General features: G+C 60.4%; 106 protein-coding genes, 1 tRNA gene and 3 pseudogenes (1 of these 110 running past the window's edge). 66 read left to right on the top strand and 44 right to left on the bottom strand.

Annotation, left to right across the window (positions count from 1 at the left end; genetic code table 11):
• The 3 genes from C1949_RS07660 to C1949_RS07650 form a co-directional block, all read right to left on the bottom strand.
• Positions 1-579: the 5' portion of a putative bifunctional diguanylate cyclase/phosphodiesterase gene (locus C1949_RS07660; RefSeq protein ID WP_104737888.1), read on the bottom strand. It extends 1,488 nt beyond the left edge of the window; 579 of the gene's 2,067 nt are visible here — the first part of the coding sequence; the start codon lies at positions 577-579; its stop codon lies off the left edge, out of view.
• A gap of 219 nt (positions 580-798) precedes the next feature.
• Entirely contained in the window at positions 799-1,380 is a 582-nt protein-coding gene (sodB, locus tag C1949_RS07655) for a superoxide dismutase [Fe] (protein WP_104737887.1), read from the bottom strand.
• Between the two features lie 214 nt (positions 1,381-1,594).
• On the bottom strand, positions 1,595-2,215 hold the full coding sequence (locus tag C1949_RS07650) for a LysE/ArgO family amino acid transporter (protein ID WP_188656489.1): 621 nt from the start codon (positions 2,213-2,215) through the stop codon (positions 1,595-1,597).
• Between the two features lie 101 nt (positions 2,216-2,316).
• Here C1949_RS07650 and C1949_RS07645 point away from each other — a divergent pair, with 101 nt between their 5' ends.
• Positions 2,317-3,216: a LysR family transcriptional regulator ArgP gene (locus C1949_RS07645; RefSeq protein ID WP_104737996.1), complete on the top strand. Its 900-nt coding sequence runs from the start codon at positions 2,317-2,319 to the stop codon at positions 3,214-3,216.
• 5 nt (positions 3,217-3,221) lie between these two features.
• On the opposite strand, the gene C1949_RS07640 is transcribed toward C1949_RS07645, so the two are convergent.
• Both C1949_RS07640 and C1949_RS07635 read right to left on the bottom strand, forming a co-directional pair.
• Positions 3,222-4,274, bottom strand: a complete 1,053-nt coding sequence (locus C1949_RS07640; protein ID WP_229744281.1) for a saccharopine dehydrogenase family protein — start codon at positions 4,272-4,274, stop codon at positions 3,222-3,224.
• Between the two features lie 82 nt (positions 4,275-4,356).
• Positions 4,357-4,716 carry a hypothetical protein gene (locus C1949_RS07635; protein ID WP_104737885.1) on the bottom strand — a complete coding sequence of 120 codons (360 nt, stop codon included), beginning with the start codon at positions 4,714-4,716 and terminating at the stop codon, positions 4,357-4,359.
• Positions 4,717-4,938: 222 nt separating this feature from the next.
• Here C1949_RS07635 and C1949_RS07630 point away from each other — a divergent pair, with 222 nt between their 5' ends.
• Together C1949_RS07630 and C1949_RS07625 are read left to right on the top strand one after the other, a co-directional pair.
• Positions 4,939-5,829 carry a coiled-coil domain-containing protein gene (locus tag C1949_RS07630; RefSeq protein WP_104737884.1) on the top strand — a complete coding sequence of 297 codons (891 nt, stop codon included), beginning with the start codon at positions 4,939-4,941 and terminating at the stop codon, positions 5,827-5,829.
• A complete protein-coding gene (locus C1949_RS07625; RefSeq protein WP_104737883.1) occupies positions 5,829-6,464 on the top strand; it encodes an acyl carrier protein phosphodiesterase in 636 nt (211 codons plus the stop codon). Before C1949_RS07630 ends, C1949_RS07625 begins: the two co-directional genes overlap by 1 nt.
• On the opposite strand, the gene C1949_RS07620 is transcribed toward C1949_RS07625, so the two are convergent.
• Positions 6,398-7,204 carry a lysophospholipid acyltransferase family protein gene (locus C1949_RS07620; protein ID WP_104737882.1) on the bottom strand — a complete coding sequence of 269 codons (807 nt, stop codon included), beginning with the start codon at positions 7,202-7,204 and terminating at the stop codon, positions 6,398-6,400. The genes C1949_RS07625 and C1949_RS07620 overlap by 67 nt on opposite strands.
• 2 nt (positions 7,205-7,206) lie before the next feature.
• Complete coding sequence (locus C1949_RS07615; RefSeq protein ID WP_104737881.1) at positions 7,207-7,959, bottom strand: GNAT family N-acetyltransferase; 753 nt, start codon at positions 7,957-7,959, stop codon at positions 7,207-7,209.
• Between the two features lie 187 nt (positions 7,960-8,146).
• Here C1949_RS07615 and C1949_RS07610 point away from each other — a divergent pair, with 187 nt between their 5' ends.
• Both C1949_RS07610 and C1949_RS07605 read left to right on the top strand, forming a co-directional pair.
• Positions 8,147-8,932, top strand: coding sequence for an oxygen-binding di-iron domain-containing protein (locus C1949_RS07610; protein ID WP_104737880.1), 786 nt, complete (start codon positions 8,147-8,149; stop codon positions 8,930-8,932).
• A gap of 13 nt (positions 8,933-8,945) precedes the next feature.
• Positions 8,946-10,106 (top strand): phospholipase D-like domain-containing protein, encoded by a 1,161-nt coding sequence (locus C1949_RS07605; RefSeq protein WP_104737879.1) that lies wholly within the window; start codon positions 8,946-8,948, stop codon positions 10,104-10,106.
• 48 nt (positions 10,107-10,154) lie between these two features.
• Here the strand turns inward: C1949_RS07605 and C1949_RS07600 are convergent, their stop codons facing one another.
• From C1949_RS07600 to C1949_RS07590, 3 genes are all read right to left on the bottom strand, one after another.
• Positions 10,155-10,919, bottom strand: a complete 765-nt coding sequence (locus tag C1949_RS07600; RefSeq protein WP_104737878.1) for an enoyl-CoA hydratase — start codon at positions 10,917-10,919, stop codon at positions 10,155-10,157.
• A 123-nt stretch (positions 10,920-11,042) separates the two neighbouring features.
• Positions 11,043-11,978 carry a 2Fe-2S iron-sulfur cluster-binding protein gene (locus tag C1949_RS07595; RefSeq protein WP_104737877.1) on the bottom strand — a complete coding sequence of 312 codons (936 nt, stop codon included), beginning with the start codon at positions 11,976-11,978 and terminating at the stop codon, positions 11,043-11,045.
• Positions 11,971-13,089, bottom strand: a complete 1,119-nt coding sequence (locus C1949_RS07590; RefSeq protein WP_146040299.1) for a GGDEF domain-containing protein — start codon at positions 13,087-13,089, stop codon at positions 11,971-11,973. Before C1949_RS07590 ends, C1949_RS07595 begins: the two co-directional genes overlap by 8 nt.
• Positions 13,090-13,410: 321 nt before the next feature.
• On the opposite strand from C1949_RS07590, the gene C1949_RS07585 reads away from it, so the two are divergent.
• On the top strand, positions 13,411-14,934 hold the full coding sequence (locus C1949_RS07585) for a fumarate hydratase (protein WP_104737875.1): 1,524 nt from the start codon (positions 13,411-13,413) through the stop codon (positions 14,932-14,934).
• Positions 14,935-14,977: 43 nt separating this feature from the next.
• Here C1949_RS07585 and C1949_RS07580 read toward each other — a convergent pair whose 3' ends face one another.
• Positions 14,978-15,568, bottom strand: coding sequence for an HvfX family Cu-binding RiPP maturation protein (locus tag C1949_RS07580; RefSeq protein ID WP_104737874.1), 591 nt, complete (start codon positions 15,566-15,568; stop codon positions 14,978-14,980).
• Positions 15,569-15,639: 71 nt separating this feature from the next.
• Complete coding sequence (gene pyk / locus C1949_RS07575) at positions 15,640-17,091, bottom strand: pyruvate kinase (RefSeq protein WP_104737873.1); 1,452 nt, start codon at positions 17,089-17,091, stop codon at positions 15,640-15,642.
• A 100-nt stretch (positions 17,092-17,191) separates the two neighbouring features.
• On the opposite strand from pyk, the gene edd reads away from it, so the two are divergent.
• The 3 genes from edd to C1949_RS07560 are packed head-to-tail and all read left to right on the top strand — an operon-like array spanning position 17,192 to position 20,377.
• Positions 17,192-19,006: a phosphogluconate dehydratase gene (edd, locus tag C1949_RS07570; protein ID WP_104737872.1), complete on the top strand. Its 1,815-nt coding sequence runs from the start codon at positions 17,192-17,194 to the stop codon at positions 19,004-19,006.
• A complete protein-coding gene (gene pgl, locus C1949_RS07565; RefSeq protein WP_170063025.1) occupies positions 19,006-19,743 on the top strand; it encodes a 6-phosphogluconolactonase in 738 nt (245 codons plus the stop codon). Before edd ends, pgl begins: the two co-directional genes overlap by 1 nt.
• Positions 19,727-20,377: a bifunctional 4-hydroxy-2-oxoglutarate aldolase/2-dehydro-3-deoxy-phosphogluconate aldolase gene (locus C1949_RS07560; protein ID WP_104737870.1), complete on the top strand. Its 651-nt coding sequence runs from the start codon at positions 19,727-19,729 to the stop codon at positions 20,375-20,377. The genes pgl and C1949_RS07560 overlap by 17 nt, the downstream gene beginning before the upstream one ends.
• 19 nt (positions 20,378-20,396) lie before the next feature.
• Here C1949_RS07560 and C1949_RS07555 read toward each other — a convergent pair whose 3' ends face one another.
• A complete protein-coding gene (locus C1949_RS07555) occupies positions 20,397-21,329 on the bottom strand; it encodes a universal stress protein (RefSeq protein WP_104737869.1) in 933 nt (310 codons plus the stop codon).
• 144 nt (positions 21,330-21,473) lie between these two features.
• Between C1949_RS07555 and C1949_RS07550 the strand changes: the two genes are divergently transcribed.
• The 4 genes from C1949_RS07550 to sbcB all read left to right on the top strand — a co-directional run bounded on the left by C1949_RS07550 (position 21,474) and on the right by sbcB (position 24,233).
• Positions 21,474-21,845, top strand: coding sequence for a tetratricopeptide repeat protein (locus C1949_RS07550; RefSeq protein ID WP_104737868.1), 372 nt, complete (start codon positions 21,474-21,476; stop codon positions 21,843-21,845).
• A 78-nt stretch (positions 21,846-21,923) separates the two neighbouring features.
• Positions 21,924-22,352, top strand: coding sequence for a DUF4124 domain-containing protein (locus tag C1949_RS07545; RefSeq protein ID WP_104737867.1), 429 nt, complete (start codon positions 21,924-21,926; stop codon positions 22,350-22,352).
• A gap of 1 nt (position 22,353) precedes the next feature.
• On the top strand, positions 22,354-22,749 hold the full coding sequence (locus C1949_RS07540) for a PilZ domain-containing protein (RefSeq protein ID WP_170063024.1): 396 nt from the start codon (positions 22,354-22,356) through the stop codon (positions 22,747-22,749).
• Positions 22,750-22,796: 47 nt separating this feature from the next.
• Positions 22,797-24,233, top strand: a complete 1,437-nt coding sequence (gene sbcB / locus C1949_RS07535) for an exodeoxyribonuclease I (RefSeq protein WP_104737865.1) — start codon at positions 22,797-22,799, stop codon at positions 24,231-24,233.
• Between the two features lie 55 nt (positions 24,234-24,288).
• On the opposite strand, the gene mvaT is transcribed toward sbcB, so the two are convergent.
• A complete protein-coding gene (gene mvaT / locus C1949_RS07530) occupies positions 24,289-24,663 on the bottom strand; it encodes a histone-like nucleoid-structuring protein MvaT (RefSeq protein ID WP_104737864.1) in 375 nt (124 codons plus the stop codon).
• Positions 24,664-25,001: 338 nt separating this feature from the next.
• Here mvaT and purU point away from each other — a divergent pair, with 338 nt between their 5' ends.
• The 4 genes from purU (at position 25,002) to C1949_RS07515 (ending at position 27,855) form a co-directional block, all read left to right on the top strand.
• Positions 25,002-25,853: a formyltetrahydrofolate deformylase gene (gene purU, locus C1949_RS07525; protein ID WP_104737863.1), complete on the top strand. Its 852-nt coding sequence runs from the start codon at positions 25,002-25,004 to the stop codon at positions 25,851-25,853.
• Between the two features lie 33 nt (positions 25,854-25,886).
• Entirely contained in the window at positions 25,887-26,300 is a 414-nt protein-coding gene (locus C1949_RS07520) for a CBS domain-containing protein (RefSeq protein WP_104737862.1), read from the top strand.
• A complete protein-coding gene (locus tag C1949_RS19405; RefSeq protein WP_170063023.1) occupies positions 26,300-26,458 on the top strand; it encodes a hypothetical protein in 159 nt (52 codons plus the stop codon). The genes C1949_RS07520 and C1949_RS19405 overlap by 1 nt, the downstream gene beginning before the upstream one ends.
• Before the next feature lie 149 nt (positions 26,459-26,607).
• Positions 26,608-27,855: a cyclic di-GMP phosphodiesterase gene (locus C1949_RS07515; protein WP_104737861.1), complete on the top strand. Its 1,248-nt coding sequence runs from the start codon at positions 26,608-26,610 to the stop codon at positions 27,853-27,855.
• A gap of 57 nt (positions 27,856-27,912) precedes the next feature.
• Here the strand turns inward: C1949_RS07515 and ahpF are convergent, their stop codons facing one another.
• Positions 27,913-29,496, bottom strand: a complete 1,584-nt coding sequence (gene ahpF, locus C1949_RS07510; protein WP_104737860.1) for an alkyl hydroperoxide reductase subunit F — start codon at positions 29,494-29,496, stop codon at positions 27,913-27,915.
• 102 nt (positions 29,497-29,598) lie between these two features.
• Positions 29,599-30,162, bottom strand: a complete 564-nt coding sequence (gene ahpC, locus C1949_RS07505) for an alkyl hydroperoxide reductase subunit C (protein ID WP_104737859.1) — start codon at positions 30,160-30,162, stop codon at positions 29,599-29,601.
• 272 nt (positions 30,163-30,434) lie between these two features.
• Between ahpC and moaC the strand changes: the two genes are divergently transcribed.
• The 7 genes and pseudogenes from moaC to C1949_RS07470 form a co-directional block, all read left to right on the top strand.
• Entirely contained in the window at positions 30,435-30,914 is a 480-nt protein-coding gene (gene moaC / locus C1949_RS07500; protein ID WP_104737858.1) for a cyclic pyranopterin monophosphate synthase MoaC, read from the top strand.
• Complete coding sequence (locus C1949_RS07495) at positions 30,911-31,159, top strand: MoaD/ThiS family protein (protein ID WP_104737857.1); 249 nt, start codon at positions 30,911-30,913, stop codon at positions 31,157-31,159. Before moaC ends, C1949_RS07495 begins: the two co-directional genes overlap by 4 nt.
• Position 31,160: 1 nt before the next feature.
• Positions 31,161-31,616: a molybdopterin synthase catalytic subunit MoaE gene (gene moaE, locus C1949_RS07490; RefSeq protein WP_104737994.1), complete on the top strand. Its 456-nt coding sequence runs from the start codon at positions 31,161-31,163 to the stop codon at positions 31,614-31,616.
• 12 nt (positions 31,617-31,628) lie between these two features.
• Entirely contained in the window at positions 31,629-32,624 is a 996-nt protein-coding gene (moaA, locus tag C1949_RS07485) for a GTP 3',8-cyclase MoaA (RefSeq protein WP_104737856.1), read from the top strand.
• A gap of 94 nt (positions 32,625-32,718) precedes the next feature.
• Positions 32,719-34,101, top strand: a complete 1,383-nt coding sequence (hemN, locus tag C1949_RS07480) for an oxygen-independent coproporphyrinogen III oxidase (protein WP_104737855.1) — start codon at positions 32,719-32,721, stop codon at positions 34,099-34,101.
• Between the two features lie 66 nt (positions 34,102-34,167).
• A complete protein-coding gene (locus C1949_RS07475; protein WP_104737854.1) occupies positions 34,168-35,346 on the top strand; it encodes a hypothetical protein in 1,179 nt (392 codons plus the stop codon).
• Positions 35,347-35,711: 365 nt separating this feature from the next.
• Positions 35,712-35,930: pseudogene (locus tag C1949_RS07470) on the top strand (chemotaxis protein); the annotation flags it as partial.
• A gap of 7 nt (positions 35,931-35,937) precedes the next feature.
• Here C1949_RS07470 and C1949_RS07465 read toward each other — a convergent pair.
• The 6 genes from C1949_RS07465 to C1949_RS07440 all read right to left on the bottom strand — a co-directional run bounded on the left by C1949_RS07465 (position 35,938) and on the right by C1949_RS07440 (position 41,710).
• Positions 35,938-36,405, bottom strand: a complete 468-nt coding sequence (locus C1949_RS07465) for a (2Fe-2S)-binding protein (RefSeq protein ID WP_211287099.1) — start codon at positions 36,403-36,405, stop codon at positions 35,938-35,940.
• The gene (locus C1949_RS07460; protein WP_170063022.1) at positions 36,402-38,657 is read right to left on the bottom strand and encodes a xanthine dehydrogenase family protein molybdopterin-binding subunit; all 2,256 of its coding nucleotides are present in this window, start codon (positions 38,655-38,657) and stop codon (positions 36,402-36,404) included. Before C1949_RS07460 ends, C1949_RS07465 begins: the two co-directional genes overlap by 4 nt.
• The gene (locus C1949_RS07455) at positions 38,654-39,478 is read right to left on the bottom strand and encodes an FAD binding domain-containing protein (RefSeq protein WP_170063021.1); all 825 of its coding nucleotides are present in this window, start codon (positions 39,476-39,478) and stop codon (positions 38,654-38,656) included. Before C1949_RS07455 ends, C1949_RS07460 begins: the two co-directional genes overlap by 4 nt.
• A 433-nt stretch (positions 39,479-39,911) precedes the next feature.
• Positions 39,912-40,376 (bottom strand): bacterioferritin, encoded by a 465-nt coding sequence (bfr, locus tag C1949_RS07450; RefSeq protein WP_104737851.1) that lies wholly within the window; start codon positions 40,374-40,376, stop codon positions 39,912-39,914.
• Positions 40,377-40,595: 219 nt separating this feature from the next.
• Positions 40,596-40,669, bottom strand: a tRNA-Gly gene (locus C1949_RS07445).
• A 42-nt stretch (positions 40,670-40,711) separates the two neighbouring features.
• Positions 40,712-41,710: an LLM class flavin-dependent oxidoreductase gene (locus C1949_RS07440; protein WP_104737850.1), complete on the bottom strand. Its 999-nt coding sequence runs from the start codon at positions 41,708-41,710 to the stop codon at positions 40,712-40,714.
• A 154-nt stretch (positions 41,711-41,864) separates the two neighbouring features.
• Between C1949_RS07440 and C1949_RS07435 the strand changes: the two genes are divergently transcribed.
• From C1949_RS07435 to C1949_RS07420, 4 genes are read left to right on the top strand one after another with little or no spacing between them, the layout of a single operon-like run.
• The gene (locus tag C1949_RS07435) at positions 41,865-42,539 is read left to right on the top strand and encodes a methylamine utilization protein (RefSeq protein WP_104737849.1); all 675 of its coding nucleotides are present in this window, start codon (positions 41,865-41,867) and stop codon (positions 42,537-42,539) included.
• A 3-nt stretch (positions 42,540-42,542) separates the two neighbouring features.
• Entirely contained in the window at positions 42,543-44,831 is a 2,289-nt protein-coding gene (locus C1949_RS07430) for a putative bifunctional diguanylate cyclase/phosphodiesterase (RefSeq protein ID WP_104737848.1), read from the top strand.
• A gap of 10 nt (positions 44,832-44,841) precedes the next feature.
• Positions 44,842-45,702 carry a DUF3034 family protein gene (locus tag C1949_RS07425; RefSeq protein WP_104737847.1) on the top strand — a complete coding sequence of 287 codons (861 nt, stop codon included), beginning with the start codon at positions 44,842-44,844 and terminating at the stop codon, positions 45,700-45,702.
• A gap of 7 nt (positions 45,703-45,709) precedes the next feature.
• Positions 45,710-46,150, top strand: coding sequence for a group I truncated hemoglobin (locus C1949_RS07420; RefSeq protein WP_104737846.1), 441 nt, complete (start codon positions 45,710-45,712; stop codon positions 46,148-46,150).
• Here C1949_RS07420 and C1949_RS07415 read toward each other — a convergent pair.
• Together C1949_RS07415 and C1949_RS07410 are read right to left on the bottom strand one after the other, a co-directional pair.
• Positions 46,147-48,468, bottom strand: a complete 2,322-nt coding sequence (locus C1949_RS07415) for an EAL domain-containing protein (protein ID WP_104737845.1) — start codon at positions 48,466-48,468, stop codon at positions 46,147-46,149. The two genes, C1949_RS07420 and C1949_RS07415, sit on opposite strands and share 4 nt — an antisense overlap.
• A gap of 18 nt (positions 48,469-48,486) precedes the next feature.
• Positions 48,487-49,674 (bottom strand): tetratricopeptide repeat protein, encoded by a 1,188-nt coding sequence (locus C1949_RS07410; RefSeq protein ID WP_104737844.1) that lies wholly within the window; start codon positions 49,672-49,674, stop codon positions 48,487-48,489.
• 319 nt (positions 49,675-49,993) lie between these two features.
• Here C1949_RS07410 and flhA point away from each other — a divergent pair, with 319 nt between their 5' ends.
• The 14 genes from flhA to C1949_RS07340 all read left to right on the top strand — a co-directional run bounded on the left by flhA (position 49,994) and on the right by C1949_RS07340 (position 64,541).
• On the top strand, positions 49,994-52,099 hold the full coding sequence (gene flhA / locus C1949_RS07405) for a flagellar biosynthesis protein FlhA (RefSeq protein ID WP_373289764.1): 2,106 nt from the start codon (positions 49,994-49,996) through the stop codon (positions 52,097-52,099).
• 68 nt (positions 52,100-52,167) lie between these two features.
• Positions 52,168-53,529 carry a flagellar biosynthesis GTPase FlhF gene (gene flhF / locus C1949_RS07400; protein ID WP_104737842.1) on the top strand — a complete coding sequence of 454 codons (1,362 nt, stop codon included), beginning with the start codon at positions 52,168-52,170 and terminating at the stop codon, positions 53,527-53,529.
• A gap of 32 nt (positions 53,530-53,561) precedes the next feature.
• Positions 53,562-54,389 carry a flagellar synthesis regulator FleN gene (gene fleN, locus C1949_RS07395; protein ID WP_104737841.1) on the top strand — a complete coding sequence of 276 codons (828 nt, stop codon included), beginning with the start codon at positions 53,562-53,564 and terminating at the stop codon, positions 54,387-54,389.
• Complete coding sequence (locus C1949_RS07390; protein ID WP_104737840.1) at positions 54,386-55,123, top strand: RNA polymerase sigma factor FliA; 738 nt, start codon at positions 54,386-54,388, stop codon at positions 55,121-55,123. The genes fleN and C1949_RS07390 overlap by 4 nt, the downstream gene beginning before the upstream one ends.
• A gap of 223 nt (positions 55,124-55,346) precedes the next feature.
• Entirely contained in the window at positions 55,347-55,724 is a 378-nt protein-coding gene (locus tag C1949_RS07385) for a chemotaxis response regulator CheY (RefSeq protein ID WP_172409633.1), read from the top strand.
• Positions 55,725-55,745: 21 nt separating this feature from the next.
• On the top strand, positions 55,746-56,540 hold the full coding sequence (locus C1949_RS07380) for a protein phosphatase CheZ (RefSeq protein WP_104737839.1): 795 nt from the start codon (positions 55,746-55,748) through the stop codon (positions 56,538-56,540).
• Between the two features lie 155 nt (positions 56,541-56,695).
• On the top strand, positions 56,696-58,999 hold the full coding sequence (locus tag C1949_RS07375) for a chemotaxis protein CheA (protein ID WP_104737838.1): 2,304 nt from the start codon (positions 56,696-56,698) through the stop codon (positions 58,997-58,999).
• Between the two features lie 121 nt (positions 59,000-59,120).
• Positions 59,121-60,242 (top strand): protein-glutamate methylesterase/protein-glutamine glutaminase, encoded by a 1,122-nt coding sequence (locus tag C1949_RS07370; protein ID WP_104737837.1) that lies wholly within the window; start codon positions 59,121-59,123, stop codon positions 60,240-60,242.
• Positions 60,242-60,982 (top strand): flagellar motor protein, encoded by a 741-nt coding sequence (locus C1949_RS07365; RefSeq protein WP_104737836.1) that lies wholly within the window; start codon positions 60,242-60,244, stop codon positions 60,980-60,982. Before C1949_RS07370 ends, C1949_RS07365 begins: the two co-directional genes overlap by 1 nt.
• Before the next feature lie 10 nt (positions 60,983-60,992).
• Positions 60,993-61,826: a flagellar motor protein MotD gene (motD, locus tag C1949_RS07360; protein WP_104737835.1), complete on the top strand. Its 834-nt coding sequence runs from the start codon at positions 60,993-60,995 to the stop codon at positions 61,824-61,826.
• 87 nt (positions 61,827-61,913) lie between these two features.
• Positions 61,914-62,708 carry a ParA family protein gene (locus C1949_RS07355; protein ID WP_104737834.1) on the top strand — a complete coding sequence of 265 codons (795 nt, stop codon included), beginning with the start codon at positions 61,914-61,916 and terminating at the stop codon, positions 62,706-62,708.
• Between the two features lie 111 nt (positions 62,709-62,819).
• Positions 62,820-63,578: a chemotaxis protein CheW gene (locus C1949_RS07350; protein ID WP_104737833.1), complete on the top strand. Its 759-nt coding sequence runs from the start codon at positions 62,820-62,822 to the stop codon at positions 63,576-63,578.
• Between the two features lie 69 nt (positions 63,579-63,647).
• Positions 63,648-64,127, top strand: a complete 480-nt coding sequence (locus tag C1949_RS07345; protein ID WP_088273668.1) for a chemotaxis protein CheW — start codon at positions 63,648-63,650, stop codon at positions 64,125-64,127.
• Positions 64,128-64,130: 3 nt separating this feature from the next.
• Positions 64,131-64,541 carry a DUF2802 domain-containing protein gene (locus C1949_RS07340; protein WP_229744279.1) on the top strand — a complete coding sequence of 137 codons (411 nt, stop codon included), beginning with the start codon at positions 64,131-64,133 and terminating at the stop codon, positions 64,539-64,541.
• An 11-nt stretch (positions 64,542-64,552) separates the two neighbouring features.
• Here the strand turns inward: C1949_RS07340 and C1949_RS07335 are convergent, their stop codons facing one another.
• Together C1949_RS07335 and fliK are read right to left on the bottom strand one after the other, a co-directional pair.
• The gene (locus C1949_RS07335) at positions 64,553-64,876 is read right to left on the bottom strand and encodes an EscU/YscU/HrcU family type III secretion system export apparatus switch protein (RefSeq protein ID WP_104737832.1); all 324 of its coding nucleotides are present in this window, start codon (positions 64,874-64,876) and stop codon (positions 64,553-64,555) included.
• Positions 64,876-66,594 carry a flagellar hook-length control protein FliK gene (gene fliK, locus C1949_RS07330; protein ID WP_170063020.1) on the bottom strand — a complete coding sequence of 573 codons (1,719 nt, stop codon included), beginning with the start codon at positions 66,592-66,594 and terminating at the stop codon, positions 64,876-64,878. The genes C1949_RS07335 and fliK overlap by 1 nt, the downstream gene beginning before the upstream one ends.
• A gap of 147 nt (positions 66,595-66,741) precedes the next feature.
• On the opposite strand from fliK, the gene ccmA reads away from it, so the two are divergent.
• The 10 genes from ccmA to C1949_RS07280 all read left to right on the top strand — a co-directional run bounded on the left by ccmA (position 66,742) and on the right by C1949_RS07280 (position 74,134).
• Complete coding sequence (gene ccmA, locus C1949_RS07325) at positions 66,742-67,401, top strand: cytochrome c biogenesis heme-transporting ATPase CcmA (RefSeq protein ID WP_104737830.1); 660 nt, start codon at positions 66,742-66,744, stop codon at positions 67,399-67,401.
• On the top strand, positions 67,401-68,075 hold the full coding sequence (ccmB, locus tag C1949_RS07320; RefSeq protein ID WP_104737829.1) for a heme exporter protein CcmB: 675 nt from the start codon (positions 67,401-67,403) through the stop codon (positions 68,073-68,075). Before ccmA ends, ccmB begins: the two co-directional genes overlap by 1 nt.
• A 19-nt stretch (positions 68,076-68,094) precedes the next feature.
• Positions 68,095-68,838 carry a heme ABC transporter permease gene (locus C1949_RS07315; RefSeq protein WP_104737828.1) on the top strand — a complete coding sequence of 248 codons (744 nt, stop codon included), beginning with the start codon at positions 68,095-68,097 and terminating at the stop codon, positions 68,836-68,838.
• On the top strand, positions 68,835-69,002 hold the full coding sequence (gene ccmD, locus C1949_RS07310) for a heme exporter protein CcmD (RefSeq protein WP_104737827.1): 168 nt from the start codon (positions 68,835-68,837) through the stop codon (positions 69,000-69,002). The genes C1949_RS07315 and ccmD overlap by 4 nt, the downstream gene beginning before the upstream one ends.
• Positions 69,002-69,460, top strand: coding sequence for a cytochrome c maturation protein CcmE (ccmE, locus tag C1949_RS07305; RefSeq protein WP_104737826.1), 459 nt, complete (start codon positions 69,002-69,004; stop codon positions 69,458-69,460). The genes ccmD and ccmE overlap by 1 nt, the downstream gene beginning before the upstream one ends.
• Before the next feature lie 10 nt (positions 69,461-69,470).
• Positions 69,471-71,444: a heme lyase CcmF/NrfE family subunit gene (locus C1949_RS07300; protein ID WP_104737825.1), complete on the top strand. Its 1,974-nt coding sequence runs from the start codon at positions 69,471-69,473 to the stop codon at positions 71,442-71,444.
• On the top strand, positions 71,444-71,992 hold the full coding sequence (locus tag C1949_RS07295) for a DsbE family thiol:disulfide interchange protein (RefSeq protein ID WP_104737824.1): 549 nt from the start codon (positions 71,444-71,446) through the stop codon (positions 71,990-71,992). The genes C1949_RS07300 and C1949_RS07295 overlap by 1 nt, the downstream gene beginning before the upstream one ends.
• Complete coding sequence (locus C1949_RS07290) at positions 71,989-72,471, top strand: cytochrome c-type biogenesis protein (protein ID WP_104737823.1); 483 nt, start codon at positions 71,989-71,991, stop codon at positions 72,469-72,471. Before C1949_RS07295 ends, C1949_RS07290 begins: the two co-directional genes overlap by 4 nt.
• Complete coding sequence (ccmI, locus tag C1949_RS07285) at positions 72,464-73,666, top strand: c-type cytochrome biogenesis protein CcmI (RefSeq protein WP_104737822.1); 1,203 nt, start codon at positions 72,464-72,466, stop codon at positions 73,664-73,666. Before C1949_RS07290 ends, ccmI begins: the two co-directional genes overlap by 8 nt.
• 105 nt (positions 73,667-73,771) lie before the next feature.
• The gene (locus C1949_RS07280; RefSeq protein ID WP_104737821.1) at positions 73,772-74,134 is read left to right on the top strand and encodes a SpoIIAA family protein; all 363 of its coding nucleotides are present in this window, start codon (positions 73,772-73,774) and stop codon (positions 74,132-74,134) included.
• Here the strand turns inward: C1949_RS07280 and C1949_RS07275 are convergent, their stop codons facing one another.
• Positions 74,135-75,451, bottom strand: coding sequence for an MFS transporter (locus C1949_RS07275; RefSeq protein ID WP_104737820.1), 1,317 nt, complete (start codon positions 75,449-75,451; stop codon positions 74,135-74,137).
• Positions 75,452-75,621: 170 nt separating this feature from the next.
• Between C1949_RS07275 and smc the strand changes: the two genes are divergently transcribed.
• From smc to C1949_RS07255, 4 genes are all read left to right on the top strand, one after another.
• Positions 75,622-79,116, top strand: coding sequence for a chromosome segregation protein SMC (gene smc, locus C1949_RS07270; protein ID WP_104737819.1), 3,495 nt, complete (start codon positions 75,622-75,624; stop codon positions 79,114-79,116).
• An 89-nt stretch (positions 79,117-79,205) separates the two neighbouring features.
• Positions 79,206-80,042, top strand: a complete 837-nt coding sequence (gene zipA, locus C1949_RS07265; protein WP_104737818.1) for a cell division protein ZipA — start codon at positions 79,206-79,208, stop codon at positions 80,040-80,042.
• 167 nt (positions 80,043-80,209) lie between these two features.
• Positions 80,210-82,585 (top strand): NAD-dependent DNA ligase LigA, encoded by a 2,376-nt coding sequence (gene ligA / locus C1949_RS07260; RefSeq protein ID WP_104737817.1) that lies wholly within the window; start codon positions 80,210-80,212, stop codon positions 82,583-82,585.
• Positions 82,582-83,556: a tRNA dihydrouridine synthase gene (locus C1949_RS07255; RefSeq protein ID WP_104737816.1), complete on the top strand. Its 975-nt coding sequence runs from the start codon at positions 82,582-82,584 to the stop codon at positions 83,554-83,556. The genes ligA and C1949_RS07255 overlap by 4 nt, the downstream gene beginning before the upstream one ends.
• Before the next feature lie 140 nt (positions 83,557-83,696).
• On the opposite strand, the gene C1949_RS07250 is transcribed toward C1949_RS07255, so the two are convergent.
• Positions 83,697-85,259, bottom strand: a complete 1,563-nt coding sequence (locus tag C1949_RS07250) for a methyl-accepting chemotaxis protein (protein WP_104737815.1) — start codon at positions 85,257-85,259, stop codon at positions 83,697-83,699.
• A 116-nt stretch (positions 85,260-85,375) separates the two neighbouring features.
• Entirely contained in the window at positions 85,376-86,464 is a 1,089-nt protein-coding gene (locus C1949_RS07245) for an FAD-dependent oxidoreductase (protein ID WP_104737814.1), read from the bottom strand.
• Positions 86,465-86,636: 172 nt separating this feature from the next.
• Between C1949_RS07245 and C1949_RS07240 the strand changes: the two genes are divergently transcribed.
• The 3 genes from C1949_RS07240 (at position 86,637) to C1949_RS07230 (ending at position 91,134) form a co-directional block, all read left to right on the top strand.
• Entirely contained in the window at positions 86,637-87,971 is a 1,335-nt protein-coding gene (locus tag C1949_RS07240) for a spinster family MFS transporter (RefSeq protein WP_104737813.1), read from the top strand.
• A 53-nt stretch (positions 87,972-88,024) separates the two neighbouring features.
• Positions 88,025-89,209 carry an acetyl-CoA C-acyltransferase gene (locus tag C1949_RS07235; protein WP_104737812.1) on the top strand — a complete coding sequence of 395 codons (1,185 nt, stop codon included), beginning with the start codon at positions 88,025-88,027 and terminating at the stop codon, positions 89,207-89,209.
• 125 nt (positions 89,210-89,334) lie between these two features.
• Positions 89,335-91,134: an acyl-CoA dehydrogenase gene (locus C1949_RS07230; protein ID WP_104737811.1), complete on the top strand. Its 1,800-nt coding sequence runs from the start codon at positions 89,335-89,337 to the stop codon at positions 91,132-91,134.
• Between the two features lie 84 nt (positions 91,135-91,218).
• On the opposite strand, the gene C1949_RS07225 is transcribed toward C1949_RS07230, so the two are convergent.
• The 7 genes from C1949_RS07225 to C1949_RS07195 form a co-directional block, all read right to left on the bottom strand.
• Positions 91,219-93,360: a TonB-dependent receptor gene (locus C1949_RS07225; protein WP_211287097.1), complete on the bottom strand. Its 2,142-nt coding sequence runs from the start codon at positions 93,358-93,360 to the stop codon at positions 91,219-91,221.
• Positions 93,361-93,561: 201 nt separating this feature from the next.
• Positions 93,562-94,569, bottom strand: coding sequence for a siderophore ABC transporter substrate-binding protein (locus tag C1949_RS07220; RefSeq protein ID WP_104737809.1), 1,008 nt, complete (start codon positions 94,567-94,569; stop codon positions 93,562-93,564).
• Entirely contained in the window at positions 94,566-95,342 is a 777-nt protein-coding gene (locus C1949_RS07215; RefSeq protein WP_104737808.1) for an iron ABC transporter ATP-binding protein, read from the bottom strand. Before C1949_RS07215 ends, C1949_RS07220 begins: the two co-directional genes overlap by 4 nt.
• A complete protein-coding gene (locus C1949_RS07210) occupies positions 95,339-96,286 on the bottom strand; it encodes an iron chelate uptake ABC transporter family permease subunit (protein WP_104737807.1) in 948 nt (315 codons plus the stop codon). The genes C1949_RS07215 and C1949_RS07210 overlap by 4 nt, the downstream gene beginning before the upstream one ends.
• A complete protein-coding gene (locus C1949_RS07205; RefSeq protein WP_104737806.1) occupies positions 96,277-97,227 on the bottom strand; it encodes an ABC transporter permease in 951 nt (316 codons plus the stop codon). Before C1949_RS07205 ends, C1949_RS07210 begins: the two co-directional genes overlap by 10 nt.
• A complete protein-coding gene (locus tag C1949_RS07200) occupies positions 97,227-98,996 on the bottom strand; it encodes an ABC transporter ATP-binding protein (protein WP_104737805.1) in 1,770 nt (589 codons plus the stop codon). The genes C1949_RS07205 and C1949_RS07200 overlap by 1 nt, the downstream gene beginning before the upstream one ends.
• A complete protein-coding gene (locus tag C1949_RS07195) occupies positions 98,990-100,798 on the bottom strand; it encodes an ABC transporter ATP-binding protein (protein WP_229744276.1) in 1,809 nt (602 codons plus the stop codon). Before C1949_RS07195 ends, C1949_RS07200 begins: the two co-directional genes overlap by 7 nt.
• Before the next feature lie 136 nt (positions 100,799-100,934).
• Between C1949_RS07195 and C1949_RS07190 the strand changes: the two genes are divergently transcribed.
• The gene (locus tag C1949_RS07190; RefSeq protein ID WP_104737991.1) at positions 100,935-101,561 is read left to right on the top strand and encodes a TetR/AcrR family transcriptional regulator; all 627 of its coding nucleotides are present in this window, start codon (positions 100,935-100,937) and stop codon (positions 101,559-101,561) included.
• An 84-nt stretch (positions 101,562-101,645) separates the two neighbouring features.
• Here C1949_RS07190 and C1949_RS07185 read toward each other — a convergent pair whose 3' ends face one another.
• Entirely contained in the window at positions 101,646-102,197 is a 552-nt protein-coding gene (locus C1949_RS07185; RefSeq protein WP_104737803.1) for a cysteine hydrolase family protein, read from the bottom strand.
• Between the two features lie 124 nt (positions 102,198-102,321).
• Positions 102,322-103,320, bottom strand: coding sequence for a GlxA family transcriptional regulator (locus tag C1949_RS07180; RefSeq protein WP_104737802.1), 999 nt, complete (start codon positions 103,318-103,320; stop codon positions 102,322-102,324).
• A gap of 204 nt (positions 103,321-103,524) precedes the next feature.
• Between C1949_RS07180 and C1949_RS07175 the strand changes: the two genes are divergently transcribed.
• Positions 103,525-104,124, top strand: a complete 600-nt coding sequence (locus C1949_RS07175) for an IMPACT family protein (protein WP_104737801.1) — start codon at positions 103,525-103,527, stop codon at positions 104,122-104,124.
• 31 nt (positions 104,125-104,155) lie between these two features.
• Here C1949_RS07175 and C1949_RS07170 read toward each other — a convergent pair whose 3' ends face one another.
• The 3 genes from C1949_RS07170 to C1949_RS07160 are packed head-to-tail and all read right to left on the bottom strand — an operon-like array spanning position 104,156 to position 105,677.
• A complete protein-coding gene (locus C1949_RS07170) occupies positions 104,156-104,587 on the bottom strand; it encodes a carboxymuconolactone decarboxylase family protein (RefSeq protein WP_104737800.1) in 432 nt (143 codons plus the stop codon).
• A 2-nt stretch (positions 104,588-104,589) separates the two neighbouring features.
• Positions 104,590-105,234, bottom strand: a complete 645-nt coding sequence (locus C1949_RS07165; RefSeq protein ID WP_104737799.1) for an FMN-dependent NADH-azoreductase — start codon at positions 105,232-105,234, stop codon at positions 104,590-104,592.
• Positions 105,231-105,677 carry a GNAT family N-acetyltransferase gene (locus tag C1949_RS07160; protein ID WP_104737798.1) on the bottom strand — a complete coding sequence of 149 codons (447 nt, stop codon included), beginning with the start codon at positions 105,675-105,677 and terminating at the stop codon, positions 105,231-105,233. The genes C1949_RS07165 and C1949_RS07160 overlap by 4 nt, the downstream gene beginning before the upstream one ends.
• A gap of 87 nt (positions 105,678-105,764) precedes the next feature.
• On the opposite strand from C1949_RS07160, the gene pdxR reads away from it, so the two are divergent.
• Complete coding sequence (pdxR, locus tag C1949_RS07155) at positions 105,765-107,165, top strand: MocR-like pyridoxine biosynthesis transcription factor PdxR (RefSeq protein WP_104737797.1); 1,401 nt, start codon at positions 105,765-105,767, stop codon at positions 107,163-107,165.
• A 36-nt stretch (positions 107,166-107,201) separates the two neighbouring features.
• On the opposite strand, the gene C1949_RS07150 is transcribed toward pdxR, so the two are convergent.
• Entirely contained in the window at positions 107,202-107,576 is a 375-nt protein-coding gene (locus tag C1949_RS07150) for a cupin domain-containing protein (protein WP_104737796.1), read from the bottom strand.
• Positions 107,577-107,678: 102 nt separating this feature from the next.
• On the opposite strand from C1949_RS07150, the gene C1949_RS07145 reads away from it, so the two are divergent.
• The 3 genes and pseudogenes from C1949_RS07145 to C1949_RS07135 form a co-directional block, all read left to right on the top strand.
• Positions 107,679-108,542, top strand: a complete 864-nt coding sequence (locus tag C1949_RS07145; protein ID WP_104737990.1) for a LysR family transcriptional regulator — start codon at positions 107,679-107,681, stop codon at positions 108,540-108,542.
• 159 nt (positions 108,543-108,701) lie between these two features.
• Positions 108,702-109,205 carry a DUF2059 domain-containing protein gene (locus C1949_RS07140; protein WP_104737795.1) on the top strand — a complete coding sequence of 168 codons (504 nt, stop codon included), beginning with the start codon at positions 108,702-108,704 and terminating at the stop codon, positions 109,203-109,205.
• A gap of 132 nt (positions 109,206-109,337) precedes the next feature.
• Positions 109,338-109,763 (top strand): annotated as a pseudogene (locus tag C1949_RS07135) (LysR substrate-binding domain-containing protein); the annotation flags it as partial.
• Positions 109,764-110,070: 307 nt separating this feature from the next.
• On the opposite strand, the pseudogene C1949_RS07130 reads toward C1949_RS07135, so the two are convergent.
• Positions 110,071-110,220, bottom strand: a pseudogene (locus tag C1949_RS07130) (tyrosine-type recombinase/integrase); the annotation flags it as partial.
• 189 nt (positions 110,221-110,409) lie between these two features.
• Positions 110,410-111,303 carry an integron integrase gene (locus C1949_RS07125; protein ID WP_188656481.1) on the bottom strand — a complete coding sequence of 298 codons (894 nt, stop codon included), beginning with the start codon at positions 111,301-111,303 and terminating at the stop codon, positions 110,410-110,412.
• A gap of 218 nt (positions 111,304-111,521) precedes the next feature.
• Between C1949_RS07125 and C1949_RS07120 the strand changes: the two genes are divergently transcribed.
• Positions 111,522-112,178, top strand: a complete 657-nt coding sequence (locus C1949_RS07120; RefSeq protein WP_104737794.1) for a hypothetical protein — start codon at positions 111,522-111,524, stop codon at positions 112,176-112,178.
• The last annotated feature ends 126 nt before the right edge of the window (positions 112,179-112,304 follow it).

Below are 112,304 nucleotides of genomic sequence, written 5' to 3'. Positions count from 1 at the left end.
GCGGTCAATAATGCCGGCCAGTGGTTTGGTCAGCAGCAGGTGATAGAGCAGGTACAGTGCCAGTGCCATAGCAACGGCGCGCAGGGTGCCGGAGACAAGGATGATCAATGAGCTCTGCAGGAAGTCTTCGCCGTAGGGGGCGGTATCGAGGACGATGCGCAGGTCGCCGTAGTACTCGTTGTAGGGTTCGCGGCCAAACAGGCCGATGCTGTAGTGTTGTTCTACGCCAAATAGCCAGTCTGTGACCTTGCGCAGTGGGCTGTCGACCAGCGGCCGTTCACGGCTGGCCAGTTGGGTTTCGTCAGGGTGACCGATGGAAGCAAAGCGCACTGCGGGATGTTCGAACAGGCCACCGATGACCTGCAACGCCATTTCGCGATCCAGGCTGTAGACTGCCTGGGTAGCTGGATCCTGCGACATCGCAAGGATCTGCTCTGCGGTGCGATCAATCTCCCGGCGCTCCTTGCGCAAGTCGAAAGCGATCTGCCCAAGGCTCAGTACCAAGCCCACCAGCAGCGCCCAGAGCAGCACCAGGCGGAGCAGTTTTATGGATAGACTGTGCCGGCGCTCGAGCTTCAACGTCTTCTTATTCCTTATCCCGATGGATTGCGCTATTAGGCCATCATGCAGTCAATTCCAGCGCCTGCGCAAGACTCCGACGCGCACAATATTCGGCGTGCCAGCTTCTGAGTATCGATAATCCAGTGGACGAGGTCAAAGCGCAATCATTTTGCAATCACCAAAAGCACAACACCCTGCCGAGGCAGGGTGTTGTGGATAACGCAGAGTCAGGCAGGATCAGGCAGCGAAGTTTTTCGCTACGAAGTCCCAGTTGACCAGGTTCCAGAACGCTTCTACGTACTTCGGACGCGCATTGCGGTAGTCGATGTAGTAGGCGTGTTCCCAAACGTCGCAGGTCAGCAGCGGGGTGTCGCCGCTGGTCAGCGGGCAGCCGGCGCCGATGGTGCTGGCCAGCGCCAGGGAGCCATCAGCTTTCTTGACCAGCCAGCCCCAGCCGGAACCGAAGGTGCCGATGGAGACTTTGCTGAACTCTTCTTTGAATGCTGCGAAAGAGCCAAATGCCTTGTTGATGGCTTCGGCCAGCTCGCCGGTCGGCTCACCGCCGCCGTTCGGGCTCAGGCAGTTCCAGTAGAAGGTGTGGTTCCAGATTTGTGCTGCGTTGTTGAAGACGCCGCCGCTGGAAGTTTTGATGATCTCTTCCAGGCTCTTGCCTTCGTACTCGGTGCCCGGAACCATGTTGTTCAGGTTCACAACGTAGGTGTTGTGATGCTTGCCGTGGTGGTATTCCAGGGTCTCTGCAGAGATGTGCGGTTCCAGTGCGTTCTTTTCGTAAGGGAGTGCGGGTAATTCAAAAGCCATGGTTTATCTCCATCGTCAGGTATCACGTTCCGGAAACGATCGTGTCGTTTGTCTCGACAGCCGGCCGCGGCTTGAACTGAGCCTGGCGGCGAACCGTCTACGCCTTCTTGTCGGCAGCTGATACTCGCTCCGCCGGGCGCTGCCCGTCTTGCGATCGGGAAGCCCCGATCATAGCACCTGTGTGTGCGGCTATCCACGCACCTTCCATGTGGTTTTAGGCTTGCCAGAGGGTCTGCAGTGCGGGTTTGGCCAGCGACCAAGCGACTGTCAGCATCATTGCCGCAACTGCGAGGTCGATGCAGCGCCAGGTCAGAGGGCGTTTTAGCACGGGCGCCATACGGGCAGACCCTAGCGCCAGCAGGGTGAACCAGAGGATTGATGCCGTTGTCGCGCCGAGTGCAAACACCAGGGGGAGGCGGTGTTGCGCGGCCAGGCTGCCGATCAACACCATGGTGTCGAGATAGACATGAGGGTTGAGCAGCGTGACCGCCAGTGTGGTCAGCAGTACAGCATGGCGCGAGCGTGCTGGCGCACGCATTGCTTCAAGCCCGCGCGGCGAGACGGAGCGCCAGAGCGCCTGCAAGGCGTAAACGGTGAGAAACAGGACACCGCCCCAGCGGGTGATTTCCATTGCCAGCGGGTGAGTCTGCAGCAAGGCGGCGAGGCCGAAGGTGCCGGCGAGGATCAGGACTGCGTCGCAGCTCATGCAGATCAGGGCAACGCTGATGTGATGCTCTCGGCGCAGGCCCTGGGCAAGGACGAACGCATTTTGTGCGCCGATGGCCATGATCAAGCCTGCGGCGGCGACCAGACCGTGAATGTAACTGGAGAAAATGCTGGGCATGGACGGGCTCCGAGTGAAAACGGCGCCAGTGTGCGTTAGATTTTGAAATTAGAAAAAGCAATAATGCTGATGTCATATTAGAGAAAGTAATGATGCTGGATTACAAGCTATTGGCTGCTTTGGCAGCTGTCGTCGAGCAGGGTGGCTTCGAGCGGGCGGCAAATCTGCTTGGGTTGTCGCAATCAGCGATCTCGCAGCGCATCAAACTGCTGGAGGCGCGGCTCGGCGCGCCGGTGCTGGTGCGGGCATCGCCCCCGCAGGCGACCGCCGCGGGGCAACGCTTGCTGAATCATGTACAGCAGGTGCGGCTGCTGGAGCGCGACCTGCGTCACGACCTGCCGCAGATTGACAGTGATGCAGGTCGCACGCGGCTGCGGGTGGCGCTTAACGCCGATAGTTTGGCTACCTGGTGGGCAGCGGCGGTTGCGCCCTGGTGCGAGCGTGAACGTGTGCTGCTGGACCAGCAGCTGGAAGATCAGGATGTTGGGCTGAGGCGCATGCGCAGCGGCGAGGTGGCAGCTTGTCTGTGCGCTGTCGAGCAGCCGGTGGCCGGCGCTCGCAGTATGCTGCTGGGTGAAATGCGCTATTTGGCCGTCGCCAGTCCGGCATTTGTCGCGCGCCATTTCCCGAGCGGACTGGGGAGTGCCGATGTGCGGAAGGTTCCGGCGGTGGTGTTCGGGCCGGATGATCAGTTGCAGCACCGGTTCATTCGCCAGCTTGGGGTCGAGGGGGACTTTGATTACCACCTGTGCCCGTCATCGGAAGGGTTTGTGCGCATGCTGCAAGCCGGCGTGGGCTGGGGGATGGTCCCGGCACTGCAGGTTACTGCGGAGTTGCGCAGCGGGCAGCTGTGTGAGCTCTTGCCCGGCTGGTCACAGCCGGTGCCGCTGTACTGGCATTACTGGCGTACCGGCGGTCAGTTGCTAGAAGGCCTGACCGCGGAGCTAGCACGTCGGGCGCCGGCGTTGTTGGCGGCTGACGTGCAAGGCTGACGGTGTCACTCGATGTGCATTGCGCCTGACCCCGGCAACTGCTCAATACAGTCCGGGCCCAGCAGTCGGGAAGGGGTGTAGTAGCCGGGCGCTGGCTCGTTTTCTAGCAGGAAACCGACGGCGTATAGCGCACCTTCTACCGTTACATCGTAGGCATTGGCGGTTTCGATCCGCGCCACGATCTTCTTGCCTGCGCGATTCTGCGCCTCGCCCCAAACATAGCAGCGTGCGGCTTCGCGCTGATGCAGATCCGGGCCATGGATGCGGCGGGCGACCAGGTATTTCAACAGTGCCTGTACCGGCGCCAGCCCGAGGAGTGGCCGAAACCGGTCCAGCCGGCGCAGGCGTGCCGCCGCACTGGGTGCCATTGGCAGGAAAACTTCGATGTCGTCAATGCCGGTGGTGAACCAGGCCGTGGCAATGTCCCCCCAGGGAATGGTAACCGCGTGCTTGGTGCCGTTGCCGAAATCGATCTCGCGACTTTGGTAGGCCAGCGGCACGGTCTGGATGCGGTCATCCTTGCGAATGCGACCACCGTATTTGAGGCCTTCAACTGAGGTTCTGGCGGTGCCGGGAGACAGCGAGCTGACGGTGTCGAACCCCAGCGCCAGGCGGTCAGCATCATGCAGTGCCAGTTTCAGCCGGGCGGCGATGCAGTCCGTCGGTATCACGTCGAAGCCGACGCCCGGACAGATGACGATGCCAGCCTGTTCGGCCTCGGCTTGCCGGCTCTGTGCAGCGACAAAGACGTCGATTTCGCCGGTGATGTCCAGATAATGGCAGCCTGTTGTCAGGCAGGCGTCTATCAGCGGCTGGCTGGTGGCGGAAAAGGGGCCTGCGCAGTGCAGCACCACCTGCATGCCCTGCAGGTTTTCACGTACCTGCTCTGGCTGGCTCAGGTCGAAGCAGCGGTGCGGCAAGCTGAGTTCTGCGGCCAGCGCGGCGACGGCCGAGCGATTGCGACCGGCGAGAACGGGTTGCAAACCCCGCTCCGCGGCGGCCCTGGCCAGTAGCTTGCCGGTATAACCATTGGCACCATAGATCATCCATTGCCGCATGCACTTGCTCCTGAGTTACGGGGAGCAATCAGAGTAATGGCTTGAGCGGGCTTGTACCAGTGCGTGGCGGCCTGGCTGCGGGTCAGCCGCGGATTACCTGACCTCGATAGATGCGCACGCTGCCGGCAGGGGCTTCGCCTGCTTCCGACTCGGCTTCCAGCCGGGCGATGTTCTCTTGGCGGTGCTGGAACTGCCGTGAGGCGATGGCTCCCTGTGCCAGCGGCGAAGGCCCGTCATCATGGTCTGGTTTAACCATGTCTGCCAAGCGAGAACCAAGTTCGCGAATTTCAGCCGAGCTGCTGTCGCGGCTCAGCCCGATCATGCTTTCCACGGCGTCCGGATCGCCAAGACGGATGGTCACGCCCAACGTGCGTTTAATCTGCCGGCGCAGTGCGGTCATGCAATCCAGGGTGGCGCGGTTGAACTGTGCATCTGCAATCATGCTCATACCCCCTTAGGTGATTGGCTGAGTAAGGTGTTATAGCCAAGTCGGTATTCCGCAAGCAGAATATGTACCAATATGCGCTTGTTGGCGGATACATCGCGTTTTGCGCCGGTCAAAGCGCCGAGTCAGGTGTTTTCTTCGCGCTTTGTGCAGTCTGCTGGTGCAGGGTTGCACTGCTCTGGCGCAAGGGTTTCAGGGTTTTTTTCGTGAGAGGGTGAGATGAAGGAACCGGAGTTGGGTGAGCTGCCAAGCATCAGTGCCAGTCGTGACAACGATCTGGGTGATCGGTCGACGGCAAATGTTCCGCCGCGCGCCAGCGGTCTGCGTGCAGATGTCCCGGAACGTGCTGCGGCCCCTGGCAACGGCCTGCTGTGGGCCCTGTGCGCTGCATTGACAGTCGCTTTGCTGGGCCTGGGCTATTGGACCCATCAGCAGCAGAGCCTGCTGCGTCAGCAACTGGTTGCAACCCAGAACAGCTTTGCCCGGATCAGTGAAGAAGCCTCTGGGCGCATTCAGGATATAACCGGCAAAGTGTCCGCCACCGAAGACTCCCTCGGTGCTGCAGAGCAGGACCGCAAGGCGCAACTGGAGCGCATCGAGGACATGTTGCAGGCTGTGCGCAAGGAGCAGGGGGAGTACAAGCAGCAACTGGTAGCACTACAGCAGGCAGATCAGCGCAGTAGCGAGCAGGCAACGACACAACAGACGGCCATTGCGGCGTTGCAGGAAAGCACCATGGCGCTGCAAGAGGACGGCAAGAAGCGCTCCGATAGTTTGGCAGCATTGCAACAGCAATTTGCCGACGCCGATAAGGCGCTGCAGCAGATGCAGACGCAGCTTGGGACTCTCTCGGTGGTTCAGTTGCAATTGGGCCAGCAGGCCGAGCAGCTTGACGAGCTCAAGCAGGGGCTCACCGCGCTGCAGAACAAGGGCAATAATGAGGCCGTGCAGCAGGCCGTTCAGGCCATGCGCGCGGAGCTGGATCGTCGTCAGGCAGCCAACGACCAGGCGCTGCAGGCAATCGACAGTTTCCGTCTACAGACCAACCGTAGCCTGAATACGCTGCAGAGTCAGGTTGCCGCGCTGCACGCGCAGGTTGAAGGCAACTGATGAACTTTCTCGCGCACCTGCTGCTCGGTTCGCAATCGCCTGAACAGGCGCTGGGCAGCATGCTGGGCGACTTCGTCAAGGGGCCGGTGCAGCGGCTTGACCTGCCGGAGCCGGTACGTGAGGGGATCGTTCTGCACCGGCGAATCGACAGCTTCACCGATGCTCATCCGCTGGTGCTGCAAAGCAAGGCCAGGGTGAGTAGCGAACGCCGGCGTTTTGCCGGGATTCTGGTCGACATGTTCTACGATCACCTGCTGGCACGGCACTGGTCACGCTTTGCTGATCGGCAGCTGGAGGACTTCACTCAGGATGTCTACCGGCAACTGCGGGCGCAGCGCGAATGGATGCCCGAACGCGCCTGGACGGTGGTGCGCTACATGAGTGAGCAGGACTGGTTAAGCAGTTATGCCGAGCTGACCCACCTGCACCGGGCGGTCGACAACATGGCGCGGCGGTTGCGGCGCGAGAACCCGTTGCCGGGCGGGGTGGCTGAACTGGAAGCGGCCTACGAAGCGTTCGAAGCTGACTTTCTCGCATTCATGCCCGAGCTGCAGCGCTACGCCGAGGGTCAGGCTGCTGCCTTGACCTCGGCTGCCTCGCTCTCGACCTTGCCGCCTTCAAGCTCCAGCGCCTGACAGACCGACGCGTGCGCACTACGCGCGAGCTGGTTGCGGTTCAGGCTGGTGCTGTCGAGTACTGGCAGGAAGTGAATATCCACATTGATGTCCCGGGAGCCCAGCAGACGCCAGAGGTGCTGTGAAAACTCGTCGTTGTCGATGAAGGGGGCAACGGTGTCGCGCGCGCCAGCTTGGCGATACGCGACGGCGACCGGCTGGGTTGGCACCTGGGACTCAATGGCGGCGGCCAGCAGGCGGCCGTGGAAGGTGCGTACCCGGTCGCCAGCGGTGGTGGTGCCCTCGGCGAAGATTACCAGGCTGCGATCGGCCGCCAGAATACCGCTCAACTGATCCTGAATCGTGCTTGAAGTGCCCTGGCCGCGCTGAATGAAGCAGGTACCTGCAGCGCTTGCCAACCAGCCAATAACCGGCCAGTTGCGTACCTCTGCCTTGGATAGGAAGTGCACCGGGGCCTGCGCGCCGAGTACCACAATATCCAGCCACGAAACGTGGTTGCTGACCCACAGGGCGGTGCCTGAAACCGGAGCCCCGGTAACGCGAATTTGCAACGGCAAAATGCGAATCAGGTTGCGCATCCACCAGCGAGTCAACTTCTGTCGCTGACGGTCGACTCGCGCGGGTTGCAGCCATTGCATCAGCTGAACCCAGCAGACCAGTAGCAGCCCGCAACCAATCCAGCCAATCACTGCAATCAGGCGCACGACCCGGCGGGGCGTGCTTACCGAGCGGCCAGTCATGCTCAGCTCGCCTTGAAGTGACGGGCGTAGCGCGGGCACAGCTGTTCGCGGCGCAGCAGAATGAACACGTCCGCGCAGTTGAACTCAGGATCCCAGCAAGGCTCGCCGCAGATCTTGGCACCCAGACGCATATAGGCCTTGAGCAGCGGTGGCAGCTGGGCTGTCACGTTGTCCGGCAGAGACCGTTCCGGCAGAGGCAGGCGAGGAATCGCGTTGAGGAACTCGCGGCACAGGTAGCGGCTGCGCAGCCGCTGCATGATGGCGTGGGCCTGAATGCCGCCGTCCTGCATTTCGATGCTGGCACAGCCCATCAGGTAGCTGTAGTGACGTTCGTTCATTAGCTGTGCGAGGCCGGACCAGAGTACCGAGATGGTAGCGCCGTTGCGATAGTCGGCGTGCACGCAGGTGCGGCCGATTTCCATGACGTCGCCGCGCAGGTCGGTCAGGCCGACCAGCTGGAACTCGCTCTCGCTATAGAAGCCGCCAGCGCTGCGGGCGCGCTCGCTGTCGAGGATACGGGTAGTGGCGACCACCTCTCCGGTCCGCTGATCGCGGACGATCAGGTGTTCGCAGTGCAGATCGTAATGGTCCTGGTCCAGGCCTTGTTCGGCGCCGTGCAGGTTGGCTCCGCACTCTTCGCCAAACACGCGGTAGCGCAATGCCTGGGCAGCACGCAGGCTGGTTGGGTCTGTGGCCAGTTCAACCGTCAGACAACGGTTGCCGGATTCTTCAATAGCAAGGGCTGCATCTGTCATGGACACCTCCGTCTGGGCATCTTCAGTGATGTTCAGGCTGAGGCTATGGCGTTGCAGTGTCAGAGTTGTGAAGAACGGATGACGATCATGTGACGGTCGCTTCTCTTGATGCAGGTCACTGGCGGACAGGCGGTCGGCGTATACACTCTGAACATTCTCTCTCCAATGCAGGTTAAGGTGATTGTCTATGGCGAGTCCGCCCAGAGTATTGTTCGATAACGGTTCGCATCAGGTGCTCTGCTTCGACCAACTGGTTACTGGGGATGGCGTGCAGTCCAACCAGTTCCTGATCATTGATCATGATCAGCACGCGTTGCTTGATCCGGGTGGGGACCTCACGTACACCCCGCTGTCGATGGCTGTCAGCCGTTACATACCGCTGCGTGAGTTGACCTATGTGTTTGCCTCGCACCAGGATCCGGACATCATCGCTTCGCTGGACAAGTGGTTCCTGCACACCAATTGCCGCGTGGTCTGCTCCAAACTGTGGGCACGCTTTTTACCGCACTTGAGTGCGGGTTTTCTGACCAAGCACACCGGCATGACGACCACCGAGCGGATGATCGCCGTGCCCGATCGCGGCATGGACGTGGCACTGGGGCAGAGCGTCATCAAGGTACTGCCTGCTCACTTCCTGCATTCGGTGGGCAACCTGCACTTCTATGATCCGGTCAGTGGCATCTTGTTCTCCGGTGATATGGGGGCCTCGATGGTGGATGACGCGGAACCTGTGACCGACTTCGCCACTCACAAGAACACGATGGAAGGGTTTCATCGGCGTTACATGGCGGGCAACAAGGCTTGCCGCCTGTGGGCCAACATGGTTCGGCAGTTGAAGCCGAAGATGATTGTGCCGCAGCATGGGCGTCCGTTCGGCGATCCGGTTACCATCTCTGCGTTCCTCGACTGGATCAGTAATCTGGAGTGCGGCCTCGATCTGCTGACGCAGGAGGATTACCGCATTCCCTCGTAAGACAGGGAGAGACATGACTGCGCGGGTGTACCAATGGCGGACCGGCAACCGGTTCGAGTTGCTGATTGACGGCGACAATTTCTTCCCGCGCATTCTTGCTGCGCTTGATCAGGCGATTGAGCGCATTGACATTGAGTTGTATCTGGTGGATTCCGGCCGCAGCACCCGACAGTGGCTGGATGTGTTGCAGCGCGTGTGCCAGCGGGGTGTGCGGGTGCGCTGTCTGCTGGATGCCATCGGCACCGATGGCTTGAGCCGCAGTGAGCGGCGCGAACTGGAGCAGATGGGTGTTGAGCTGCAGTTCTACAATCCTTCCAGCCTGCTCAGCGGGCACCGCCTTTTTCATCGTGATCACCGCAAGCTGTTCATTATCGATGACCGCCTGGCTTACGTCGGCGGTACCGGCATTACCGATCCGTTCTGCCAGCTTGACCCTGAAACCGGAAGAACACCCTGGCACGAGCAGATGCTCGAAGTTGAGGGGCCGGTAGTCGAAGACTGGGCGGACCTGTTTGAGCGTATGTGGCAGCAGGGTGGGCAACGTGAGAATCGCGGTCTGTCAGCTGTCCGGCGGGTGCATGTTCCACCGGTGCCCGATGGCGGGGCTGGGCATGGCCGTGTTTCCTACATTGGTGCGCGCGAGCAGAAGGAGGTCGTTGTATCACTGCTGGCCGCGCTGCGCCGAGCGGAACAGCGGGTCTGGCTGGCAACACCGTATTTTTTGCCTTCTTGGCGGATTCGCCGGGCATTGGCGCGGGCTGCCAAGCGCGGCGTTGATGTGCGTTTACTGCTGTGCGGCATGACCATTGATCATCCGCCTGTGCGCTACGCCGGTCAGCGCTTTTACACCAGACTGCTCAAGGCTGGGGTGCGCATCTACGAGTACCAGCCACGCTTTACCCACCTGAAAACGGCGCTGGTCGATGACTGGGTATCGCTCGGTTCCTGCAACTTTGATCATTGGACGTTGCACTGGAACCTGGAAGCCAACCAGCAGGCGGTTGACCCTGACCTGGTGCAGGCGGTGGCCGAAAGCTTCGAGCAGGACTTTGCCGAAAGCGACCTCTGGACGCTGGCTGGCTGGCGCCAACTGGCGCTGTGGCATCGCTTCAAAATTCGCTTCTGGGGGCAGATCAATCGATCGGTGATGTGGCTGTTCGGCATTCCGCGTTAGGTAAACAGCCTGCACCGGCCCCCCAGGGGAGGCCGGTGGCGGGGTAAATCAGGCAAACACCGGCTTACGCTTCTCCATAAATGCCGTGAGAGCTTCCTTGGCTTCGGCGCCACCCAGCAGCTGGGCAAAGTGCTGGCCTTCGGTTTCCATGACCTCATCGGCGGTGCGGCTGATACCGGCGCGGATCAGTTGCTTGGTCAAACGGACCGATCCGGGCGGTTGCTCGGCGATACGCAGTGCAGCCTTGCGAGCGGCCTGCAGCACCGTCTCACCAGCCGGCAGCGCTTGGTTGACCAGGCCAATCTCGGCCGCACGGGTGCCACTGATTTCTTCACCGAGCAGCAGCAACTCGGCCGCGCGAGGATGGCCAAGCAGGCGCGGTAGCAGGAAGCTGGAGCCGGCTTCCGGGCACAGCCCCAGATTGACGAATGGCATTTTCAGGCGAGCGTTCTCGGCGGCGTAAATCAGGTCGCAGTGCAGCAGCATGGTGGTGCCGATACCGACCGCCGGGCCATTGACCGCAGCAATCAACGGTTTGCTGGCGTGGCAGATGGCCTTGAGAAAGATGTACACCGGGCTGTCGGTGCCGCTACGTTCGTTGTTGATGAAGTCTGCGACGTCGTTACCGCTGGTGAAGCACTCGGTGCTGCCCTGGATGACGACGGCGCGAATACTGGCGTCGTCTTGCGCGGCGTTGATGGCCTCGCCCATGACGCCATACATGTCACGGGTCAGGGCATTTTTCTTGTCGGCGCGATTCAGCGTCAGGGTCAGCACGCCCTCGCTGCGGTCGATCAGCAGGTGTTCGCTCACGGTGTACTCCACTTATTGCTCGGGTAATTGGGGTGGAGGGCATATTCGCATGCTTTGGGTAGCCAACCCACAACCCTGTGTCTTACGAATGCAGGCCCATAAACGCAATATTGCGCGTTGCGTTTAGTTGCTGCGGCTGAGGAAGGCCTCGTCGAGAATCTGGCGACCGGCCAACCCGGCCATGAACAGAGGTTTGCGCAGCAGCTCGATAAAGGCTGGCGAGCCGCATATCAGCGCCAGTGCACCGCGCCCCGGGGATTTGAGTCGGCCCAGATCTGCGTCCAGCTCACTGCGTGGTCGTAACTGCAATTGGAGTTGAGGGTGCTGCTCTGCCAATGCCTCCAGGGCAGACTGCAGGTAGCAGGGCTCGCCATGGGCCTGCCAGTGCCAAAGCTGGATTGGCGCACTGTGCCCTGCGGCAAGGGCGCTACGGGCGATTGCCTGCAGCGGCGCGAGTCCGGTGCCAGCCGACAGCAGCAATAGTGGTTGGTCGTGCCAGGCTGGGTCGTAGTTGAGATGGCCGGCGGGTGCGCCGATGTGGCAGGTGGTGCCAAGCGGCAGCTTGCGCAGGGCGCGGCAAAAGGTGCTGTCTTCGCGATCCTGCAGATGAAATTCCAGCAGCGGCTCGCCGGGCAGGCTGGCCAGTGAGAAGGTGCGCGCCAGTTGCGGCGTGAGCCAGATAACCAGATGCTGGCCCGCCTTATAGCGCATGACACGGGCCGGCCGCAGTTGCAGACGGATGACCATGCCGGGTAGCGCTTCCAGCCGTTCGATGGTCGCCGGCAGGCTATCGCGGGTGGGGTCGTGCAGGTGCAGTTGCAAGTCCTGTTCGACGCGGCACTGGCAGGCCAGCAGCCAGCCGTCTGCCTGTTGCTCGGGTGACAGGCCCCGCTGGGCGGCGCTCAGATCGGCGAAGCCACGGTTCTGGACCAGGCAGCTGTGGCATTGGCCAGCACGGCATGACCAGTTGATCGGCAGATCGGCCTGACGCAGCGCATCGAGCAGGTTACTGCCGCTAGCAACCTGCAGGTGGTGGTCATTGATCTGAATATCAGGCATAGCTCGGCTGGTGTATCTCGCTGCGGTTGCGCCCGCTGTTTTTGGCCAGGTAGAGCGCCTGGTCGGCGTCGTTCAGGCAGGCCTCGAAATCGTCCTCCGGCTGCAGCAGGGCCAGACCAGCGGAGAAGGTACAGTGTACGCCTTCGGGCAGGGCATCAAATACCTGTCCAGCAAAACGCAGCCGCAGTCGCTCTACGCATTGAAACAGCGCGTTCTCATTGGCATTGCCGAGCAGCAATACAAACTCTTCTCCGCCAAAGCGAGCAATCAGGTCGCCGTCGCGCAGGGTAGAGTTGGCCAGCGTGGCAAACCCCTGCAGCACCTGATCTCCCGCGGCATGGCCATACAGGTCATTGATGCGCTTGAAGTGATCGAGATCGATCAGGGCGATCCCGATTTGCTGGGTCGGACGCATCAGCGTCATCCGGCGCTGGGCCTCCTGAATAAAGTGTCGGCGATTGGCCAGCCCGGTCAACGGGTCGGTGGTAGCGAGGTTTTGCAATTGGCCCATCATGCCGCGGAGGGTTTCCTGGTGCGCCTGCAGGGTATTGTGGCGCTGCTGCAGGCGCTCGCGCAGTTCCCTGATATAGCTGCCGGTCATGCTCAGTCCAGCCAGAAAACAGGCGAGAATGAACCATTCGACCAGATTGAGGGTGAATCTCTGGGTATCGGCCTGGTAATGCTGTTCGATGGTGATCAGGGCGCCAAAACAGACCAGCGCCAACCCCGAGTGAATCAGAAAGTCGCGGCGCGACAGCTGGAATATGCCGAAGACCATGATATTGGCGTAGATCATGATCAGGCTGCCGCGCAGTGGCCCGGCGAAGGCTAGCAGGTAGGTAATCAGCAGAATCGCCACGGCAATCTGCGCGTTAGTCATGCTCGGGTCGTTGAGCCGCAGATTCCAGTTGCTACGCATTAGCGCAAAGAACACCGACTGGGTGCCCAGACCCAGGCCAATGTGGCTGAGCATCAGCCAGATTGAGCCCTGATACTGCCCGGCGAACCAAGCAACGCTGATCACGATGTAGGTGATCAGGTAGTTGAGCTGAGCCAGATAGAAGCGCTGTAGACGCAGCTTCTGGAACTTGGCGTTCTGTGCGTCCTGCATTTCGGCCACGTTCGTTGCCTCGTTTTTTGTGATGGCAATATGACGTCAATTTATCGGTTGGTGGCTGTTTTGCAAGTTCTTTTCACTTTTCCTGCCGCAACTGTGACGGCTTTCCGACTGGCAGGCCCGGACACGCGGTACTTGCCGGCCCGGCTGTCAGGGGGGAACGTAAGAGGTTGTTTCGCGCTTCCCAAGCTCAGGTATACTTGCCAGCGCATTTTTTCAGGACTGCCGGCCGTGACGTCGGTGCCTGCCTGATTCCGTGAGCCGGACCCGGGGTATGTCCAGGTCCGGCGGTCAAATAGAGGAGCCTGTCCGAGCATGGCCGTAATCAAGCAAGACGATCTGATCCAGAGCGTAGCCGACGCGCTGCAATACATTTCCTATTACCACCCGGTCGACTTCATCCAGGCAGTACACGAAGCCTATGAGCGTGAAGAGTCCAAGGCGGCGAAGGATGCCATCGCGCAGATTCTGATCAACTCCCGCATGTGCGCCACCGGTCACCGTCCGATTTGTCAGGACACCGGTATCGTCACCGTGTTCGTCAAGGTCGGCATGAACGTCAGCTGGGACGGCGCCACCATGAGCCTGGACGACATGATCAACGAAGGCGTGCGCCGCGCCTACAACAACCCGGACAACGTCCTGCGTGCCTCCATCCTGGCCGATCCGGCCGGCAAGCGCACCAACACCAAGGACAACACCCCGGCGGTCATCCACTACCAGATCGTCCCGGGCGACAAGGTAGAAGTCGATGTCGCGGCCAAGGGCGGCGGGTCCGAGAACAAGTCCAAGATGGTTATGCTCAACCCGTCCGACTCGATCGTTGACTGGGTCGTCAAGACGGTTCCGACCATGGGCGCTGGCTGGTGTCCGCCGGGCATGCTCGGTATCGGTATCGGCGGTACCGCCGAGAAGGCTGCAGTGATGGCCAAAGAGGCGCTGATGGACCCGATCGATATCCATGAGCTGCGTGCCCGTGGCCCGCAGAACCGCGCCGAAGAGCTGCGTCTGGAGATCATGGACAAGGTCAACGCGCTGGGTATCGGTGCGCAAGGTCTGGGTGGTCTGACCACCGTGCTGGACATCAAGATCAAGGATTACCCGACCCATGCAGCCAGCCTGCCGGTCTGCATGATCCCCAACTGTGCTGCAACCCGTCACGCGCACTTCGTGCTCGACGGCAGTGGCCCAGCCGAGCTGAAAGCGCCGCCGATGGATGCCTACCCGGAAATCACCTGGGAAGTGGGTGACGGCGTGCGCCGCGTCAACCTCGACACCGTCACCCCGGAAGACGTGCTGAGCTGGAAGAGCGGCGAAACCGTGCTGCTGTCCGGCAAGATGCTGACCGGCCGCGACGCTGCGCACAAACGCATGGTCGACATGCTGAACAAGGGCGAAGAGCTGCCGGTTGATCTGAAAGGCCGCTTTATCTACTACGTTGGCCCGGTTGACCCGGTACGCGACGAGGTGGTTGGACCGGCTGGCCCGACCACCGCCACGCGCATGGACAAGTTCACCCGTCAGATCCTTGAAGCGACTGGCCTGCTGGGCATGATCGGCAAGTCCGAACGCGGCCCGATTGCCATCGAAGCGATCAAGGACCACAAGGCGGTTTATCTGATGGCCGTGGGTGGCGCTGCTTACCTGGTTGCCCAGGCGATCAAGAAGGCCGATGTTATCGCCTTCCCCGAACTGGGTATGGAAGCGATCTACGAGTTCGAAGTGCAGGACATGCCGGTTACTGTCGCGGTCGACAGCACTGGCGAATCCGCGCACATTACCGGCCCGCAGATCTGGCAGAAGAAGATTGCCGAAAGTCTGGCAGTTGAGGTCAAGTAAGACTCGGTGTGGTAACCGAAGCCCCGCCTGGTGCGGGGCTTTTTTATGCCTGTGTTCCAAGGCGGCGCGTAAGCCAGTAATCGATGCTCACCCAGCGTCCAGCGCCGGTGAAAAACAGGCTCAACAGCATCACGAAGTAGGTGGCCGCGAATTCAATACCATTGTTGAGGATGACCAGACGTCCGCTGCTGGTCAGCCAGTCGTAGTTGCCATGCTCTTGGAGCAGCGCACGAGCACGTGCCAGTTTTGCGGCAGATTCCTGAACCCGCTCGTTGGCAAATAGTGAACTCGGGTCGGCGATGGCTTGCCAGCCGTACGGCCAGTGCACGGTAAACAGGGCTACCAGCATGGTGATCATGAGCGGGATGCTGATCCAGCGAACAGCCAGCCCGGTCAGAAGCAGGATTGCTCCCACCAGCTCGGTCAGTGTCGCCAGCCATGCCATCAGGGCGGGTAGGGGTAAGCCGAGGCCGACATCGAACCAGTCGATGGTCGCATCCATGTGCGCGAGCTTGCGGCTGCCGGCCATCCACATGACGGGCGCGAGGTACAGGCGAATGAGGAGCGGTGCGCAAAAATCGAGGGTACGGCAGGTATCAAGCGCGTGTTGTGCGCGATAAAACAGTGTTGGCATGCATCGAGTCCTTTAGCGAGACGGCGCCGAAGGCGCCGAACTGGCTAAAGGACGCGCGATGGGCAGCGGTGTTACACCAATCGCTCACCGACATGCAGCAGCTTCATCGAGTTGGTGCCACCGCGGGAGTTGTAGACATCTCCCTTGGTTAGGATGACCCAGTCGCCAGGCTGCACGTGACCGGCCTGCAGCAGACAGTTCACGGCGGCCTGGTTGATGTCGCTGGCTGCCATTTCCGCCGGGTTGAAGCGGATCGCCTGCACGCCACGCATCAACGAAACCCGACCCAGCGTCTGGCTGTTCGGTGACAGGGCGAAGATCGGCAGATGTGAGCGGATACGCGACATGATCAGCGGGGTGTAGCCGCTTTCAGTCAGGGTGATGATGGCCGTGACGCCGGGGTAGTGGTTGCCCGCGTACATGGCGGCCAGGGCGATGGTTTCATCGCAGCGTTCGAACTCCTGATACAGCCGATGACCGGAACGCTTGCTGACCGGCTGACGCTCTGCGCCGCGGCAAACCCTGTCCATTGCTTCTACGGCTTCAACCGGGTAGCTGCCGGCGGCGGTTTCGGCCGACAGCATGACTGCATCGGTGTAATCCAGTGCGGCGTTGGCGACGTCGGAGACTTCTGCGCGGGTCGGCAGCGGGCTGGTGATCATCGACTCCATCATCTGGGTGGCGGTGATTACCGTCTTGTTCTGCTTGCGCGCGCGGCTGATGATGTGTTTTTGAATGCCGACCAGCTCGGCATCGCCGATTTCTACACCCAGGTCGCCACGCGCCACCATGACTGCATCACTGGCCTGGATCAGGCCATCGAGTGCCACATCGTCGGCAACGGCTTCGGCGCGTTCGATCTTGGCGACCAGCCAGGCATCGGATTCAGCGTCACGCAGCAGTTTGCGGGCCAGTTCCATATCGGCCGCGTCGCGCGGGAACGATACGGCGACGTATTCCATCTGCAGCTCTGCTGCAAGGTTAATGTCGGCGCGGTCCTTGTCGGTCAGAGCAGGAGCCGACAGCCCACCACCCCGGCGGTTGATACCCTTGTTGTTCGATAACGGGCCGCCGGTGGTGACCTTGCAGCGCACTTCGTCACGGCCAACGCTCTCGACCAGCAGGACGACGCGGCCGTCATCCAGCAACAACTCGTCGCCAGCGCGGCAATCTTCTACCAGCGCTGGGTAGTCGAGGCCGACGATGTCCTGGGTGCCGTCGTTCAGGCCATGGCTGGTGGAGAGCCGGAAGTGGTCACCGACATCCAGCTTGATTGGGCCCTCGGCAAAACGGCCGATACGGATCTTCGGACCTTGCAGGTCACCCAGCAGGGCAACATGCTGGCCTTGTTCCGCGGCGATGTCGCGAACCAGTCGTGCGCGCTGACGATGTTCATCGGCACTGCCGTGGGAGAAGTTGAGGCGGGCGACGTTCATCCCGGCCTTGATCAGTTCGGCGATTTTTTCCGGGCTGCTGCTGGCCGGTCCAAGGGTGGCGACAATCTTTGTACGACGCAACGACATGCAGGGGTCCTTGTGCGGCTGGGTTGGGGGAGGGCCATACAATAGACCATAATGCCGTCTGACGGATAGGCATTGTGACCAGTAGGTCAGGAGAGACGGGATGCACACAGTGGTTAGTCAGGTGACCGAACGTCTGAGAGCGCGCAGCGCGCGTTCCAGGGCGGCTTATCTGGCGCAGATGGATAATGCCCCGGCCGGCCGACAGGGTCTTTCCTGCGGTAATCTGGCTCATGGAATGGCTGCCTGCTCGGCCCAGGATAAGCAGCGTCTGAAGCTGCCGGACGAGGTCAACATCGGCATCGTCACGGCCTATAACGACATGCTCTCGGCGCACCAGCCGTACGAGCGTTACCCCGATTTTTTGCGTCAGCATCTGCGTCGCCTGGGTGCGACCGGCCAGGTGGCTGGCGGTGTACCGGCGATGTGTGATGGGGTGACCCAGGGTGAACCCGGCATGGAGTTGTCGTTGGCCAGTCGTGATGTGATTGCCATGTCGACTGCTATCGCGCTGTCTCACAATATGTTCAATGCCACCTTGTGCCTGGGCATCTGCGACAAGATTGTTCCGGGTCTGCTGATGGGCGCACTGCGTTTCGGTCATCTGCCGACGGTATTTGTCCCCTCGGGGCCGATGCCCAGTGGTTTGCCCAATAGTGAAAAGGCGCGCGTACGGCAGCTCTATGCCGAGGGCAAGGTGAACCGCCAAGCGCTGTTGGCAGCGGAGAGCGCGTCCTACCATGGTCCGGGGACCTGTACCTTCTACGGCACTGCCAATACCAATCAGATGTTGCTTGAGGCGATGGGGCTGCAGTTGCCGGGCGCTTCCTTTGTCGCGCCTGATACCGAGCTGCGTGATTCGCTGACCAGAGAGGCAGCAGCGGCAGCCGTGCGGCTCGCCCGGGAAGGCAAGGTGCGGCTGGCCGAGGTGCTGGATGAGCGTGCGCTGATCAATGCGGTGGTAATGCTGCTGGCCACCGGCGGATCAACCAATCTGACGTTGCACCTGGTTGCCATTGGTCAGGCAGCCGGCCTGCAGCTCGATTGGGATGACATGGCGTCGTTGTCGCATGTTGTGCCGACGCTGGCGCACATTTACCCCAGTGGCAAGGCTGACATCAATCAGTTTCAAGCTGTCGGCGGCACTGCGTTTCTGTTTCGGGAGTTGTTGGCGGCGGGCTTGCTGCACGCCGATGTGCAGACCGTTGCGGGCCCGGGTCTTGCGCGTTACACCCAGGAGCCGGTGCTGCAAGATGGCAAGCTGATCTGGCGTGAGGGTGTCGCCGCCAGTCTCGATGAGCAGGTGCTGCGCGGGGTCGATCAGCCCTTTGCCGCGGATAGCGGCTTGCGGCTGATCAGCGGCTCGCTGGGGCGGGGGGTGGTCAAGGTGTCGGCGGTGGCCGAGCCGCATCGCCAGGTCACTGCTGTATGCCGGGTATTCGATAGCCAGGCAGATTTTGTCAGTGCCTTCGAGGCCGGTCAGCTGACTGGAGATCTCATCGCGGTGGTGCGCTTTCAGGGCCCGGCGGCCAACGGGATGCCGGAGTTGCACCGTTTGATGCCTTATCTGGGAGTAATGCAGGATCGTGGACAGCGGGTAGCGCTGGTGACCGACGGACGCTTGTCCGGCGCCTCCGGGAAAGTGCCCGCAGCCATTCACCTTTGTCCGGAAGCCCTGCACGGCGGTTCGATAGCAAGGCTGCGGGACGGGGATATGCTCAGTCTGGATGCGGATGCCGGCACGCTGGTGCTAGTTGACCCTGCCGCCGACTGGCAAGAACGTCCGTTGGCAGCGCCGCCTGAGCAAGTGCGCCGGGGCTGGGGACGCGAATTGTTTGCCTTTATGCGCGCCGAAGCGAGCCCGGCGGATCAGGGTGGCAGCGTTTTCACTGCCAGTCTGCGCGCGGCGGATCAATAGTGCCCGTTATTGAGGCGCTGCTCGCCGAGCGGGGCGTCACGCTGAGGCGTGCGTACGACTCGACGCAGCAGGCTGAGCAATTGGCTGCGGTCGTCGCTGAGCGGCTGGGTATGGCCATCGCTGCGCGAGGGCAGGCGACGCTGGCGTTGTCGGGCGGGCGCAGTCCGATCCCGTTTCTGCGAGCGCTGGCACGTCATGTGCTTGACTGGTCTCGGGTTCGCCTGACGCTGGTTGATGAGCGCTGGGTACCGGAGTACGACCAGCAGAGCAATACCGGCCTGTTGCGTCGTTGCCTGGCGCCGGTGTTTGATCAGACCCAGTGGTTGTCGCTGTACCGAGGTGTGTCGCCGCAGCACGATGCCGAGCAGGCTGGTGCGGAACTGGCAGACTGGTTGCCGCTGGATGTGGTGGTGCTGGGTATGGGGGTTGACGGCCACACGGCCTCGTTTTTTCCGCATGCGGCGCAGTTGACGCAGTGGTTGGCAGCGGATTGCCCCGATCTTTGCGTCGCCAGTCAGGCCAGCGATGGCTCGCCAAGGTTGACCATGACCGGGCGTGCGCTAAACTCCGCGCGGTTTCGGTTGCTGTCGATCAGCGGCGCTGCCAAGTTGCGGACGCTATGCACGGCACTCGAAGAGAATCAGGTTATGCGCTGGCCGATCAGCGCTGTAGTGCGCGCCCCGATGGAAATTTACTACTGCCCGGATGATACTCAGCCCAATGACGTCACTGACTGATAAAACGCGAACGCTGGATGCCCTGTTCAGTCGCACCCGCCTGCTGCCGTTGCTGAATATCGAGCGGCTTGACGACGTCTTGCCGTTGGCTGATGCCTTGGCAGAGGGTGGAGTGAATACTCTGGAGATTACCCTGCGCACGGCGCTGGGGATTGAGGCGATCGCGCTGCTGCGCGCAGAGCGCCCGGCATTGACCATAGGGGCAGGCACTGTGCTCGGGGCAGAGCAGTACCAGGCGGTGCTGGCGGCCGGAGCTCAATTTGTGGTGACGCCGGGCTGCACCGACGAGTTGCTGCAGTGTGGGCTGGACGGACCGGTACCGTTGCTGCCGGGGATCGCCACAGCATCCGAATTGATGGTCGGTTATCGCCTTGGCTATCGCCGCTTCAAGCTGTTTCCCGCACACATTATCGGTGGTGTGGGCTTGCTCAAGGCATTTTCAGGGCCGTTCAAGGATGCCCGTTTTTGCCCGACAGGCGGCGTCTCGCAGGACAACCTGGCTGCGTACCTGGCGCTGTCCAACGTGATGGCGGTCGGAGGCAGCTGGATTGCCCCGGCCGAACTGATCGCGCAGCAACGCTGGGGCGAGATTACCGCTCTCGCCCACGCTGCGGGACAGGTCGGCAGCGCCTGAGGCAACTGCCGCTGTCAGGTCAGGGCTTGCTTGGGTCGACGAAACCGTCGGGTTTGATCACCAGCACGTCACACGGTACCAGATCAAGCAGGCGTTCTGCGGTATGGCCGATCAGCGCGCTGTCCAGTCGCGAGCGCGATACTGCGCCCATGATCAGCAGGTCAATGTTCTCTTTTTCCAGAAAACCGGGCAGGGCTTCCTCCGGATCACCCTCAAGCAGGTGGGTCTCGGCACCCTCGGCGGGCGAGCGGGCCAGCAGCTGGCTGAACGCCGTTGCGTGGTGCTGCTTCACGTCCTGCGCGTACCCTTCATAATCGGCAATCACACTGGCATCGAACACCATGGTCCGGGGCAGCGGGGTGTAGCAATGGACCAGGTCGATCCCGGCGCCCAGTTGTTTGCCCAGGCTGGCGCCACAGGCGATCAGCTTCTGATCCAGCGCGGCGGGTTTGTCTGCACTGTGCAGGGGGTCAACACTGGCGCACAGGCGTTTGATGGTCTTGTCTCCGCGCTTGACCAGCCACAGTGGTGCCTCGCAGTAACGAATTAACTGCCAGTCGGAGCTGGTTAGCAGCAGGCGCTTGAAAACGTTGTGATGGCGGGTGGCCTTGAGTACCAGATCGGGTTTGAGCGTGCTCACTTCACGCAGCACATGACGGTCGAGCCGTTTGCCCCAGATTGCCTTGGTTTCGACCGCGGTGCCCTTTGCCCGCAGCGGGGCTGCCAGTTCTTCAAGGTACTCACGGTGATGGGCGAGCAGCGATTCGCGGGCCTTTTCCAGGGCCGCAGACTCGAACAGCAGGCCGCCATCGAGCGCCGGGATGTAGTCACAGATCATCAGGGTAAGCTGTGCACCCGGGAATTGTCCGAGCAGTGACGTTGCCCTGTCCAGCGCGGGTTGCTGTTGTTCTCGGGTGGGGTCGATCACCACCAGCAGGTTCTTGATATTCATGCAACTGACTCCTGTTGTCGAAGTGACTCCGTAGCTACTCAGCCTAAAACAATCCGCGCCGTTTTACACTGACGTGTATCAAACGCCGAAAGGCTGAAGAATTGGCGTGCCGTGCCGATACAGAGCCATTCTCCGGAGGAAGACATGAACAAGTTCTGGTTGTTGCCGATTGCCGCCATGCTGCTGAGTGGCTGCGGTGCGAGTGGCTACAAGAGGCATTTGGACAACGCCTACGAGGCTTACGCTGATGGTGATTGCGCGCAGGTCATTACTGAGCTGTCGCGGACCGAGCGCCTGATTCGCTCGCGTCCCTATCTGCAGCCCGAGATTTCGTTGTTGAGAGGGCAGTGTCTGGAGCGACAGGGATTCTATCTGGATGCAATCCAGATATACCGGTTTATGCTCGATACCCACCCCAAGAGCGAATACAGCTATCGGGCTGCGGCGCGGCTTGAAACCTTGCGTCAGCTTGGGCATTACGATCCTGAACGGCCCATACCACCGGTCGCAGACTGACCTGGGCGGTGTTGCCTGAGCTTGGCGAGGTAGTGGCAGTCCGCTATTCTCAAGAACCCGTCTGCGCAGGGAACGTCAATGATTTACCTCAAGCTGCTCATGGCTGCACTTGTCTTCTGCAGCTTTCAGGCACATGCCCAGATCTACCGTTGGGTGGATGCTGACGGGCAGGTGCATTTTGAGCAACGGCCACGACCTGGTGCCGATGAGGTTGAGGTTCGTCCGCAGGTAATCGAGCGTGACGAGCGGGTACGCCAGGGTGAAGCGTCAATGGAGCGGCTGGCGGAAATCCGGGCGCAGGAGCGTCAGCAACAGCAGGATCTGCAGGCGCAGCGCCAGCAGCAGCGTCTGAGGTGGTGTCAGGATCTTCGCGAGCGGCTCGCCAAGTTTGAGCTGCGCGCTTACTGGTACGAAGAGGATGCTGACGGTAATCGGGTCGAAGTGTCCAGGGCGCGATTGGAGGAGGCTGAAGCCTCTTTGCGGCAACAAATCGCGGAGCAGTGCTGATATGCATGTCATTCCGGATTCCAACCAGGGGCCTTCGATTGAGCAGCGGCGTATTCCGCGGCACCATTTGAGCGCCTACCTTTGCGTTTACAACAGTCGGAACGGACGGCCGATTGGTTACATCGGCAATATCTCCCGTGATGGCATCATGCTGATCTGCTCGCTGCCGGTCATGCTCAATCAGGAATACGACCTCGAACTGCAGCTACCTGATCTGGACGATCCGCTTGGATCGCAGCGACTGGTATTTCGAGCGCGCAGTCACTGGTGTCGGGCGGACGTTACGCCGGGTCACTATGATTGTGGGTTCAGTGTGATAGCCAATCGCGAGGCCTTTGCCGGATTGGCGCACGCGTTGCAACGCTACTTCCGCTTTGGCCAATTGGCGGATGCCTGACGCCAGTCATTGCGGTAACCTGCCCCTTTGATCGTGGTGAGGGGCGCATGAGCAAGAGCTTTTTCTGGTACGACTTTGAGTCAACCGGCATTGATCCTAGGCGGGATCGCCCGGTTCAGGTGGCGGGTGTGCGCACCAACGAAGCCTTGGAGGAAATCGGCGAGCCGCTGTGCATTGATGCCCGTCTGTCTCCTGATGTGCTGCCACACCCCCAGGCCTGCCTGGTCACTGGCATCAGTCCGCAGCGTCTGGAGCAGGGGCTGGGGGAAGCCGAGTTCATGCATCAACTGCACGAGCAGATGATTCAACCCGGCACTTGCTCAGTCGGCTATAACAGCCTGCGCTTTGATGACGAGATGACTCGGTTCTCGTTATATCGCAACTTTTACGACCCCTACGCCCGCGAATGGCAGGGCGGCAACAGTCGCTGGGATCTGTTGGATGGTCTGCGCGCGGCGCATGCGCTGCGTCCGGATGGGATCGAGTGGCCGCAGGTTGACGGCTTCACCAGTCTGCGACTTGAGCTGCTGACCGCAGCCAATGGCATTGATCATGGTCAGGCGCACGACGCGCTGGCGGATGTACGGGCAACCATCGCTATGGCGCGGCTGTTCAGGCAGGCCCAGCCAAAACTCTATGACTATTTGCTGGGCTTGCGGGACAAGCGGCGCGCAGCGGAGTTTATCGATTTGCAACGGGTACGCCCGCTGGTACACGTGTCCGGGCGGTTTGGCCGTGAGCGCCGCGGGTTGGCGCTGGTTTTGCCGCTGGGTTGGCATCCGGTCAATCGCAATGCGGTCATCGTCTACGACCTGGCTGCTGATCCGGCGGTGCTGACGGATCAATCCCCCGAACAGGTGCGCCAGTTTCTGTACACCCGGACTGAAGATCTCCCCGAGGGGCAGGCTCGTCCGGGGCTGAAGCTGGTTCACCTGAACAAATGCCCGGTATTGGCCGATACCAAGGTGCTGCAGGCTGCCGACATTGAACGTCTGCAGCTGGATATGCCGGCGCTGCTGGCGAACGCGCAGCGGCTGGCGGACTGGCGCACCGGTGGGCAGGCTGCGCTTGCCGAGATTTATGCGGAGCAACATCCCCAGAACGGGGTGGAACAGGAGGCCGAGGTTCAGCTGTATGACGGGTTTCTCTCTGATGCCGACCGGCGTTTGCTGCCGGCGATCCGCGAGGCCGATGGCGCCGCGCTTGTCAGTATGCGCTGGCCGCTGCGTGACCAGCGGCTGGTCGATATGCTATTTCGTTATCGGGCGCGCAATTTCCCCGATAGCCTGTCTGCGCCTGAACAGCAGCAGTGGCTGGCCTATTGTCGAGCGCGCCTGAGTGGCGAGCAGGTCGGCGTGCTGAGCCTAGGTGAATTTCTGGCCAGTATTGATGCGCTGCTGCCGGACATCTCCGTGGATCAGCAGCAGTTACTGCTGAGCTGGCGCGACTACGGCGCCAAGTTGGCTGTGCAGCTTGGTCTGTAATTGCCGGACATAAAAAAACCGATGCCAAGCATCGGTTTTTTTATGTCGCTGAAGCTTAGCCCAGGATAGTAACCCAAGACTCGACGGTGTCACCGCCGTATTGTTCCTTCCACGCTTTCAGGGTCTTGTGGTTGCCGCCCTTGGTTTCGATTACTTCACCGGTGTGCGGGTTCTTGTATTGCTTAACCTTGCGCGCGCGCTTGGTACCGGTGGCCGCGCTTTTGCTCTTGCCTGCGCCCAGCTTGTTGTCCGGGTCGAGGATGGCAGTGATGTCTTTCAGGGACTTGTTGTACTGGCCCATCAGGCTACGCAGTTTTTCTTCGAACTCAATTTCCTTTTTCAGCTTTTCATCATTGGAAAGCGAGTTCAGGCGATCTTTGAGTTCGCGAATCTGTTCTTCGATATGGCGATATTCTTGCAGCATTGACATGAAGTTAATCCTAGCTGGGAGTTGAGATAATCAAGACTGTTGAATAATAGTTTAAGACTAAAAAACGTACAACAAGTTATCTTGGATAACTAACGAATTAATCGTGTAGTTACGGGGTATGTGTACTGTTTCGTCAGACTGATGGTCAAGTTTCCGTTGACAGTAATGAGATAATTGCGGCGCAATCGGGCGATTGACGCCTTGTTGACATAATCCTTCGCTCTGCTGGTCTGTTTGTGGCTGCGCAGTCTCGACGCAGCGGGTAAAATGCCGCAGCCCTGCGGCCATTCCTGGTCTGTCATCGATGCGGGGCAAGTTGCTTATACACAGGAGAGAAAATGCGTACTTTCAGGCTGGTAATCGCGTGCCCCGACCGTGTCGGGATTGTTGCCAAGGTCAGTAATGTTCTGGCGACCTATAACGGCTGGATTACCGAAGCCAATCATCACTCGGACAATCTCTCCGGCTGGTTCTTCATGCGTCACGAGATTCGTGCTGACTCTCTGCCGTTTGACCTTGAAGGGCTGCGCACCGCCTTTGCTCCGATCGGTGAAGAATTTCAGATGGACTGGCGAGTGAGCGACTCTGCAATACGCAAGAAAGTGGTCTTGATGGCAAGTCGGGAGTCGCATTGCCTGGCAGACTTGTTGCACCGTTGGCACAGCGGAGAACTGGATTGCGACATTACCAGTGTTATCTCCAATCATGATGACCTGCGCAGTATGGTTGAGTGGCATGGGATTCCCTTCCACCATGTTCCGGTTGACCCCAAGGATAAGGAACCAGCCTTTGCCGAAGTTACCCGGCTGATTGAGGAGCAACAGGCCGAGTGCATAGTGCTGGCGCGCTACATGCAGATTCTGCCGCCGCAATTGTGCGAGCGTTATGCCCACAAGATCATCAATATTCACCACAGTTTTCTGCCGTCCTTCGTCGGGGCCCGGCCCTATCACCAGGCCGCCCAGCGCGGGGTGAAGCTGATTGGTGCCACCTGCCATTATGTGACTGAAGAGCTGGATGCTGGCCCGATTATCGAGCAGGACGTAGTCCGGATCACCCACCGCAACAATGCCGACGATATGGTGCGTTTGGGCAAGGACGTCGAGAAAATGGTGCTTTCGCGGGGGCTGCGCTACCACCTTGAAGATCGGGTGCTGGTACATGACAACAAGACGGTGGTGTTCAGCTAAGCTGTAAGGGGAGAAACCCGAGCAGGAGGCTATATGCTGAAATCCGTTAAAGTGCGTGACTATATGACCACGGACCTGGTCACCTTTACTCCGGAAATGGATTTGTTCCGGGCGATCGACAAGCTGCTGATGCATCGCATTTCCGGTGCACCGGTTCTGGATGAAAACGGTTATCTGATCGGGTTGCTGTCGGAAGGTGATTGCCTCAAAGGCATTCTTGCCGGCAGCTATTTTGAAGAGGCAGGCGGTAGCGTTGCGTCGGTCATGACCACGGTAGTGGAGACGATCGATGCCGATGCGGACATCGTCAAGGCGGCAGAGCACTTCATAACCCAACGGCGCCGGCGCTTGCCGGTAGTTGATGAGGGGCAGCTCGTTGGGCAAATCAGTCGCCGGGATATTCTGCGGGCGATGCAAACCTACAATCAGCATGCCGCACCCAAATGATGGACGATGACGATGACCTGATACTCAGTCCGCTTGATGCCGGGGCTGCGGGGTTGCCGCCCTCACGGGGAGAGGGATGTCTGGCGCGCTTTGATCCGGATGAACTCACCGACGAGATGGGCGCTGACTTCGGCTCGCTGTTTCAACTTGAGGAATAATGTCAGACCTTGGGCTTGCTGGCGGCAGGCTCAATCGAATGGCATAGTGTCATCATTCGGTATCGCACGGCCCGGTGTTTCGGGCCTGTTTGATACTGCTGTTCAGCAGGGAGCGCGACTGTCTTGATCCTTGGGGGCCGCAACTAGCAATGCTGAAAAAGATTCCTACCCAATCTCTGCGTGTCGGCATGTTTGTCGAAAAATTCTGTGGCTCCTGGTTGCAGCATCCGTTCTGGAGCAAGACGGTGCTGATTGAGGATGTGCGCACGCTTAATACCATTCTGCAAAGCTCGGTTACCGAAGTTGTCATTGATGTCAGCAAGGGGCTGGATGTTGAGGCTGCGCCGTTGCTCAATAACTCCGGGGCAGCGGAGGCACCGTCTGAGGTGGAGGTTGCCGTGGCTGAAGTCGAGGCTGCCAGTGCCGCCGCAAGTCTGTCGGGCGATAAGGTGCACAAGGCCTCGATGGCCGATGAGGTAAAGCGAGCCCAGCAGATATTTCGTAAGGGTAAGCAGGCGGTCAAGGATATGTTCAAAGATGTGCGCCTGGGCAAGGCTGTTGAGACCGAGGGTTTGCAGCAACTGGTAAATGAGATAAACCTGTCACTCAGCCGCAACCCGCAGGCCCTGATCAGCGTGGCACGTATCAAGTCCAAGGATGAATACACTTACCTGCATTCGGTCGCGGTGGCCGCCCTGATGGTCGGCATGGCACGTCTGTGCGACATGACTGAAGAGCAGGTACTTGAGGCCGGAATGGCCGGTCTGCTGCACGACATGGGCAAGGCCGTCATGCCTGAAGCGGTGCTGAACAAGCCGGGTAAGTTGACGGATGAAGAGTTTGCCATCATGCGCTCTCATCCGGCCGAAGGGCATAAGTTGCTGCTGGAATGGGCCGGTGTGCCTGAGGCGGTGCTGGATGTGTGCCTGCATCACCATGAAAAAATAGACGGCACCGGCTATCCCGAGCGGCTGGCCGGGGAGAACATTTCCCTGTTGGCGCGCATGGGCGCGATCTGTGACGTCTACGACGCGATTACTTCAAACCGCCCTTACAAGGCGGGCTGGGACCCTGCTGAGTCGCTTAGTCGTATGGCCAGTTGGCAGGGGCATTTTGACCCGGTTTTGTTCAAGCTGTTTGTCCGCATGCTGGGGATTTACCCGGTTGGCTCCCTTGTGCGGCTTGAGTCCGAGCGTTTGGGGGTGGTTGTGGAGCAGAGCTGCAACTCGCTACTCACTCCCAAAATCAGTGTGTTCTACTCTGTTCGTTTGAAGCAGGCATTGCCGGTTACCCTGATCGATCTGGCGGATGAGCATGAGTCGGATCGAATCATCGGTCGTGAAAGCCCGGAGGATTGGCCGTTCAAGCAGTTGGACCAGCTTTGGCTGCCCACCTGAATGCAAGGCTGAAAAAACCGCCCATTGGGCGGTTTTTTTGTTTGCGGCTTCGCCGCGTCAAGCCAGTGCAGCTTCGCCTTGTTGCGCGGTCGCCGGATCCGGAGTGCGGATCAAGTGGTCGAAGGCAGCCAGCGCAGCGGTGGAACCGGCACCCATGGCGATGATGATCTGCTTGAACGGCACGGTTGTGACGTCGCCAGCAGCAAACACGCCTTCCAGGTTGGTCGCACCGCGGCTGTCGATCTCGATCTCGCCGAAGCGGGTCAGGTTCAGATCGCCGCCCTTGAGCCATTCGGTGTTCGGTACCAGACCGATCTGGACGAAGATGCCGGCAACGTCGACCTGCTTGAGCTCCTCTGTGGTGCGGTCCTTGTAAGTCAGACCGACAACCTTGCTGCCATCGCCACGTACTTCGGTGGTCTGGGCGCTTTTGATGATCTCGATGTTGGCCATCGAACGCGCTTTACGCTGCAATACGTCGTCGGCGCGGAGGGTATCGGCGAACTCCAGCACGGTCACGTGTTCCACAATGCCGGCCAGGTCAATGGCGGCTTCAATGCCGGAGTTACCGCCACCGATGACCGCAACGCGCTTGCCCTTGAACAGCGGACCGTCACAGTGCGGGCAGTAGGCCACGCCCTTGCCGCGGTATTCCTGTTCGCCAGGCACATTCATCTCCCTCCAGCGCGCGCCGGTGGCGAGAATGACGGTGCGGCTGCGCAGAGTGGCTCCGCTTTCCAGACCGATCTCTACGTAGTCACCGGTTTCCAGGCTGGCAGCTTTCTGCTCGGTGATGACATCCACCTCGTACTCCTTGACGTGCTGCTCGAGGCTGGCAACCAGCTTGGGGCCTTCGGTGTAGGGCACGGAGATAAAGTTTTCGATACCGACGGTATCCATGACCTGACCGCCAAAGCGCTCGGCAACGATCCCGGTGCGGATGCCTTTGCGAGCCGCGTAAATGGCAGCAGATGCGCCAGCCGGGCCGCCGCCGACAATCAGCACGTCGTATGGGGCTTTCTCGTTCAGCTCGGCGGCCTTGCGCTTGCTGGCGCCGCTGTCGACCTTGTTGACGATCTCGGCCAGTGTCATGCGGCCCTGACCGAACGGCTCGCCATTCAGGTAAACGGACGGCACTGCCATGATCTGGCGCTGCTCGACTTCGTCCTGGAACAGGGCGCCGTCAATCATCACGTGGGTGATGTTGGGGTTCAGCACGGCCATCAGGTTCAGCGCCTGGACTACGTCCGGGCAGTTCTGGCAGGACAGCGAGATGTAGGTCTCGAAGTGAAACTCGCCTTCCAGGTTGCGGATCTGCTCCAGCAGGGCCGGGTCAGCCTTGGACGGATGGCCGCCGGACTGCAGCAGTGCCAGTACCAGAGAGGTGAACTCGTGACCCATCGGGATGCCGGCAAAGCGGATGCGTGGGGTCTCGCCGGCGGCGCCGACACCCATGCTCGGGGTGCGTTGGTCTTCGGCAGAGACCAGACCGATCTTGCCGGACATGTCGGCGATTTCGGTCGCGAGTTCATTTAGTTCTTTGCCCTTGGGGCTTTCGTCTACGGACACGCTGATTTCAATCGGGTTAACGATATTCTGCAGGTACGTGTCCAGTTGTTTCTTCAGGTTGGCGTCCAACATGTGCGTGTCCTTTGAAAATGGGGTCAAATTTCGGGCATAAAAAACCCGGCCCGCCGACTGCACGCCAGTGGCTGCGCAGCGGGCCGGGTCATCAGGCCGATCTTAGATCTTGCCTACCAGGTCGAGAGAAGGAGCCAGAGTGGCTTCACCTTCTTTCCACTTGGCCGGGCAAACTTCACCCGGGTGAGCTGCAACGTACTGAGCAGCCTTGATCTTGCGAACCATGTCTTCGGCGTTGCGGCCAATGCCTTCGGCGGTGATTTCAACAGCCTGGATCACGCCCTGCGGGTCGATGATGAAGGTACCGCGGTTGGCCAGGCCTTGATCTTCGCGCAGGACTTCGAAGTTACGGCTGATCTGCATGGTCGGGTCGCCGATCATGGCGTACTGGATCTTGCCGATGGTTTCGGAGCTGTCGTGCCATGCTTTGTGGGTGAAGTGGGTGTCGGTCGACACGGCGTACACTTCAACGCCCATTTTCTGCAGCTCGTCGTAGTAATCGGCAACGTCGCCCAGTTCGGTCGGGCAGACGAAGGTGAAGTCAGCCGGGTAGAAGAAGAATACGGACCACTTGCCTTTTACGTCGGCTTCAGTCAGGTCGAAGAACTCGCCGTTCTTGAATGCAGAGGCTTTGAACGGTTTGATTTCGGTATTGATAACGGACATGTAGAACTCCTTCTTGAGTCGTTTCGTCGTTGGTTGAGAAGACAGGAGCTATGGTATGCGCCTGGGTTAAATACTTAAAATAAATTTCAACTAAACTGTGGATAGCTTTTCGCTATTTGGCTGCGCCGCAGGCAATTTCAAGCTAATCGCGGTCCTCTGCCTGAATTGTGCGTTGGGATGTGTGACCGTTGCAGGTGCGGTTGGTTCTTCGGGCTGTCAGCGGCAGAGGATTGCAGTAAAGTACCCAGCGAAGACGCAACGGGACTTACTTTATGCTTACTCATCTGGACGCACAAGGCCGCGCCAGCATGGTCGATGTCACTGACAAGGCCGTCACCGATCGCGAGGCGGTCGCCGAGTCTCTGGTGCGCATGCTTCCGCAGACGCTGGAGATGATCCAGCGTGGCGGGCACCCTAAGGGAGACGTCATGGCTGTGGCGCGTATTGCTGGCATCCAGGCGGCCAAGCGCACCTCTGACCTGATCCCGCTGTGCCATCCGCTGATGCTCACCAGTGTCAAGGTTGAGCTGAGCGTTGAAGCGCCGGATGCGGTGCGTATCCAGGCGCGTTGCAAGCTCGCCGGTCAGACTGGCGTCGAGATGGAGGCGCTTACGGCAGCCAGCATTGCGGCGCTGACTCTGTATGACATGTGCAAGGCGGTGGATAAGGGTATGGTGATTGAACATACCCGTCTGCTCAGCAAGAGCGGCGGCAAGAGTGGCGATTTTCAGGCAGAGGTAACATCGGCGTGATTCAGTTGCAGTTTTTTGCCCGCTACCGCGATGTGCTGGGCAGCGCCGGCGAGGCACTCGCGTGGAGCCCCGAGCTGGCCACGCTTGAGGATCTGCGTCAGTTGCTGCTGGCCCGTGGTGATGCCTGGCAGGTACTCGCCGAGCCGCGGCTTATGTGTGCTCGGAACCAGGAGCTCTGCGCACTGGATACGGCGCTCAATGATGGCGACGAGATTGCCTTCTTTCCGCCAGTGACCGGTGGATGATGTGTTGATCGAGGTGCAGCAGGACCATTTTGACCCGGGTGAGCGTCTGAACCGCCTGCATGCTGACCATTTGGGTGTGGGTGCTGTGGTCGGCTTTGTTGGCTATGTGCGTGATTACAACGAGGGTGACGCGGTGGCGGGTATGTGGCTGGAGCATTATCCGGGCATGACCGAAAAGGCGCTTGCCGGTATTGTTGAGCAGGCACAGACACGCTGGCCTCTGCTGGATGTTCAGGTGCTGCACCGGGTCGGCCAACTGGAGCCGGGCGAGCCGATTGTGTTTGTTGGCGTGGCCAGCGCCCATCGGCAAGCAGCATTTGAAGCCAACGCGTTCATCATGGACTATCTGAAGACCCGGGCGCCGTTCTGGAAGCGCGAAGCGACGCCTGATGGCGAGCGCTGGGTTGAAGCGCGAGACAGCGACGAGCAGGCGCTCGCACGCTGGCAGCAAGATTAGACGGGGCACCTGATGACACAGCAGAAACTGCAGGACGGACTGGGGCGAAGGATCGAATATCTCCGCATTTCAGTGACAGATCGCTGCGATTTTCGTTGTGTCTATTGCATGGCGGAAGATATGACGTTTCTGCCGCGGCAGCAGATTCTGAGTCTTGAAGAGATCGAGCGGCTGGCTCGGTTGTTTGTTGCCCAGGGTGTGCGCAAGATCCGTCTCACCGGCGGCGAGCCACTCGTGCGCCGTGGTGTGGTTGACCTCTGTGGCCGCATCAGCGCGCTGCCGGGGTTGCACGAACTGGTGATGACCACCAATGGTTCGCAGCTGACCAAGCTGGCTCGGCCACTGGCCGAGGCCGGTGTAAAGCGGCTCAATATCAGCCTCGACAGCCTCAACCCGGAACGGTTCAGGAGCATCACCCGCACCGGTGAGTTGCAGCAGGTTCTCGATGGTATCGATGCGGCGCGTGAGGCGGGTTTTGAGCGGGTCAAACTCAACACGGTGGTGCTCAAGGGGCGCAATCACGATGAGGTGCAGGCGCTTGCGGCCTATGTGCTGGAGCGCGGTCTGGATATTACCTTTATCGAAGAAATGCCGCTTGGCGAGGTGGGCCGCGATCGTGGCGAGGCCTATTGCTCCAGCGACGAGGTTCGTGCAGTGCTGGCCGAGCAGTATCGACTGATCGAGAGCGCAGAAAACTCCGGTGGCCCAGCGCGCTATCTGCGGGTTGACGGCTATCCGGATAGCCGGATTGGCTTCATCTCACCACATTCCCATAACTTCTGTGATACCTGCAATCGGGTGCGCCTGACCACGGAAGGGCGTCTGTTGCTCTGCCTTGGACACGAGAATGCGCTGGATATGCGTGCCCTGGTGCGGCGCTACCCGGACCGTGACGAGCCGGTGCGTGACGCGCTTGAAAGGGCGTTGCAGTATAAGCCCGCGCGGCATGAGTTCAGTGTCGGAGGTGACGTTCAGGTACTGCGGTTCATGAACGCGACTGGCGGTTAGGTTGCGGCCACGGGTCTATTGACGCTGGTCAAAACCTGGTTTGCCAGGCGGGCGTAGGCTTTCTCCCATGCCAGAGCAAAGCCGGAGTTTCCCCATGCTGCCCACTATTCGTTGGGATGCCGATCTGATTCGACGCTACGACCACGCTGGTCCGCGTTATACCTCCTATCCCACCGCCGTGCAGTTTCACGACGGTGTGAAGCCGGCAGACTTTCTGCACGCTATCGACGCTTCCCGTGAGGCTGGTCGGCAACTGTCGCTGTACGTACATGTGCCGTTTTGCGCCAACATTTGCTACTACTGCGCCTGTAACAAGGTGATTACCAAGGATCGCAGTCGGGCGCGTGAGTATCTCGCCAGCCTGCAGCGTGAGATGGAACTGGTCAGCGCGCACCTTGGTCCAGATCAGGTTGTTGAACAGCTGCATTTCGGTGGCGGGACGCCTACCTTCCTCAGTCATCAGGAGCTGCGCGAACTGATGGCGGGGCTGCGCAGCCAGTTTAATCTGCGTGATGACGACATCGGTGACTACAGCATCGAGATCGATCCGCGGGAGGCCGACTGGTCTACCATGGGGCTGTTGCGTGAGCTGGGTTTCAATCGCGTCAGCTTTGGTGTCCAGGATCTGGACCCTGAGGTGCAGCGAGCGGTCAATCGGCTGCAGACTCTGGAGCAGACACAGGCCGTGATGGACGCCGCGCGCACGCTTGCCTATCGCTCGATCAACATTGATCTCATCTACGGTTTGCCCAAGCAGACGCCGGAAAGCTTCGCCCGCACCGTTGAGGCGATCATCGCACTCAAGCCTGACCGGCTGTCGGTGTTCAACTACGCGCATCTGCCGGAACGCTTCATGCCCCAGCGCCGGATCAACAGTGCCGATCTGCCTAGCCCCGCGCAAAAGCTGGAAATGTTCGAGAACAGCGTGCGTCAGCTGCTGGCAGCGGGGTATCGCTACATTGGTATGGATCACTTCGCGCTGCCGGATGACAGTCTCAGCATTGCCCAGGAGAACGGCGAGCTGCAGCGTAACTTCCAAGGCTATACCACTCACGGCCATTGCGACCTGATTGGTCTTGGGGTTTCGTCGATCAGTCAGGTCGGTGATCTGTACTGTCAAAACAGCAGCGACCTCAAGGTCTACCAGGAGCGCCTGCAGGCTGATGAACTGGCCACCCAACGCGGGCTGGTCTGTCATTCCGACGATATTATTCGGCGAGCGGTGATTAGCCAGTTGATCTGTCACTTCCAGTTGCAGTTCAGCGACATCGAGTCGCGTTTTGGCATCGATTTCCCCGAGTATTTTGCTTCTTGTCTGCCGATGCTCGAGCAAATGGCGCGAGATGGCCTGATCATTCTGACCCCGGGCGGGATTCGCGTTATGGCTGCCGGCCGGCTGCTGGTGCGCTCTATCTGCATGTTGTTTGACGTTTACCAGAGTGATGCCAGCCAGCAGCGGTTTTCGCGCATCATCTAGAGCTGCCAGCTCGACGCACTTGCCTGCTATTGTGTGGGCAAGCATGGGTTGGTCTGGGGGAAGGTCATGGGGTTGCTCAGTGAGTGCAGCAGACGTCGTCTGCTGCTGGTAGCGGTTGCCGCAGCGCTGGTTGCGCTTTCCTGGCTGGGGCAGGGCGACCGCAACTCGGCGGCTCACCTCGATGCGTCGTTGCTGCAGGCCTCGGTTGCCTTTGCTTCTGCCCGTGCGCTCAATGCACTTATTTCCGTTCTGCAATCCACCACCATCAGCTTTAGCCTGTTTGGCGGCGTAGCCGTCACGCTGGGTGAAATGCTGGACCCGTTCAACGACCTGGTCGAGCAATATGCTTACCTGATGCAATGGGCCATTGGCTCTTTGCTGGCGCAGAAGATACTGCTGGGTTTGGTCGGGCAGACGTTTTTCAAATGGCTGTTGACGCTGTCCGCAGTGCTGCTGGGTGTGGCTCTGTGGTGGCGCGGCGGACGGTATGCCGGACTGTTCGTACGGTTGTTTCTGGCCATTGCCTTTTTGCGCTTTGTGCTGGTCGCGGTGGTATTGGTCAATGGTGAGGTTGATCGCTGGTATCTGGCGCCGCAGAGCAGTGAGCAGATCGGGGTGCTTGATCGTCTTCCTGCCGAGGTTGAGGTATTGGGGGGTGACTCTGGTGCTGATGCCGTCCTGCTGGGGCAGTCGGCAGCGCAGGGTGAGCTCGATACTCGGCTGTCCAGCCTGGATGAGCGGCGTCGACGCCTTGTTGCCGCGCAGCGTGATGCTGCCAGAGCGGTTGCCCGGCAACGGCAAGAGCTGACCTTGGTAGAACAGCAGATGAGCTGGTGGGAACGTTTGAATCCGCTGGCCGAGGTGGCACCGTATGAGCAGGCGCAGGTGCGTCTGTCGGCGTTGCGGGAAAGCTACGCGAGCCTCAGTGAGGAACTCAGAGTAGTCGAGCAGCAGCGTGCTCAGGCCTTGAAGGAGCAGCAGGCGTTACAACGGGAGCAGGGGCCCAGTTGGAGCGAGCTTGGCGAGCAGGTCGCGCGGGTCGGGGATCCACAGACCTACCTGGCCATCAAGCAGGCGCTTGATCAGGCGGTAGACAGTGTACTGCGGGTGATGACGCTGTTTGTACTGCGCACACTCGTGCTGCCATTGCTGTTCTTTTATTTGCTGCTGCGGGGCTTGCGCTGGTTGTGGCGGCTGGATGTTGATCGTCTGTTGCGCCCACCACGCCAACGGCAGGTGGCTTGACGGCGTTCTGATTGCGGTGAGATGGTATTTCGTCATCTGCGCTTGGGAATGTAGTTGGCGGCAGCGGCAATACCGTCTTGTGCTGCGCAATGACATAAAGATCAGCTCTTGCCCCGAGGCAAACCGCCATGCCGATCAAACTCAGCTTTAACCAGAAAATTCTGCTGGCTGCGTGTCTGGTGGTGATCGCTGCTGTTACTGCATTTTCAGTCTACAACGACTACCTGCAGCGTCGTACGTTGCAGGCCAGTCTGCAGACCTATCTCAATGACGCTGGAGCGCTGACCGCGGATAACATCAGCGGCCGTATTTTGTTGCTGGAAACCTGGCGCAGAACGTGCGCAGCGAGCCGCCTGAGCGAGATTACTCACGGCATCGGTGAGATCGATAACATGAACCAGTCGGTTGCGGCGGCTACCCAGGAGCAAACCTCGGTAATCGAGAACCTGAATGTCGATATAACCGAGATCAACACGCTCAACCAGGAAGGCGTCGATCATCTGCAGGCCACGTTACGGGCCTGTGCCTCACTGGAGGATCAGGTGATGCGTTTACGGCAACGGGTCGGCAGCTGCCGCATCTAGCGGTGCGCTAACCGGCCAGCTCGGCAATGGCCTGACGCAGACCGGAGTATCCGGTGCAGCGGCAAAGGTTGCCGTGCAAAGCCTGCTCCAGCTCCGATGCGGTTGCCTCGGGGTTGTTGCGCAGCGCTGCGGTCAGGGTGCTGGCGATCCCGGGGGTACAGTAGCCGCATTGCAGTGCACCGGCGCTGACCAGTGATGCAGCCACGCGCTCGAATACCGGCTCATCACGCAGTCCTTCGATGGTTTCCACAGTACGGCCTTGCAGCTGGCAGGAGAGCAGCAGGCAGGCGGGTACTGATTCGCCGTCGATCAACACGCTGCAGGCGCCGCAACGGCCGATACTGCAGCCTTCCTTCGGGCCGGTCAGGTTCAGATCCAGCCGCAGAATGTCCAGCAGGCGTCGGGTGGGCGAGACCTCCAGTACCTGCTCGCAGCCGTTCACGGTGAATTGCAGTGTCATACGGTGTTCGGTCATGCGCTTTGCTCCTGCATGGCTGCCAGCAGCGCCGCCGGGTCTACCGGCAGGCTATCCGGGCGTATGCCCGTTGCGTTCTCGATAGCGGCTGTCAGCGCCGGGCTGACGGCTTCGATTCCCAGTTCGCCGATGCCTCGCACTGGATAACGTTCGTCGTCGAGTATGTCTTCTATGACGTCGACGCGTTGCTCCGGGGCGTCGGCCAGGGTCGGAATAAGGTAAGCATCCAGGTTGTCGAGCAGGAACTGTCCGTCTTGCATGGGCACATCTTCCAGCAGCGCCATTCCCATCCCCATTACTGCGGCGCCCTCGATCTGGCCGAGGTAGCTGGGGGGATGGATGACCTTACCGCCGGCCGTAATATGGTGAAGCTGCTCGACTCGCACCCGGCCAGTCAGCCGGTCAACGGCAACGCGGGCGACAGTGGCAATCAGCAGTTGCAGGTAGCGTCCGCGCGGGACTTGGTCTGGCCCGGTAGGAAAGTTGAACTGCACCTCTAGCGTCGGAAGTTGCGCGGCGGCGCTAGCTAGCTGCGGGTAACTGATGCACGGTTCGCCGGAAACCGAGTAGAGTCCGGCCGGCCCGGGAGTAAGGTTTTCGCTGCCAGCCAGGATGCGTAGCGCGTCGATCCACCGGGGCTGCAACTGCCGCAGCGCTTCAACCGCAATCACGCTGCTGCGCGAGGCGCTGGTAGGGCCCGAATCGGGGCCGCTGGAGTCGCCGAGACGAATATCAAGGTCCGTAGCTGCACAGCCCAGGTACTCACAGGCCAGGCTCTGCACTGCGGCAATCACCCCCTGGCCGTATTCGATAAACCCGAATGCCAGTTCAATGCGGCCCTCTGCGGTGAGCCTCAGGCGCGCACCACCGGCGTCAGGCAGGCCGTTGCCGAGGCCGTTACCCTGAGCACCCAGCGCCATGCCGACGCCGGACAGCCAACGGTCATCGGCAGCATGGACGGCGCGCTGCCATAGCGGGGAGGACTGCGCGGCATCCAGCAACAGTTGTGGGTGGCAGGGTTGCTGCTGGGTCTGGCCCTCGACCCCGGCATCCTCTGGTGTACGCAGGTTGCGCCGGCGCAGTTCTGCCGGGTGCAGCCCGGCGGCGGCGGCCAGCTTGTCCAGTTGGCTTTCTACCGCAAAGGTCGCCTGGTTGCCGCCAAAGCCGCGGAAGGCGCCGGCCACGCTGTTGTTGGTGTAGACCAGCTGTCCGCTCACCTTGATATTAGGGATTCGGTACAGCGGCGCAGCGGCATGATCGGTCAGGTTGGTAAGCACCGCAGGGCCAAGTGTTGCGTAGGCACCGGTGTCGAGTATTGCGTGTATCTGGTGGGCGAGTAGATTGCCTTCGGCGTCGCAGCCGGTGCGGGCGATAAACTCGACCGGGTGGCGTTTGATGCCGGCGATGGTCGATTCGCGACGATCAAAGTGAATACGCACCGGGCGGCCGGTGCGCAGGGCAAGCAAGCCTGCTGCCGGCTGCATGGTCAGTTCGTCCTTGCCGCCAAAGCCACCGCCGGTTGCCAGACCCATTACGCGTACTTTCTCCAGCGGCAGGTCAAGGATGCTTGCCAGTTGCTCGCGGTCGCGATGGCTACTCTGGCAACCAACCCGGAAGGTCAGTCCGCCTTCGCGGTCTGGCACCACGACGCCGCCCTCGGTTTCCATAAAAACATGCATCTGACGTGGCGTGCGGTAGCGGCCTTCGACCACGAACGCGCAGGTGTTAAAGGCTGTATCGACGTCGCCGTGGGCCAGTTGCGAGCTATCCAGCAAATTGCCGTCCGGGTGCAGGTGTGGGGCTCCATCTGCCAGTGCAGCGGTCGGGTCAGCCACCACTGGCAGCTCGGCATACTGCACCTCAATCAAACTCAAGGCGTGCGCGGCAATTTCAGGGGTGTCGGCGGCGACGGCAGCCAACGCATCACCCAGATAACGAACGTGATCGGTGCAGAACACCGGTTGATCACGGAAGACGATGCCGTAGGTGTTGGCCCCGGGAATGTCGGCTGCGGTAACGACGTCGTGGACGCCAGGCAGCGCTCGTGCGGGCTCAACGTTTATACTGAGAATACGGGCATGCGGATAGGTGCTGCGCAGGATTCGGCCATGCAACAGGCCGGCCCAGGTTAGCTCGTCGGTAGGGTAGTACTGCTCACCGCGCGCCTTGCTGCTAGCGTCAGGGCGCGGTTGCCAGCGTTCTGTAAAATTGTCTGCAGTCAGCGGCCGCGGTGTGAAAGCGTTGGTATTCATGTGCGGCTTTTGCTCCATTGTGCGTGCAACAGATTGGCGGCGACCTTTAGCAGTGGCTGATTGATCAGTTCGGGCAGGTCGCGGGCGAGTAGCGGTTGCAGATCGGATGTGGTCAGCAGCCGTTCGCTGTCAGTCAGCGCCTGCTCGCAGTGCCTGAGCCTGCGTGGTGCCAGGCCCGCACCGCTTGCGGCTAGGCGGTGCTCCGTTAGAGCCTGCCATTGCCAACAACTGGCAATGTTCAGCCGCGGCGGGTTAAAGGCTTCGCGGCTGGCGAGCTTCTCCATAAAAACGCACTGACCTGACGCCTGCGGTGGAATGCGAATATGGGTGATCAGCGCGTGTGCCGGCGGCTGGAGCAACCAGTCTGCCAAGGTGCTCCGTTGCTGCTCGCCGTTGCCCTGAAGCCAATCAACCTGCGCGTCCAGCACCAACAGTGTTGGCACCAGGTCGCCGCCAAAACCGATGTTGCCGCCTAGTGTGGCGATATGGCGGATACCGGGAGCGCCTACTCCAGTCAGGGCCTCATGCAGGGCGGGCAACGCATTGCGCAGCAAAGGCTGTGTTGTCAGCGAGGAGAGACGAGTCAGCGCGCCGATGGACCAATGATCCCCCTCTTGTTGACAGCCTCGGAGTTCCTCAAGTGGGTGCAGGTTGATTGCCTGCTCGGGCCAGCAACCGGCCTTGCTCCAGCCAAGTTGGGCTGCGCTCGCCCCGGCGATGTAGGGGGCCTGATGGCGCGCGGCGAGGACGGCTGCGTGTGCGGCGCTGGTCGGCAATAGAATCCGGGTGTGGCGGCGGTCAGGGTAGGGCGGCAGGGTCACAGTCGGGCTCCATCTGGTCTGTGTCGCAGGGGATGCAGAAAGGATGCCATCCGAAGACAACAGGGCTGCTGTGCTGCTGAATACCTGTCTGAACGGTCAATTTTGTAGCGAGGCCGGCTGTTGACGAGAACTGATGGCTGCCCCTTCTGTTCTTCAAGGGTGCAGAACGGTTCTATATGGTCAGTGCTGGTGCGAAATGGCTGGCCAGCAAGTCTGTGCTGATCGGACGGTCAGGATTTTGTGGGGCTGGGTTTGTGGTCCCGGGTTGCCAGTCCGGCTGATGACCATCATTTTTTACGGCAACCTATTATGGTTGCGTGGGAGTAACCGTGGTTGCAGGGGGCTGTTATCGGCCGCTACTTGGTAACAACGATACGAGAGTATTTGCAGCCACAAAAAAGCCCCGACATGCGGGGCTTCTTGGCAGAGGCTGTTACATCTGTGACTGCAGGTAGTTCTGTTCGCCAACCATCTTGATCAGGCGCAGTTGCTGTTCGAGCCAGTAAGCGTGATCTTCCTCGGTGTCGGCCAGCTGAACCTCGAGGATTTCGCGGGTCTGGTAATCGCCGGCGCGCTCGCACAGGGCAATGGCGTTGGCCAGGTTCTCGCGCACTTCATATTCCAGCTTGAGGTCAGACTCGAGCATTTCTTTCACGGTGTCACCGGGAGTGATGGGCGAGGGCCGCATATCCGGTTTGCCTTCAAGAAACAGCAGGCGCTTTAGAATGGCATCAGCGTGCTGGGTTTCTTCTTCCATCTCATGGTTGATGCGCTCATACAGCTTGGCATAACCCATGTCTTCATAGAGGCGTGAATGCAGGAAATACTGATCACGTGCGCCCAGCTCACCGCGTAACAGATCGATAAGGCAGTTGATGACGTCCGGATGGCCTTTCATGGCTTGGTACTCCACTGGCATTTAAGTGCTGGTCATTGTGCCGAAGCCGAACGCCGTTGTCACCCTGAAATTCCGAGAAAAAATCAATGATTACAATGGTTTATTTGCTTGCTGGTCGTAGGGAGGGAGATAAGCAGAGGCATTTGCGCTCGAGAAGTCTTCTCGTCACGCTGCAAGTATCTGATATTAGGAGTAAAGCAGAGAGAGGAAGGCAGAGGCTGGAGCGGGTGAAGGGAATCGAACCCTCGTATGCAGCTTGGGAAGCTGCCGTTCTACCATTGAACTACACCCGCGCAGGCGTCTTTTTACCAGAGTCGCCTGCGTCAGGGAAGGGGTTAGAGCTGTTGAGTGGCCTGCATCAGTAAACCATAGCTGTGCTGGCGCGCGCTCTGGTCGAAAATCGGGCTGTTGACGATCAGCTCGTTCGCGCCTGTGCGCTCCAGCAATTCCGCCATTTGCGTGCTCACGCTTGCCGGGTCACCGATCAGGCTGCCAGCCAAGGTCGACATCACTTGATGACGCTCATGCGGTTGCCAGAGTGACTCCATATCATGGGTCGGCGGTGGCAGTTGTCCGGGTGTGCCGCGGATCAGGTTGAGAAACGCCTGCTGATGGGAACTGGCCAGGTAATGGGCCTGCTCGCGATCGTCGGCTACATAGGCATTGATACCGAGCATGGCGTAGGGCTCGCTGTATTCGTCGCTAGGGCGAAAGCTCTCGCGGTACAGGCGCAACGCGCTGAACAGATAGTCTGGCGAGAACTGGCCGGCGAAGGCGAAGGGCAGTCCGAGCCGCCCTGCCAACTGGGCGCTAAAGGTACTTGAGCCCAACAGCCAGATCGGGATATTCAGTCCACCGCCTGGCACAGCGCGCAGGCGTTGACCAGGTTCGATTGGCGCGAACAGCTGGCGCAACTCATCGAGCATTTGCGGAAAGTCTTCGCCGTCGGTACGGCCGCGGCGCAGGGCGTTGGCGGTTGCCGGATCGGTGCCCGGGGCACGGCCCAGCCCCAGGTCAATGCGGCCGGGGTAGAGCGACTCCAGGGTGCCAAACTGCTCGGCAATCTGCAGCGGCGCGTGGTTGGGTAGCATGATGCCGCCAGAGCCGATGCGAATGCGTTGCGTACTGCTCGCCAGATACCCCATGACCACCGAGGTGGCGGCACTGGCGATGCCGGTCATGTTGTGGTGCTCGGCGACCCAGTAGCGCTGATAACCCAGTGCTTCGCAGTGCCGGGCCATGGCCTGGGCGTTGTGCAGGGCGTCCGTGGCGGTGGCGCCTTCGCTGATTGAGCAGAGGTCCAGTACGGAGAGAGGAAAAGTTAAGCCGGGCATCTTGGTTCCTGCATATCGGTGTGCAATCCGGCTATGCTAGCCTCCTTTGGCATCGGGTGACACCGCAGCACGCTTATCGTCGTGAAGGGCGGGCCGTAACGGCAGTAGGCGGAGACGCGTCGAACGGGCTTCGTTTCGTTAGGGGGATAGTATTGTGCGGAAGGTTAGGGATGCGGGAAGCGTAAGCCGTTTCTGGCTGCGTTTTGGTCTGCTGCTGTTGGCACAGACGCTGTTGCTGGAATCGAGCCTTGCGGCGCAAATCAGGCTGACTGATGAGACAGGCGCACCGCTGGCCAATGCTGTGCTGTTGATTGACGGGGTGCCGCCCGCACCGGACGACAGCTATGTGATGGATCAGGTTGATCGTCAGTTTAGGCCGCATGTACTGGTCGTGCCGGTCGGAGCGCGGGTGTATTTTCCCAACAGCGATGATGTGCGTCATCACGTCTACTCCTTCTCCGAAGCAAAGTCATTTGAATTGCGCCTGTTCAAGGGTATGGACGCGCCTCCGGTGACCTTTGACCAGGCGGGCGCAGTCGTATTGGGCTGCAATATTCACGATGCGATGGTCGGCTACATTCTGGTTACCGGCAGTCCCCGCTTTGCAGTAAGCGATGCGTCGGGCCGCGTTTCCCTGCCCGATTTGCCAGCAGGCACCTGGCCGGTCTCGTGGTGGCATCCCAGCCGCTTCCAGCAGGCGCCGGCCTCACTGGGAGAGCTGGATCTGGGGCAGGACGGGTTGGTTGTGAGTTTGCCGCTCACACCTGTTCCGGAAGAGCCCGCGCAACCCCTGTCGCCGCTGCAACAGCGTTTCAAGTCGGTGCAGTAGCCTATGCGCTTGGGATACCTGAGGACGCGACTGATTCTGACGTCAGTAGGTCTGCTTGCGCTGGTCCTCGGCGCGGTGTTTCTGGTGGTTTATACCGCAACGGACCTGTCTGCCAACCGACAGGCACAGAAGCAGTTGCAGGTGGGGAGCAATGTATTCAGCAATCTGCTTGAGGCGCGTGCGCATGAGTTGGTGGCTGCGACTGAGATATTGGTCGCCGATTTTGGTTTTCGCCAGGCGGTGGCTACCGGCGATCAGCCGACGATTCGTTCAGCGTTGCTCAACCAGGTCAGACGTATTGGTGCTGACCAGGCGATGTTGTTTGACGCCCAGGGGGTGATGCGTATCTCCTCGGTCAGGAAGGGCGATTCCGTTCCTGGCGATGTGCAGGCGCTGCAGCGCCTGTCCGACCAGGCCATGATTGCGATTATTGACGATCAGCCCTACCTACTGGTCGAGGCGGTGGTTAAGGCGCCGGTAGTGCTCGGTCAGGTTGCGATGGCCTTCAGCCTGGATGAAGAGCTGGCGCGCGAACTGCAGAAGCTCACCGGGCTGGAAATACGGTTTGTCAGCAGCCACGCCGGTAACGTCATGACGAGCTTCTCGACGCTGACTGATACCACGCTTGAAATGCGCGCTGCTGACGGCGGGGAAGTGATGGAAGCCGAAGGGTACCTGACCACCGTCTTCACGCTGCTCGAACAATCCGAGTATCGGGTTGAGGCCCAGTTGGCCAGCCCACTCAGTGATACCTTGGCGAGCTTCGACCTGCTCAAGCGGGAGCTATTGATCATTACCCTGGTAGCGTTGCTCGCGTCCTCGCTGCTGGCGGTACGCCTGTCGGGTAGCCTTGCCCGGCCGGTTGCGCAGTTGGCTGAAGCGGCGACCCGCATCGGTCGCGGTGACTACACCGGTCAGGTCCGACTTGATCGCAATGATGAGCTGGGGTTGCTGGCAGAGCGGATTGATGCCATGCGGGTCGGCATCGCCGAGCGTGAAGACCTGATTGTGCATAACGCTTTACACGATCCGCTGACCGGGTTGCCGAACGTTGGGGTTGTCCGGGAGCAGCTCAGAAGCGCGATTGCCGGTGGGCAGGGCGGGGTGCTGGCGCAGTGCAACCTGCTGACTGCTGACCTGCTGCTGAAGGCCCGCGGGCAAGACTTCATGGATACCTTGATACGGCAGTCGGTGGCCAGCCTTGAGGGCTTTCTGCCTGCCAATGTGCTGCTGGCCTGGCAGCCGGGCAGTGGCTTCTTGTTGCTGCTTAAGGGGCGCGAGCTGGAAGAGGCTGTGGTCATCATGGACGGTGTACTGGCTCGGCTCGGGGAGAAAATGCAGGTGCAGGACATCAAGCTCAGCTCGCAGTGGCTGGCGGGGCTGGTGGCCTGGCCGCTGCACGGACGTGATCCGCAGGAGCTGCTGCGGCAAGCAAGTATCGCGCTGAACGATGCTGCACCCGGTGCAGAGCGTATCGCTGTTTATCAGACGCAGAGTGATCAGGCCTATCAGCGGCGTATTCGTTTGGCACGGGATCTGCGCTACGCTCCGCAGCACCATGAGCTGAGCGCGGTATTCCAACCCAAACTTGATCTGGCCTCCGGCGAGGTACGGCAGGTTGAGGCACTGATGCGCTGGCAGCACAGTGAGCTTGGCATGATCCGGCCTGACGAGTTTATTCCGCTTGCCGAGCAGACCGGCAGCATCACTATGCTCACCGAGTGGATGATCGCGGCAGTGCTGTCGCAGCTATGTGACTGGATTGACCGCGGCATTCACCTGCAAGTCGCCATGAACCTGTCAGCGCGCGACCTTGATGATCCCGAGTTTCCACGGCGCGTCGAACGGATGCTGCGTGCCCAGCAGATCAGTCCGGATTATCTCTCTTTGGAAGTGACCGAAAGTGCGGTCATGCGCGACCCGCAGGCCAGCATTGACAGTCTGCTGGCATTACGCGATCTGGGGATTACTCTGGCGGTGGATGATTACGGAACTGGCTATTCGTCGCTAGCGACGCTCAAGAGCTTGCCGGTCCAGGATTTGAAAATCGACAAGTCCTTTGTCCTGCAGCTGGGCGAAAACAGCGATGATGCAGTGATCGTGAAATCGACCATCGAGCTTGCCCATAACATGGGGCTGAAGGTCATCGCTGAGGGAATTGAAAATGCCGGTTCGCTCGCCTGGCTCAAGGCACGTCATTGCGATGTGGTTCAGGGTTACTTCATAAGCCGTCCGCTGTCTGCCGCTGATCTGGAGCGCTGGATGGATGAGACGCGCGGAACGTTTGTTTAGATGGGCTGCCATGAAAAAAACTGCTTTGTGTGGAATCGGCTTGCTGTGCCTGGCTGGCACGGTCTGTGCTGATACCGGTGGCCGCCTGCTGGCGACCGGAGGGGTGACCAACATCGAAGGCTCAGCCGGTGGCGGCATCGTGCCGTGGGCGGTACTGTCCGGCTACGGTGCTCGGGGCGAGTGGGGCGGTGATGCGTTTGCTACTCGCGTCGACACGGGGGACTATCGGCTCGACGCCTTCGGTGCTTCGCTGGCATTCAACAACCGGGTGGAGCTCTCGGTGGCGCGGCAGCGACTGGATATGGATGCGTTGACCAAGGCGGCAGGCCTGCCGCATAAGAGTCTCAATCAGGATATCTTTGGCGTGAAGCTGCGGTTGTTCGGGGATCTGGTGTACGACCGCTTGCCGCAGGTCGCGGTGGGCGCGCAGTACAAGCGTCAGACTAACCTTCTGATTCCGTCGCTGGTTGGTGCCCGTCGGGATTCGGATACTGATTATTATCTCGCCGGCTCCCGCCTGTTCCTGGGCGCAGTGGGCGGCTACAACCTGCTAGTGAGCGGCACACTGCGCTATTCGCGGGCCAATGAAACCGGGCTGTTGGGTTTTGGTGGTGACCGGCGTGACAGTCGGACACTGCTCAAGGAGGGGAGTGTGGCGCTGCTGCTCAACCCTCGCTGGGTGGTGGGGGTTGAGTATCGGGAGAAGCCGGACAACCTGTCGTTTGCTGGCGAGAGCGATTGGCAGGATGTGTTTGTCGGTTATTTCCCGAGTAAGCGTCTGGCTCTGACTGCTGCCTGGGCTGAGTTGGGCGAGATTGCCACGCTGGAGGACCAGCGAGGCCTCTTCCTTTCCATGCAGCTGAGTTACTGAGGTTCCCATGCGCAGACAATTACGTGCGACGGCTAGTGTTGCGCTTATTCTGTTCGGCCTCGTCGGGTGTGCCGCCAGCCCGGCGCCGGAGAACGACAGCCTGTACCAGGCGATGGGAGGCCAGGCTGGCATCAATCGCGTGGTGGAAGGACTGTTGTACCAGATCGCGGATGACGAGCGTATTGTTCATCACTTCGCTGACACCGACATAGCGCGATTGCAGGAAAAGCTGCAGGAGCAGTTCTGTGTCGAGGCGGGAGGCCCTTGTGTGTATTCCGGCGACAGCATGGCTGACGTGCATGCCGGATTTGAGCTCACCGAAGCGGACTTCAATGCGCTGGTTGAAGACCTGATTGCGGCGATGGAGGCCGAGCAGTTGCCGGTGACAGTGCAGAATCGCCTGCTGCAGCGGCTTGCGCCAATGCGCGCAGATATTATTTACCGCTAGCTGCTGGTACCCGGCTTGTCGGCGTCAAGCATCCTGATTTCGGTGATCAGGCTGGCCGAGGGCATACCGATTGCTGCCCCCTGGGCAAAGTGAATGCCCAGCGCCTGAACCTTCTTCAGAACAGCAGGGCTGTGCACGAACTCTGCGACGGTCTGGATGCCGAGCTCTTCGGCGAACTGGACGATGCCACGGCACAGGGTGACCGCAGTCGGGTTCTCGTCCAGCTGGCGTATCAGGCTGCCATCGATCTTGATCAGGTCGACATTGAGCCGCATCAGGTGCTCGAAGTTGGAATAGCCGGTGCCGAAATCGTCGATGGCAATGCGGCAGCCCAGCGCCTTTGCGCGATCGATAAACTGGCGCACAGCGGCGTAGTTTTCGATCCCTTCGGACTCCAGAATTTCGAAGATGACACGCTCACCTATGACGTGGCTGTCGACGGTCGTGATGATGTAATCGGCCAGCTCGGGGTCAAGTAGGTCCTCGCAGGACAAATTGATGGAGAAGCTGTACGGCTGATCAGCGAAGCGCTCAATCGCACTGTCGATCATGCAGCGGGTGATTGCGCGGTACAGGCGCACCTTTTTCGCCAGGTCGAGAAAGTGAATAGGGCTGACCGGTTCACCCTGCTCGTCGATCATCCGCACCAGGCATTCGTATTTTTCGATACGTTGGCTCGCGACATCCATGATCGGCTGGAAGAAGGCGACGATACGCTGCTCGTCCAGAGCTGCGCGCAGCCGGTTGGCGCCAATCAGATTTTGTTCGTAGCCCTCGCGAATGCCCTGGCTGGCGTCGTAGAACACAAAACTCTCGTTATCGGTGCGCGCGAGCTCCAGTGCGATGTTGGCCGCCGGCAGCAGCTGCTCCCCGGTCAGGTCCCGGGCATCACGTTGATTGCAGCACGCGACGCCGACGCTGGCACTGAGCGGGATGTCCTGTTCCTGCCACTGAATGTTCAGATTGCTGATGAAGTCCAGCAGTCGTGTCAGGGCTGGGGCCAGCTGCTCCTCGCTGTGATGGCCGGGCAACCAGATTGCCAGTTCGTCGGCCGGCATGCGGTAAAGGCGGCTGCCGCCCCAGTCTGCACGTTCATCCAGGTGCTGCTGCAAGGCCTCGGCCAGCGTCGCAATGACATGGTCACCACACTGGTGGCCATAGAAATCGTTGATCTCCTTGAAGGCATCCAGGTTCAGTAGCAGCAGGCTGGCGGTGTGGGTCTTTTTCAGGTCGGCCAGCAACCGTTCGCGGTTCGGCAGATGGGTGAGGGTGTCGGTGTAAAGGTTGTGCAGCTGGCGTAAGGTGCCGGCGACCAGATACAGGATCAGCGCCGAAATAATCAGCATAATGGCGCCGGCAAGCAGCTGAATCCGGGTGCTGCTTTCGCGCATGGGGGTGAGCACCGCATCAATCTCTGACTGTGGGACGCCGATACCAAAGATCATGCCGGCCCGGGTCGGGGAGAAAAACAGGCTGTAATCCTGCTGGCCAACGTGATGCAGCAACTGCTGCATGGGGGAGGACAGTTGCCGGGTGTTGATGACCGGCACCGGCGCTTCCTGCAGCCGCTGATGCAGTTGCAGCGCAGTGACACTGTCGATCAGTTGCTGGGCACGGTCGACGTCAGGGGCGTCGGACAGGCTGGACAGGTTGCGGTTCTCGTGGTCGAGCAGGAACGCAAAGGTGCTGGGGGTGACTTCGACTCGGCTTACGGTGCGAATGACGTCGTCTGCCAACCAGTCGGTCATCGCCAGACCAACCGGGCGGCCGGTCTGGTCGCGAATCAGTGTGGCATGGCTGATCACCACACTGTTGATGCTGCTTTTGTAGTAGGCAGCCGTCCATTGCTGGGCGGGGTCCCCAGGGCTGGGCAAGTCACGCAGGCGCTGGAACCAGCCGCTGAGGCGTTGCTGCTCGTCTGCACTGAGCGGCTCGACCTGGATACTCTGTCCCTGACGATAGGCGTAGCGGGCGGGGCGACCCCCTTCTACATACCATAGACTGCTGCCGTAACTGTCGGGCAGATCCTGCAGCGCGTTGCGCAGGGTGCTGGCCAGAGCTGCGGGCTCCGACGGTGTGCGTAGCAGTAGGCCGCCGGCGCGGGCAAGGCCGCGTGTGCTTTGCTCCATCAGGCGGTGATGGGCGTTGATACGGTCAAGGTTGGCGTAGAAGGTGTCGGTAATCTGGCGTTCGCGCAGCTTGCCCATGGCATTTTCGGCGAACTCCAGATTCAGGCTGGCGATCAGCCAGCTACCGACCAGAAACAGCCCGACCAGCAGGCTGAGTAGAACCATGATCGCGCGTTTGACTGGCAGCATCCTTGTTACCCGAGTGTGTTAGCGGCTATTGAGGCGCTGTTGCAGAGCGCTGCGCGCGCTGGTCAGCTGGTCATTGCTGAGTTTGCCTGACAGCTGTTCGACGTAGCGACGGCTGCGAGACTCCCCGTTCATCAGCGCAAGGCTGAGCCAGAAGTAGGCCTGCTCCAGGTCTTGCGGCCCACCGTCGCCTTGCAGGTAATCAAGTCCCAAACGGTACTGTCCTTCGGCGGAGTCACGCTCTGCGGCCTCGCTGAGCCACTGGCGAGCGGAGGCCGTACCGGGATGGCTGCGCGCGAGCTGCAGCATGGCGGGCACGTGCTCTGACAGCGCAGCACGGCGCAGCTGACCCTCTGCCTTTTCCGGGCTGACGGCGGTCCCGGTTCCGTTCAGGTAGGCCAGGGCCAGTTGGTAGCGGGCCTCGGGTTGGCCACTGCTTGCTGCCTTTTGCAGCCAGGTGAAGGCTTCGATGTCGCTCTCGCTGCTGTTTTGCTGTTGCAGCAGATCGGCCAACAGCAACTGGCCCGCAGTGTCGCCCTGATCGGCAGAAGCGCGCGCCCAGCGCAGCGCCATGCTGCTCTGTCCGGTGCTGCTGACAATGCTCGCCAGGTGATGCTGGGACTTGGCATCGCCCGCGGCAGCTGCCGCTTCACAGGCCGTCGCGGCCTGGCTGTAGTTGCGGATGGCGAACAGCAGATAGCAGTTTTCCTGCTGGCTGGTCGCTGCACTGCTGCTGCCGGAGGTGCTGGTGGTAGAGCTGGCGGAAGGCGCTTCGCTGGGTTGTGGTACCCGGGCGGCAAAGTCGCTCACCTGCTGAGGGCAGGAAAACTGATAGCCAGCACGTAGTCGTTGCAGGTTCTCGCGGGTGGGTTGCTCGGCCTGGTAGCGTTGGCCGATGGCCTTGCAGCGGGTGTCTCGTTCTTCCTGGACCAGTGGCACGTAGTCAGCGTAATCCGCGTCGTTGGTGTGTTTGTTCAGGTAGCGGGTGAGCGGGTCAATATACTGCTGCGCAAACAGGGCCTCGACTTCCGCGTGACGTTGCTGGGCCGCCGGGTCGTCGGTCAGCCTGCTCGCGAGTTCAGCCAGGCGCTGGCTTTGGCTCTTGATCACGTCGCCCGACCGGCTGAGGAGGCTATCGGGTTGAGACAGGCTTTGGCATCCGGTGAGGGTGATGCTCAGTCCCAGTAACAGGGCGATGTACGCGCGCATGATACCTCTCGAGTTACGGCCGGCTGGGGCGGGATGGCTGGCCGTGGTGACAGTGGATGGCGAAGCTCAGTGTGGCGCTCACGCGCCTGCCGAGGCAGTAGTCTGGCCTTCCTTTGCCGCTATATCGCCAAGCAGTTTATCAGAAGGTTTGCCGGGACGAACCAGAACTCGACTGCGGACGGGCAACCATTGGTAGATCCGCTCTGGCGTCGCTGGTTCTGAAACTGGAACGCTTCTTGCGTAGACCTCGATACAACGCAATCTGCGTCAAATATTTGATCTGGGGACCTTTTCATCGATGGCTGTTGATCGCGCGCAAATGATGGGCACTATGCGGACCAACCTGGCCGGTTTGCGCCACGGCAGTCTGGGGATCCCTATTTTGCTGTTGGTGATGCTCGGCATGATGATGCTGCCGATCCCGCCGTTCCTGCTCGACGTTCTGTTTACCTTCAACATTGCCCTGTCGCTTGTGGTATTGCTGGTTGGCGCCTACGCCTTGCGCCCGCTGGACTTCGCGGTGTTCCCGACCATTTTGCTGGTAGCGACATTACTGCGTCTGGCACTGAACGTCGCCTCCACCCGTGTGGTACTGCTGTATGGCCACGAGGGGGGGGATGCTGCCGGTAAGGTGATTCAGGCCTTCGGTGAGGTGGTTATCGGCGGTAACTATGTGGTCGGTCTGGTGGTGTTCGCGATCCTGATGATCATCAACTTCGTGGTTGTCACGAAGGGTGCCGGGCGTATCTCGGAAGTGAGCGCGCGCTTCACCCTGGATGCAATGCCCGGCAAGCAGATGGCGATTGATGCTGACCTCAACTCGGGCCTTATTGATCAGGAACAAGCCAAGGCACGTCGTCAGGAAGTCGCCCAGGAGGCCGAGTTTTACGGCTCCATGGACGGTGCCAGCAAGTTTGTTCGTGGTGATGCCGTCGCCGGTCTGCTGATTCTGTTCATTAACGTGATTGGCGGCCTTGCCATCGGTATGGCCCAGCACGGCCTGCCGTTCGCCGAGGCGGGTCGGATCTACGTACTGCTGACCATTGGTGACGGCCTGGTGGCGCAGATTCCGTCGCTGCTGCTCTCGACGGCTGCTGCGATCATGGTTACCCGTGTATCGACCTCCGAGGACATGGGCGCTCAGGTGCAGCGCCAAATGTTTGCCTCGCCCAAGGCGCTGGCGGTCGCGGCGGCGATCCTTGTCGTCATGGGCTTGATTCCCGGTATGCCCCATTTCTCGTTCCTGAGCCTCGGCGCATTGGCTGCTGGCGGTGCCTACTTCATTGCCAAGCGTCAGCAGGTCAAGGCCGAGGAAAAGGTTGAGGCCGAGCGTCAGCAGGCGCAACTACCTGCGGTACAGTCGCCCGAGACCCGTGAGCTGGGTTGGGACGACGTTACTCCGGTGGATATGGTGGGGCTGGAGGTTGGTTATCGGCTGATTCCGCTGGTTGACCGCAATCAGGGTGGCCAACTGTTGGCGCGAATAAAGGGCGTGCGCAAGAAGCTGTCGCAGGACCTGGGTTTTCTGATGCCGTCTGTTCACATCCGCGACAACCTGGATCTGGCGCCCAATGCTTATCGCCTGACGCTCATGGGGGTGGGTGTTGCCGAAGCAGAGATCTACCCCGACCGTGAGCTGGCAATCAATCCGGGTCAAGTGTTTGGCGAGATCAAGGGCGTGCCCGGCAAGGATCCTGCGTTTGGTCTGGATGCGGTCTGGATCGAGCCGAGCCAGAAGGATCAGGCGCAGTCGCTCGGCTACACCGTGGTGGATGCCAGTACCGTGGTCGCCACGCACATCAACCAGATTCTCCACAAGCATGCCCATGAGCTGATCGGTCACGAAGAGGTGCAGCAGTTGATGCAGGTGCTCGCCAAGGCCTCGCCCAAGCTGGCGGAGGAGCTGGTACCGGGGCTGATTTCCCTGTCGAATCTGCTCAAGGTGCTGCAGGGATTGCTGCAGGAGCAGGTACCGGTCAGGGATATTCGGACCATCGCCGAGGCCATCGCCAACAACTCGAACAAGAGTCAAGATACCGGCGCACTGATTGGCGCAGTCCGGGTCGCGTTGTCGCGCTCAATCGTGCAAAGCATTGTGGGGCTTGACTCTCAGCTGCCTGTGATCACGCTGGAGCCAAGGTTGGAACAGATGTTGCTACAGAGTATGCAGAAGGCCGGTCAGGGCGCAGACGACGGTATGTTGCTGGAGCCTGGCATGGCTGAGAAGTTGCAGCGCTCGCTGTCCGATGCCGTACAGCGGCAGGAAGTGCAGGGCAAGCCGGCAGTGCTGCTGGTGGCGGGGCCGATTCGAATGATGATGGCCAAGTTTGTCCGCTACGCAGCCCCGGGCGCCCATGTACTGTCCTACCAGGAAATTCCGGACAGCAAGCAGGTCACCATCATTGCGACGGTTGGCCAGAACTGAACTGCAGCACTCTGAATGAATGACAGCAGCCGCCAGTGGGCGGTGCCAGAAAAGCGACGAGGTCAGTCATGAAAGTCAAACGTTTCTTTGCCGCAGACATGCGCCAGGCGATGAAGCTGGTTCGCGATGAGCTGGGCGCGGATGCGTCGATCATCGCCAATCGCCGGGTTGCCGGTGGCGTCGAGCTGACCGCTGCGCTGGACTACGAGGCGCCCCGTCTGACCACGCCGACACCGGGTCTGGATAGCGAATTGAAGAAGACCCAGGAGCGCATTGTTGCCGCCCGCGCCGAGCTGGAGGTGGGCGAGATGGCTTCCCACGACCAGCCATTGGTCAATCGCCAGCTGTTTGGTGACAGCATGCGCCACGCGGCGCGTCAGGGGTCGGTAGAAGCCCGCGACCTGCTGGATCGTCTGATTCAGGAACCGGTTGAGCCGGCTGCAACCAGCGCGCGGCCTGCAGCGGCTGAAGCGGCGCCGGCTCAGTCTGGCGATGACGCTGGCCTGAGTGCGATGCGCGCCGAGCTTGCGGGTCTGCGAGAGATGCTTGAGTCGCAGCTGGGGGGGATGGCCTGGGGACAGCTCAATCAGCATAAGCCGAAGCAGGCTGGCCTGTGGCGACGGCTGACCCAGATGGGGTTGCCAGCTGAGGTCAGTCAGGATTTGCTGCGTCAGGTTTCTGACGTGACCGAGCCGCGTCAGGCCTGGCGTATGCTGCTGGCCTATCTGGCGCATCGTGTGCCGGTGCTGCGCGAAGAGCCGCTCGATGCCGGCGGCGTGATCGCGCTGGTCGGCCCTACCGGGGCTGGCAAGACCACGACCCTCGGCAAGCTGGCTGCCCGCTACGTGCTTAAGCACGGCAGTCAGCACGTTGCTCTGGTGACCATGGACACCTACCGTATCGGTGCCCATGAGCAGCTCCGCACCCTGGGGCGAATTCTCAACGTGCCGGTCAAGGTGGTTGACGAAAAGCAGGATCTCAACGATGTGCTGGCCGATTTTGCCGGCAAGCGACTGGTGCTGATCGACACTGCTGGCCTGCAGGCCAATGATCCCTATCTGCGCGGGCAGCTTGATACGCTGGCTCGTCAAGGCCACCGTGTACGCAACCTGCTGGTGTTGGCCGCAACCAGTCAGCATCGAGTAATGAAGGCTGCCTATCACACCTACAAGGCTTGTGGGCTTTCCGGCTGCATTCTCACCAAAATTGATGAAGCAGCTACGCTTGGTGAGTCGCTGGGGCTGGCGATGGAGCAGGGTTTGCCGGTAGCCTATCTGGCAGATGGCCAGCGCATACCGGACGATATCAGCCGTGCTGTTGGGCACCAACTGGTCAGTCGTGCCGTCAGCATGGCTGGCAACGATGCTCCGGCAGATCAGACCATGGCCGACGTTTTTGCCGGTATGATGCATACCCAGCGGGCAAGTTAAGCAATTTCACAGAATTAAGGTAATCAGCGCAGATGGGCAGCAAACATCCGGTTCAGGTAATCGCAGTCACCGGTGGTAAGGGTGGCATCGGCAAGACCAACGTGTCGGTGAACCTCAGCCTTGCTCTGGCGGAAATGGGGCGACGCGTCGTTCTGCTTGACGCTGACCTTGGTTTGGCGAATGTCGATGTGCTGCTTGGTCTCAAGCCCAAGGCCACGCTGGCTGATGTGTTGGAAGGCAAGTGCGACCTGCGCGACGTTCTGGTCACCGGCCCTGGCGGCATCCGTATTGTGCCTGCCGCTTCAGGTGCGGCCAACATGGTCAGCCTCAGTCACCAGCAGCATGCCGGTTTAATCCAGGCGTTCAGCGAGATCGGTGACAATATCGATGTACTGATCGTGGATACCGCAGCAGGTATTGGTGATTCAGTTGTCAGCTTTGTGCGCGCCGCCCAGGAAGCGCTGGTGGTCGTCTGTGACGAGCCGACCTCGATCACCGACGCCTATGCATTGATCAAGCTGCTCAACCGTGATTACGGCATGACTCGTTTCCGCGTATTGGCCAATATGGTCGGCACGCCGCAGGAAGGTCGCATGGTCTTTGCTAAGCTCACCAAAGTGACAGACCGTTTTCTCGACGTCGCGCTGCAGTATGTCGGTGCGGTTCCCTATGACGAAGCAGTGCGCAAATCGGTTCAGAAGCAGCGCGCGGTATTCGAAGCGTTCCCGCGCAGCAAGGCCTCACTGGCGATTCGCGCGATTGCCCAGAAAGTGGATGCCTGGCCTTTGCCGGCTAACCCGCGCGGACACCTTGAGTTTTTTGTCGAGCGTCTGGTGCAGCCCACAGGGTCTGGTCTATGACAGCACAGGCTGGCGGATTGAGCATGTATACACGAGCACAGAGTTCAGCAGGAGAACAGGATCGTCTCGTCGAGCAATATGCTCCTTTGGTCAAGCGGATTGCCTATCACTTGCTGGGGCGCTTGCCATCCAGCGTTCAGGTTGAAGATCTTATGCAGGCGGGCATGATCGGCCTGCTCGAAGCCTCCCGCAAATTTGATTTCGGCAAGGGTGCCAGCTTTGAAACCTACGCCGGTATTCGCATTCGCGGTGCGATGCTTGATGAAGTGCGCAAGGGGGACTGGGCGCCGCGCTCGGTTCACCGCAATACCCGTATGGTCAGTGATGCGATGCGTGCTGTGGAGGCGCGACTTGGGCGTGACGCTAAAGATCACGAGATTGCTGCCGAGTTGGAGATGAGTCTCGAGGAGTACTATACGATTCTCAGCGACACCGCCGGCAGCAAGTTGTTCAGCTTTGATGACCTGCTGGAGTCGGGTGCGCCGGCCGATGTGCAGGGCGGGGAAGAGCCTTTTTCGGGGCTGCAGGATGAGCGCTTCAGGGCGGCTTTGATTGAGGCTATCGACAGTTTGCCGGAGCGTGAGCGGCTGTTGCTGTCGCTTTATTACGACGAGGAGCTTAACCTCAAGGAAATTGGCGCCGTACTGGGCGTCAGTGAATCGCGGGTCAGCCAGTTGCACAGTCAGTGTGCTGCCCGACTGCGTTCGAAGCTGGTCAGTTGGCGAAATGATTGATTTTGTCGTCAACATCCGGACAATGCTCGGATTGCTCGACAGGTACTAGCAGTGTTGTGCCGGTCGCCAGGATGGTGACACGAAGGGCGCGTCCGATCAGTCTGCTGATGGCAGTCGATTGATCAGAGCTTCTTTTACGGCTTGTTTGGTTATTTGCGATGGGTTTCTGGGGTGCAGGCCTGCACATTCCCTGGTTTGTACGGAGGTCGACTTGGACAAGAACATGAAAATTCTCATCGTTGATGATTTTTCGACGATGAGGCGCATCATCAAGAACCTGTTGCGCGACCTTGGGTTTACCAACACAGCCGAAGCCGACGACGGCAATACTGCGCTGCCGATGTTGCAGAGTGGCAGTTTCGATTTCCTGGTGACGGACTGGAATATGCCCGGCATGAGCGGCATCGACCTGTTGCGTGCGGTGCGTGCCGATGAACGGCTCAAGCACCTTCCGGTGCTGATGGTAACGGCCGAGGCAAAGCGCGACCAGATCATTGAAGCCGCGCAGGCAGGCGTTAATGGTTATGTGGTTAAGCCTTTCACTGCGCAGGCATTGAAAGAAAAGATCGAAAAGATCTTTGAGCGAGTTCAGGCTAAATAATAATCAACCGGGGTACAGGTTATGGCTTTGAGTAAGGATCCCGGCCAGGCGACTGCTCAGGAATTTGAACATTCGCTGAAGGACAATGCGCACCAGCTGGTTGGTCACCTCGAAAGCGGCAACTTCGGTGAAGCGTTGCTGGTCATTCATGCGATCAACCAGGCGCGTGACCGCGGCCTCTACCACGAAGTGGGACAGCTGACCCGGGCGCTGCACAACGCGATCGTCAATTTTCAGATCGATACCACCCATGCGCTGGGGGCTGATACCGACTCGTCCAAAATTTCCGATGCGTCCGACCGGCTCGACTATGTGGTTCAGCTGACCGACAAGGCAGCCAACCGCACGATGGATCTGGTTGAGGTCAGTGCGCCCAAGGTCGGTGATCTGGGGCAGCAGGCTAGTGCCTTGAAGGCAGATTGGCAGCGGCTACAGCGCCGCGAGATGGCGGCCGATGAATTCCGTGATCTCTATCGCCGGGTTGGCGAGTTCCTTGAGCACACCGAAAGTACCAGTAAGGATTTGTCGACCAATCTGAACGACATCCTGCTGGCGCAGGATTATCAGGATCTGACCGGTCAGGTCATCAAGCGTGTGATCACGCTTGTGCACGATGTCGAAGAGAGTCTGGTCAATCTGGTCCGTATGGCGGGGCAAGTCGACCGCATTACCGGCATCAACCATGGCGATACGCCGGAAGAGGCAAAAAAATCCTCCTCCAGGGGTGAAGGTCCGCAAATTCATGCCGATAAAAGGGAAGACGTTGTTTCCGGTCAGGATGAGGTCGACGACCTTCTGTCCAGTCTCGGATTCTGATGTCAGCTGTAGCTGCCGTGCATCAGGCGCGTCGGCAGTTTGACTGCCCAAGGTGGCAACCTGGCAGCAACGTTGAATGACGGCGCAGTGCCTGGACGCAAGTCCGTGGTGGTGGTGCGTAGTCTTCCGATAACACGCCCGAGGGGAGTGGGTGCATGAGTTTCGATGCGGATGAAGAGATTCTCCAGGACTTTCTGGTCGAGGCCGGCGAGATTCTCGAGCAGTTGTCCGAACAGTTGGTCGAGCTGGAAAACCGGCCTGACGACATGGATCTGCTTAACGCCATCTTCCGCGGCTTTCACACCGTAAAAGGCGGCGCTGGCTTTCTGCAGCTCGATGCCCTCGTTGCCTGCTGTCATATCGCTGAAAACGTGTTCGACATTCTGCGCAAGGGTGAGCGAACGGTTTCCCCCGAGTTGATGGATGTTGTGCTGCAGGCGCTGGATACGGTCAACGGCATGTTCGCCCAGGTTCGAGAAAGCGAAGAGCCTACGCCTGCAGACCCGGCATTGCTGGCAGCACTGTCGGCCCTGGCTCAGCCCGCTTCGGCTGACGAAGTTGCTGCGGCACCTGCTGCCGTCGAGGAAGCCGAACCTGAAGCCGAGCCGGTTGAAACGGCCGCCCCTGCAGCTGCGGCTGACGGTGATATTACCGACGACGAATTTGAGCAGCTGCTGGATGCCCTGCACGGCGATGGCAGTGCGCCGACTGCGGCAGCCAAGGCTGCCCCCGAGCCGGCCGCCAGTGCGGCATCCGACGAGATATCCGACGACGAATTTGAAGCGCTGCTGGATGAGCTGCATGGCGCAGGTAAAGCGCCCTCGGTCGCGGCTGGCGCCGCTGCACCTGCCGAGTCGTCCAAACCTGCCGCTGCCGCTGCCGCTGCCGGTGGAGACGAAATTACCGACGACGAATTCGAAGCGCTGCTTGATCAGCTGCACGGCAAGGGCTCTGCGCCCGGTGCTGTTGAAGCGTCCGCTGCGCCTAGTTCGCCCGCCGCACCCGCTGCAGACAGTGCGCCAGCGACTGCCGGCGGCGACGATCACATCACCGACGATGAGTTCGAGGCGCTGCTTGATCAGTTGCACGGCAAAGGTTCTGCGCCGGGCCTGGCCGAAGACGGTGCCGGGGCCAGCAAGCCAGCCGCGAAGGCGGAATCAGGCACCCCCCCTGCAGCCAAGGCACCTGCACCTGCAGCCAAGCCCGACGTCAAACCCGAGGCCAAGCCGGCAGCGAAGGCTGCGGCGCCTGCTGCAGCCAAGGCTCATCCTGCTGGCGAGGCACCAGCTGCCGATACCACCGTGCGAGTCGACACTGCGCGGCTTGACGAAATCATGAACATGGTTGGTGAACTGGTGCTCGTGCGCAATCGACTGGTGCGCCTGGGCGTGGCCAGTGGCGATGAGGAACTGGGCAAGGCTGTCGGCAATCTGGATGTGGTCACCGCCGACCTGCAAATGTCGGTCATGAAGACTCGGATGCAACCGATCAAGAAGGTGTTCGGGCGCTTCCCGCGGGTTGTTCGTGATCTGGCGCGTAACCTCAAGAAGGAAATTAATCTCGAGCTGATTGGCGAAGAGACCGATCTCGACAAGAACCTTGTCGAAGCGCTGGCTGATCCGCTGGTTCACTTGGTGCGTAACTCGGTTGACCACGGTATTGAGCTGCCGAGCGAGCGTGAGGCTGCCGGTAAACCGCGAACTGGCAAGGTGGTGCTGGCTGCTCAGCAGGAAGGGGATCACATTCTGCTGACAATCGTCGACGATGGGCGTGGGATGGACCCGGAAATCCTTCGTGCCAAGGCCGTCGAGAAAGGCATGATGGAGAAGGATGCGGCTGATCGGTTGAGCGATTCCGAGTGTTTCAACCTGATTCTGGCACCAGGTTTCTCTACCAAGACCGAGATTTCCGATGTGTCCGGCCGCGGTGTCGGCATGGACGTGGTCAAAACCAAGATTTCCCAGCTCAATGGCACCATTAACATTGAGTCTACAAAGGGGCAGGGCTCGCGCATCGCGATCAAGGTGCCGTTGACGCTGGCGATCATGCCAACGCTGATGGTCATGCTGGCCGATCAGGCGTTCGCGCTGCCGCTGGTTAGTGTTAACGAAATCTACAGCCTGGATCTGTCACGCACCAACGTGGTGGATGGTCAGGAAGTCATTATCGTCCGCGATAAGGCGCTGCCATTGTTTTATCTCAAACAGTGGCTGATGCCTGGCGTGGAAGATACCAGCGATCATTCGGCGGCCAGCGTAGTTATCGTTTCTGTTGGTACCCAGAGAGTCGGTTTCGTGGTCGATCAACTGGTTGGCCAGGAAGAGGTTGTCATCAAGCCGCTTGGGCGGATGCTGCAGGGCACTGCCGGTATGGCCGGGGCAACCATTACCGGCGACGGTCGCATTGCTCTGATCCTGGATATTCCCAGCCTGCTCAAGCGGTATGCACGGCGCATTTGATCGTCTTGCCGGAGGCGTAAGCCTGCGGTAAGGGTGTATCGAGTGCCCTTTGCGGGGTAGCACAACCCCGCAAAGACAGTGATGAATCATTTCATGTGCAGGATGCAGTTCAGGAGAGGGTATGGCGGTTAAGGTTCTGGTGGTCGACGATTCCGGTTTCTTTCGCCGCAGGGTGACAGAGATACTGGCCGGCGATCCACAAATCCAGGTGGTCGGTACCGCCAACAATGGTCGTGAAGCCATCGATCAGACGCTGGCGCTGCACCCGGATGTGATCACCATGGACTACGAGATGCCGGTCATGGACGGCATTGAGGCGGTGCGCCAGATCATGCAGCGCTGTCCGACGCCGGTGATCATGTTCTCCTCGCTAACCTACGAAGGCGCGCGGGTCAGCCTGGATGCGCTGGATGCTGGCGCCGCCGATTATCTGCCGAAGAACTTCGAAGATATTTCGCGTAACCCGGACAAGGTCCGGCAGATGCTGTGCGAGCGGGTCACTGCATTGGCCCGCACCAATCGCCGATCGCTTGGTCTGCATTCCTCCGCTGCGTCCTCGACATCTTCTGCGCCTGGCTCGACTTCGCGTCCGGCTTCGGGCCTGTCGAGCACTGCTACCGCGCGTCCAACGGCTGCACCAGCGCCCGCTGCGCCGGTGAAAAACAGCCCTGCACCGCGCAAGCGCAGCTACAAACTGGTTGCTATCGGCACCTCTACCGGTGGCCCGGTTGCGCTGCAGAAGGTGCTTACCCAGCTTCCTGCCAGCTTCCCTGCGCCGTTGTTGCTGATTCAGCACATGCCAGCAGCTTTTACCAAGGCGTTTGCCGAGCGCCTCGACAAGTTGTGTCGGATTTCGGTCAAGGAGGCAGAGGACGGTGACGTGCTGCGCCCCGGCCGAGCGCTGCTTGCTCCGGGTGGCAAGCAGATGATGGTGGACTCGCGGGGTGTGGTGCGTATTCTGCCCGGTGATGAACGCCTGAACTACAAGCCCTGCGTGGATGTGACCTTTGGTTCGGCCGCCAAGGCGTTTCAGGATAAGGTGCTGGCTGTTGTCCTGACCGGGATGGGAGCCGATGGTCGTGAAGGTGCTCGCATGCTCAAGCAGGCCGGCAGCTCGGTTTGGGCGCAGGACGAGGCGAGCTGTGTGATATACGGGATGCCGATGGCTGTGGCCAAGGCAAACCTGGCTGATGGCATCTACAACCTGGATGAGATCGGCCGTTACCTGGCTGAGCTGGGCTGATGGATATCCTCAGTGTTATTGGCGTCATTCTGGCGTTTATCGCCATTATTGGCGGCAACTATCTTGAGGGCGGACATGCAACTGCGCTGCTGAACGGGCCTGCTGGTCTGATCGTAATCGGTGGCACCCTTGGCGCTGCGTTTATCCAGACGCCGTTGACGGTTTTCAAGCGGGCGCTGGCGATCCTTCCCTGGATCGTTTTTCCACCAGCCAATCGCATGCGTGAAGGTATTGGTCAAGTTATCAACTGGAGCACCATCGCCCGCAAAGAAGGTCTGCTTGGCCTGGAAAGTCTGGCAGAGCTTGAGCCCGATGGCTTCGCCCGCAAGGGGTTGCAGCTTCTGGTTGACGGCAGTGAGCCGGAAGCATTGCGCAGCATTATGGAAGTTGACCTGGTCAACAAGGAACACGGCGATCTGATGGCGGCCAAGGTCTACGAATGCATGGGCGGCTACGCCCCGACCATCGGTATCATCGGTGCAGTGATGGGGCTGATCCACGTGATGGGCAATCTAGCCGATCCGTCCCGGCTGGGTGCCGGTATCGCGGTCGCCTTCGTGGCCACCATTTATGGGGTGGCGCTGGCCAACCTGTTCATGCTGCCGACTGCAGCGAAGCTGAAGTCGGTGGTGCTGCAGCAATCCAAGTACCGTGAGATGTTGCTCGAAGGTCTGATGTCGATTGCCGAGGGCGAGAATCCGCGGTCCATCGAAATGAAGCTCGAGGGCTTTCTGGATTAGAGGTTGAACCATGCGCCGATCCAGACCGGAAGAGCACGAAAATCACGAGCGCTGGCTGGTGTCCTATGCGGACTTCATTACCCTGCTGTTCGCTTTTTTTGTCGTCATGTATTCGATTTCTTCCGTGAACGAGGGCAAGTACAAGGTACTGTCCGATACGCTGGTCGGCGCTTTCAATCAGCCCCAGCGCTCGGTAGACCCGATTCAGGTTGGTACTGAGCTGCCGCGCGGGCTTACACGCGAAAATAACGATGCCTCCGGCGCCGGTACGCCAGACGGCAGCAGCGACGCGCTGCAAGATATTACGCAGGCGATGGAAGCAGCCTTCGGTGATCTGATTCAGGCCGGTGAGCTTGAGGTCCGGGGTAACGAGATGTGGGTTGAGATCGAGTTAAGCTCCGGTCTGCTGTTTCCCAGTGGTGATGCATTGCCGCTGGATGCAGCCTTCGACCTGATTGACCGGATCGCGATGATTCTCAAGCCGTATGACAATCCGGTACATGTTGAGGGTTTTACCGATAACATCCCGATTCGCTCCGGTCGATACCCCACCAATTGGGAGCTGTCGGCCGCGCGGGCGGCCAGTGTGGTACGAATGCTGAGCAATGGCGGCGTCAACCCTGACCGGCTGGCCGCAGTAGGCTATGGTGAATTTAGACCCGTTGCCGATAACACCACGGCCGCAGGGCGCAAGGCCAATCGTCGGGTGGTGTTGCTGGTGTCGCGTTTTCTGGACAATCGGCATGAGCAGATAGCCGAACCTGATGGCCGAATTGATGTGATGCGCGAAGCGCGCACCGCCCCGGCTTCTGGCACGGGTTCTGCATCGGACGCTCTGCGATAGGTAAATCAGGCGGCGGGCTGTCAGAATGTTGGCGTTTCATTATTGTGGCGAGATGCAACGCAGTATCCGCATCTCCGGAGGTAAGGTATGAGAGTCTGGGCGGTAGCCAACCAGAAGGGCGGGGTGGGCAAGACCACGACAGCCGTCGCGCTGGCGGGCTTGCTTGCAGATCAAGGTCAGAAGGTGCTGGTGGTAGACCTTGATCCACACGGCTCTATGACCAGTTATTTTGGTCAGGATCCGGACCAGCTGACCAGCAGTGTATTCAATCTATTTCAACACAACGGGCATGTGCCGGAAGGCTTGGCGGCGGCGCTGCTGAAGGAGACCTCCCACCCGAATATCAGCTTGCTGCCATCGAGTACCTCGCTGGCAACGCTTGAGCGGCAGTCGGCGGCTCAGGGCGGGTATGGTCTGGTAATCTCGCGGGCGCTGGCACAACTCTGGAACGAGTACCAGTTTGTTATCATCGATAGCCCTCCGTTGCTGGGGGTGTCGATGATCAATGCGCTGGCCGCTTGTGAGCAGTTGATTATTCCGGTGCAGACCGAGTTTCTGGCGCTCAAGGGGCTGGAGCGGATGGTGCATACGCTCAACATGGTCAATCGCTCGCGCAAGCAGGCATTGCCTTACACCATCGTACCGACCCTGTTTGACCGCCGCACCCAGGCGTCACTCAACACGCTGCGCCTGTTACGGCGCGATTACGCCGAGCACCTGTGGCAGGCCTATATCCCGATTGATACCAAACTGCGAGATGCGAGTCTTGCGGGCCTGGTGCCCTCGCAGCTGGATTCGAATGCGCGTGGTGTGTTGGCCTATCGTGCGTTGTTGCGCTTTTTGCTGGCGCAGTCGCTCAGCCGCAATGAGCAGGTGGCTTGAATGCGAGTAGTCTGTCTTCTGACGCCTGCGCTAATGCTTTGCGCTGGCGAGCCGATACAGAGTCAAGGCCAGTTCCTGTGGGGGACCGGCGATGCGAGATGAACTGGTGTTATGAGTAAACCCTTGTTGCCCGTTCAGGAGTTTGTACCTGAGCAGACCATTCAGCATTATCTGGATGCGTTGCTGCAGGATGCGGCTGATGAGCTGGCGCGTGCCGAGCAGGGTGGCGAGGCGGCCGTTGCACCGACACCGGTTGTCGTCGAGCCTAAGCCGGTGCAACCCCAATTGCTGCGCGAGGCAGAGAAACCCGTTGTCGAGGCGCCGCCGGTTGCTGAAACCGAGTCGGTCTCGGAGCCGGTTCTGGATACGCCGGCACTCAAGCCGGTGCCGCAATGGCGGGAGCAGGCCTTTGAGGCCCTGCTGTTCGATGTTGGCGGTCTTAAGCTGGCGGTACCGCTGGTGTTGCTTGGTACGATTTACCCGCTGGAAGATGAAATCACTCCGTTGTTTGGTCAGCCGGACTGGTTTCTTGGCATCCTTTCGACTCAGGCTGGCAACATCAAGGTGCTGGATACGGCGCGCTGGGTTATGCCGGAGCGTTATACGCCCGAGTTGAAGGACAGTCTCTCTTTCGTGATTTCGGTAGAAGGTTTTGACTGGGGTATGGCCGTGCACGGTGTACATCAGTCGATTCGGCTGGAGCCGGATCAGATCAAGTGGCGCTCCCAGCAGGGCAAGCGCCCCTGGCTGGCTGGTACGGTTATTGATCACATGTGTGCGCTGCTGGATGTGTCTGAGCTGGCTAAGCTGATAGTCGGTAACGGAGGCACTGGTGCTGCTGGTAATGCCGCAGCGCCAGCATTAGGATGAACGGGGTAGGGTGAGTCGCCAACGGTTCGCCGTGACCCTGGACTTAAATGATGATCGGGAAGCAAGACAATGAAGAATAATTCGGGACAAGGTGCTGAAGATCCGATCCTGCAATGGGTGACCTTCCGGCTCGATAACGAGACCTATGGCATCAATGTAATGCAGGTGCAGGAAGTGCTGCGACATACCGAGATTGCCCCGGTTCCGGGCGCTCCCTCCTATGTTCTGGGGATCATCAATCTGCGTGGTAATGTTGTCACCGTCATCGATACCCGTCAGCGCTTTGGGTTGAGTCCTGCGCCCATTACCGACAATACCCGCATCGTGATCATCGAGGCGGACAAGCAGGTAGTCGGCATTCTGGTCGATAGCGTGGCTGAAGTGGTGTATCTGCGCCAGTCCGAGATCGAAACGGCACCGAACGTCGGTACCGACGAGTCGGCCAAGTTTATTCAGGGTGTCTGCAACAAGAACAACGAACTGCTGATTCTGGTCGATCTCGAGAAGATGATGACCGAAGATGAGTGGGCCGAGCTGTCGGGATTCTGATTGATGAGTGAGCCCTGGCTGCTGCTGGTGATGGGCGGCGTACTTGGCCTGCTGCTGGTTGCGCTGGTGGCTCTGGCTGTGTTGTTTGCGCAGGTACGTCGATTGCCGGCGCAGCAACAGCAGCTCGAGTCCCAATTGCAGAGCCGGATCGATCAGCTCGCCCGTGATCTGACGACCTTCCAGCAGGGCAGTATTCGCATGGGTGAGGAGCTGACGGCGCTGCGCCAGCAGGTCAAGCGCCTTGAGGACAAACAGCTCAAACTTGAGCAGTCGGATCCCCAGGCAATGCCATACAGTCAGGCGGCTCGGCTGGTTGGCATGGGGGCCAGTATTGAAGATCTGACCCAGTCCTGCGGCCTGTCCAAGGCCGAAGCGGAACTCTTCGTCAAACTGCACGCCTCGCGTCAGAGCTAAGTCTGCCTTCGTTACTCTTCCCTTTTCCTTTCCAGCTGTAGTGTGCGCTCTTTGCCTGCGTCCGGATCGAAGCCGGCTGGTCGCTTGCCCTTTAGATACCAGGCAAAGGCAATGATCTCGGCAATGGTCCGATACAACGCCTCCGGAATCTGATCCCCCAGCTCCATGCGTGCCAGCATCTTTGCCAGCTCGGCGTTCTCGTAAATTGGCACTTCGTACTGCATGGCCAGGTCGATGATCTGCTCAGCCAGGTCCCCTTCGCCCTTGGCAGTAATGGTTGGTGCCTGTTCGCCGCCGTCGTAGACCAGCGCGATTGCTTCGCGGGAAGTACTCATCAGGTTACCTCGTCTACCCAGCCCTGCTGTACCGGCTGGCGTGGTGGCGGCGGAGCGCCTCGGTGACAGCTGAGTTCGCCAACATCGAGTCCCTTGGCCAGCAGGCGGTCGCGCAGGGCGCCGATTTCACTGTTGATCAGGCCCAATGTCTCCTGCCGCTCGGCCCAGAGCTCGCTGCTAATCTTGTCGTTTCGCAGGCGGGCGATGGCCTGCATGCTGCCAAGGTGGTCAAGGTTGAACGCCAGCCTGACCTCCCATACTGGCACGGGTTCGGGCTGACGTGGCGTTGGCGCCGACTCGTCGCGCTGAATTCGCACCTGTACGTGGTTGAATTGCTGGCCGTCGCGCAACGGGATCTCCAGCTGCCAGGTGGTTTGGCTGCTGCCGTCGGAGAAGGTCTGAGTCTGGCCCATGCTCTGCAACTGGTGATGCTGAATCCGCGACAGCAGTGCTGCAGTAAGGCGCAAGAGGCTGCCCAGATCGCTGGTCTCGCCCAGTGCCTGGAGCGCGCGGGCTGGCAGGGGGAAGAGTCCGGGCTTGACGCTGGTGCCCTGTTGCGCGAGTTGCATGGCCTGTTGCCAGGGGCCAGCAGGGTTCTGCGGCGGTTGCAGCACGGCACCCGGCAATTGCTGCTGAAGGGTGACCAGCAGGCCGACCAGAGCCCCCTTGAAATCCGCCCCGGCCAGCGGTTCGGTTGCGCGAGGGGCGCTCAGGCTAGCCAGCAGTGGAAGCAGTTTGTCCAGTGCTGGCAGTGCCGGCTTGGGGGAATCTCCACCCGTTGCAGTGGTCGGTTTACCGTCCACCGAGACAGCGCCCTCTGCGCTCTGCTGCTTGCTCATGATGTCGGCGAGGCGCGCGAGGTTGGCCTCCAGAAAGCTGCCGCTCTGGGCGACGGCGTTGGCCACGCCGGTGGCGGTCATCAGCTGCGGGGCGTCAACGATCTGTTTGAGTACGTTGGCAATCGCCAGTTGCAGCGCAGGAACAGGTGGAAGCTCCTGCGGTGCCGCTGCCAGCGAGGCCAGTCGAGTTAGCAGCAACTCCGATGACGCCTGCTGTTGAAAGGCAGTACGCAAGCCCTGCAGCAGATCGGCCTGGCGAACTTGCTCGCTACTGCTCAGTACCCGCAGCTCGCCCTGGCTGCCAACAGTGGCGTTGAGCTGGGTGCCGGGCTCAACCGGGCGGGCGCTGGTGATGCTCAGCAGCGTCTGTTGCGGGCTTTGCTGCACCAGCTGCGCAACCAGCTCGTAGCGCGCTGCCTGGTTGACGCTGGCCGGGATAGCCTGCTGGCTTATCACTCGTGCCTGTAAGGGGGTTCCAGCGGGAAACTGCTCAGGGTCGAGCTGGGTGAGCAGTTGGGTGTTCTGTGAGGCGACCTGCTGCACGACCGCGATCAGCTGGGTCTGCGTGACGGCCTGCACCACCATCTGGGTACCCGGCGCGACCGGCTGACTAGTGCTGGCGGGCAGGGTGGTGCCGCCGCTCATGTCCTGCTTGACGATCTTCAGCAGCAGGTCAAATTGGCCGCTGATGTTGGGCTTGTTGCTGCTTTGCACTACTTCCGCATTTGCCTGGTCGCCACCGAGTAGCTGCTGTGCGTCAATTGGCCGCAATAGCTGCAGCGCCATCATAATTGCGTCGGCCGGGCGCACCGGCGCAGCAGTGGTGGTGCCGGTTGGCTGGGTAACGCTGGTCGGTGGCAGGCGAAAATCAGGGCTCATGCTGTCACATGTTGACGTAAATCGAGGTCCCCCGCAAAAGGGGGGCATGTATAATGGCGCCGCTGGAAAACGGGCGTTCCCGCAGGCGTTGCTGGCTACAGAGTATAGCGGCAGCTGGCGCGGGACCATTAATTTACCGCTACCTTGATGGTGGCGTACGGAGCAGCGGTGACAGCTGAGCAGATCGACATTATCGACCTGTCCTGTGAACGGGATGAGCGCGAGCTCTTCGCCGGTCTGAACTGCCGTCTGCAAGCCGGAGAGGTGCTGCAAGTTGCAGGCCCCAACGGGGCTGGTAAAACCAGCCTGCTGCGTATCCTGGCCGGGCTAATGCCTGCTACTGCGGGCGATATCCGCTACGCTGATCGTTCTATCCTCAGCGGTGGCGGGCGCGACTACTGGCGACGTCATTTGCTGTTCCTTGGACACGCCACGGCCATCAAGGCGACCCTGAGCGCCGAGGAAAACCTCTCCTGGCTGTGCGCCCTGGACCACCCCGTCGAGCGTGATGCCATCTGGGACGCGCTGGCGGCTGTCGGTCTGCGCGGGTACGAAGACGTGCCGTGCCGGCAGATGTCGGCCGGGCAGCAGCGTCGAGTAGCGCTGGCGCGCCTGCGCCTGCAGACCGCAAAACCCATCTGGGTGCTGGACGAGCCCTTCACCGCACTGGATCAAACCGCAGTGCGGGCGCTGGAACAGCAGATTCTGGCGTTTGCCCGGCAAGGCGGCATTGCCGTGCTGACAACCCATCACAGTCTGGACCACCTGAGCGAGGTTCGTCGTCTGGAGCTGGGGCGGATGAGCTAATGGGTAACGTACTCTGGCAACTGCTGCGTCGCGAATGGCAGCTGACCTGGCGTCGCCCCGGCGAGGTGCTCAACCCGTTGGTGTTCTTCGCCATGGTCATCACCCTGTTTCCGCTGGCGGTCGGCCCCGAGCCCGAGCTGCTGCAGCGCATGGCGGCGGGCGTAATATGGGTAGCGGCGTTGCTGGCTACCCTGTTGTCGCTGGATGGCATGTTTCGCGGCGATTTTGAAGACGGCTCGCTGGAGCAGTGGGTACTGTCTCCGCACCCGCTCACTCTGCTGGTGCTGGTCAAGGTGCTGCACCATTGGTTGATGTGTGGCGTGATGCTGGTGCTGCTGACACCGGTGCTGGGCATGATGCTGGCTTTGCCCTGGACGGTGATACCGGTACTCTGTGCAACCCTGTTGCTGGGAACTGCGGTGCTGAGCCTGTTGGGTGCGATCGGTGCGGCGCTGACAGTGGGTTTGAAGGGTGGGGGCAGCATGCTGTTGGCATTGTTGATTCTGCCGTTGTATATCCCGGTGTTGATTCTCGGCACTGGGGCCATGGATGCGGCATTGCAGGGGTTGCCGGTTCAGGGCTACCTGCTGTGGCTGGGCTGTCTTGCAGTTCTGGCATTGAGTCTGGCCCCGCTGGCGATAGCGGCGGGCCTGCGAATCGGAGTTGGCGAATAAGCGCGGAGTTGAACAGCGAATGAGCTGGACGTTTTTCCACAAACTGGGCTCGCCCAAATGGTTCTATGAGATCAGCGGCAAACTGATGCCGTGGATCGCTGTCTTCAGTCTGCTGGCGCTGATTGTCGGCAGCGTTTGGGGTCTGGTCTTTGCGCCGGAGGATTACCAGCAGGGCAACAGCTTCCGCATTATCTACATTCATGTGCCGGCAGCGATTCTCGCCCAGTCCTGTTACATGATGCTGGCGGTTGCCGGGGTGGTTGGGCTGGTCTGGCGCATGAAACTGGCCGATGTCGCGTTGCAGTGTGCTGCTCCCATCGGTGCCTGGATGACCTTTGTCGCGCTGATCACCGGTTCGATCTGGGGCAAGCCGACGTGGGGCACCTACTGGGAGTGGGATGCCCGTCTGACGTCGATGCTGATTCTACTTTTTCTGTACTTTGGGATCATTGCCCTGCGTATGGCAATCAGTAATCGTGACACGGCGGCCAAGGCGACAGCCGTGATGGCGATTGTCGGCGTAATCAATATTCCGATCATCAAATACTCGGTTGACTGGTGGAACACCCTGCATCAGCCAGCCACTTTCACCGTGACCGAAAAGCCGGCCATGCCGCCGGAAATGTGGTTGCCGCTGCTGGTGATGGTGCTGGCGTTTTACGGCCTGTTTACGCTGAACCTGTTCATGCGCATGCGGTTGGAGATTCTGAAGCGCGAGCACAAGACCCGCTGGGTTCGTGACGCGCTGGAGAGCAATACATGAGTGACCTGGCAACCTTCTTTGCCATGGATGGCCATGGCCCCTATGTCTGGACTGCCTACGGAATTACGGCTGCAGTTCTGATCCTGTTGTTCCTCACCCCGATGATCGGACGTCGTCGGCTGGTGCAGGCTGAAGCACGCCGTCGTCGGCGAGAGGAATCCTGATGCATCCCGCACGCAAAAAACGCCTGATTCTGATCCTGCTGGTTCTGCTGGGAGTTGGCGCTGCCGTGGCACTGGCGCTGACCGCCCTGCGCGAGAACATCAACCTGTTTTACACCCCGACCCAGATAGCCAGTGGCGAAGCGCCGGAAGGGGCACGTATCCGTGCCGGGGGCATGGTGGTCGAGGGGAGCGTCAAGCGCTCAACCGACTCGCTGGATGTGCGCTTTGATGTTTCCGATGGCGCCAAGGCGGTGACCATCGCCTACAGCGGCATCCTGCCTGACCTGTTCCGCGAAGGGCAGGGCATTGTCGCACTCGGCCGTGTGAACGCCGATGGCGTGCTGGAGGCCGACGAGGTGCTGGCCAAGCACGATGAAGAATACATGCCACCCGAAGTGGCCAAGGCCATGAATGACGCCATGGCCAACAAGGCCGCTCAGCAACCGCAAGCAGAATAAGGGGCACGGCATGATTCCCGAACTTGGGCAGATTGCCCTGATCATTGCACTTTGTCTGGCTGTGCTGCAGGCAAGCGTTCCGCTCTATGGTGCCTGGCGCGGTGACGGCCTGGCGATGAGTCTCGGCCAGCCGGCCGCGGCGGCGCAGTGGTTGTTTGTCACTTTTGCCTTTGGCTGCCTGGTGCATGCGTTCGTTGTTGATGACTTCAGCGTGACCTATGTCGCGCTCAACTCCAACTCGGCGCTGCCCTGGTACTACAAGGTCAGTGCGGTCTGGGGTGGTCACGAAGGCTCGTTGCTGCTGTGGGCAATGATTTTGGCTGGCTGGACCTTCGCGGTGGCGATCTTTTCACGTGATCTGCCGGAAGAAATGCTGGCTCGCGTGCTGTCTGTCATGGGCATGATCAGCGTCGGCTTTCTGTGCTTCATGCTGATTACCTCCAACCCGTTCGATCGCCAACTGCCGTTTCATCCGGTCGATGGCAATGACCTCAATCCGCTACTGCAGGATTTCGGCCTGATCGTGCACCCGCCGATGCTCTATATGGGTTATGTCGGCTTCTCCGTCGCCTTTGCCTTTGCCATCGCCGCCCTGTTGGGCGGACGTCTTGATGCGGCGTGGGCGCGCTGGTCACGGCCCTGGACCATCGTTGCCTGGGCATTTCTGAGCCTGGGTATCGTGCTTGGCTCCTGGTGGGCCTACTACGAACTCGGCTGGGGGGGCTGGTGGTTCTGGGACCCGGTGGAAAATGCATCCTTTATGCCGTGGCTGGTCGGGACTGCGCTGATTCACTCCCTGGCGGTGACCGAAAAGCGCGGTGTATTCAAGAGCTGGACGGTGTTGCTGGCCATCGCGGCGTTCTCTCTCAGCCTGCTGGGGACCTTCCTGGTGCGTTCGGGGGTTCTGACGTCGGTGCATGCATTTGCCAGCGATCCGGATCGTGGCGTGTTCGTACTGGGCTTCCTGCTGGTGGTGGTTGGCGGGTCGCTGTTGCTGTACGCCCTGCGCGCGCCCGTGGTGAAGAGTCAGATCGGTTTTGCCTGGAACTCACGCGAGGCGCTGTTGCTGGTCAACAACGTGGTGCTGGTGGTGGCGGCGCTGATGGTGCTGCTCGGCACCCTGTATCCGTTGATTATGTCGGCGTTCGATACCCTGGTATCGGTTGGCCCGCCATATTTCAATGGCATGTTCCTGCCGCTGATGGCGATTCTGATGGCGGCGCTGGGTGTCGGTATTCTCAGCCGCTGGAAGCAGACGCCGGTGGACTGGCTGGTCGGGCAGCTCAAGTGGGTGCTGCTGCTGGCCGCGGTCGGTGCGGTGGCTATCGCGCTGTGGATCGGTGCCCATCAACTGGCGGTAGGCAGTTTGCTGCTGCTGGTGATCTGGGTGTGTGGCGCCAGTGTGCGTGACATTCTGCACAAGAGCCGCAACAAGGGGCTGGTTGCCGGTATTCGCGCGCTCCCGCGCAGCTACTGGGGCATGACCATGGCGCACATCGGCATCGCTGTTTGCGCCGTCGGTGTGGTGGGTGCCAGTCTGTTCGACAATCAGCGTGACCTGCGCATGGCGCCGGGCGACACCCTGGATCTGGGTGGTTATACCTTTGTGTTCGATGGCGTGCGTCACCGTGAAGGGCCGAACTGGGTGTCCGATCAGGGCACCGTCAGTGTCTACGCCAATGACCGCCTGCTGACTACCTTGCACCCGGAGAAGCGCTTGTATCGGGTGAAGAATCAAATGATGACCGAGGCAGGTATCGATGCCGGTTTCACCCGTGACCTGTTCGTTGCCATGGGCGAGCCGCTTGAGGGCGATGCCTGGGCGATGCGGGTTCATATCAAGCCGTTTGTGCGCTGGATCTGGCTCGGCGGTCTGATGATGATGGTGGGTGGCCTGCTCGCGGCCAGTGACAAGCGCTACCGCCTGAAGGTGCGTCAGCGCGCTGAGAGGCCCGTTAATCGCGTAACCGAGGAGCTTGCCTGATGCGTCGTCTGTTACTGATTCTGCCGCTGATACTGTTTTTGGCCATGGCGGGCTTCTTCCTGCAGAGCCTGATGACCAAGGAAGAGGGCGTCACCGAGCTGGAGTTGCCGTCACCGTTGTTGAACAAGCCGTTCCCGACCTTCGATCTGCCCTCGGTCATCGACGGCGAGCCGCGGATTACCCAGGCTGATCTTAAGGGGCCGGCACTGGTCAACATCTGGGCAACCTGGTGCGTTGCCTGCCGTGTCGAACACCCGGTACTGAACCGCCTGGCCGCCGAAGGTGTGGTGATCTACGGGGTCAACTACAAGGACAACAGCGCCGACGCGATCAAGTGGCTTAAGGACTTCCATAATCCCTACCAGTTGAACATCAGCGATGCCGATGGCCGGCTCGGGCTTGACCTGGGTGTCTATGGCGCGCCGGAAACCTATCTTATCGACGCCAATGGGGTCATCCGTCACAAGTTCATTGGCGTCATTGATGACCGCGCCTGGAGCACCGACCTTGCGGCCCGTTACCAGGCACTGGTCGAGGAGGCCAAATGAGCCGGCCACTGCATTGGCTGACACTCGGCCTGTTGTTGATACTGGGCACTGCCAACGCGGCGGTGGACACCTTCGACTTCAGCTCCGAACAGGAGCGTGATCGTTTCTACGCCATAGGCTCCGAGCTGCGCTGCCCGAAATGTCAGAACCAGAACATCGCTGACTCCGACGCACCGATTGCCTCCGACCTGCGGCACGAGGTCTTCCGCCTGCTCGAAGACGGCCGCAGTGATGACGAAATTGTCGAGTACATGGTGGCGCGTTACGGCGAGTTTGTACGCTACAAGCCCGCGCTGAACCGCGACACCCTGGTGCTCTGGTTTGGCCCACTGGCGTTTCTGTTGGTTGGTGTGCTGGCCGTGGTCTTACTGGTTCGCCGCCGGCAACGGGTGGCAAACGAATCACCGGATGCTGGTCTGTCGCCGCAGGAACAGCGGCGACTGGACGAACTGCTGAACAAGAAGAGTCAAGATGATTGATTTGTGGTTGGGAGCTGCCGCGCTGTTGCTGGTTGCGGCCTTGATGATGCTGTGGCCGCTGCGCCGTCGTCAGCGGATGGATCGGGTGGATCGTACCGCTCTGAACGTCGCGCTGTATGAAGAGCGCGTAGCCGAGCTCGAAGCGCAGGCGCGTGCGGGTGATCTGACCGAGGCTCAGCTTGCTGCGGCCAAGGGCGAGGCCAGTCGGTTGCTGCTCGAAGATACCGCCACAGCCGATGCACGGCAGGCGCCGTTGACCCGTCAGTTGACCTGGCTGGTCGTCATTGCCGTGCTGGTGCTGCCACTCGCGGTACTCGGGCTGTATCGTCAGTGGGGCGCGGCCGACGGATTGGCGCTGTATCGAGAGATGCAGGCCACGCCGCAGGTTGATTCGCTTGAGGCGCTGATTGATCGCACTCAGCGTGTGGTCAAGGTGCAGCCGGAGAACGGCGAAGCCTGGTACATGCTTGGTCGAGCCTACATCAGCGCTCAGAATCCTGAGAAGGCGGCTGATGCCTTCGGCAATGCGCTGGCGCGGCTGGGCGAGCAGCCTGAGGTGCTGGCGCAGCTTGCGCAGGCCCGTTACTTCGCCAACGGCAACAAACTCGATGCCGAGTCCGCCTTGGCGCTGGACAAGGCCATTGAGCTCGACCCGCAGCAGCCTACCGCGCTGGGTCTGCTGGGGATCGCCGCCTTTGAGGCCGATGACTTCGCTGGTGCCATCCGCTATTGGCAGGCGCTACAGCAGGGTATGGCGCCCGACAGCCCCGGTGCGCAAGCGATTCAGGGCGGGATCGACCGTGCTCGTCAACGCATGATTGATGCTGGTCAGACGCCACCGGAAGCGCCGGTGCTACTGGCGGTCAAGGCGCAGATCAGTATTGATCCGGCGTTGCGTGCGACCCTGCCGGACGATGCCAGTGTGTTTGTCTTCATTCGTGATCCGAATGGCCCGCCGATGCCGTTGGCGGCCAAGCGCCTGACGTTGGCTGATCTGCCGCTGGAGCTGAGTCTGAGCGAAGCCAATGCCATGCTGCCCGGTGTGCATCTGAGCGCTGAACAGCCGCTGGAGCTGGTTGCACGCGTGTCGCTCGACGGCGACGCGCGCAGTGGGACGCACCTGGGCCGCGTGGATGATGTGCACGCCGGGTCTGATCAAGTCTATCAACTGGTTATCAACCAGCCCGTCGAGTAACCCTTGCAGATCCCCGGCCGACCGCCCGGGGATCAACTGTCGCCCCCGGTTGTCCAACACTGCACGGCCTTTTCAGAGGCTTCGAGCAGAGAGGAGGCGACCGCCATGTACACCCAGATTCCCTTTGCCAACGATAAGGTGCTTGGCCTTCGCATTGAAGGCAAGATCACCAGCGACATGCTGGATGAGATCTGTCGGCTGCTTGATGAGAAGCTGGCGCACTACCCCAAGGCTCGGGTTTACGTTGAAATGCCTGCATTCGAAGGGATGTCTGCCGAGGCATTCTTCAGCGACCTGAAATACAGTCTTGGCCACTGGAGTCGCTTCGAACGGGAAGCGGTTGTTACCGATCAGCATTGGCTTGAGATTGTGGTCGGTCTGACCGGTCGCCTGTTGCCCCAGGTTGAGGTTAAGGTCTTTCCTACTTGCGAGGTGGAGGCCGCCCGTGACTGGATTCAAGCGCTCTGATTAATCCTGTTGTACCTCGGGCAGGGAGACGGCGAGGCACGCACCCAACAGCCCTATTGCCGACAACAACAGCAGCATGCCGGCTGCACCGATCACTGAGCTGAGCAGGCCAAACAGGCCCGTCCCCAGCAGGATTAGGCCGATCACGCTGTTGCCTACGGAGACATAATCGGTGCGCTTATTGCCGCCGGCCATGTCCAGCACATAGGTCTTGCGGCCGACCCGCACGCCGGCGTGGGCGATACCGAGCACGAAGAACGCCACCGGGAACAGCCAGGCGTGCACAGCGTCAGGCAGCGCTGCCCAGCGGTCGATGGCAATTACTACCGGCCCCAGCAGGCTTGCCAGCAACGCGGCGCGAATCAGCACCTGACGACTGGATGCATCCGACATCCGTCCCCAAACGCCGGCGCTCAGACTGCTGGCCAGGCCGTTGGCAACCAGAAAAGCACCCAGCATGCCAAAGCCGCTTTCCACATCTCGGGCGAGTACCACGTAGTAGGGTGCCGACAGCGCTGAGCACAGCAGCAGCGCGCGGGTGATAACAAAGCGCCGAAAGGGCGCATCATCCCGCAGCAGGCTGATATTGCCGAGCGCATGGCTCAAGGCGTTGCCGCCGCCCTCGGTCGCTCCCGGGGCCTCGTCGATACGCCGGTAGACCAGCGCCGCCAGCATCCAGAGCAGCGCGGCGCCGACCAGCAACGCGGCATAGAACAGCATATCGTCGTCGCTCGGTGGATAGATCAGGCAGTAGACCCCGAACGCCAGGGCCAGCCAGCCGGACAGGCTGGTAGCCAGGCCATTTAGGCGGCCCCGGCGGGTCTTGGGTACCGTCTTGCCAATCACATCCTTACTGGCAACCGAGCACAGCCCGCGGGCCAGACTGAAGATGATCAGACAGCTGATAATCAGGCCGCCCGCCAGCGCCCCCTCGAAGAACCAGGCCACTGCGCCCATGGCCAGTAGCGCTGCCGCCTGCAGCAGACTGCCAACGACCCAGACACCGCGCCGGTAAGGCAGGCGGCGTATCCATGCGGCAATCAGTAACTGCGGCAGCATCGAGCCGGACTCGCGAATCGGTACCAGCCAGGCAATCAGCGCGACCGGCGCCCCGACTACGCCGAGCAGCCAGGCGAGGGTGGTTTTCGGGTTGGTCAGGGTGTCGCCCAGACTGGTCAGGGTATTGGCCAGAACCTGCAGAAAGAAGTTTTGCGGCACGTCCGAGCAGGCTGAGTCGGGGATGTCCTTGCAGACCCGGGCGTCTTCTTCGTTCATGATTTTGCTGTAGAGACTGTCGAGGCGAGGTTCTGCGGCCATGATCGTTCTGGTATCCCTGGATAGTGCGGCGCTGAAAGTGTGCCGCAAGCGGAGAGATCAGGCTAGCGATTTGCCCTAAGGGGCTTCTCATGGGCGTGCAGACCGGGTAAAAATGCGGGTTTGCTGGTCGGTTCGATCAGCGACAAGGCAGTGCAAGGATATGCCCCTCAATGCGACTTAAGTGCATCAAGCTGGCCGGCTTCAAATCCTTCGTTGATCCAACGACGGTCTATTTCCCGACCAACATGGGTGCGGTGGTCGGGCCGAACGGCTGTGGCAAGTCCAATATCATCGATGCGGTGCGCTGGGTCATGGGTGAAAGTTCGGCCAAGAACCTGCGCGGGGAGTCGATGACCGACGTTATCTTTAACGGTTCCAACTCGCGCAAGCCGGTCGGCCAGGCGTCTATCGAACTGGTGTTCGACAACAGTGACGGCACTCTGCAGGGTGAATACGCCGGTTACAATGAGATTTCCATTCGCCGCAAGGTCACCCGCGAAGCGCAGAACCAGTATTTCCTCAACGGCACCAAGTGCCGTCGCCGCGACATTACCGATATCTTCATGGGCACCGGCCTTGGCCCGCGCAGCTACTCGATCATCGAGCAGGGCATGATTTCCCGCCTGATCGAAGCCAAGCCGGAAGATCTGCGGCTGTTCATTGAGGAAGCCGCCGGCATTTCCCGCTACAAGGATCGCCGCCGCGAGACCGAGAACCGCATTCGCCGTACCCACGAGAATCTGTCGCGCCTGACCGATCTGCGTGAAGAGCTGGAGCGCCAGCTTGCGCATTTGCACCGGCAGGCGCAGGCGGCCGAAAAATACAAGGAATACAAGGCTGAAGAACGGCAGCTTAAGGCTCAGCTGCAGGCGCTGCGCTGGCAAACGCTGAACGAGCAGGTCGGGCAGCGTGAGCACCGGGTGCGTGACCTTGAGGTGGCGCTGGAGGCGCTGGTTGCCGAACAGCGCAACGCCGACAGCGAGATCGAAAAACAGCGTGATCAGCACAGCGACTTGACCGAGACGTTCAACCGGGTGCAGGCCCAGTATTACAGTGTCGGTGCCGATATCAGTCGCATCGAGCAGATTCTGCAGTTCAACCGTGATCGCCAGCGTCAGTTGCATAGCGACATTGAGGAAACCGAGCAGGCCTGGCAGGAAGCGCAGAGCCACCTGACTCAGGACGAAGCCTTGCTGGCGGACCTGCAGGCGGAACTGGATGGCATTGAACCCGAGCTGGAAATGGCCGGCGCCGCCGAAGAAGACATCGCCATCTCGCTGCAAAGCGCTGAAGACGCCATGCAGAACTGGCAGAGCGCCTGGGACGAGTTCAACCAGCGCGCCGCCGAGCCACGCCAGCAGGCCGAGGTTGAGCAGTCGCGCATTCGCCATATGGAGCAGTCGGTCGAACGGCTCGGCGAGCGTATCCAGCGCCTGGAAGACGAACGCAGCGGGCTGAACGCCGGTTCGCTGGATGATGAGTTGGCCGAACTGGCCGAGCAGCTGGCCGAGCTGGAGCTGCGCAGTGAAACCGATCAACTCAAGCTCGCTGACGTTGGCGAGCGCCTGCAGCAGGATCGCGAGGCGCTGAACGCGCTGCAGCAGGAACAGGATATTCACCGTGGCGAGCTGCAGCGTGGCAGCGGCCGTCTCGCCTCCCTGGAAGCGCTGCAGCAGGCGGCGCTGGCCAAGGGCAGCGACGTTGGTGACTGGCTGGCGGAGCAGGGCGTGCAGAGTCACGGCCTTCTGGCCGAGCAGCTGCAGGTCGATAACGGCTGGGAACGGGCAGTTGAAGCGGTCTTGGCTGACGACCTGCAGGCCATAGCGCTCGACGATTTTGCCCAGCTCGATGCGGCTCTGGCGGACTTTGAACAGGGCAGCCTGCGCCTGCTGCAGCGCGGTGGCGAGTCGGTCAGCGCGCCGGGCAGCCTGCTGGACAAGGTCAGCAGCGAGCTGGACCTGAGCCCCTGGCTGGCCAGTATTCGCCCGGCCGACAATCTCGCCCAGGCGCTGAGCGCGCGCGCCGGACTGGCGGCGCACGAATCCTTTATTACCCGCGAAGGCCATTGGGTCGGCCCAAACTGGCTGCGGTTCCGTCGTGGCGAGGCCAGTGAGACCGGCGTGCTTGCCCGTCAACAGGAGATGGAGCAGCTGCAGGCCAGTCTTGATGAGCAGCAGGCCGCGCTGGAAGCGGGGCAGGAGAAGGTCGATCAGTTACGTGAAGCGCTGCGGCGACTTGAGCTTGAACGCGATGCGCTGCAGCAGACCTTGGCCGGCACCGGTCGTCAGCACGGCGAAATCAAGGCGCAATGGTCAGCTCGTCAGGTGCGCCTGGAGCAGATCAATGCCCGTCGCCAGCGCATTGGCGAAGATCTGGAAGAACTCAAGCGCCAGCGCGGCGACGAACTGGAGCAGATTGGCGAAGCCAGGCTGACCCTGCAGGCGGCGCTGGACAGCATGGCCGAAGACACCGGCCAGCGCGAAGAGCTGTTGCGCCAGCGTGATCTGGCCCGCGAAACCCTTGATCTGGCACGTCAGCAGTCCCGCCAGCAGAAGGACCGGGCGCATCAGTTGGCGCTGCGGGCGCAGTCACTCAATGCGCAGTTGAAGAGCACCCGGCAGGGCTTGGAGCGGCAGCAGGTCCAGGCCGAGCGGCTGTCAGAGCGTCGTGAGCAGCTGCGCATGACGCTGGAAGAGAGTCAGGCGCCGGAAGACGATCAGCGCATCGAGCTGGAAACCCTGCTCGAACAGCGCATTACCGTTGAACAGGAGTTGGGCGCGGCCCGTCAGGCGCTGGAAGGGGTTGACCAGCAGATGCGCGCGCAGGAAACCCGTCGCGTGCAGGCCGAGCAACAGGCGCAGGTGCTGCGCACCCAGCTGGATGAGCAGCGACTCAATGCCCGCGACCTGCAAACCCGTCGTCAGGGTCTGCAGGAACAGCTGGCCGAGGCCGGTTACGATCTGCATGGTGTTCTCGCAACCCTGCCGCAGGGCGCCAGTGAGACGGACTGGGTGCAGCAGTTGGCCCAGCTGGACGCGCGCATTCAGCGCCTCGGGGCGATTAACCTGGCGGCTATCGAAGAATACGACCAGCAGTCAGAGCGCAAACGCTATCTGGATGCGCAAAATGCCGATCTGGAAGAGGCGCTCAGTACGCTTGAGCAGGTTATTCGCAAGATCGACCGGGAAACCCGCGCGCGCTTCAAGGAGACCTTCGACAAGGTCAATCAAGGGCTGCAGACGCTGTTCCCCAAGGTGTTTGGCGGCGGTCACGCCTATCTGGAGCTGACCGGCGACGATCTGCTCGACACTGGCGTCGCCATCATGGCGCGTCCACCGGGCAAGAAGAACAGCACCATCCACCTGCTATCCGGTGGCGAGAAGGCGTTGACCGCCATCGCGCTGGTGTTCTCGATCTTCCAGCTCAACCCGGCGCCGTTCTGTATGCTCGATGAGGTGGATGCGCCACTGGATGATGCCAACGTCGGCCGTTATGCGCGTATGGTGAAGGAGATGTCGGCGCGGGTGCAGTTCATCTATATCACTCACAACAAGATCGCGATGGAGATGGCTGATCAGTTGATGGGGGTCACCATGCATGAACCAGGCTGCTCAAGGCTGGTCACAGTAGACGTGGAAGAGGCTGCGGCGTTGGCGGCAGTGTAGTTTTGATGGCGGCCGTGCTAGCATCCGGCCAGACGAGAGGCGGGCAGCCAGCCGCCCGATCAGCAAAGTGACGACAGGAACGGGTATTCATGGATTTTGGTTTGCGTGAGTGGCTTTTCATCATTGGCCTGCTGGTGATCGCCGGCATTCTGTTTGATGGCTGGCGGCGCATGGGTGGGCGATCAAAAATTCGCTTTAAACTCGAACGCAACCTCGCTGACCTCCCGGAGGAGGGTAGCGACGAGCTGCTCGGACCGCCGCGTGTCGTCAACCGCCAGGATCGTGCCGAGCCGTCCTTTGGTGACGATAAGCCGGACACGCTGGTGTTCAAAGATGACGAAAAGTGGCACGAACCCGAGCAGGTTGGTCTGGATCTGGATGAGCCGCCGGTGCTAGTTGACCCGGTCGTCGCCGAGCCACGCAGCAAGGGCAAGCCTGCGGAACAGGCCGCCGCGAGTACCGCTGCGCAGCGCCCCGAGCAACAGCCGCTGCCGGTCGAGCTGGTACTGGTTATCAACGTCGTTGCCCGTGACGAAGAGGGGTTTGCCGGGTCAGCGCTGCACCAGAGCATTCTCGAAAGCGGTCTGCGCTACGGCGATATGAACATCTTCCATCGACACGAGAGCATGAGTGGCAATGGTGATGTGCTGTTCTCCATGGCCAACGCGCTCAAGCCGGGCGTATTTGAGCTGGATGAGCTGGATCAGAGTCATGTCCGTGCCGTCAGTTTCTTCATGGGGCTGCCAGGCCCGCGTCATCCGAAGCAGGCGCTGGATCTGATGATCGCCGCCGCACGCAAGCTGGCCCACGAACTGGGCGGTGACCTGAAAGACGAACAGCGCAGCGTACTGACTGCACAAACCATCGAGCATTACCGCCAGCGCATCGCTGAGTTTGAACGGCTGAACTACAGCCAGCGGCGCTAAGCGCCCGCAGGGCGCTTAGCGCCGCTGGCTAGCCGCAAGCTACAAGTAAACCCGGCCCCGCTGCTCAGGCTCGGAGTGCTTTGGGTTTTGCTTGCAGCTTGTAGCTTGCGGCTTGAAGCTTTGGTTCGGTTAGAATAGCCACCGAACTCCCAGCCCAGCGACCGCTCATGTCCCAGCACGCCACTCCAGCCGAACGCGCCCTCGCCTTGCGTGAGGAAATCGCGCAGCACAACTACCGCTACTACGTCCTCGACGAGCCCGCTGTGCCGGACGCCGAGTACGATCGGCTGTTCAATGAGCTCAAGGCCATCGAGGCGGAGCACCCCGACCTGATTACCCCTGATTCGCCGACCCAACGGGTGGGTGGGGCGCCGGCGGCGGGATTTGGTGAGGTCAGGCATGAAGTGCCGATGCTTAGTCTGGGTAACGCCTTTGCCGAACAGGACATGGTCGATTTTGACCGTCGGGTGCGTGAAGGGCTGGACCTGCCAGCCGGCGACCTGTTCGGTGGCGGCGCCGAGGTGGAATACTGCTGCGAGCCTAAACTCGACGGTCTGGCGGTCAGTCTGCTGTACGAGAACGGCCTGCTGGTGCGCGGTGCTACCCGAGGCGACGGCGCTACCGGTGAAGATATCTCCACTAACGTGCGCACCATTCGCAATATTCCGCTCAAACTGCGTGGTGAGGGCTGGCCGGCGGTGCTGGAAGTGCGTGGTGAAGTGTTCATGAGCAAGGCCGGCTTTGAAGCGCTGAACGAACGCGCACGTGAAGCCGGCAGCAAGACCTTCGCCAACCCGCGTAACGCCGCTGCCGGCAGCCTGCGCCAGCTTGATCCGAGCATCACCGCCAGCCGGCCGCTGGAGTTCTGCTGCTACGGCTTTGGCCGTGTCGAGGGTGAATTGCCCGACAATCAGTTCGCCATCCTGCAGGCCTTCAAGGGCTGGGGTATTCCGATCAGCCGTGAATTGAAGCTGATGAAGGGCGTCGACGGCACGCTGGATTACTACCGCGATATCGGTGAGCGCCGCGCCGCGCTGGAATACGAGATCGACGGCGTGGTGTTCAAGGTCAACCAGCTGAGCTACCAGCGTGAGTTGGGTTTCCGTGCTCGGGAGCCGCGCTGGGCGATTGCCCACAAGTTTCCGGCAATGGAAGAGCTGACCGAGCTGCTGGATGTCGAGTTTCAGGTTGGACGCACCGGTGCGGTGACGCCGGTGGCGCGGCTGAAGCCCGTCCAGGTGGCAGGGGTAACCGTGTCCAACGCCACCTTGCACAACATGGATGAAGTCGCCCGGCTTGGCGTGATGATCGGTGACACCGTGATCATCCGCCGCGCCGGTGACGTGATTCCCCAGGTGATGCAGGTGGTTACCGAGCGTCGCCCGGCCGATGCGCGCCCGGTCGAGGTGCCAACGGCGTGTCCGGTGTGTGGCTCTGCGGTCGAGCGCACCCAACTGGTCAAACGCGGCAAGTCGGGTTCTACCACCAGCGAAGGCTCGGTCTACCGCTGTGTTGGCCGGCTGACCTGTCAGGCGCAGCTCAAGCAGTCGATCATCCACTTTGTCTCGCGTCGGGCAATGGATATCGACGGACTGGGCGAGAAGAGCGTCGAACAGCTGGTTGATACCGGTCTGGTTGCCTCGCCGGCTGATCTCTACCGTCTGACTTACGAGCAGGTGCTGGCGCTGGACGGCTTCGCGGAGCTGTCGACAAAGAACCTGCTGACCGCCATTCAGGCCAGCAAGAAGCCGACGCTGGCTCGTTTCATCTATGCCCTTGGCATTCCCGATGTGGGAGAAGAAACCGCCAAACTGCTGGCCCGCGCGCTGGGCAAGCTGGAGCGCATCGAGCGGGCGTTGCCCGAAGTGCTGGTCTATCTGCCGGATGTGGGGCTGGAAGTGGCCCACGAGATTCATTCATTCTTTGCCGATTCGCACAACCGACAGGTGATTGATCAACTGCTGGAACGCGGCGTAACGCCTGACGAGCCGGGCGAGCTGGCGGCCGAGTTTGCTGCTTGCGTCTCGCTGGCCGACTTTCTGGCGCGATTGAATATTCAGGGCATCGCCAATACCGGCGCCGAGCGGCTGGCCAGCCAGTTCGGCAGTCTGGAGAAGATCATCAACGCTGACTGGCTGGATCTGAAACAGGTCGAGCGTCTCAACGACAAAGCGATCAAGGCGCTGCGCGAGTATTTCCAGAGCGAGTCGCTGCGCACCCGCGCCGAAGCCATCGAACAACAGCTGCGCGACTTCGGCATGCATTGGGAGAGCCCGCGCGCGGAAGCGTCCGGCGGGCTATCGCTGGCCGGGCAGACCTGGGTACTGACCGGCACGCTGGAAGCCATGTCGCGCGATGTTGCCAAAGGGCATCTGGAAAGCCTCGGTGCTAAGGTCGCCGGTAGTGTGTCGGCCAAGACCCATTGCGTTGTCGCCGGGCCCGGTGCCGGCAGCAAGCTGGCCAAGGCCGAGCAGCTTGGTGTGAGCGTCTGGACCGAACAGCAACTGCTCGACATGCTGGCGGAGCACGGCATAAGCCCATGAGCGGCTCTAAGCGGACAAAGGGCCCGGTCGTGCTGGCCCCGATGGAGGGGCTGGCCGACGCGCCGATGCGTGACGTGCTGACCCGCATCGGCGGGATCGACTGGTGCGTCAGCGAGTTTATTCGCGTGACCGAAGGGCTGCTCAATGTGGCCACCATTCGCCGCAGCGTGCCGGAAAGCGAGTACGGCTGGCGCACCCGCGCCGGAGTGCCGGTGCGCCCGCAGTTGCTCGGCTCGGATGTGCACTGGATGGGTGAGAACGCCGCGCTGCTGGCGTCGATGGATGCTCCGGCGATTGACCTCAACTTCGGCTGCCCGGCCAAGACGGTCAACCGCCATCGTGGCGGCGCGGCGCTGCTGACCGAGCCGGAGCTGCTGCGCGAGATCGTTGCCAGCGTCCGCGCGTCAACGCCTTCGCACATTCCGGTTACCGCCAAGATGCGACTCGGGCTGACCGATACCAGCCAGACGCTGGAGTGCGCGCAGGCCCTCGCCGACGGTGGTGCCAGCGAGATTACCGTGCATGCGCGCACCAAGGTGGAAGGCTACAAGCCGCCCGCGCATTGGGAGTGGCTGGCGCGCATTCGCGAAGCGGTTGATGTCCCGGTGATTGCCAATGGTGAGGTGTGGAGTACCGAGGACTATCGCCGGATTCGCGAAGTCAGTGGCTGTGATGCCGTGATGATCGGTCGCGGACTGGTGCGATGCCCGGACCTGGGGCTGCGCATTCTGCAGGATGCCGATGAGGCCGTGCTTGCCTGGGATGAGCTGTGGCCCTGGCTCGGTGACTTCTTCCGTCAGACTCGGCTGCGGGTGGTAGATCGTCACTCGCCGGGGCGGCTAAAGCAGTGGTTGGCCATGCTCGGCCAGCATTACCCTGAAGCGCGCGCGTTGTTTGATAGTCTGCGCCGGGAAACCAGTGCGGACGCAGTGACCTGCCGGCTGGAAGGGCCGCTGGAGTCAGCTGCCTGATCTTGGTGTTCCGGCGTTTTGCCTTAACGTCGGCTCGTGCGCGGCGCGGGTTATGGTGGATACGCTTCGCTTAATCCACCCTACGGCCGGGTGCGAAGTTCCGTAGGGTGGTGAACGCCGCAGGCTTCGCCACCATCGGCCTACTGCTCCGGCTTATACCCCAGCCGCAGCCCGCCCCAGTGCTGCCCCTTCACTATGATGGGTACCGACAGATCGTGCATTACTTCCCCGGTATCGCGCTTGTAGGTTTGCAGCAGCAGGGTCTGCTCGTGGCTGCCGCAACGCCGGCCGGTCGGGTCATCAAACAGACGCTTGCTGCGGCAGTGCAGGGTGTCGTGCTGCGGATCACCAGTCGGCTCCTTGCTGAAGCGCTTGTTGTGGGTCGGAACATAACCAGAGGGAATGGCCGCAATGGCATAGACCAGCTCCGGGTGCTGTTGCAGCAGTGGCTCCTGCAGGGCGGGTAGTACCTGGTCGGTGTAACTGTCGAAGGCGCTGCGATAGCGCGCCGGGTTGCTGCCGGGAATCAGCGTCAGGTTGCGGTCGAACAATGCTGATTCCTGGATTTGCCCGCTGGCGAGGTCAGCCTCAAAACGCGCTTCGATGGCGGCGGCAGTTTGCTGTGCGGCATCGAAGAAGCGCTGGTGGTACTCGTCCAGCGCCACGTCTGCCAGCATTTCGCTGACCTGCTCGGCCAGCGAGACCAGATTGACCGCTTCGCCGCCGAGGCGTTGGGTTTGCTCATCACTTTGCTCAATGTCACTGCGCACCTGTTCCAGAGCAGTGCTCAAACTTGATAGCTGGTCACGGTTGGTCAGACTGCTGCCCGCAATTTGCTCGGTTACCGCCTTTACCTCGCTACCTTGGGCGCTGATGGCTTCAAGCTGGTTGGCGGCATCCTCGATCAGCGTTACGCCGCCGCGTACCTGCTCTACCAACGCGGAGAAGTCAGCGTTCACTCGTTTGCTCTGCTGATGCATGCTCTCGATGATGTCGCCCACTTCGGAGGTGGAGGCGGCGGTGCGGGCGGCCAGAGCACGAACCTCGTCGGCCACCACGGCAAAGCCGCGGCCCATGTCTCCGGCGCGTGCTGCTTCGATGGCAGCGTTGAGGGCGAGCAGGTTGGTCTGGCTGGCGATGGCTTCGATCACCCCGGTCACTTGCACGATCTTCTCGGTCTGGGCGTTGAGCTCTTCCAGCACCGCGTTGGATTCATCTGCCTGTGCTGCCAGTTGATGCATGACATGGGTGGCCTGGTCCAACGCGTTACGGCCTTCCTGGCTGCGGCTGCGGGCCTGTTCGGCAGCATTGTCGGCGCGTTCGGCATACTGACTGGTGGCGTCGACCTCGGTGGCGATTTGCTGCGCGCTGTCGGTGACCTGTCGAATGGCAAGCAGCTGTGATTGCTGGCGTTGACGCAACTGCTCGACTGAGTGGGCGACCTCGGCCGCGGCAATGGCGTTTTGGCTGGTCGCGCGGGAGAGGCGAGCACTGAGGTCCGTGTTGTCGGTTGTGCTGGGGCCTGGCGCAATAGTCGCCGGCTGGTCTGAGGGCGGGTAGAACCAGGGCAGACCGATCCAGGGCAGCAGGCAGAGAATCAGGGCGGGGGCCAGGACATCCACACCAGCAAGGTGATAGAGCCAGCCAAGGGTACTCAGTTGTAGCAGGGCCAGAATCGCCTTGCCTAGAAATCCGGTGCGCATACGGGGATGTCCGTTCCGGGGCCGGAGGCCTGATTATTGTAGTTTGCTGTGTCATTTAGCCACCTGTCTCGCGGCTAGACAATCGATCTTTGGTCTTGGGTCGTAAGACCGTGATCTCAGTCCCTCTGCAGGCTGCGCATAAAACGGGTGTCGAGTCTGTCCTTGAGCATCAGAGCAGCCCTGCTGCGCAGCGCCAAAGGCCCATAACAGGCCAGCGCCTGATCGTCTGCGGTGGCCAGTAGGGCAAGTGCTCTGGGCTGCGGCTGGTAATGCTGAAGGCTCGACTGCTTGTCCAGAGTGGCACGCAGGTTTGCGCCGAGTACTGGACCCTGGCGCACAGCATAGACGCCCGAGCGCGGGCAGTCCGCCAGCGCGGCGCAGTCGCCGCTGGCGAATATGCGCGGGTGCGATTGGCTTTGCAGCGTGTCAGCGATCTGAATAAAGCCGGCGGGGTCGGTCGCCAGGTTGCTGTCGGCTTGCCAGACTGCGGGCGCAGCGCCGGTGGCCAGGATGACGGCTTCGGCGGCAAGGGGCGGGGTGGACGCCGACTGCAGACAGCCGTTGCGGATTGCGGTGACGGTGACTCCCTCATGCAGCTCTATATTGCGCCGGTGGAATAGCGAGCGAATCAGCCGGGCAGCCCGTGGTGGGTGTCCACCCAACAATCGGTTGGCGCAGAGCACCAGAATCTGGCACGTGCTCAGCGACTGTTGCAGCGCGAGAGCCAGCTCCACCGCCGCCGCGCCGCCACCCAGAATAGCCAGGCGGGCAGGGGAGCCGCTGCGCCGCCAGTGCATCCAATGTTGCTGCAAGTCGCCGAAGGGTTTGGCGCCGATCACCGTCAAACTGCCGTCGTTCTGTGCTGGGGCGGGGTTAGCCGCGCCACTGTTGAGCGACAGCAGTTCGGTGCGCAGTTGCTCACCGCTGGCCAGGGTCAGCAGTCGGGCGTCGGCCTCGAGCCGAACCAGTTGCCCGCTGGACAGGGTCATGCCAGTCGCTCGACACAGCGGGGCCAGCTCGATACGGCACTGCTCCGCCCGCCAGCGTCCAGCCAGCAGGCCAGGCATCATGCCTGAGTACCAGGCAAAGGGTTCCGGGGAAATCAGCACGCTACCGGGCGGGGCACGATAACCCTGCTCGGCCCAACCGCGCAGTGCGACCAGATGGGCATGACCTGCGCCGACCATAATAAGTGGGGCAGTCATGCTTCGACTGCTCTGTCAGGCCGGTTTCGGAAACCTTTTGAGTGATACATAGCCCCCGGTGATAGGCACGCATTGAGGGCGCTAATCAGTTTATTTCGAAATCGACTTTCGCTGTGCGGACCTGCTAGTCTCGACATGCTGATAATTCCAATTACAAGAAATGGAGCATAGCGTGCACGAGAATAATAGCTACCCGTCGCCGAAACGAGCGTGGTTGACGGTCGGAATTCTGTTGATCGCCTATGTTCTGTCTTTTATTGATCGTCAGATTTTGAACCTGCTGGTTGGTCCGATTCGCCATGACCTGCAGATATCCGATACCGAGATGAGCCTGTTGATGGGACTGTCGTTTGCCGTCTTCTACACTGTGGCCGGTATTCCGCTGGGGCGGATTGCTGACTCCAAAAGCCGCCGTGGCCTGATCGCCGGCGGTGTGGCTGTGTGGAGTCTGATGACTGCGTTCTGCGGCTTGGCACAGCAGTATTGGCATTTCATCATCGGCCGGATTGGTGTCGGTGCTGGTGAAGCGGCGCTGTCGCCTGCTGCCTACTCGCTGATTGCCGACAGCTTTCCGGCTAACCGCCGCGCGACCGCGATCAGTGTGTACGCCATGGGCATCTATCTTGGTGCCGGCGCAGCCTTCCTGCTCGGCGGGCTGGTGGTGACCTGGGCCAATGCCCAGGGGCCGATGGTCCTGCCGGTATTGGGCGAAGTGCGTCCCTGGCAGTTGATCTTCCTGGTGTTGGGTGCCATAGGCCTGATGTTCTGCCTGGTATTGCTGGCGATCAAGGAGCCGAGCCGCAAGGGGATTGGCGCTGGCGTTGCCGTGCCGCTGAAGGATGTCGGTCGTTACCTGCTCGGTATTCGCAAAGCCGTGCTGTGTCATAACTTCGGCTTTGCCTGTTTGTCCTTTGCCTCCTACGGCGCATCGGCCTGGATTCCGACCTTCTTTATCCGTAATCACGGCCTGACGCCGGGCGAAGTGGGCATCTACTACGGCAGCCTGGTAATGGTTGCCGGGTCACTGGGTATCGTCTTTGGCGGCCGTCTGGCCGACTTTCTGGCACACCACGGCTATCGCGACGCCAACATGCGGGTGGGGCTGCTGTCGGCTATTCTGACCCTGCTGTGCAATGTGGTGTATCTGGTCGACAACATGCCGTTGCTGTGGACCATCATGTTTTTCAACGTCTTTACCGTAGCGATGCCGTTCGGCGTTGCTCCGGCGGCCATTCAGGAGGTTATGCCGAATGCCATGCGCGGTCAGGCTTCGGCAATTTACCTCTTCACCATTACCCTGATCGGCTTGGGTATTGGGCCGACCGCCGTCGCCTTGTTCACCGATTACGTGTTCCAGGACGACATGGCGATTCGTTATTCCATATTCATCGTTGCCAGCGTGATTACCTTGGGCGCTATCATCCTTCTGGCCATGGGGCTCAAACCCTACCGGGAGGCACGGGACACGCTGACACGCTGGGGTGAACAGCAGGGCCAGCCGGGCTGAGGGGCAACCCCGGCCGCAGGTTGATGTACTTGAATTTCAACAGGAGCAACAACATGACAGACGCAGTTATCGTATCCACGGCCCGTACCGGCCTGGGCAAATCCTATCGCGGCGCACTGAACAACACTCACAGTGTTGACATGGCCGGCTTCGTGATCGAAGAAGCGGTCAAGCGCGCAGGTATCGACCCGGCGCTGGTTGAAGACGTGATCCTCGGTGCGACCTTCCACGAAGGTGCCCAGGGCAAGAATATGGCGCGTCTGGCAGCCATCCGTGGCGGTCTGCCGGTTACCACCGCGGGCATGTCGCTGAACCGTTTCTGCAGCTCCGGTCTGCAGTCCATCGCCATCGCTGCCCAGCGCGTTGTCAGCGAAAAGATTCCGGCCATCGTCGCCGGTGGTGTTGAGTCCATCAGCCTCTGCCAGAACGACAAGATCAACATGTTCCACGGCACCAACGAATGGATCATGAAGAACAAGCCGGAGCTGTACCTGTCCATGATCGAAACGGCCGACATCGTAGCTCAGCGCTACAACGTCAGCCGTGAAGCGCAGGATGAGTACTCCCTGCTGAGCCAGCAGCGCGTTGCTGCCGGTCAGCAGAGTGGCAAGTTCGCCGACGAAATCGTTCCGTACAAGACCATCATGAAGGTCCAGAACAAGGAAACCGGTGAAGTCTCCGATCAGGAAGTGGTTCTGGATCGCGACGAGTGCAACCGTCCGAGCACCACCCTGGAAGCGCTGTCCTCCCTGCAGGCGGTTCGCGGCCCAGGCAACTTCGTCACCGCCGGTAACGCCAGTCAGCTGTCTGACGGCGCATCCGTTTGCACCGTGATGAACAGCAAGGTTGCCGAGCAACTGAACGTTGAACCGATGGGTATCTTCCGTGGCTTCGCCGTCGCCGGTTGCGAGCCTGACGAAATGGGCATCGGCCCGGTCTTTGCCATTCCGCGCCTGCTGCAGCGCAACGGCCTGACCATGGACGACATCGGTCTGTGGGAACTGAACGAAGCCTTCGCTTCCCAGGTTGTTTACTGCCGCGACAAGCTGGGCATCCCGGCTGAGAACCTGAACGTCAACGGCGGCTCCATCGCCATCGGTCACCCCTACGGTGTAACCGGTTCCCGCCTGACCGGTCACGCGCTGATCGAAGGCAAACGTCGTGGCGTCAAGTACGTGGTTGTCACCATGTGCATCGGCGGTGGCCAGGGCGCTGCCGGTCTGTTCGAGATCGTCTGACCCCAGCCGTAAGTTTCAAGCCGTAAGCTGCAAGCAAACCCGGGCCATGCTCGGGTTTCGCTTTTGGGGTTCGCTTGCCGCTTTAGGCTTGGTGCTTGTAGCTAAAAATTCCAGAGGAATTTTCCGTGTCCCAAAAAATCATCAATACCGACGATCTGGCGTTTCTGCTTTATGAAATGCTGGATATCGAACGTTTTACCCAATTCCCGCGTTACGAAGACCACAGCCGCGATACCTTTGATGCCGCCATCGAGCTGGCGCTGAAGGTCGCGAGCGAAACCTTCGCACCGCACAATCGCCTGTGCGATGAAGACGAGCCGCGCTTCGAGAATGGCAAGGTCGTGATTCGTCCGGAAGTCTCCGAGGCGCTGGCCGTGCTGCGGGATACCGGCCTGATGGCTGCCTCGCAGGATTACGAACGCGGCGGCATGCAGCTGCCGGCAGCCGTTGCCCAGACCTGTATCGGCCTGATCAAGGGCGCCAACGTCAGCACCCAGGCCTACGCCGGTCTGACCATCGCCGCCTGCAACCTGATCATGGCCCACGGCACCGATGAGCAGAAGCAGCGCTACGCTGAGCCGATGATGGCCGGCCGCTTCTTCGGCACCATGTGCCTGACCGAGCCGCACGCCGGTTCCTCGCTGGGCGACATCAAGTCCCGCGCGATCCCGCAGGAAGACGGCACCTACCGCATCAGCGGCAACAAGATCTTTATCTCTGCCGGTGACCACGAGCTGAGCGAAAATATCGTGCACCTGGTGCTGGCCAAGCTGCCCGACGCACCGCCCGGTGCCAAGGGTATCTCGCTGTTTATCGTGCCCAAGTTCCTGGTCAACGAAGACGGCAGCCTCGGCGAGCGCAACGACGTGCAACTAGCGGGTCTGATCCACAAGATGGGTTACCGCGGCACCACCTCGACCATGCTCAACTTCGGTGAGAAGGGCGGCGCGGTCGGCTATCTGGTCGGCGAGCCGCACAACGGTCTGGCCGGTATGTTCCACATGATGAACGAGGCGCGCATCGGCGTGGGCCTGGGTTCGGTCATGCTGGGTTACACCGGTTACCTGCACGCGCTGGAATACGCCCGCGAGCGTACCCAGGGCCGTGGTCTGGCCGAGCGTGATCCGGCCACCCCAATGATCCCGCTGGTTCAGCACGCAGACATTCGTCGTCTGCTGCTGGCGCAGAAAGCCTTCGTTGAAGGTGGTCTGTCGCTGTGCCTGTTCTCCTCGACCCTGGTTGACGAGAAGAAGCACGCGCCGGATGCCGCAGCGCGTGAAGAGGCCGCCGGCCTGCTTGATCTGCTGACGCCGATCGTCAAATCCTGGCCGTCGCAGTTCTGTCTGGAAGCCAACAGCCTGGCGATTCAGGTGCACGGTGGCTACGGCTATACCCGTGAATACCCGGTCGAGCAGTTCTATCGCGACAACCGCCTGAACCCGATCCACGAAGGCACCCACGGTATCCAGGGTCAGGATTTGCTGGGCCGTAAGGTGAGCATGGCCGGTGGCCGTTTCTACCAAAGCCTGCTGACCCGCATCCGCGCCACCCTGGACGAGTGCGCCAACGTCGCCGAGCTGAAAGCCAATGCCGAGCTTTTGAGCACCGCCCTGAACACCGTTGACGGCATCACCGATGCGCTGCAGGCGATGAAGAAGAGCGAGCCCGATCGCGCGCTGGCCAACGCCTACCTGTACATGGAGTGCTTCGGCCATCTGGTTGTCGGCTGGCTCTGGCTGCGCCAGGCCCAGGCTGCCCTGCGTGGCCTGCAGAACGGCGGCGAGCGCCCGGCGAGCTTCTACCAAGGCAAGCTCAACGCCTGTGACTACTTCCTGCGCTACGAACTGCCCAAGCCGATGGCGCTGGCAGAGGTGCTGCGCAGTGCCGATCGCACCACGCTGGACATGCCGCTGGATTGCTTCTGATTTGGTTGGTGTAAAAAAACCGGGCCTTGTGCCCGGTTTTTTGTTGGTGTCGCAGGCAGCATACGCCGTTGCTGCTCGCCTCGATCAGAAGTCCACGGTGGCCGAGAGATTGACTGTCCGTGGCGCTCCCACCGCCAGGCTGGTGTAGTGTGGCTTGGCCCAGTAGGCCTTGTTGCCGACGTTGGTTACCGCCGCGCGCAGCGTCAGTTGATGATCTGACACGACCGATGAGTGTCTTGCCCCCAGATCAAAAACCGTGTGGCCCGGAATCGATAATGAGTTGTCGGCATTGAGATACTGTTTGGAGACCGAGGTGGCATTGGCCGTCAGCGTTAAGCCGGGCAGCATAGGCGTATCCCACTCGACGCCCAGTTTGCCCTGCCACTTGGGCAAGCCCACTGCTTGCTGACCTTCATTGTCATCGCTGGCAGCCTTGGTTACTTCCGCGTCCGAGTAGGCCACGCCGCCCATCAGCCGAACCGAATCCAGCGGGCTGCCAAAGAAGCCCCACTCAACGCCTCGGTTGCGTTGCTCGCCGCCAAAGGAAAAGACGTTGGTGGTTGGATCGGTATAGCTGCTGGGGCGTTCTATTTCGTACACGCCGAGGGTATGGGCGAATTCGCCAAGGTCGAATTTGATGCCGACCTCCCGCTGCTTGGTTTTGTAAGGGGCAAAGACTTCGCCGGCATTGTCGGCTGTGTTCGGTGCGATGGACCCTTGACTGAGGCCTTCGATGTAATTGGCGTAGAGTGATATTTCTTCGCTGGCCTTGACCAGAACGGCGACCGCCGGAGAGGTTGCGCTCTCGTCATATCGCTTGCTCAACCGCGCGCCGGTGGTGCCGTTGAAACTGTCTGTTCTGACCTCTTGACGCCGGACGCCAAGCGTCAGCTGTACCCGTTCCTGGGCAAATGAAAGCGTGTCGGCCAGGCCCAGGCTGGTAAGGCGTGTCTGCGTTCTGGTAATGGCCATAATGGAGGAGGGAAGCGCAGGCTCAGGGCCCCAGACGGGGTCGTATATGTTGGTTACCCAGGGGCTGGGGAGCAGATTTCTAAACCCGTTGAGGTGGTAGTCTTCGTCGTAATAGGTGGCATTGACCGCAAACTCGTGGCCGATTGCGCCGGTAGTCGCGTCGCCCATCAAGCCAACCTCGGCTGATGTACGTTCAATCTTGTCCGCGACGCCGCTGAAGTTGATTTCAAAGTCGCCGGCATCGTTCAGTATTCGGCCGGCGCCCATGTTGGATTTGAACTCGGTTTCACTCGAGCCGCCTGTGGCGTAGAAGGTCAGGTGGTCGCTCAGGTCAAATTCGCCGCGCAGCATTGCGCCTTCGTCGCTGCTTTCATAGAAAGCCCAAGGTGGATTCCATGAAACATCGGGGTCCGGCACGCTGGGCAGTGATACGCCTGGTGCGAGCGTCAGGCCGCGGGTCAAGCCTTTACCGTTGTCTTCACTCTGGTACAGGTCGGCTGAAAGGCGCATGCGCTCGCCACGCCAATCGAGCCCTACAGAGGACATGGTCACCTTCTTGTCCTGATCGTTGACCGCCGTTTCGCCGTCGCGATACACGCTATTGAAACGCACACCGAACTGCCCGTCTTCGCCAAAACGACGGCCCAGGTCAATATGACCACCGTACTGGGCATCGGACATGTAGCTGGCCGTCAACCGCGTTAGCGGTTCATCACCGGCTCGTTTGGTGACGAGATTGACAGTTCCCCCGGCCGAGCCCTTCGGCGGCATACCATTGAGCAGGGCGGAGGGCCCCTTGAGCACATCGACGCGTTCAAACATCTCTGGTGAGTTGCGGTAGTACGCCGCCATGCCGGCCAGGCCGTTCATGGTCACATCCCCGACGCTGGATGACAGGCCGCGAATCGAATAGCTCTCCTGGCTCTCGCCCGGTATGCCACTGGTATACACGGCAGGATCGGTTTTGGCGATGATGTCGCTGATGTCGCGTGCCTGCTGGTCGGCGATGTATTTTTCGGTGTAGCTGATGGTGGAAAAGGGCGTCTCCATGAAGTCCTTCTCACCCAGAAACCCGACACGGCCACCGGTTGCCACCTGCTCTCCAGCGTAGCTCTCGACGGTTTCGGCCTCGCCCTCTACGGTGATGGCCCGCAGTACCGCTTCCTCTTCATCCGCAGCACTTTCTGCGTACACGGGCGACGTTGCGAGGCTCAGGCCTGCGGCTGACAGGCTAATCAGTATCGCCGCACGCATGCCCTTCGCGAGGCGGGTCAGGGGAAATGCGGGCTGATCGGACCCCGTTGTTGCTGTTGAGCCAGTGGCTCGGTGTTGGCAGTGGTGGTTCACGTTGGCTCCCTCGTGGTTTAGGTTGTTTGTTTTATTAAGAAAAGACATAAGGCTGTCGATAATCATTTGCTTTTAAGCGGGTGGGTTCGCACGCCAGGCCAGGCCTGGCTAGGGTTCGTTCTGATAGCCGCTGATCACGTCCTCGATGATGATTTTCATCGAGTTCACGCTGGCGGCGGTCACGTACCAGGCTTGCGCATCGGCAAAAACGACGTGGCCGTTCTTCCAGGCGTTGGTCTGCCGCAGCAGCGGGTTGCCCAAGGTGTCTGCGTTAAGCGCCGGGCGGTGTTCCATGACAGCGGTGCGATCAACCACATAAATCACATCCGGGTTGACCTGCTGGATGAACTCGCTGGAAATCGGCCGGCCATGTAGCCCGGCTGCACCCGCCGGCGTTGCAGACTTGACGCCCAGCGCGTTGAAGACAAAACCATAACGTGAGTGGGGGCCAAAGGCGCTGAAGGCGCCGTTGTTGTGCAGTACGATCAGCGCTGTTTCAGGACGATCTCGGGTTAGTTGCCGCACCCGCTCGACCTGGCGATCCAGATCGGCAACTGCCTGCTGGGCCAGTTCATCTTTCTCGAATATCTGCCCAAGGGTCAGGAGGTGGCGCTTGATGATATCCAGGTGTTGCGCCTGGCTGTCACGGTAGTCCACGTCGAAGTGGATCGTCGGCGCGATCTCGCTCAGCTCCTGGTAGTGGCGCGCCTGCAACGAGGTAATCAGAATCAGGTCGGGCCTGGCGGCATGCACCTTTTCCAGGTTGGGCTGGACGATGGCGCCGGTGTCCTGAATGTCTGGTTGGTCCTGGTATTTGGCCAGAAAGTGGGGGATAAAGTCTTTTGGCATTCCGGCAACCGGAATGTCGAGCAGGTCCAGAAAGTCGACTTCATTCATATCCAGGGCCACCACGCGTTGCGGTCGGTGCTCTATCACCGTAGTGCCCAACTGGTGGTGCACCGTGACCGGGGTGTAGGCCTGATGCTCGGTGGTTTCGGTGGCGACTGGTTCAGGCGATGCCTGCGGCGCTTCTGCCGCTGAATCGCTGCAGCGGAGCAGTGCTGCTGTTGTTGCCAGCAGTAATGTTGCCGCCCACCGTGTGTGCACAAGGGTCATTCCAGTTCTCCTGACGGGGTGAAGTAGTTGCAGAGGTAGCCATGCGCGTCCCGTGTGACCTTGAACGAGAGGTCATACAGCTGCCGCAGCTTTTGCTCGCTCATGATGTCCGGCACGGTCCCTGCGTAGTGCACGGCACCGGCCTTCATGGCGACGATATGGTCCGAGTAGTTGGCGGCAAAGTTGATGTCGTGGACCACGAGGACGACGGTGCGACCCTGCTCGTCGCAGAGTCGGCGCAGGGCGCGCATGATTTGTACGGCGTGTTTGATATCGAGATTGTTCAGCGGCTCATCGAGTAACAGATACTCGGTTTGCTGGGCGATGGTCATGGCCAAAAACGCCATCTGGCGTTGACCGCCACTGATCTCATCCAGATAGGCATCGCGCAACGCATCCAGCGTCAGAAAGGCGATGGCCTCGTCGATGATGCGCTGATCCTCGATCGTGAGCAGGCCTCGGCTGTAGGGGAAACGGCCGAAGGCCACCAGCTCTTGTACGGTCAGCCGCAGATTGAAGTCAGGTGATTGGCGCAGGGTGGCGACGCGCTTGGCGTAGTCGTTAATGCGGATATGGCTGATCTCGGTGCCGTCGAGCTGAATACTGCCGCTGCTTGGCTCCAGCAGTCGGGCAATCATCATCAGGAGCGTTGTCTTGCCTGCGCCGTTGGGGCCAATGAGCGACGTCAGTTGGCCGGTCGGAAAGGCTACATTCACACTAGATAGCACCGCCTTGGTGCCATAGCGCTTGGATAGGTTTGTTACCGTGATCATGCCGTCCCCCGGCTGCGTACCATCAGCATCAGGAACCAGGCGCCACAGACCAGGTTGATGAGGATGCCGACGCTGGTTCGATAGTTGAAGAGGTGCTCCACCGCGAGCTGGGCCACAATGAAAAGACTGATGGCGACGGCGCATCCCATGGGCAGGGTGAGGCGGTGCTTGAAGCTGCGCGTCAATGCGTAGGTCGTGTTGGCGACGAAAATACCCATGAAGGCGGTTGGCCCTAACAGGCTGGTGGATACCGCGACCAGTACGGCGATCAGGGCAAGGTATCCCTGAACGCTGCGTTGATAGTCCACCCCCAGTGAGATGGCCTGATCCCGGCCCAGTGACAGTACATCGAGTGTCGGCAGGTTGCGGCGAAAAACCAGCCACACGGCGGTTACCAGCAGGCTCGATATGATCAATTGGGCGGGCTCTGCTTTGCCAAAGGAGGCTTGGCTAAAGCCCAGCAAGATAGAGAATTCGCCGGGGCTGACGGTAAATTGGATGAACTGGGTAAGGGTGCTGATGACCATGGTCAGCACCAGCCCCAACAGCAGCAGGAAGTACAGGTTCTGCCTGCCATCACGAAACAGCCAGCGGTGGATTGCCCACGAGTAGGTGAGCATCAGTAACACCGAGATAGCAAAGTTGCCGTTGGCACCCAGCATCACCAGGCTCTGCGCGCCCAGAGCCAATACCAGCAGCGACTGCAGGAGCAGGTAAACGGCCTCATAACCCATGATTGCCGGCGTCAGTATTCGGTTGCCGGTGACGGTCTGAAACAGGATAGATGACCAGGCGACGCAGATCCCGCCGATGACCATCGCGACCAGGCGGCCAAGGCGCTTGGGGATGACGTAGTCGAAATCCAGCCCGGAATTGAGCAACAGGAAGGTCAGGGCCAACATCGCGACCCCAAGCCAGACAGCGTAACGGGGCATCAGGCGCATCGTCTGCTTCTCCAGTAGATAAGTACCAGAAACAGCACACCGCCTACGGCCCCTGCGGTCAGACCGATGGGGATTTCAAATGGGTATATCAGCAGGCGCCCGAGAATATCGCAGGCCAGCAGTAACACCGCACCGCCCATCGCCACCAGGGGCAGGGTGCGGGCCAAATTGTCGCCGTACAGCAGGGCGATCAGATTGGGTATGACCAGGCCGACGAAGGGAATGGCGCCGACCGTGATGACCGTTGCGGAGACGGTGACCGAGACCAGTATGAGCCCCAGCGCAACGGTAACCGGGTAGTTCAGGCCCAAACTTGTGGCGATGCCTTCGCCCATACCTAGCACGGTGAAACGGTGGGCAAAGAGATAGGTCAGCACGACCACCGGCAGTATCAGGTAAATGATCTCGTAGTTGCCCTGGACGATCTTGGAGAAGTCGCCCAGCAACCAGCCCTGCATACTTTGCAGAATGTTGTGCTGGTAGGCATAAAACTCAGCAACGGCGCTTAGCACCGCGCCGTACATCAGGCCTATTACCGGCACCAGAACCGTGTTGGCGAAGCGGATGCGGCGAACAATGGCGATGAAGATCAGGCAGGCAAGGAAGCTGAAGGTCAGGGCGAACAGCAGCCGCCCGAGCGTGCCGATTGATGGCATCAGCACCAGTGCGACCAGGATACCCAGCTTGGCCGCGTCCAGGCCGCCCGAGGTCGCCGGCTCAACAAATTTGTTGCGCACGATGTGCTGTAGAATCACGCCGCAAACCGACAGCCCGACGCCCGTGAGCAGCAGTGCTGCCAGACGCGGCAAGCGGCTGGCGGTCAAGGTCAGCCAGGCGGAGGGAGACAGCTGCACCAGCTCGGACCAGGCCAGCTTTTGCGCACCTATCATCAGCGAAAGGCAAGCCAACACCACGAGCACAATAGCCAAGCCAGCCCGCATTAATTGCGCGCTCCTGTCGGCACTTGCTGGTTAATGCGCCATCCAGCGGCTGCCTGGCGTTGCTTGAGAAAGTGCGCATAACGTCCCTGTTGCGCTTGCAGCTGTTTGGGCGCGCCGCACTCGACGATCAGGCCGTCTTCCAGCACGATGATCTGATCCGCCTGGGCGATGGTTGAGAGCTGATGGGCGATGACCACCAGCGTGCGCTGGCCGCGCAGCCGCGTCAGCGTCTCGGCAATGACAGCCTGACTCTCGGTATCCAACGCCGCCGTTGCCTCATCGACCAGCAAAATCGGCGCGTTCTTGAGCAGTGCCCGTGCGATGGTAATGCGCTGGCGTTCGCCGCCAGACAGGCGCGTACCGCCTTCGCCAACCTGGGTTTCGAGCCCCTGCGGCAGGCGCGCGATGATTTCTGCAACGCCGGCCAGCTCCGCTGCTTCCCGAACCTCGGCATCACTGGCATCAGGGTTACCCAGGCGAATGTTCTCGGCGATGCTGCCGGTGAACAGGTAAGTGCTCTGGAATATTTGACTGATCTGCCCAGCCAGTTGCGCGCTGGCTATCTGTCGCACGTCGACACCGCCCACCAGTACGGCACCCTCGCTGACGTCAAAGCTGCGTGCAATCAGGCCCGCCAGGGTGGATTTGCCCGAGCCTGATTCGCCAATCAAAGCGGTCATGCTGCCGGCCTCGATGCGTACATTCAGACCGCGCAGGACCTCTGCCTCCTGCGCGGCATAGCGAAAATGAACATCAACCAGTTCGATGGCGCTGTCGCGCGGTATTTGCGGTCTGTCGGGCTCGGGCAGGGGCTCGACGGCGTAGAGCTCCTCTATCGCGTCGAGCTGTCCGCGCGCATTGCGCACGACCTCGCTGTAGCCTGCGACTTCCTGTAGCGAATCGACAAAACGGCTGACCAACAGCAGGGCCGCGATCAGGGCCGCCATGTCGCCGTTCTGCAGACCGCCGTCCAGTTCGCTGTTAAGCCAAAACGCTGCACAAATCAGCAGGGCGGCAAACACCGCCTGTACCACCCAGCTGTTCATGACGGCGGCTGACGAGGATAGCCAGATCAGCCGCATGCCGGACCGACGCTGTTGCAGTGATGCGTCCTCCAGCAGCCGCAAACTGTTGCCCTCGCCATTGAAGGCGCGGAGTACCGATTGAGCCTGGGCAAACTCCACCACGCGCTGGCTGGCTTCAGCAAAACGCTGTTGAAATGCGCTGTCGGCGCGTTTTGCCAGCATCGAGGACAGCCCCAATACGGCGGCCAGCAGAGGTAATGCCAGCAGTGCAATCAGCCCCAGTTGCCAGTGCAGCACCAGCAGGGCGCCAACCAGTACCAGTGGGGTAATTACCCCGGCAATCACCGGGGTGAACACATGCGCTGGCAGCTGGGCAACGGACATCATGCCCTGGGTGACCACATGGCTGAGGCGCGCAGTGTTCTGTGGCGAAAACCAGCCCACCGGCATGCTTGCCATCTGATCGCCTAGCCGATGGCGAGCGCCCTGCAGGATGGCCACACCCACGCGGATACCCGCTTGCTCAACGTGGCGTCGCAGGCCCCAGCAAAGGATGACGCCGGCAAGCAAGGCAAGCAGCCAGGGCGTTGCCCCACGGACGTCGTTGTTCAGCAGGTGGGTGATGACCGGCACCACGCTGGCGATGCTTAGCCCGCAAAGCGCGCCGTAGAGAACGGCCATCCAGCTATAGCGACGCAAGATGCCTGCGTCTTCTCCCAGCAACTGCACTAATGTCTTCAGCATGGCTGGACCTCCTCGGCGACGGGTATGTCATAGCCACCTTTGGCCCATAGCTGTGCGTAGCGGCCATTACGCTGCAGCAGTTGCTCATGGGTGCCCTGCTCGACGATGCGGGTGTTCTCGAGCACCAGAATGCGGTCCGCGTGCATGATCGTATCCAGTCTGTGGGCGATCACCAGCAGCGTTCTGCCTTGGGCGAAATCGGACAATGCGTTCTGCAGCGCGACCTCGTTCTGTGCGTCTGCGGCGGCGGTAGCTTCGTCGAGTACCAGCACCGGCGGGTCGAGCAGTACCGCACGGGCTACGCTGATACGCTGGCGTTCACCGCCGGACAGCTGCGCATCCTCGCCGATCACCGAATCGTACCCGCGGGGCAGGGCCAGAATGCGATCATGGATATTGGCTGCCCGTGCGGCGCTCTCGACTTCCTGCGCGCTGGCTGACGGGTGACCGAGCGCGATGTTGTCGCGCACGCTTGCATGGATCAGGCGCACGTCCTGCAGTACAAAGCCGATGTGGCGGTAGAGTTGTGACGCTTCGATACAGCGCAGGTCTGCGCCGCCCAGGGTGATGTTGCCCTCGGTTGGGTCGAAGAATCGTAGGAGCAGCTGGGCGAGGGTCGACTTCCCCGCGCCGGATGGGCCAACGATAGCGGTGATGGTGTTGGGTTGCAGGGTAAAGCTGCCCCCCGATAACACCTGGTGTTGCGGATCATAGGCGTAGCTGACGTTGTGGAAGCGCACTTCATTGCCGACTGGCGTCTGCTGCTGCGTCGTGGGTATCGGTTCAAGGATGGGAGTTTCCAGCAATCCGATGACCCGCTGCGCCGCGCCGGTGGCGCTGCCAAGATCGTGCAGCAGGGTGTGCAGCAGCAGCAGCGGAGCGCAGATGCCGGGCGCGACCAGCGCGAAAGGCAGTATCTCTACCGGAGTCATCCAGCCCAGGCCAACGAACACCGTCCCACTCGCCAGAACCACGCCGAGCACGGTAATGGGGGCAATCATGGCGTGTGCGTGAGCCATTGAGGCCACCAGGGGGCCAGTCAGCTTGGTGAACGCCTTGGCAACGCTGTCGACGGCGTCTCGATAATTCGCATGAGCCTTACCCGTCACGCCGAACGCCTTGACTACAGGGATGCCGGTAACGAATTCGACCGTGGTGCTGTTGAGGCGTCCCAGCTGGGTGACGAAGTCCTGCCTGGGGGCGTCGTCCGTGTTCATTGCACGCCGCAGAAACAGAAAGAAGCCGGGAAAGGGCAGCAGTGCCAGCAAAGCCATACGCCAGTCCAGCCAAAGCAGATAGGCGACGGAGATGAGGATCACACCGCAAGCGCGTCCTGCCGCGGTGTAGAAGTGGGCGGTGAGGCTGTGCAGCGTAACAATATCGTCCTGCATTGCCTGCTTGACTTCGCCTGATGTCCGGTTGCTGAACCAGCCCAATGGGACCTTGGCCAGCCGCTGCGCCGTGGCGAGCCGCAGTTGGTGGACGAGTCTGTTATCAGCCAGATGCGCAGTCAGTTCACCGACCAGAATTAGTGTCATGCCGATAAACAGGCAGATCACGCCGACGGCCACCGTCCAGCCGACTGCGCTCTGCGGCTGCATCGGCCACAGCTTGGTCAAGCCAGGCTGACCCAGCGCAAGAGCGGCAATGTGGGCAATGCCGGCCAGCGGCACTAGCGTGAGCATGGTGCCCAGACCGGCCAGCAGTGTAGAAACGATCAAGTGGCCGCGAATCGGGGCCAGCACCTGACTGATGGGGCCAGGTTGGTTGGTATTAACCATAGTCTTGGCAGGTGAACTCATGGAAGAATAGCGCGTCCAAATGAATTAGTTGCATGACTATAAACTAAATGAGAATTGATTGCATCATGAAAGCGAGCCGGACGTTCTCAACGGTCCAGCTGATGCGCCCGCACACGCCAGCAAGCAAGGGGTAAACATGCAGGAGACTGAACGGCCGACTACCCGTGGTCGGCCGCCAAAGATCACGCCAGAACGCATCGTCAACGCCGGCATTGAAATGGGCTTGCCCAACATCACCTTTGTTGGGGTGGCAGCAGCGCTCGGCGTCAGCCACATGGCGCTGTACAAGCACGTACCCAGTCTGGAAGCGCTCAAGCAGATGGTCGCGGAAGCCATTTTCAGCCGGTGGCAGATCCCCCCGGTCGCGAGTGAGAGCCCATCTGACCTAATGGGCTACCTGATCGACTTCTCGGCGTCCGCCCAGGCGTTGGTCAAATGTAATCCGGGGCTGACGCCTTATGTGATTCGCCGGCTGGCGGCGACACAGCCCATGCTCGACAAGATCGACGAGCATCAGAGTCAGTTGGCGCGCCGCTACGGTATCGTCAAGGATCACGCGCGGTGGCTGCTGGCGACGGTGGCGTTTCACTGCATTGCCGTGGCCGATACGGTGTACTCGGTAGCGGGTCAGGAAGTCACGGGAGAAGCCGATCGCGCAACGGAGGTGGCCGAGATGGAAGCTGAGTTTGCCGAGGGTATGCGGGCGCTGATTACCGGTGCGCTGGCAATGATGGAGCAACGTGATCTGCAGGCGCGCGGTTAACCGCACCTGCGAGATCACTTGCTTGATGATGGTCCAGCGTCAGCGGCTTCGCGGCGATTGTCACGCGTGGCCGTGGCCTGCCGTTTACTGCGCGGCGAGATAGGCCTGCGTCGAGATCACGGCGCAATAGCCAAACTCGAAGGCCGCCATCATGGCCGCCTGCACCTGGCCCGCAGGCGTTGTCACCCCGTTGAACTCAAGATCCAGCGTGGCGCAGGCGTCGTGCAGCACGGTGGCGGGGTAGCCCATATCAACGGCAGCCCGCACGCAAGCGTCGACGCACATGTGGCTCATTGCCCCGATCACCACAACCTCTTCAATGCCGTGCTGGTCCAGCTGCTGCTTGAGATCGGTCTCGCGGAAGGCGTTGATATGCCGCTTGACGATTACCGGCTCACCCTCAACGGGCGCCACGCACGTCTGAATCTGCGCGCCCACTGAGCCCGCTGCGAATAGGGGCGCATTGCTGTCGGGCGATTCATGACGCACGTGAAACACTGGCACGCCCCTTGTTCTGGCAGCGGCGATGACGTCGGCGGCATTTTTTGCGGCCGCCTCTATGCCCGTCAGCGGCAGCTTGCCGTCGGGGAGATAATCGTTTTGCAGATCGATGACAATCAAGCCGGCTTTTTTCATGACGTTTCACCTCGGGTGATGGAAAGCCGTCATGGTCGGCTTTTGGCGACGGGCAGGTAAGTGGCGGCAACGACATTTCAGGTGTTGATAACGACACAGGGTTGTCCCGTATCGGCAGAAGCATCTATGAGCGGCTTGCCCGCGTGCTGTTGCCAAACCGGCGGCGGTATTCGCCGGGTGACAGGCCGACAATACGCGTGAATACCTTGCGAAACGCGCCAGCGTCGCTGTAGCCCACTTCCCACGCAACGCGTTCCACTGAGGCCTTGTCGAACTGCAGCAGCTCTTGTGCGCGGCCCACGCGCAAGCGCTGGCAGTATTCGGTGGTGGTCATGCCGGTGGCTCTCTGAAAGCGGCGCAGCAGCGTGCGTTCTTGCAGTCCGGCCTGCGCCGCCAGGATTGGTAACGCCATCTCTTTGGCCTGAGTGGCTTGCAGCCAGTGCTGCAGTTTGAGTACCGCCGCGTCTGCATGGGTCAGGCGCGGTGAAAACAGGCTGTAATAACGCTGCTCGCGGCCGGGTGGATCGACCAGCAGTGTGCGTGCTGTCTCGATCATGACGGTCGGCCCCAGCAGCCGATCAACCAGCCTTAGCCCCAGATCAGTCCAGGCCATCAGGCCGCCGGCGGTGATAATGTCGCCATCGTCGATGATGAGTTGATCGGCATCCACGCGTACGTCGGGATGGCGCTCCTGCAACAGCGTGGCATAGGCCCAGTGGGTGGTCATCTTGCGGCCAGTCAGCAGCCCTGTCGCAGCCAGCGGGAAAGCGCCAGCACAGACCGATGCCAAGGCAACGCCCTCGCCATGGCGAGCTACCAGCCAGGCACTGAGCGTGCCTGTGTCATCGGCAAAAACCGGTTCGTTCAAGGTGGGCGGCAGGATCAGCGCCGACAGCAGCGCATCAGCCGACGCGCCAGAGCTGCTGTCAAACACGCGCACGGGCAGGTCGCCAGGCTGGTTTTGCTGCCAGTGGGTTATGCGCAAGGGCGGTTCGGCGTGCGGTAGATGCGATAGTGCCTCACGGTTGGCTACGGCAAACAGGTCGGTCAGGCCGAGCACAGCCGCCTGCTGTGCGCCGGGATACAGTACCAACCCGATCTCAACGGCCTGTGTTGTTTGCATATAGCCCCGGCTTGAGGTTGTTCATCTAGGCGCTCCTGGGTGCAACCGTTTGTTTCTCGGCTGCTTGGTCAGATGCGGCCAATATTAGAGGGTCGAATAGAGCCGGGATACCGGTTTGTTGCCAGAATTTTTCTGCCGACAACGTGGCTTTGGCTGGGCTTCTCAATACTGTATGCAGCGTGGCTACCGGGTTATCCTAGCGCCATGTACAGTCTTGCTCAGCCCGTCTCCCACACGCTGGAAATCCGTAAAAGCCGCTTCCTTGCCTGCGTCGAACCCTGCACCGATCGCGCCGCAGCGCAGGTGCGGGTTAATGAGTTACGCGCGCAGCACCCCGGTTGCGCACATGTCTGCTGGGCGTTGTTGGCGGGTGGTCACAGCGCGGCGGTGGACGATGGTGAACCCTCGGGCACGGCGGGGCGGCCGATGCTGGATGTGCTGCGGCATCAACAGCTCGATGGTGTGCTGGCGACGGTCGTACGCTACTTCGGCGGCGTCAAGCTGGGTGCTGGCGGGCTGGTACGGGCCTATACCGATGCGGTAGCGCAGGCGTTGCTGCAGGCGGAAAAAATCGAGCACATTCCTGTTCAGACTCTGAACTGCGAGCTGGCCTATGCCCATGAAGGTGTCGCCCGCAACCTGATTGCCGAACTCGGCGGTGAGCTGCTTACGGTCAGTCATGGGCAGGCTGTGCGTTTACATCTGCGCTTGCCCACGACGGCAGTCGATGTGCTGCAGGAGCAGCTGTTATCGATCACTCGGGGCGAACTCGGGTGGGAGGTCGCCGCTCCCTCAGCGGATTGATGAAGCGGCATGGCTGCGTGTGTTGCTGTGCTTAGAGATTCATCCCCACCGCGAGTCGATTGAAGGCGTTCATCAGGGCAGCCGCCAGGGTCAGATCAGATATTTCGTTATCGCTGAAGTGCGCTTTCAGCGGTTCGTATACTGCGTCTGGCGCACCCTTTTCGCTGATGCCGGTGAGCGTCTCTGCCCACTCCAGGGCGGCGCGCTCGCGCTCGTCAAACAACGCGCTCACCCGCCAGCCTGCTAGGCAGTCCAGCTTGTCCTGCGGCACGGCAACCTCGCGCAATGCCTGCGAGTGTTTTTGCAGGCAGAAAGCGCAGCCGTTGATCTGTGAGATACGCAAATACACCAGTTCCAGCAGTGGCAAGCCAAGGGCGCTCTTGGCCAGCGCCGTGTTGGTAGCGAGCAGGCCCTGGTAGGCTTCAGGTGATAGCGACTGGAACGGCAGTCTAAGTTGGCTCATGGTTAACACTCCGTATGAGAGAAAGGTCTAGCTAGGTCATGGCGGTCGAGTGATGGGGACTGCCACAGCGAGGTTCGGGCGGCTTCAACCGCTGTGAGCACGGCGTCGTCATCAAACGCCAATCCCTCCAGATACGTGAAGCGCAGATTGAAGAGCCCCAGTGTGTTGAGCACCTGACGCAGGTAAGGGGTCAGGAAGTCCGGTTGGCGTGCCTGCTCGCCCCGGTGAAACCCGCCGGAGCTGACCAGGACATGTACCGGCCGGTCTCTGAGCAGGCCTATTTTGCCCTTCGGTGTGGAGTTGAAGGTCCGGTGAATGCGCAGGACGTAGTCGATCCACAGCTTGAGCGCGGCGGGCACCGTGAAGTTATGCATAGGCGTCGTGATAAGCAGCATGTCGCTGCGTTCCAGTTCGCCGATCAACTCTTCGGATACCTTGAATACTGGCGAAGCAAATAGCTCGGCACTGGTCAGGGCGTGAGCGTAGTCCACATCGAGTGGTGGCAATGGCTCTGTGCTGAGGTTGCGCTCAATCAGCTCAAGGCCGGGGTGCTGGCGGCGTAACGACGCCAGCCATTCAAGCGCCAGCTGACTGGCATGGGAGTGCTGTCCATACGGACTCGCGTTGATCAGTAACAGGCTCTTCATGGCAGGTTTTGCGCTCGCAGACTCTCGCTGAAATGTAACCCTCGCGCCAGCAGGCCCTGGCGGAAATAGAAACGCTGGGCCAGCGGCATATGCAGGCCGGTGTCCAACACCAGATGGTCGCAGTCGCGTTGTTCTGCGACCTCGCGCACTGCCTTTAACAGCTGCCGTCCCAGGCCGCTGTTCTGGATACTGGGCTTCACCACAAGGTCGTCGACGTAAATGAAACGGCCATAGAGCAGATTCTCCAGTTCACGGTATCCGATCAGGCCAACGATGCCCTCGGTGCCTGAGGCCGCCAGCAGCCGGTAGCCCTGCCTGCTCTGGCGAGCGAGCTGCGCTTTGTAATCGTCCAGCCGGGTGAGATGCGGGCGCAATACGCGCATCAGTTCAAAGCTGGCAGCAAACGCATTGTCACCCTCCAGGTGTTCAAGTGTGTACGGCACGGTCGTCGCCTTTTGATAAACAGGAGCCCAGCTTATAAACGCGATGGCTTAAGCTATAGAGCCAAAAAATGCTTAAACGAGTAGGCCATGTTTGTTCCCAGCGATGTTGACCGTCGACAGTCAACGCCGATCTATCGCCAGCTTTATCAGCGGGTTCGTGACGCCATTACTGACGGTCGTATGCAGCCCGGTGATCGAGTGCCCGCCGCGCGTGCGTTGTCGGCGGAGCTGAACGTGGCGCGCGGCACTGTTGAGTCCGCTTATCAATTGCTGATTGGCGAGGGGTATCTGATCGCCCGCGGGGCGGCCGGCACCTTTGTCGCTCCGCAGCTGGCGCCGGTTGCCAGCTGTGTGCCTCGCGCGCCCGCTATCTCGACCGCCTATCCAGCCATTCATGACGGCAAGCCGCCGCTACCGCTGCAAATGGGCCTTCCCGCGCTGGATGCGTTTCCTCGCAAGCTCTGGGTAAGGTTGGCAGGTCGGCAATTGCGCCAGGCCGGCCTTGACGGCCTTGTTTACCCTGACTCGCACGGCTACGCGCCGCTGCGCGCAGCCATTGCGTCCTACCTGGGAATTGCACGCGGGATCAGCTGCCACCCGGATCAGATTTTCGTGTGCGCGGGCTATCGAGCCTGTCTCGATTTGATTTGCCATACGCTGATGGGGCAAGGCGATGCGTGCTGGCTGGAGGAACCGGGCTACTTTCTGGCCCGCAACGCGCTGCTGGAGGCTGGCGCACAGCTGGTGCCAGTGCCGGTAGATGAGCACGGACTGGACGTCTCTCAGGGTGTCGCCCGTTCCCCGCACGCACGCTTTGCGCTGGTCACGCCGACCCATCAGAGTCCGTTGGGCGTATCGTTGTCACTGGCGCGTCGGCTGGCGTTGCTGGCGTGGGCAGAACGGCAAGGTAGCTGGATCATCGAGGATGATTACGACAGTGAATACCGTTACCAGGGCAAGCCGTTGCCGGCACTCAAAAGCCTCGACCAGCAGGGGCGGGTACTCTACACCGGCACCTTCAGCAAGGTCCTGTTCCCGGGGCTGCGGCTGGCCTATCTGGTAGTGCCTGCGGAGCAGAGCCAGGCCTTTGCCCGGCAAGCGGATCGCCTGCACAGCCACTGTCCTCAGGTGTTGCAGGCGACGGTGGCTGCGTTTCTGAATGAAGGTCACTTCGCGCGGCATCTGAAGAAAATGCGCAGCCTCTATGCCGAGCGACGGCAATGGCTGGTCGATGCGCTGCAGCAGCAATTGGCTGACCGTATCCGCATCCACCTCCAGGCGGGCGGCATGCACTTGCTGGTGGAGCTGTGCGAGGGTGGTGACATTGAGCTGGCTGTGCGTGCCGAAGCCGCAGGGCTGGCGGTCCAGCCCTTGTCAAAATGGTATCTGGAAGGCAATCACAGGTGCGGCTTAATGCTTGGTTTTACCAATATCACCAGCCCCGAACAGGCGTCTCAGTTGGTCGGCCGTTTGGCGCGTGTCCTCTAGTGGTATACCCCTGAATGAGCTGCTGACGCGCCCGGTTTAGCCCATCTGTCGCTCGATAGGCACGGTTCGGTCGCTAACTTCGTCGCCCGTGTGGCGGGTGGTCACGGTTTCAATCAAGACGATGCCACATTCCTCAGCGGCGACCGGGTTGTGTGGCGTGCCCTTGGGGATTACGTAAAAATCGCCAGGGCCAAGGGTGACCTCCGACTGTTCCAGTTGAATCTTCAGCTCGCCGTATACCACCCAAAACAGCTCGTCTTCATCGGTGTGGGAATGCCACATCAGTTCGCCTTTGAGCTTTGCCACTTTGATGTACTGATCATTGACCTGGCCAATGATCTGGGGTGTCCAGTACTGGGTAATACGAGCCAGCGCTGCCTCGACGTTGGTGCTGTTCTTACTCGCGATCATAACCATGGCTCCGTGCAAAAGAAGGCTACCTTAGCTGGACGGAACAGCACCGCCTATCGAATGTTTATACTAGGGGTATTAGCAATCGTAATGGCCACTCACATGTCCCTGGTTCGTCATATTGACCTTGTCTTGCTTCGTGCCTTTGTTGCCGTAGCGCAAACCGGCAGCATCAGCGCCGCCGCGGGTCAGTTGCATTTGACCCAAGGCGCAATCAGTCAGCAGGTGAAGCGGTTGGAAGCGTTTTTTGCCTGCAAACTGTTGGAGCGCGATTCGCGTGGAGCGCAGTTAACCGCCCAGGGCGTCGAGTTCTTGCCCAAAGCGCGGCGGCTGCTGGATCTCAATGACAGTCTGTGCGCTTCGATGACTGGCGCGACCATCACTGAGATCCTACGGATCGGCATACCCTATGATATGGCCGGCGCGTACCTCGCTCCCGTGCTCAAGGCCTTTTCTCAAGCGTATCCGCATGTCGAAGTCATCGTTGTGTCCGGTTCATCCGTTGATCTGATGAGTGACTTTGCCAAGGGGCTGATTGACCTGATCATCCGGCAGTGTCCAGAAGCCGAGAGCACGGAAGAACGCCTGGCGTTGGCGCCGCTGGTTTGGCTGGCCAGCGCAGAGGACGTGTTTAGCCAAAGGCCGTTGCCGTTGTGCTTTGTAACCCCGACCTGCGCCTTTCGTCCTGTGGTGTTCTCTCGTCTGGCCGAGGCTGACATAGGCTGGCGTGTGATATTTGAAAACGCCTCAGTCGACACCACCCTGGCGACAGTACAGAGCGGTCTGGCCTTGACCCCTTGGCTGCGCCCATTGGTGCCGGATGGCTTTCGGGTACTGGGAGAGGACGCCGGCTTGCCATCATTGCCTGACTTTGCGATCGAGCTGCATGTTCCGCAACACGCAAGCGAAGGTGCTCAGGGTATGGCAACGCTCATTCGTCAACACATTAGCGGGGTGTACGGCTGAGCGGCACGGCGGGTAAAGAAAGGGCGTAGCAGATCACAGTGGAAGCATCTTGCCGCGATGACACGGCTAATCCAGCCAGTGTGGCGCCAAAGCCGGATTCCAGCTGTGGTATAACGGGGCGGCAGGTTTCAATCAAACAGTCACCAGTAAGGATACGTCGTGAAGAAACTCCTCCTTTCTATCGTTTTTGCCTTGATTTCACCGGTCGCCTTCGCTGACCAGCCCAGCGATGACTCCATTCGTGAGTTGATGGAAATTACCGACTCGCGTCAGTTGATGGAGGGCGCGATGGCCCAGGCAGACCAGATGATGCGTGCGGCCATGGAGCAGACTATTCAGGGGCACGATATCTCTTCCGCTGACCGCAAGGTCCTCGATGACATGCGTGAGAAAATGGTGGCCCTGCTGCAAGAGGAGCTCAGCTGGGCTTCGATGGAGCCGATGTTCATCCAAATCTATCAGCAATCCCTGTCGCAATCCGAAGTGGATGCCATGCTGGAGTTCTATCGCTCCGAAGCGGGCGAGGCATTGGTCGCGAAGATGCCAGTCATCATGCAGAACACCATGGTTCTGATGCAGCAGCGCATGGCCAACATGGCGCCGCGCATGCAGCAAATCCAGGAAGAAGCTCGGGCAAAACTGCAGGGCAAGTCGGCGCAGTAAATGCTCTGTTGAACAGCGCTGTGATGTGAGTCGCAGCGCTGTCTGTTGCATCTCGCCTGCGCCGACTTGTCGGACGTGCTCAATACCGCGACAAATTTCTTTTTAAAAGGCTGCTGCATTCTCCCATAGGCCGCCCGCCGCATTGGTGAAACCTGTCAGGTCGTGGTTGCCTCACCAGACTATCTACAGCGCCACGGCACTCCCCTGCGGCCGGAAGACCTCGCTGATCACAACTGCCTGCGTTTCAACTTACGCCGTGCCGAACCCAACTGGCCGTTTATCCGCGACGGCAAAACATTCTCTCTCCAGGTCAGCGGCAATATCGAATGCAGCAGCGGCGAAGCACTCGCCCAGCTCGCCCGCGTAGGCGCCAGCATCGCCCGCATCGGCGAGTTCAGCGTGGCCGAGGATATACAGTGCGGCGATCTTGTACCCTTGCTGCAAGCCTTCAACCCGGGCGACCGCGAACCTATTCATGCCGTATTTGTGGGCGACTCGACAATGCCGGCGCGGGTGTGGTTGTTTGTGGACTTTCTGCTGGAGCAGCATCAGATGTGAATGAGCGATAGGTGATTAGGGTGAGGGGCGCTTTCGGCCAAGAGCGAAGGTATACAGATGACTTGAAGGCGCTTGGTAACAAGGCACTACTCAAGAGCGAATTGCTCCCAGCCTCAAGATGAAACGGGTGAAGACGGCATCTGGATGGGGATATTCCGCAAACCCGCAGCGTCATCGCTCAAACGACAGTGACATAAACAACACTCCCGACCATCGCGTGGGATGGTTGTATGTAGGGGGATAGACAGCGCTTTGCGCCGTGGAATAGTCTTGAAGCACGAAAGGGACAGCTCAACTTAGCCAAAGCTCAGCCGAGCGGACTTTGCACTCCGGCAAAGGCATTACCAAGGACATGGGTATAAATCTGCGTAGTACGCACATCGGCATGGCCCAGCAGCGTCTGCACCGTGCGAATGTCACTGCCACGGCGCAGCAGTTCGGTAGCGAAGGTGTGGCGAGGGTCGGTTGCCGCTTCGTTCACCCGCCTGTTGCAGCCTGTAAAGCTGTCAATCAAGCAGCGAGAAGCGTAGCGTGGTTATTCCACGTGAGCGACGAGCGACGCCGAGAGGCTGCTTTACAGGCGCAACCCGAAGGGCCGGGGACATTTTTCGGTCATGCTGCGTTGTCGGCCGCTTATGTAGAGCGACTACACTGCGCTCTCTTCGCCTTGCCTGGCCGAAAAATGACCTCCGGCAGGCGGGCGAACGAAGCGGCAACCGACCCTGGCTGTGTGACAGCCAGCCGGCTTACCAATCGCCGTCGCGCGCACAGCCTGTCTTACAGCCTTTTGCACCGCACTGACGTGCAGGTGGTGCCGCACGATGTTGCCTTCATCGTCGGTGCACAAACCCTGAGAGGGAAAGAACCACTGCCACTCCAGCGACCGCGCCGCATTAGGGTATTTGCGGCGCAGCGCATAGGGCAGGCTGGCATCACACTGGTAAAACGCATCCTGCTCGCGCCAGGCACGCTGGATGCGCGCTTTGCGGTCTTTCAGTCGCTCAATCAGCGGGCTCGGCAGCAGCGTGGTGCGATCCTTATCTCCCTTACCGCTACGCACCGTGATGATCTGGCGGTCGAAGTCGATGTCTTTGATTCGCAGCCGACAGGCTTCGACAACACGCAGCCCCGAGCCGTACATCAACGACGCAATCAGCTTGTGAGGCTCCTGCAGCAGCGCGATGATCTGGGTTGCTTCACCGTGCGTCAACACTGTCGGGATACGTGCAGGGCGTTTCGCCCGCACAGTGTCGCCAATATCACCCAGGGGCTGATCAAGCACCTTACCGTAAAGAAACACCAGCGCGTTGAGCGCCTGATTCTGTGTGGCTGGGGCCACATGCCGACTGACGGCCAGCCAGGTGAGAAACTCGCTAACGTCCGCCGCCCCCATCTTCAGTGGGTGACGCATCCGGTGGTAGCGCAGGAAGTAGCGTATCCAGTACCAGTAGGCCTTCTCGGTACGAATGCTGTAATGATTGACCCTCATGACGTTGCGGAACTGCTCCCGCAGCCGGGGTTTGGCTGGGATGGTATCCATATCGCACCCATGCTGTATGTTTATACAGTGTTATTGGGTGCGCAAAATGAGAAAGTCAAGATATTACAGGCTGTGCGTTGTGGAAGAGATATAAGTATTTGATTTAAATATAAATACTTTGTTTTAGGTAAGCGAGGCGTCGCGTTGTTATGAAGAGGTCACTGATATGCAATGGTGAAGCCGTCGGTCCACTCAACTGTTAGAGTTTCAGGAGGAGTATGCTAAACCGAAGTGAAGAATTGATATCTCAAATCGATTCCATTCTGTCGCTATACGCAGCGGTGGAAGAATCTTGGCACCACTCCAATTCCATGGGCGGAGCATTCACTGACTACGCGGGATATGAAAGTGTGATGACTCAGACGATTAGTGTCATCGAGCATATTTTTGGCCAAAGGCATCCGAACTATCAGCGTATTTTGCATGCCTACAACGAGCACTCAAAGCGCGGACTTTTACAGGCAAAAGGGATTCTAAATGGCATCCAAGAGAGTATTCGGGGCGGATTCCTCTCGGAGCTTGAGTCCAGCATCCGAGTGGATATCAAGTCTGATTTTTTGAGCACGGCCCAGGAGCTTGCAGAACAGGGCGAAAAAGATGCGGCTTCGGTATTGGCAGTGTGCGTGCTTGAGGATTCTATTAAGCAAATTGCCCGTTCCAACGGGTTAGATGATTTGATTGGTAAAGAAATGTCGACGGTGGTCAACGGGTTGGCAGCAAAGAACGTAATTGAACGCACTACTCAGAGCGCTCTTCTAAGTTTTAAGCCCCTACGAAATGCAGCTTTTCACGCGAATTGGGACCAGGTCACCATCGATATGGTAAACATGCTGCTTTCATTTCTTCCGTCATTCATCGAGCGGTACCGGAAGTGACTCTAACCAGTCGCTCAAGTTCGTTGCAGCCTTCGGCCTCCACCGGACGCCCTTGTCAGGGCGCCGCTTCGCTCTACGTTAGGTGAAAAAACGTGCGAAAAAAGCTGAAACTTATTCTTGTTCTAT

The sequence above is a fragment of the Halopseudomonas oceani genome, assembly GCF_002903165.1.
In the GTDB taxonomy this organism is placed as follows: domain Bacteria; phylum Pseudomonadota; class Gammaproteobacteria; order Pseudomonadales; family Pseudomonadaceae; genus Halopseudomonas; species Halopseudomonas oceani.
This window is presented reverse-complemented; position numbering and strand designations above follow the sequence as displayed.

Bases quoted from the DNA above. Each gene is read 5' to 3' on its own strand.
- C1949_RS07560 (WP_104737870.1), top strand. From the start codon at position 19,727: ATGACGTCACTGACTGATAAAACGCGAACGCTGGATGCCCTGTTCAGT.
- C1949_RS07545 (WP_104737867.1), top strand. From the start codon at position 21,924: ATGATTTACCTCAAGCTGCTCATGGCTGCACTTGTCTTCTGCAGCTTT.
- ccmA (WP_104737830.1), top strand. From the start codon at position 66,742: ATGGTGGCGTACGGAGCAGCGGTGACAGCTGAGCAGATCGACATTATC.
- C1949_RS07475 (WP_104737854.1), top strand. From the start codon at position 34,168: ATGGGGTTGCTCAGTGAGTGCAGCAGACGTCGTCTGCTGCTGGTAGCG.
- C1949_RS07550 (WP_104737868.1), top strand. From the start codon at position 21,474: ATGAACAAGTTCTGGTTGTTGCCGATTGCCGCCATGCTGCTGAGTGGC.
- C1949_RS07630 (WP_104737884.1), top strand. From the start codon at position 4,939: ATGAAGGAACCGGAGTTGGGTGAGCTGCCAAGCATCAGTGCCAGTCGT.
- C1949_RS07150 (WP_104737796.1), bottom strand. From the start codon at position 107,576: ATGATCGCGAGTAAGAACAGCACCAACGTCGAGGCAGCGCTGGCTCGT.
- ligA (WP_104737817.1), top strand. From the start codon at position 80,210: ATGTCCCAGCACGCCACTCCAGCCGAACGCGCCCTCGCCTTGCGTGAG.
- C1949_RS07415 (WP_104737845.1), bottom strand. From the start codon at position 48,468: ATGCTGCCAGTCAAACGCGCGATCATGGTTCTACTCAGCCTGCTGGTC.
- moaA (WP_104737856.1), top strand. From the start codon at position 31,629: ATGACACAGCAGAAACTGCAGGACGGACTGGGGCGAAGGATCGAATAT.
- C1949_RS07605 (WP_104737879.1), top strand. From the start codon at position 8,946: ATGACTGCGCGGGTGTACCAATGGCGGACCGGCAACCGGTTCGAGTTG.
- ahpC (WP_104737859.1), bottom strand. From the start codon at position 30,162: ATGTCCGTTATCAATACCGAAATCAAACCGTTCAAAGCCTCTGCATTC.
- pdxR (WP_104737797.1), top strand. From the start codon at position 105,765: ATGTTTGTTCCCAGCGATGTTGACCGTCGACAGTCAACGCCGATCTAT.
- bfr (WP_104737851.1), bottom strand. From the start codon at position 40,376: ATGAAAGGCCATCCGGACGTCATCAACTGCCTTATCGATCTGTTACGC.
- sbcB (WP_104737865.1), top strand. From the start codon at position 22,797: ATGAGCAAGAGCTTTTTCTGGTACGACTTTGAGTCAACCGGCATTGAT.
- C1949_RS07300 (WP_104737825.1), top strand. From the start codon at position 69,471: ATGATTCCCGAACTTGGGCAGATTGCCCTGATCATTGCACTTTGTCTG.
- zipA (WP_104737818.1), top strand. From the start codon at position 79,206: ATGGATTTTGGTTTGCGTGAGTGGCTTTTCATCATTGGCCTGCTGGTG.
- C1949_RS07145 (WP_104737990.1), top strand. From the start codon at position 107,679: ATGTCCCTGGTTCGTCATATTGACCTTGTCTTGCTTCGTGCCTTTGTT.
- C1949_RS07195 (WP_229744276.1), bottom strand. From the start codon at position 100,798: ATGAGTTCACCTGCCAAGACTATGGTTAATACCAACCAACCTGGCCCC.
- C1949_RS07215 (WP_104737808.1), bottom strand. From the start codon at position 95,342: ATGATCACGGTAACAAACCTATCCAAGCGCTATGGCACCAAGGCGGTG.
- C1949_RS07615 (WP_104737881.1), bottom strand. From the start codon at position 7,959: ATGACAGATGCAGCCCTTGCTATTGAAGAATCCGGCAACCGTTGTCTG.
- C1949_RS07210 (WP_104737807.1), bottom strand. From the start codon at position 96,286: ATGCGCCTGATGCCCCGTTACGCTGTCTGGCTTGGGGTCGCGATGTTG.
- C1949_RS07460 (WP_170063022.1), bottom strand. From the start codon at position 38,657: ATGAATACCAACGCTTTCACACCGCGGCCGCTGACTGCAGACAATTTT.
- C1949_RS07235 (WP_104737812.1), top strand. From the start codon at position 88,025: ATGACAGACGCAGTTATCGTATCCACGGCCCGTACCGGCCTGGGCAAA.
- mvaT (WP_104737864.1), bottom strand. From the start codon at position 24,663: ATGTCAATGCTGCAAGAATATCGCCATATCGAAGAACAGATTCGCGAA.
- C1949_RS07520 (WP_104737862.1), top strand. From the start codon at position 25,887: ATGCTGAAATCCGTTAAAGTGCGTGACTATATGACCACGGACCTGGTC.
- C1949_RS07345 (WP_088273668.1), top strand. From the start codon at position 63,648: ATGAAGAATAATTCGGGACAAGGTGCTGAAGATCCGATCCTGCAATGG.
- fleN (WP_104737841.1), top strand. From the start codon at position 53,562: ATGGGCAGCAAACATCCGGTTCAGGTAATCGCAGTCACCGGTGGTAAG.
- fliK (WP_170063020.1), bottom strand. From the start codon at position 66,594: ATGAGCCCTGATTTTCGCCTGCCACCGACCAGCGTTACCCAGCCAACC.
- C1949_RS07290 (WP_104737823.1), top strand. From the start codon at position 71,989: ATGAGCCGGCCACTGCATTGGCTGACACTCGGCCTGTTGTTGATACTG.
- sodB (WP_104737887.1), bottom strand. From the start codon at position 1,380: ATGGCTTTTGAATTACCCGCACTCCCTTACGAAAAGAACGCACTGGAA.
- edd (WP_104737872.1), top strand. From the start codon at position 17,192: ATGCACACAGTGGTTAGTCAGGTGACCGAACGTCTGAGAGCGCGCAGC.
- smc (WP_104737819.1), top strand. From the start codon at position 75,622: ATGCGACTTAAGTGCATCAAGCTGGCCGGCTTCAAATCCTTCGTTGAT.
- C1949_RS07220 (WP_104737809.1), bottom strand. From the start codon at position 94,569: ATGACCCTTGTGCACACACGGTGGGCGGCAACATTACTGCTGGCAACA.
- C1949_RS07585 (WP_104737875.1), top strand. From the start codon at position 13,411: ATGGCCGTAATCAAGCAAGACGATCTGATCCAGAGCGTAGCCGACGCG.
- C1949_RS07640 (WP_229744281.1), bottom strand. From the start codon at position 4,274: ATGCGGCAATGGATGATCTATGGTGCCAATGGTTATACCGGCAAGCTA.
- C1949_RS07335 (WP_104737832.1), bottom strand. From the start codon at position 64,876: ATGAGTACTTCCCGCGAAGCAATCGCGCTGGTCTACGACGGCGGCGAA.
- C1949_RS07340 (WP_229744279.1), top strand. From the start codon at position 64,131: ATGAGTGAGCCCTGGCTGCTGCTGGTGATGGGCGGCGTACTTGGCCTG.
- C1949_RS07465 (WP_211287099.1), bottom strand. From the start codon at position 36,405: ATGACCGAACACCGTATGACACTGCAATTCACCGTGAACGGCTGCGAG.
- C1949_RS07170 (WP_104737800.1), bottom strand. From the start codon at position 104,587: ATGAGCCAACTTAGACTGCCGTTCCAGTCGCTATCACCTGAAGCCTAC.
- C1949_RS07380 (WP_104737839.1), top strand. From the start codon at position 55,746: ATGGCTTTGAGTAAGGATCCCGGCCAGGCGACTGCTCAGGAATTTGAA.
- C1949_RS19405 (WP_170063023.1), top strand. From the start codon at position 26,300: ATGGACGATGACGATGACCTGATACTCAGTCCGCTTGATGCCGGGGCT.
- moaC (WP_104737858.1), top strand. From the start codon at position 30,435: ATGCTTACTCATCTGGACGCACAAGGCCGCGCCAGCATGGTCGATGTC.
- C1949_RS07225 (WP_211287097.1), bottom strand. From the start codon at position 93,360: ATGCGTGCGGCGATACTGATTAGCCTGTCAGCCGCAGGCCTGAGCCTC.
- C1949_RS07180 (WP_104737802.1), bottom strand. From the start codon at position 103,320: ATGCAAACAACACAGGCCGTTGAGATCGGGTTGGTACTGTATCCCGGC.
- ahpF (WP_104737860.1), bottom strand. From the start codon at position 29,496: ATGTTGGACGCCAACCTGAAGAAACAACTGGACACGTACCTGCAGAAT.
- C1949_RS07625 (WP_104737883.1), top strand. From the start codon at position 5,829: ATGAACTTTCTCGCGCACCTGCTGCTCGGTTCGCAATCGCCTGAACAG.
- C1949_RS07280 (WP_104737821.1), top strand. From the start codon at position 73,772: ATGTACACCCAGATTCCCTTTGCCAACGATAAGGTGCTTGGCCTTCGC.
- hemN (WP_104737855.1), top strand. From the start codon at position 32,719: ATGCTGCCCACTATTCGTTGGGATGCCGATCTGATTCGACGCTACGAC.
- C1949_RS07390 (WP_104737840.1), top strand. From the start codon at position 54,386: ATGACAGCACAGGCTGGCGGATTGAGCATGTATACACGAGCACAGAGT.
- C1949_RS07255 (WP_104737816.1), top strand. From the start codon at position 82,582: ATGAGCGGCTCTAAGCGGACAAAGGGCCCGGTCGTGCTGGCCCCGATG.
- C1949_RS07430 (WP_104737848.1), top strand. From the start codon at position 42,543: ATGCGCTTGGGATACCTGAGGACGCGACTGATTCTGACGTCAGTAGGT.
- C1949_RS07355 (WP_104737834.1), top strand. From the start codon at position 61,914: ATGAGAGTCTGGGCGGTAGCCAACCAGAAGGGCGGGGTGGGCAAGACC.
- flhA (WP_373289764.1), top strand. From the start codon at position 49,994: ATGATGGGCACTATGCGGACCAACCTGGCCGGTTTGCGCCACGGCAGT.
- C1949_RS07315 (WP_104737828.1), top strand. From the start codon at position 68,095: ATGAGCTGGACGTTTTTCCACAAACTGGGCTCGCCCAAATGGTTCTAT.
- purU (WP_104737863.1), top strand. From the start codon at position 25,002: ATGCGTACTTTCAGGCTGGTAATCGCGTGCCCCGACCGTGTCGGGATT.
- C1949_RS07440 (WP_104737850.1), bottom strand. From the start codon at position 41,710: ATGCCCGGCTTAACTTTTCCTCTCTCCGTACTGGACCTCTGCTCAATC.
- C1949_RS07590 (WP_146040299.1), bottom strand. From the start codon at position 13,089: ATGCAGGACGCACAGAACGCCAAGTTCCAGAAGCTGCGTCTACAGCGC.
- C1949_RS07295 (WP_104737824.1), top strand. From the start codon at position 71,444: ATGCGTCGTCTGTTACTGATTCTGCCGCTGATACTGTTTTTGGCCATG.
- C1949_RS07185 (WP_104737803.1), bottom strand. From the start codon at position 102,197: ATGAAAAAAGCCGGCTTGATTGTCATCGATCTGCAAAACGATTATCTC.
- C1949_RS07125 (WP_188656481.1), bottom strand. From the start codon at position 111,303: ATGGATACCATCCCAGCCAAACCCCGGCTGCGGGAGCAGTTCCGCAAC.
- C1949_RS07365 (WP_104737836.1), top strand. From the start codon at position 60,242: ATGGATATCCTCAGTGTTATTGGCGTCATTCTGGCGTTTATCGCCATT.
- C1949_RS07595 (WP_104737877.1), bottom strand. From the start codon at position 11,978: ATGCCTGATATTCAGATCAATGACCACCACCTGCAGGTTGCTAGCGGC.
- C1949_RS07205 (WP_104737806.1), bottom strand. From the start codon at position 97,227: ATGCGGGCTGGCTTGGCTATTGTGCTCGTGGTGTTGGCTTGCCTTTCG.
- C1949_RS07420 (WP_104737846.1), top strand. From the start codon at position 45,710: ATGCGCAGACAATTACGTGCGACGGCTAGTGTTGCGCTTATTCTGTTC.
- C1949_RS07645 (WP_104737996.1), top strand. From the start codon at position 2,317: ATGCTGGATTACAAGCTATTGGCTGCTTTGGCAGCTGTCGTCGAGCAG.
- C1949_RS07385 (WP_172409633.1), top strand. From the start codon at position 55,347: ATGAAAATTCTCATCGTTGATGATTTTTCGACGATGAGGCGCATCATC.
- C1949_RS07540 (WP_170063024.1), top strand. From the start codon at position 22,354: ATGCATGTCATTCCGGATTCCAACCAGGGGCCTTCGATTGAGCAGCGG.
- C1949_RS07250 (WP_104737815.1), bottom strand. From the start codon at position 85,259: ATGCGCACCGGATTTCTAGGCAAGGCGATTCTGGCCCTGCTACAACTG.
- C1949_RS07245 (WP_104737814.1), bottom strand. From the start codon at position 86,464: ATGACTGCCCCACTTATTATGGTCGGCGCAGGTCATGCCCATCTGGTC.
- C1949_RS07580 (WP_104737874.1), bottom strand. From the start codon at position 15,568: ATGCCAACACTGTTTTATCGCGCACAACACGCGCTTGATACCTGCCGT.
- C1949_RS07350 (WP_104737833.1), top strand. From the start codon at position 62,820: ATGAGTAAACCCTTGTTGCCCGTTCAGGAGTTTGTACCTGAGCAGACC.
- C1949_RS07190 (WP_104737991.1), top strand. From the start codon at position 100,935: ATGCAGGAGACTGAACGGCCGACTACCCGTGGTCGGCCGCCAAAGATC.
- C1949_RS07425 (WP_104737847.1), top strand. From the start codon at position 44,842: ATGAAAAAAACTGCTTTGTGTGGAATCGGCTTGCTGTGCCTGGCTGGC.
- pyk (WP_104737873.1), bottom strand. From the start codon at position 17,091: ATGTCGTTGCGTCGTACAAAGATTGTCGCCACCCTTGGACCGGCCAGC.
- C1949_RS07375 (WP_104737838.1), top strand. From the start codon at position 56,696: ATGAGTTTCGATGCGGATGAAGAGATTCTCCAGGACTTTCTGGTCGAG.
- C1949_RS07120 (WP_104737794.1), top strand. From the start codon at position 111,522: ATGCTAAACCGAAGTGAAGAATTGATATCTCAAATCGATTCCATTCTG.
- C1949_RS07370 (WP_104737837.1), top strand. From the start codon at position 59,121: ATGGCGGTTAAGGTTCTGGTGGTCGACGATTCCGGTTTCTTTCGCCGC.
- C1949_RS07555 (WP_104737869.1), bottom strand. From the start codon at position 21,329: ATGAATATCAAGAACCTGCTGGTGGTGATCGACCCCACCCGAGAACAA.
- flhF (WP_104737842.1), top strand. From the start codon at position 52,168: ATGAAAGTCAAACGTTTCTTTGCCGCAGACATGCGCCAGGCGATGAAG.
- C1949_RS07275 (WP_104737820.1), bottom strand. From the start codon at position 75,451: ATGGCCGCAGAACCTCGCCTCGACAGTCTCTACAGCAAAATCATGAAC.
- C1949_RS07610 (WP_104737880.1), top strand. From the start codon at position 8,147: ATGGCGAGTCCGCCCAGAGTATTGTTCGATAACGGTTCGCATCAGGTG.
- C1949_RS07620 (WP_104737882.1), bottom strand. From the start codon at position 7,204: ATGACTGGCCGCTCGGTAAGCACGCCCCGCCGGGTCGTGCGCCTGATT.
- C1949_RS07515 (WP_104737861.1), top strand. From the start codon at position 26,608: ATGCTGAAAAAGATTCCTACCCAATCTCTGCGTGTCGGCATGTTTGTC.
- motD (WP_104737835.1), top strand. From the start codon at position 60,993: ATGCGCCGATCCAGACCGGAAGAGCACGAAAATCACGAGCGCTGGCTG.
- C1949_RS07165 (WP_104737799.1), bottom strand. From the start codon at position 105,234: ATGAAGAGCCTGTTACTGATCAACGCGAGTCCGTATGGACAGCACTCC.
- ccmE (WP_104737826.1), top strand. From the start codon at position 69,002: ATGCATCCCGCACGCAAAAAACGCCTGATTCTGATCCTGCTGGTTCTG.
- ccmD (WP_104737827.1), top strand. From the start codon at position 68,835: ATGAGTGACCTGGCAACCTTCTTTGCCATGGATGGCCATGGCCCCTAT.
- C1949_RS07175 (WP_104737801.1), top strand. From the start codon at position 103,525: ATGTACAGTCTTGCTCAGCCCGTCTCCCACACGCTGGAAATCCGTAAA.
- C1949_RS07635 (WP_104737885.1), bottom strand. From the start codon at position 4,716: ATGATTGCAGATGCACAGTTCAACCGCGCCACCCTGGATTGCATGACC.
- ccmB (WP_104737829.1), top strand. From the start codon at position 67,401: ATGGGTAACGTACTCTGGCAACTGCTGCGTCGCGAATGGCAGCTGACC.
- C1949_RS07410 (WP_104737844.1), bottom strand. From the start codon at position 49,674: ATGCGCGCGTACATCGCCCTGTTACTGGGACTGAGCATCACCCTCACC.
- C1949_RS07200 (WP_104737805.1), bottom strand. From the start codon at position 98,996: ATGCTGAAGACATTAGTGCAGTTGCTGGGAGAAGACGCAGGCATCTTG.
- ccmI (WP_104737822.1), top strand. From the start codon at position 72,464: ATGATTGATTTGTGGTTGGGAGCTGCCGCGCTGTTGCTGGTTGCGGCC.